This is a genomic window from Microbacterium lacticum, from assembly GCF_006716815.1.
Taxonomy (GTDB): Bacteria; Actinomycetota; Actinomycetes; order Actinomycetales; family Microbacteriaceae; genus Microbacterium; species Microbacterium lacticum.
Window position 1 is genome coordinate 1 of the sequence record NZ_VFPS01000008.1, and the last position, 115,343, is coordinate 115,343.

At 70.3% G+C, this 115,343-nt stretch carries 90 protein-coding genes, 1 tRNA gene, 1 pseudogene and 1 riboswitch (1 of these 93 running past the window's edge); of the genes and pseudogenes, 35 read left to right on the forward strand and 57 right to left on the reverse strand.

What is annotated here, in order from left to right; translation table 11 throughout:
- The 3 genes from FHX68_RS14515 to FHX68_RS16060 form a co-directional block, all read left to right on the forward strand.
- Window positions 1-319: ABC transporter permease subunit (locus FHX68_RS14515; protein ID WP_141920323.1), on the forward strand; the 319-nt coding region annotated here is incomplete at its 5' end.
- 44 nt (window positions 320-363) lie between these two features.
- Window positions 364-1,089, forward strand: a complete 726-nt coding sequence (locus FHX68_RS14520; protein ID WP_141378969.1) for an amino acid ABC transporter ATP-binding protein — start codon at window positions 364-366, stop codon at window positions 1,087-1,089.
- Window positions 1,090-1,448: 359 nt separating this feature from the next.
- The gene (locus tag FHX68_RS16060; protein ID WP_229661392.1) at window positions 1,449-1,751 is read left to right on the forward strand and encodes a cytochrome c oxidase assembly protein; all 303 of its coding nucleotides are present in this window, start codon (window positions 1,449-1,451) and stop codon (window positions 1,749-1,751) included.
- A gap of 3 nt (window positions 1,752-1,754) precedes the next feature.
- Here FHX68_RS16060 and FHX68_RS14530 read toward each other — a convergent pair whose 3' ends face one another.
- Window positions 1,755-2,639 (reverse strand): bifunctional methylenetetrahydrofolate dehydrogenase/methenyltetrahydrofolate cyclohydrolase, encoded by an 885-nt coding sequence (locus tag FHX68_RS14530; protein WP_141378881.1) that lies wholly within the window; start codon window positions 2,637-2,639, stop codon window positions 1,755-1,757.
- Window positions 2,636-3,919 (reverse strand): serine hydroxymethyltransferase, encoded by a 1,284-nt coding sequence (gene glyA, locus FHX68_RS14535; protein ID WP_141378879.1) that lies wholly within the window; start codon window positions 3,917-3,919, stop codon window positions 2,636-2,638. The genes FHX68_RS14530 and glyA overlap by 4 nt, the downstream gene beginning before the upstream one ends.
- Window positions 3,920-3,985: 66 nt before the next feature.
- A riboswitch (ZMP/ZTP riboswitch) is annotated at window positions 3,986-4,068 on the reverse strand.
- A 92-nt stretch (window positions 4,069-4,160) separates the two neighbouring features.
- Here glyA and FHX68_RS14540 point away from each other — a divergent pair.
- From FHX68_RS14540 to FHX68_RS14560, 5 genes are all read left to right on the forward strand, one after another.
- Window positions 4,161-5,180 (forward strand): family 20 glycosylhydrolase, encoded by a 1,020-nt coding sequence (locus FHX68_RS14540; RefSeq protein WP_141378877.1) that lies wholly within the window; start codon window positions 4,161-4,163, stop codon window positions 5,178-5,180.
- A complete protein-coding gene (nagA, locus tag FHX68_RS14545) occupies window positions 5,177-6,313 on the forward strand; it encodes an N-acetylglucosamine-6-phosphate deacetylase (RefSeq protein ID WP_141378875.1) in 1,137 nt (378 codons plus the stop codon). Before FHX68_RS14540 ends, nagA begins: the two co-directional genes overlap by 4 nt.
- Before the next feature lie 404 nt (window positions 6,314-6,717).
- Window positions 6,718-8,556, forward strand: a complete 1,839-nt coding sequence (locus FHX68_RS14550; protein ID WP_170214172.1) for a sigma-70 family RNA polymerase sigma factor — start codon at window positions 6,718-6,720, stop codon at window positions 8,554-8,556.
- Window positions 8,557-8,615: 59 nt separating this feature from the next.
- Window positions 8,616-9,023 (forward strand): YrdB family protein, encoded by a 408-nt coding sequence (locus FHX68_RS14555; RefSeq protein ID WP_141378871.1) that lies wholly within the window; start codon window positions 8,616-8,618, stop codon window positions 9,021-9,023.
- Between the two features lie 4 nt (window positions 9,024-9,027).
- Window positions 9,028-10,398 carry an FAD-binding oxidoreductase gene (locus FHX68_RS14560; protein WP_141378869.1) on the forward strand — a complete coding sequence of 457 codons (1,371 nt, stop codon included), beginning with the start codon at window positions 9,028-9,030 and terminating at the stop codon, window positions 10,396-10,398.
- Window positions 10,399-10,799: 401 nt separating this feature from the next.
- Here FHX68_RS14560 and FHX68_RS14565 read toward each other — a convergent pair whose 3' ends face one another.
- Genes FHX68_RS14565 through FHX68_RS14575 form a run of 3 tightly spaced genes read right to left on the reverse strand, consistent with a single transcriptional unit; the run spans window position 10,800 to window position 13,118 of the window.
- On the reverse strand, window positions 10,800-11,579 hold the full coding sequence (locus FHX68_RS14565; RefSeq protein WP_141378867.1) for a glucosamine-6-phosphate deaminase: 780 nt from the start codon (window positions 11,577-11,579) through the stop codon (window positions 10,800-10,802).
- Window positions 11,572-11,907, reverse strand: coding sequence for a hypothetical protein (locus FHX68_RS16065; RefSeq protein WP_229661391.1), 336 nt, complete (start codon window positions 11,905-11,907; stop codon window positions 11,572-11,574). The genes FHX68_RS14565 and FHX68_RS16065 overlap by 8 nt, the downstream gene beginning before the upstream one ends.
- Before the next feature lie 20 nt (window positions 11,908-11,927).
- On the reverse strand, window positions 11,928-13,118 hold the full coding sequence (locus tag FHX68_RS14575) for an ROK family transcriptional regulator (protein ID WP_141378866.1): 1,191 nt from the start codon (window positions 13,116-13,118) through the stop codon (window positions 11,928-11,930).
- A gap of 243 nt (window positions 13,119-13,361) precedes the next feature.
- On the opposite strand from FHX68_RS14575, the gene FHX68_RS14580 reads away from it, so the two are divergent.
- The gene (locus tag FHX68_RS14580) at window positions 13,362-14,849 is read left to right on the forward strand and encodes a L,D-transpeptidase family protein (protein WP_141378864.1); all 1,488 of its coding nucleotides are present in this window, start codon (window positions 13,362-13,364) and stop codon (window positions 14,847-14,849) included.
- A 94-nt stretch (window positions 14,850-14,943) separates the two neighbouring features.
- On the opposite strand, the gene FHX68_RS14585 is transcribed toward FHX68_RS14580, so the two are convergent.
- A complete protein-coding gene (locus tag FHX68_RS14585) occupies window positions 14,944-17,160 on the reverse strand; it encodes an NADP-dependent isocitrate dehydrogenase (RefSeq protein WP_141378862.1) in 2,217 nt (738 codons plus the stop codon).
- A gap of 43 nt (window positions 17,161-17,203) precedes the next feature.
- The gene (locus FHX68_RS16070) at window positions 17,204-17,404 is read right to left on the reverse strand and encodes a response regulator (protein WP_229661390.1); all 201 of its coding nucleotides are present in this window, start codon (window positions 17,402-17,404) and stop codon (window positions 17,204-17,206) included.
- Window positions 17,405-17,516: 112 nt separating this feature from the next.
- On the opposite strand from FHX68_RS16070, the gene FHX68_RS14595 reads away from it, so the two are divergent.
- Window positions 17,517-17,969 carry a GNAT family N-acetyltransferase gene (locus FHX68_RS14595; RefSeq protein WP_141378860.1) on the forward strand — a complete coding sequence of 151 codons (453 nt, stop codon included), beginning with the start codon at window positions 17,517-17,519 and terminating at the stop codon, window positions 17,967-17,969.
- A gap of 256 nt (window positions 17,970-18,225) precedes the next feature.
- A complete protein-coding gene (locus FHX68_RS14600; protein ID WP_229661389.1) occupies window positions 18,226-19,062 on the forward strand; it encodes an endonuclease domain-containing protein in 837 nt (278 codons plus the stop codon).
- Between the two features lie 152 nt (window positions 19,063-19,214).
- On the opposite strand, the gene FHX68_RS14605 is transcribed toward FHX68_RS14600, so the two are convergent.
- The 7 genes from FHX68_RS14605 to FHX68_RS14635 all read right to left on the reverse strand — a co-directional run bounded on the left by FHX68_RS14605 (window position 19,215) and on the right by FHX68_RS14635 (window position 29,454).
- Window positions 19,215-21,032, reverse strand: coding sequence for an ABC transporter ATP-binding protein (locus FHX68_RS14605; RefSeq protein WP_141378856.1), 1,818 nt, complete (start codon window positions 21,030-21,032; stop codon window positions 19,215-19,217).
- On the reverse strand, window positions 21,029-22,891 hold the full coding sequence (locus FHX68_RS14610) for an ABC transporter ATP-binding protein (RefSeq protein ID WP_141378854.1): 1,863 nt from the start codon (window positions 22,889-22,891) through the stop codon (window positions 21,029-21,031). Before FHX68_RS14610 ends, FHX68_RS14605 begins: the two co-directional genes overlap by 4 nt.
- A 451-nt stretch (window positions 22,892-23,342) precedes the next feature.
- The gene (locus FHX68_RS14615) at window positions 23,343-23,846 is read right to left on the reverse strand and encodes a methylated-DNA--[protein]-cysteine S-methyltransferase (RefSeq protein WP_141378852.1); all 504 of its coding nucleotides are present in this window, start codon (window positions 23,844-23,846) and stop codon (window positions 23,343-23,345) included.
- Window positions 23,843-25,531, reverse strand: coding sequence for an AlkA N-terminal domain-containing protein (locus FHX68_RS14620; RefSeq protein WP_141378850.1), 1,689 nt, complete (start codon window positions 25,529-25,531; stop codon window positions 23,843-23,845). The genes FHX68_RS14615 and FHX68_RS14620 overlap by 4 nt, the downstream gene beginning before the upstream one ends.
- Window positions 25,532-25,631: 100 nt before the next feature.
- Entirely contained in the window at window positions 25,632-27,239 is a 1,608-nt protein-coding gene (purH, locus tag FHX68_RS14625; RefSeq protein WP_141378848.1) for a bifunctional phosphoribosylaminoimidazolecarboxamide formyltransferase/IMP cyclohydrolase, read from the reverse strand.
- A gap of 39 nt (window positions 27,240-27,278) precedes the next feature.
- Window positions 27,279-27,911 carry a phosphoribosylglycinamide formyltransferase gene (purN, locus tag FHX68_RS14630; protein WP_141378846.1) on the reverse strand — a complete coding sequence of 211 codons (633 nt, stop codon included), beginning with the start codon at window positions 27,909-27,911 and terminating at the stop codon, window positions 27,279-27,281.
- Window positions 27,912-27,951: 40 nt separating this feature from the next.
- Window positions 27,952-29,454 (reverse strand): cell division protein PerM, encoded by a 1,503-nt coding sequence (locus FHX68_RS14635; RefSeq protein WP_229661388.1) that lies wholly within the window; start codon window positions 29,452-29,454, stop codon window positions 27,952-27,954.
- A gap of 101 nt (window positions 29,455-29,555) precedes the next feature.
- Here FHX68_RS14635 and FHX68_RS14640 point away from each other — a divergent pair, with 101 nt between their 5' ends.
- Genes FHX68_RS14640 through FHX68_RS14660 form a run of 5 tightly spaced genes read left to right on the forward strand, consistent with a single transcriptional unit; the run spans window position 29,556 to window position 34,033 of the window.
- Complete coding sequence (locus FHX68_RS14640) at window positions 29,556-31,013, forward strand: NCS2 family permease (protein ID WP_141378844.1); 1,458 nt, start codon at window positions 29,556-29,558, stop codon at window positions 31,011-31,013.
- On the forward strand, window positions 31,010-31,975 hold the full coding sequence (locus FHX68_RS14645) for a hypothetical protein (protein WP_141378842.1): 966 nt from the start codon (window positions 31,010-31,012) through the stop codon (window positions 31,973-31,975). Before FHX68_RS14640 ends, FHX68_RS14645 begins: the two co-directional genes overlap by 4 nt.
- Before the next feature lie 20 nt (window positions 31,976-31,995).
- Entirely contained in the window at window positions 31,996-32,808 is an 813-nt protein-coding gene (locus FHX68_RS14650; RefSeq protein WP_141378840.1) for a hypothetical protein, read from the forward strand.
- Window positions 32,805-33,449, forward strand: a complete 645-nt coding sequence (locus tag FHX68_RS14655) for a hypothetical protein (RefSeq protein ID WP_141378838.1) — start codon at window positions 32,805-32,807, stop codon at window positions 33,447-33,449. The genes FHX68_RS14650 and FHX68_RS14655 overlap by 4 nt, the downstream gene beginning before the upstream one ends.
- On the forward strand, window positions 33,446-34,033 hold the full coding sequence (locus FHX68_RS14660; protein WP_141378836.1) for a hypothetical protein: 588 nt from the start codon (window positions 33,446-33,448) through the stop codon (window positions 34,031-34,033). Before FHX68_RS14655 ends, FHX68_RS14660 begins: the two co-directional genes overlap by 4 nt.
- A gap of 401 nt (window positions 34,034-34,434) precedes the next feature.
- On the opposite strand, the gene sucD is transcribed toward FHX68_RS14660, so the two are convergent.
- Both sucD and sucC read right to left on the reverse strand, forming a co-directional pair.
- Window positions 34,435-35,337, reverse strand: a complete 903-nt coding sequence (gene sucD, locus FHX68_RS14665; protein ID WP_141378834.1) for a succinate--CoA ligase subunit alpha — start codon at window positions 35,335-35,337, stop codon at window positions 34,435-34,437.
- 33 nt (window positions 35,338-35,370) lie between these two features.
- Window positions 35,371-36,537 (reverse strand): ADP-forming succinate--CoA ligase subunit beta, encoded by a 1,167-nt coding sequence (gene sucC / locus FHX68_RS14670; RefSeq protein WP_141378832.1) that lies wholly within the window; start codon window positions 36,535-36,537, stop codon window positions 35,371-35,373.
- Between the two features lie 302 nt (window positions 36,538-36,839).
- Between sucC and FHX68_RS14675 the strand changes: the two genes are divergently transcribed.
- The 3 genes from FHX68_RS14675 (at window position 36,840) to FHX68_RS14685 (ending at window position 39,985) form a co-directional block, all read left to right on the forward strand.
- A complete protein-coding gene (locus FHX68_RS14675) occupies window positions 36,840-37,517 on the forward strand; it encodes a TetR/AcrR family transcriptional regulator (RefSeq protein WP_141378830.1) in 678 nt (225 codons plus the stop codon).
- Between the two features lie 111 nt (window positions 37,518-37,628).
- Window positions 37,629-38,783 (forward strand): phosphotransferase family protein, encoded by a 1,155-nt coding sequence (locus FHX68_RS14680; RefSeq protein ID WP_141378828.1) that lies wholly within the window; start codon window positions 37,629-37,631, stop codon window positions 38,781-38,783.
- Window positions 38,783-39,985: an acyl-CoA dehydrogenase family protein gene (locus FHX68_RS14685; protein ID WP_141378826.1), complete on the forward strand. Its 1,203-nt coding sequence runs from the start codon at window positions 38,783-38,785 to the stop codon at window positions 39,983-39,985. Before FHX68_RS14680 ends, FHX68_RS14685 begins: the two co-directional genes overlap by 1 nt.
- Before the next feature lie 47 nt (window positions 39,986-40,032).
- Here FHX68_RS14685 and FHX68_RS14690 read toward each other — a convergent pair whose 3' ends face one another.
- The 3 genes from FHX68_RS14690 to FHX68_RS14700 all read right to left on the reverse strand — a co-directional run bounded on the left by FHX68_RS14690 (window position 40,033) and on the right by FHX68_RS14700 (window position 43,235).
- On the reverse strand, window positions 40,033-40,608 hold the full coding sequence (locus FHX68_RS14690) for a TetR/AcrR family transcriptional regulator (protein ID WP_141378824.1): 576 nt from the start codon (window positions 40,606-40,608) through the stop codon (window positions 40,033-40,035).
- Window positions 40,609-40,631: 23 nt separating this feature from the next.
- Window positions 40,632-41,381: an SDR family oxidoreductase gene (locus FHX68_RS14695; RefSeq protein WP_141378823.1), complete on the reverse strand. Its 750-nt coding sequence runs from the start codon at window positions 41,379-41,381 to the stop codon at window positions 40,632-40,634.
- A gap of 114 nt (window positions 41,382-41,495) precedes the next feature.
- On the reverse strand, window positions 41,496-43,235 hold the full coding sequence (locus FHX68_RS14700) for an acyl-CoA dehydrogenase family protein (RefSeq protein ID WP_141378821.1): 1,740 nt from the start codon (window positions 43,233-43,235) through the stop codon (window positions 41,496-41,498).
- 157 nt (window positions 43,236-43,392) lie between these two features.
- On the opposite strand from FHX68_RS14700, the gene FHX68_RS14705 reads away from it, so the two are divergent.
- The 3 genes from FHX68_RS14705 to FHX68_RS14715 all read left to right on the forward strand — a co-directional run bounded on the left by FHX68_RS14705 (window position 43,393) and on the right by FHX68_RS14715 (window position 47,391).
- Window positions 43,393-44,493: an ATP-dependent DNA ligase gene (locus FHX68_RS14705; protein ID WP_141378819.1), complete on the forward strand. Its 1,101-nt coding sequence runs from the start codon at window positions 43,393-43,395 to the stop codon at window positions 44,491-44,493.
- 200 nt (window positions 44,494-44,693) lie between these two features.
- On the forward strand, window positions 44,694-46,109 hold the full coding sequence (locus FHX68_RS14710) for a threonine/serine exporter family protein (protein ID WP_141378817.1): 1,416 nt from the start codon (window positions 44,694-44,696) through the stop codon (window positions 46,107-46,109).
- A gap of 58 nt (window positions 46,110-46,167) precedes the next feature.
- On the forward strand, window positions 46,168-47,391 hold the full coding sequence (locus FHX68_RS14715; protein ID WP_141378815.1) for an AI-2E family transporter: 1,224 nt from the start codon (window positions 46,168-46,170) through the stop codon (window positions 47,389-47,391).
- Between the two features lie 6 nt (window positions 47,392-47,397).
- On the opposite strand, the gene ligD is transcribed toward FHX68_RS14715, so the two are convergent.
- The 3 genes from ligD to FHX68_RS14730 all read right to left on the reverse strand — a co-directional run bounded on the left by ligD (window position 47,398) and on the right by FHX68_RS14730 (window position 52,251).
- On the reverse strand, window positions 47,398-48,420 hold the full coding sequence (gene ligD / locus FHX68_RS14720) for a non-homologous end-joining DNA ligase (RefSeq protein WP_141378813.1): 1,023 nt from the start codon (window positions 48,418-48,420) through the stop codon (window positions 47,398-47,400).
- Window positions 48,421-48,513: 93 nt separating this feature from the next.
- The gene (locus FHX68_RS14725) at window positions 48,514-49,767 is read right to left on the reverse strand and encodes an SseB family protein (RefSeq protein ID WP_141378811.1); all 1,254 of its coding nucleotides are present in this window, start codon (window positions 49,765-49,767) and stop codon (window positions 48,514-48,516) included.
- Between the two features lie 30 nt (window positions 49,768-49,797).
- Window positions 49,798-52,251, reverse strand: coding sequence for an ATP-dependent helicase (locus FHX68_RS14730; RefSeq protein WP_141378809.1), 2,454 nt, complete (start codon window positions 52,249-52,251; stop codon window positions 49,798-49,800).
- A gap of 220 nt (window positions 52,252-52,471) precedes the next feature.
- Between FHX68_RS14730 and FHX68_RS14735 the strand changes: the two genes are divergently transcribed.
- The 4 genes from FHX68_RS14735 to FHX68_RS14745 all read left to right on the forward strand — a co-directional run bounded on the left by FHX68_RS14735 (window position 52,472) and on the right by FHX68_RS14745 (window position 54,511).
- Window positions 52,472-52,870: a YccF domain-containing protein gene (locus FHX68_RS14735; protein ID WP_141378807.1), complete on the forward strand. Its 399-nt coding sequence runs from the start codon at window positions 52,472-52,474 to the stop codon at window positions 52,868-52,870.
- Between the two features lie 190 nt (window positions 52,871-53,060).
- Window positions 53,061-53,136, forward strand: a tRNA-Met gene (locus tag FHX68_RS15380).
- Window positions 53,137-53,345: 209 nt separating this feature from the next.
- Entirely contained in the window at window positions 53,346-54,041 is a 696-nt protein-coding gene (locus FHX68_RS14740) for a helix-turn-helix domain-containing protein (protein ID WP_244926870.1), read from the forward strand.
- Window positions 54,042-54,298: 257 nt separating this feature from the next.
- Window positions 54,299-54,511 (forward strand): hypothetical protein, encoded by a 213-nt coding sequence (locus tag FHX68_RS14745; protein ID WP_141381632.1) that lies wholly within the window; start codon window positions 54,299-54,301, stop codon window positions 54,509-54,511.
- 391 nt (window positions 54,512-54,902) lie between these two features.
- Here FHX68_RS14745 and FHX68_RS16395 read toward each other — a convergent pair whose 3' ends face one another.
- From FHX68_RS16395 to FHX68_RS14880, 27 genes and pseudogenes are all read right to left on the reverse strand, one after another.
- Window positions 54,903-55,241 (reverse strand): SdpI family protein, encoded by a 339-nt coding sequence (locus tag FHX68_RS16395; RefSeq protein WP_141381631.1) that lies wholly within the window; start codon window positions 55,239-55,241, stop codon window positions 54,903-54,905.
- Window positions 55,242-55,346: 105 nt separating this feature from the next.
- Window positions 55,347-56,666, reverse strand: a pseudogene (locus FHX68_RS14755) (ISL3 family transposase).
- A gap of 58 nt (window positions 56,667-56,724) precedes the next feature.
- Window positions 56,725-56,943, reverse strand: a complete 219-nt coding sequence (locus FHX68_RS14760) for a hypothetical protein (RefSeq protein WP_141920325.1) — start codon at window positions 56,941-56,943, stop codon at window positions 56,725-56,727.
- A complete protein-coding gene (locus FHX68_RS14765) occupies window positions 56,930-58,111 on the reverse strand; it encodes a hypothetical protein (protein ID WP_141380418.1) in 1,182 nt (393 codons plus the stop codon). Before FHX68_RS14765 ends, FHX68_RS14760 begins: the two co-directional genes overlap by 14 nt.
- Window positions 58,092-59,696 carry an amino acid adenylation domain-containing protein gene (locus tag FHX68_RS14770; protein ID WP_141380417.1) on the reverse strand — a complete coding sequence of 535 codons (1,605 nt, stop codon included), beginning with the start codon at window positions 59,694-59,696 and terminating at the stop codon, window positions 58,092-58,094. The genes FHX68_RS14765 and FHX68_RS14770 overlap by 20 nt, the downstream gene beginning before the upstream one ends.
- Window positions 59,635-62,349, reverse strand: a complete 2,715-nt coding sequence (locus tag FHX68_RS14775) for an excinuclease ABC subunit UvrA (RefSeq protein WP_141380416.1) — start codon at window positions 62,347-62,349, stop codon at window positions 59,635-59,637. Before FHX68_RS14775 ends, FHX68_RS14770 begins: the two co-directional genes overlap by 62 nt.
- Window positions 62,346-65,567, reverse strand: coding sequence for an AMP-binding protein (locus tag FHX68_RS14780; protein WP_170214228.1), 3,222 nt, complete (start codon window positions 65,565-65,567; stop codon window positions 62,346-62,348). The genes FHX68_RS14775 and FHX68_RS14780 overlap by 4 nt, the downstream gene beginning before the upstream one ends.
- Window positions 65,568-65,586: 19 nt before the next feature.
- Window positions 65,587-68,097 (reverse strand): lantibiotic dehydratase, encoded by a 2,511-nt coding sequence (locus FHX68_RS14785; protein ID WP_141380414.1) that lies wholly within the window; start codon window positions 68,095-68,097, stop codon window positions 65,587-65,589.
- Window positions 68,090-68,365, reverse strand: coding sequence for a phosphopantetheine-binding protein (locus FHX68_RS14790; protein ID WP_141380413.1), 276 nt, complete (start codon window positions 68,363-68,365; stop codon window positions 68,090-68,092). The genes FHX68_RS14785 and FHX68_RS14790 overlap by 8 nt, the downstream gene beginning before the upstream one ends.
- Window positions 68,362-69,690 (reverse strand): condensation domain-containing protein, encoded by a 1,329-nt coding sequence (locus FHX68_RS14795; protein ID WP_141380412.1) that lies wholly within the window; start codon window positions 69,688-69,690, stop codon window positions 68,362-68,364. Before FHX68_RS14795 ends, FHX68_RS14790 begins: the two co-directional genes overlap by 4 nt.
- Complete coding sequence (locus FHX68_RS14800; RefSeq protein ID WP_141380411.1) at window positions 69,687-71,042, reverse strand: class I adenylate-forming enzyme family protein; 1,356 nt, start codon at window positions 71,040-71,042, stop codon at window positions 69,687-69,689. The genes FHX68_RS14795 and FHX68_RS14800 overlap by 4 nt, the downstream gene beginning before the upstream one ends.
- Window positions 71,039-72,823 (reverse strand): ABC transporter ATP-binding protein, encoded by a 1,785-nt coding sequence (locus FHX68_RS14805; protein WP_141380410.1) that lies wholly within the window; start codon window positions 72,821-72,823, stop codon window positions 71,039-71,041. Before FHX68_RS14805 ends, FHX68_RS14800 begins: the two co-directional genes overlap by 4 nt.
- 2 nt (window positions 72,824-72,825) lie before the next feature.
- Window positions 72,826-74,607, reverse strand: coding sequence for an ABC transporter ATP-binding protein (locus FHX68_RS14810; RefSeq protein ID WP_170214227.1), 1,782 nt, complete (start codon window positions 74,605-74,607; stop codon window positions 72,826-72,828).
- The gene (locus tag FHX68_RS14815) at window positions 74,604-79,046 is read right to left on the reverse strand and encodes a non-ribosomal peptide synthetase (protein WP_141380408.1); all 4,443 of its coding nucleotides are present in this window, start codon (window positions 79,044-79,046) and stop codon (window positions 74,604-74,606) included. Before FHX68_RS14815 ends, FHX68_RS14810 begins: the two co-directional genes overlap by 4 nt.
- Window positions 79,043-81,259, reverse strand: coding sequence for a 7-cyano-7-deazaguanine synthase (locus FHX68_RS14820; protein ID WP_141380407.1), 2,217 nt, complete (start codon window positions 81,257-81,259; stop codon window positions 79,043-79,045). Before FHX68_RS14820 ends, FHX68_RS14815 begins: the two co-directional genes overlap by 4 nt.
- 1 nt (window position 81,260) lies before the next feature.
- Window positions 81,261-83,126: a non-ribosomal peptide synthetase gene (locus tag FHX68_RS14825; protein ID WP_170214226.1), complete on the reverse strand. Its 1,866-nt coding sequence runs from the start codon at window positions 83,124-83,126 to the stop codon at window positions 81,261-81,263.
- A 65-nt stretch (window positions 83,127-83,191) separates the two neighbouring features.
- A complete protein-coding gene (asnB, locus tag FHX68_RS14830) occupies window positions 83,192-85,162 on the reverse strand; it encodes an asparagine synthase (glutamine-hydrolyzing) (protein ID WP_342353575.1) in 1,971 nt (656 codons plus the stop codon).
- Window positions 85,062-86,435 carry a condensation domain-containing protein gene (locus tag FHX68_RS14835; RefSeq protein ID WP_141380404.1) on the reverse strand — a complete coding sequence of 458 codons (1,374 nt, stop codon included), beginning with the start codon at window positions 86,433-86,435 and terminating at the stop codon, window positions 85,062-85,064. The genes asnB and FHX68_RS14835 overlap by 101 nt, the downstream gene beginning before the upstream one ends.
- Window positions 86,432-87,712 carry a condensation domain-containing protein gene (locus FHX68_RS14840; RefSeq protein WP_170214225.1) on the reverse strand — a complete coding sequence of 427 codons (1,281 nt, stop codon included), beginning with the start codon at window positions 87,710-87,712 and terminating at the stop codon, window positions 86,432-86,434. Before FHX68_RS14840 ends, FHX68_RS14835 begins: the two co-directional genes overlap by 4 nt.
- 20 nt (window positions 87,713-87,732) lie before the next feature.
- A complete protein-coding gene (locus FHX68_RS14845; protein ID WP_141380402.1) occupies window positions 87,733-88,041 on the reverse strand; it encodes an acyl carrier protein in 309 nt (102 codons plus the stop codon).
- Window positions 88,042-88,147: 106 nt separating this feature from the next.
- A complete protein-coding gene (locus tag FHX68_RS14850) occupies window positions 88,148-89,008 on the reverse strand; it encodes a polysaccharide deacetylase family protein (RefSeq protein WP_141380401.1) in 861 nt (286 codons plus the stop codon).
- Window positions 89,005-91,422 (reverse strand): M28 family peptidase, encoded by a 2,418-nt coding sequence (locus FHX68_RS16215; protein ID WP_280525050.1) that lies wholly within the window; start codon window positions 91,420-91,422, stop codon window positions 89,005-89,007. Before FHX68_RS16215 ends, FHX68_RS14850 begins: the two co-directional genes overlap by 4 nt.
- Window positions 91,397-94,531: an AMP-binding protein gene (locus tag FHX68_RS14860; protein WP_170214224.1), complete on the reverse strand. Its 3,135-nt coding sequence runs from the start codon at window positions 94,529-94,531 to the stop codon at window positions 91,397-91,399. The genes FHX68_RS16215 and FHX68_RS14860 overlap by 26 nt, the downstream gene beginning before the upstream one ends.
- The gene (locus FHX68_RS14865) at window positions 94,528-95,541 is read right to left on the reverse strand and encodes an alcohol dehydrogenase catalytic domain-containing protein (RefSeq protein WP_170214223.1); all 1,014 of its coding nucleotides are present in this window, start codon (window positions 95,539-95,541) and stop codon (window positions 94,528-94,530) included. Before FHX68_RS14865 ends, FHX68_RS14860 begins: the two co-directional genes overlap by 4 nt.
- Before the next feature lie 13 nt (window positions 95,542-95,554).
- A complete protein-coding gene (locus tag FHX68_RS14870; protein WP_170214222.1) occupies window positions 95,555-96,475 on the reverse strand; it encodes an amidohydrolase family protein in 921 nt (306 codons plus the stop codon).
- Window position 96,476: 1 nt separating this feature from the next.
- Window positions 96,477-98,339 carry a hypothetical protein gene (locus tag FHX68_RS14875; protein WP_141380397.1) on the reverse strand — a complete coding sequence of 621 codons (1,863 nt, stop codon included), beginning with the start codon at window positions 98,337-98,339 and terminating at the stop codon, window positions 96,477-96,479.
- Window positions 98,332-99,474, reverse strand: coding sequence for a DegT/DnrJ/EryC1/StrS family aminotransferase (locus FHX68_RS14880; RefSeq protein WP_141380396.1), 1,143 nt, complete (start codon window positions 99,472-99,474; stop codon window positions 98,332-98,334). Before FHX68_RS14880 ends, FHX68_RS14875 begins: the two co-directional genes overlap by 8 nt.
- Window positions 99,475-99,594: 120 nt before the next feature.
- Between FHX68_RS14880 and FHX68_RS14885 the strand changes: the two genes are divergently transcribed.
- Window positions 99,595-100,344, forward strand: coding sequence for an aspartate/glutamate racemase family protein (locus FHX68_RS14885; protein WP_141380395.1), 750 nt, complete (start codon window positions 99,595-99,597; stop codon window positions 100,342-100,344).
- A gap of 30 nt (window positions 100,345-100,374) precedes the next feature.
- On the opposite strand, the gene FHX68_RS14890 is transcribed toward FHX68_RS14885, so the two are convergent.
- The 5 genes from FHX68_RS14890 to FHX68_RS14910 all read right to left on the reverse strand — a co-directional run bounded on the left by FHX68_RS14890 (window position 100,375) and on the right by FHX68_RS14910 (window position 105,089).
- Window positions 100,375-101,046: a 4'-phosphopantetheinyl transferase family protein gene (locus FHX68_RS14890; RefSeq protein ID WP_211345098.1), complete on the reverse strand. Its 672-nt coding sequence runs from the start codon at window positions 101,044-101,046 to the stop codon at window positions 100,375-100,377.
- A gap of 72 nt (window positions 101,047-101,118) precedes the next feature.
- Window positions 101,119-101,562, reverse strand: a complete 444-nt coding sequence (locus tag FHX68_RS14895; RefSeq protein ID WP_141380394.1) for an AraC family transcriptional regulator — start codon at window positions 101,560-101,562, stop codon at window positions 101,119-101,121.
- Window positions 101,563-101,956: 394 nt separating this feature from the next.
- On the reverse strand, window positions 101,957-103,441 hold the full coding sequence (locus FHX68_RS14900; RefSeq protein WP_141920327.1) for an IS1380 family transposase: 1,485 nt from the start codon (window positions 103,439-103,441) through the stop codon (window positions 101,957-101,959).
- A gap of 336 nt (window positions 103,442-103,777) precedes the next feature.
- A complete protein-coding gene (locus FHX68_RS14905; RefSeq protein WP_141381615.1) occupies window positions 103,778-104,584 on the reverse strand; it encodes a hypothetical protein in 807 nt (268 codons plus the stop codon).
- 157 nt (window positions 104,585-104,741) lie between these two features.
- Entirely contained in the window at window positions 104,742-105,089 is a 348-nt protein-coding gene (locus FHX68_RS14910; protein ID WP_141381614.1) for a GntR family transcriptional regulator, read from the reverse strand.
- A 39-nt stretch (window positions 105,090-105,128) separates the two neighbouring features.
- Here FHX68_RS14910 and FHX68_RS14915 point away from each other — a divergent pair, with 39 nt between their 5' ends.
- Window positions 105,129-105,479 carry an SdpI family protein gene (locus tag FHX68_RS14915; protein WP_141381613.1) on the forward strand — a complete coding sequence of 117 codons (351 nt, stop codon included), beginning with the start codon at window positions 105,129-105,131 and terminating at the stop codon, window positions 105,477-105,479.
- A gap of 379 nt (window positions 105,480-105,858) precedes the next feature.
- Here the strand turns inward: FHX68_RS14915 and FHX68_RS14920 are convergent, their stop codons facing one another.
- Together FHX68_RS14920 and FHX68_RS14925 are read right to left on the reverse strand one after the other, a co-directional pair.
- Window positions 105,859-107,178 carry an ISL3 family transposase gene (locus FHX68_RS14920; protein ID WP_244926871.1) on the reverse strand — a complete coding sequence of 440 codons (1,320 nt, stop codon included), beginning with the start codon at window positions 107,176-107,178 and terminating at the stop codon, window positions 105,859-105,861.
- A gap of 114 nt (window positions 107,179-107,292) precedes the next feature.
- Entirely contained in the window at window positions 107,293-107,532 is a 240-nt protein-coding gene (locus tag FHX68_RS14925) for an ArsR/SmtB family transcription factor (protein WP_141920329.1), read from the reverse strand.
- Between the two features lie 381 nt (window positions 107,533-107,913).
- Between FHX68_RS14925 and FHX68_RS14930 the strand changes: the two genes are divergently transcribed.
- The 7 genes from FHX68_RS14930 (at window position 107,914) to FHX68_RS14960 (ending at window position 114,774) form a co-directional block, all read left to right on the forward strand.
- Window positions 107,914-108,591: a hypothetical protein gene (locus tag FHX68_RS14930; protein ID WP_141381474.1), complete on the forward strand. Its 678-nt coding sequence runs from the start codon at window positions 107,914-107,916 to the stop codon at window positions 108,589-108,591.
- A 73-nt stretch (window positions 108,592-108,664) separates the two neighbouring features.
- On the forward strand, window positions 108,665-109,219 hold the full coding sequence (locus FHX68_RS14935) for a M23 family metallopeptidase (RefSeq protein WP_170214298.1): 555 nt from the start codon (window positions 108,665-108,667) through the stop codon (window positions 109,217-109,219).
- Between the two features lie 21 nt (window positions 109,220-109,240).
- A complete protein-coding gene (locus FHX68_RS14940) occupies window positions 109,241-109,537 on the forward strand; it encodes a hypothetical protein (RefSeq protein ID WP_141381476.1) in 297 nt (98 codons plus the stop codon).
- A complete protein-coding gene (locus tag FHX68_RS14945) occupies window positions 109,537-111,072 on the forward strand; it encodes a hypothetical protein (RefSeq protein WP_141381477.1) in 1,536 nt (511 codons plus the stop codon). The genes FHX68_RS14940 and FHX68_RS14945 overlap by 1 nt, the downstream gene beginning before the upstream one ends.
- A complete protein-coding gene (locus FHX68_RS14950) occupies window positions 111,069-112,559 on the forward strand; it encodes an SCO6880 family protein (protein ID WP_141381478.1) in 1,491 nt (496 codons plus the stop codon). The genes FHX68_RS14945 and FHX68_RS14950 overlap by 4 nt, the downstream gene beginning before the upstream one ends.
- On the forward strand, window positions 112,559-114,157 hold the full coding sequence (locus FHX68_RS14955; RefSeq protein ID WP_141381479.1) for a hypothetical protein: 1,599 nt from the start codon (window positions 112,559-112,561) through the stop codon (window positions 114,155-114,157). Before FHX68_RS14950 ends, FHX68_RS14955 begins: the two co-directional genes overlap by 1 nt.
- The gene (locus FHX68_RS14960; protein ID WP_141920331.1) at window positions 114,154-114,774 is read left to right on the forward strand and encodes a hypothetical protein; all 621 of its coding nucleotides are present in this window, start codon (window positions 114,154-114,156) and stop codon (window positions 114,772-114,774) included. Before FHX68_RS14955 ends, FHX68_RS14960 begins: the two co-directional genes overlap by 4 nt.
- Here the strand turns inward: FHX68_RS14960 and FHX68_RS14965 are convergent.
- A protein-coding gene (locus FHX68_RS14965; RefSeq protein ID WP_141920072.1) for an ISL3 family transposase crosses the window boundary here: on the reverse strand, window positions 114,752-115,343 show its 3' portion. 710 nt of this gene lie beyond the right edge of the window; 592 of the gene's 1,302 nt are visible here — the last part of the coding sequence; the start codon falls outside the window, past its right edge; it ends in the stop codon at window positions 114,752-114,754. The two genes, FHX68_RS14960 and FHX68_RS14965, sit on opposite strands and share 23 nt — an antisense overlap.

A 115,343-nucleotide genomic window follows, 5' to 3' on the forward strand; every position in this document is an offset into this window, starting at 1 on the left:
GCGGCTCGCGGCGCGCTCGCTCGGGCTCGGCTACGGGCAGACCCTCCGGCGGGTGGTGCTCCCCCAGGCCCTGCGCAAGATGACGCCGCCCCTCATGAACGACTTCGTCTCGATGCAGAAGGACGTCGGGCTCATCTCGATCCTCGGCGCGATCGATGCGATCGCCGCCGCGCGCTCGGCGAACGCCCTCAGCTACAACTTCACGCCGTACGTCGTCGCGGGCATCCTCTTCGTGCTGCTCGCGATCCCCACGATCCGGACCGCCGACTGGTACACGGCGCGGCTGCGCGAGCGCGAGCAGAGCGGAGCGATCCTGTGACCGCGGTGGAGCCGGGCGGTGTCCCGGCGCCGGTCGGCGCCCCGGTGCTCGCGGCGGAGGATGTCTGGAAGGCGTTCGGCGAGCGCGAGGTGCTGCGCGGGGTGTCGGTGTCGCTCGCCGCGCACGAGGTCGTCGCGCTCATCGGGGCATCCGGATCGGGCAAATCCACGCTCCTCCGCTGCCTCGGCCTGCTCGAGCCGATCGACGACGGTCGCATCTTCCTCGGCGACGAGGACATCTCCGACCCGCGCGTCGACGGCAACCGGGTGCGCGCGCGGCTCGGCGCGGTGTTCCAGAGCTACAACCTCTTCCCGCATCTGACGGTGCTCGGCAACGTGACCCTCGCCTCGCGCGTCGTGCACAAGGTGCCGCGAAAGGATGCCGAGGCGCGCGCACTGGCGCTCCTCGAGCGCGTCGGGCTCGCCGACTTCGCGAACGCCCACCCCGACCGCCTCTCCGGCGGGCAGCAGCAGCGCGTCGCGATCGTCCGCGCCATCGCGACCGACCCCGAGGTGCTGCTGCTCGACGAGATCACCTCGGCGCTCGACCCGGAGCTCGTCGGCGAGGTGCTCGACCTCGTGCGCTCGCTCGCCGAGGGCGGGGCGACGATCCTCATGGCGACGCACGAGATGGCGTTCGCGCGTGACGTCGCCGATCGGGTGCTGTTCCTCGACGAGGGCGTCATCGTCGAGGAGGGCGCTCCCGCCCAGCTGTTCACGGCGCCCGCACATGCCCGCACGAAGGCTTTCCTCACCCGTTTCACCGCATAGCCGCGCGGCGTATGCTGTGCGCACGCCTCCCTTCGACGCCCTCCTCACGACCTGGCGCGCCGACCCTGTGACCCTCGTCGTCCTGGTCGCCGCGACGATCGCCTACGCCCTCGGCATCCGTCGCGCCGCCCGTCACGGCGTCGTGTGGCCGCGTCGACGCACGGTGCTGTTCTTCGCCCTCGGCCTCGGCTCGTACGCGGTCGTCGAGCTGGGCTTCTTCGGCGCGTGGTCGGCGCAGCTGCGCTGGGCGTTCACGGCGCGCATCGCGCTGCTGCTGAGGGTGCCGATGATGGGCCCTCACCAGCCTGCACGCGTCGACCTTCCTCGCGATCGAGTTCCTGCTGGCGTTCGTCGAGCTCGTGATCGATTCGATCCCGGGCATCCTCATGCGGCTGAACGACACCGTCATCGACGGCATCACGACCGTCGCGGGTACCGGCTGGTGGCCGAATCCGCTGCACGATCAGCACCTCGCGGGCGACCTGCTCTGGTTCATCGCCGAGGCGGCCGACGTTCCGGTGCTGATCCTGCTGCTCCTGCGGTGGGCGCGGCGCGACCGCGCTGAAGCGGCAGACTTCGACGCGCTCACCGACGCCGAGCACGACGCGCTCGTACAGGCGCACCTGCGCGGCGCGCGCGCCGGATCGGACGCCGCCCGCTGACGCTCAGGCGCGGATCGTGCGCTCCGCCGCCTCGACGACGTTCGTCATCAGGAGCGCCACCGTCATCGGGCCGACGCCCCCGGGATTCGGCGACAGCCAGCCGGCCACCTCTTCGACGCCCGGGGCGATGTCGCCGTAGACCTTCGACTTGCCGGTCTCGGGATCGATCTCGCGGGTCACCCCGACATCGAGCACGGCGGCGCCGGGCTTGACGTCCTCGGGTCGCACGAGGTGCTTCATGCCCGCCGCGCCCACGATGACGTCGGCCTGCCGCAGGTAGGCGGGCAGGTCGCGCGTGCCGGTGTGGGTGAGGGTCACGGTCGCGTTGACGTCGCGGCGGGTGAGCAGCAGCCCGATCGAGCGCCCGATCGTCACGCCCCGGCCGACGACGACCACATGCGTGCCCGCGAGTGCGTAGCCATTGCGCTCGAGCAGCTCGATCACGGCGCGGGGCGTGCACGGCAGCGGAGAGATGATCTCGTCGTTGACGTTCAGCACGAGCTTGCCGAGGTTCGTGGGATGCAGGCCGTCGGCATCCTTCGCCGGGTCGATCCGCTCGAGGATCCGGTCGGTGTCGAGGTGTCGCGGCAGCGGCAGCTGCACGATGTAGCCGTGGCAGGTCTCATCGGCGTTGAGCCGGTCGATCTCCGCCTCGACGTCCGCCTGCGTGGCATCCGCCGGCAGCTCGACCTGGATCGAGTTCATGCCGATCTCTTCGGACTGCTTGTGCTTCATGCCGACGTACAGCTGGGATGCCGGGTCGGCGCCCACGAGCACCGTCGCGATGCCCGGGGTCACTCCCTGCGCCTTGAGCTTCGCGACGCGCTCGGCGAGCTCCGCCTTGATCGCCGCGGCGGTCGCCCGCCCGTCGAGGACGGTCGCGGTCACTGCGCGAGCCCGGGGTAGAGCGGGAACGCGGCGGTGAGGGATGCCACGCGCGTGCGCAGCTGCTCGAAGTCGGCGCCGTCCGCACCGCCCACGAGGGCGAGGGCGATGATGTCGGCGACCTCGGTGAACTCGGCGTCGCCGAAGCCGCGGGTCGCGAGCGCGGGCGTGCCGATGCGCAGGCCCGAGGTCACCATCGGCGGCCGCGGGTCGTTCGGCACGGCGTTGCGGTTCACGGTGATGTGGATCTCGTGCAGCAGATCCTCGGCCTGCTTGCCGTCGATCGCGGCGTCGCGGAGGTCGACGAGGACGAGGTGCACGTCGGTGCCGCCCGAGCGCACCGAGATGCCGGCGCCGGCGACGTCGGGCTGCGAGAGCCGCTCGGCGAGGATCGCGGCACCCCGCACGGTGCGCTCCTGGCGCTCACGGAACTCCGGCGTCGCGGCGAGCTTGAACGCGGTCGCCTTGGCGGCGATCACGTGCATGAGCGGGCCGCCCTGCTGCCCCGGGAAGACCGCGGTGTTGATCTTCTTCGCGATGTCGGCGTCGTTCGTGAGGATGAAGCCCGAACGCGGACCGCCGATCGTCTTGTGCACGGTCGAGGACACCACGTCGGCGTAGGGAACGGGCGACGGGTGCAGGCCCGCAGCGACGAGCCCGGCGAAGTGCGCCATGTCGACCCAGAGGAGCGCGCCGACCTTGTCGGCGATCTCGCGGAACCGCGCGAAGTCGAGCTGGCGCGGGTAGGCCGACCAGCCCGCGATGATGACCTTGGGCGAGTGCTCGACGGCGAGGCGCTCGACCTCGTCCATGTCGATGATCGAGGTCTCGGGGTCGACGCCGTACGCGACGATGTTGTAGAGCCGGCCGGAGAAGTTGATCTTCATGCCGTGGGTGAGGTGTCCGCCCTGGTCGAGCGAGAGGCCGAGCAGAGTGTCGCCCGGGCGAGCGATCGCGTGCAGCACGGCGGCGTTGGCGGATGCCCCGGAGTGCGGCTGCACGTTCGCGAACTCGGCGCCGAAGAGCGCCTTCGCGCGCTCGATCGCGAGCTCCTCGGCGACGTCGACCTCTTCGCAGCCGCCGTAGTAGCGACGGCCCGGGTAGCCCTCGGCGTACTTGTTGGTCAGCACCGACCCCTGCGACTGCAGCACCGAGACGGGCACGAAGTTCTCCGACGCGATCATCTCGAGGTAGCCGCGCTGGCGGTCAAGCTCGCGCTCGAGCACCTGGGCGATCTCGGGGTCGACCTCGGCGAGCGGGGCGTTGAAGTACGGGTCGGTCATAGTCGTCTCCTGTCGGCTGGATGATCTCGGTGCACCGTCGCTGCGCGACGGCACTCGATCAGCGAGCAGACCGACCCAGGCGAACGGTCGATTGCCATGTGGTCGCTCCCCGGTGGTGGCCCACCTCAACGCCAGTCGCGACACAGCGAGCATATCCGACCGGGCCCCGCGCCGCCGCGAGCCGGCGGACCCCACCCGACCACTCGCGCGTGGTCGGCACCATCCCCGAGAATGGAGCATCGTGGCCCTTCCCTCCGTCGTTCCCGCCCCCGCCTCGATCGAGGCGGACGGCTCCGCGCCGTTCGCCCTGACGTCCGGGACCCCGATCGTGGCCGCGGCCGAGATCGCGGATGCCACGGAGGCGCTGCAGTCCCTCATCGAAACCCGCACCGGTCTGCGTCTCGACACCCGAGAGCCCGCCGACAGCGCCGCCGACGCCCGCGCGATCGTGCTGGAGATCGCCGGCGACGGCGCGGCCGAGTCGTACCGGCTCGACGTGACCGAGGCATCCGTCATCGTCAGCGGCACCGACGCCGCCGGCCTCTTCTACGGTGTGCAGACGCTCGGCCAGCTCGTCGAGCCCGCGCCCGGCGGCTGGCAGATCCCCGCGGTCCGGATCGTCGACGCCCCGCGCTTCGCATACCGCGGTGTCATGCTCGACGTCGCCCGGCACTTCCACGACGTGGCGACGGTGAAGGCGTACATCGACCGCACCTCGGCCCTGAAGTTCACCCACCTGCACCTGCACCTGCACCTGACCGACGACCAGGGGTGGCGGCTCGGCACCTCGGCCGAGGACTACGACTGCTTCATCGGCCGGGTCAGCCGGCTCGCCGCGAGCCTCGGCAAGACGCCCGTCGCATGGCACGAGGCCGGCACGGCGACCGACCTTGAACCGACCACCGTCGGGCAGTTCTGGGGTTACGTCGAGCCGATCGACGGCATGGATGCCAAGGCGCGCGGCTTCACCGCGGTCGGGTCGGATCAGGGGAAGCTCATCCTCTCCCCCGCCGATGCGATCTACCTCGACATGAAGTTCGACGCCGACTCGCCGCTCGGGCTCACCTGGGCGCGCGGGGTCACGACCGCCCGCCGCGCCTACGAGTGGGATCCGGCGGAGGTCGTCGACGGCGTCGCCGACGAGCAGATCCTCGGCGTCGAGGCGCCGCTGTGGACGAGCCAGGGCATCGGGTTCACCCCGCTCGACGGCATTCCGTGGGCGGTCGAGGTGGCCGCCGGCGCCGATCGAGGCGACGCATGACCACCGTCATCCACTCCGCGCGCCTCGTCGACGACGGCGAGGTGACGGACGACGCCTGGGTCGCCTTCGCCGACGGCGTGGTGCTGCGCGCGGGCACCGGCGACGAGTGGCGGGCGCTGCCCGCCGGCGACGCGATCGACGCGGCCGGCGCGTACCTGACGCCCGGGTTCGTCGACATCCACGGGCACGGGGGCGGCGGCGGCACGTACGATCACGGGCTGGATGCCATCGCGGCGGCCCGCGCCGTGCACCTCGCGCGCGGCACGACGCGCGCGGTGCTCTCGCTCGTGACGGCGTCGATCGACGATCTGGCCGCGCAGGTCGGGATGATCGCCGATCTCTCCGAACGCGACGCGACGATCCTCGGCACGCACCTGGAGGGCCCCTTCCTCGACCCCGGGCACAAGGGCGCGCACACCGAGAGCCTGCTGCGGGCCCCCGACGAGGCCGCCGTCGCGCGCCTGGTCGAGGCCGGCCGCGGCACCGTCCGGCAGGTGACCCTCGCACCCGAGCTCCCCGGCGGGCTCGCTGCCACGGCGGAGTTCGTCGCCGCGGGCGTCGCCGTCGCGGTCGGTCACACGAACGCGACCGAGGCCGAGGCATCCGCCGCGTTCGATGCGGGCGCGACACTGCTCACGCACGCGTTCAACGCGATGCCCGGCATCCATCACCGTGCTCCCGGGCCCGTGGTCGCGGCGATGCGCGACGAGCGGGTGACGCTCGAGCTGATCGCCGACGGCATCCACGTGCACCCCGACGTGATCGCCCTCGCCTTCGCGGGCGCACCGGGGCGCATCGCGCTGATCACCGACGCGATGGGTGCCGCGGGGGAGCCCGACGGGGCGTACGAGCTCGGCGGCCTCGCCGTGACCGTGACCGACGGCGTCGCGCGCCTCGACGAGGGCGGCGCGATCGCCGGATCGACGCTGACGCAGGATGCCGCGCTGCGCCTCGTCGTCGCGGGCGGACTCCCCCTCGCCGACGCGGCCGCCGCGCTCACGAGCGTGCCCGCGCGGGCGATCGGTCTGGCCGGGCGCTACGGGAGCCTCCGCCCCGGCGCCGCCGCGGACGCGGTGCTGCTCGACGACGCCCTGCAGGTGGCCGGGGTCTGGGTCGACGGCGCGCGGGTCTGAGGCGAGGCCCGTGCGCTGACCGGCGACGGGATGTGAGCACCGCGGCGCGCGCCTGGTCGACGGCCCGGACCGACCGGTACGGGTGCGAGCGGGGCGGCGGCCCCCACCGCTCGCCCCGCTCTCGTCCCCCGGCGGCCCCTTCTGCTGCCGTGCCCGTGTTGCCGGGCCGGCGCGGCCCTCCGTGCGCGACCCTCCCCAGGGGCGCGCACGGAGAACCGTCTGCCCATGAGATGCCGCAGCGCGGATTCCATGACGCGGTTTTCGGGATTTCTTTTCGGGCGGCGCCGGGGCGCCGCCCGGCCCGGTCGCTTTCTGAGCGCGACCTGGGAGAATGAGGAAAGCGCGTCGTGATCGCGCCCGTCGGGCGACTCATGATCGATCCCCGCTCTCGAACCAGGACCCGCATGGACGACCCCGATCAGTCGCACGCCGACACCGACGGCCTCGCCGACGCCGAGCTCGTGCAGCGCACCCGCTCGGGCGATCGGGGCGCATTCGGCGAGCTCTGGCGTCGGCACTACCGGTCGGGCATCGCCGTGGCATCCTCGATCACGTCGCGGTTCGACCCCGACGACCTCGTGCAGGAGGCGTACGCGCGCATCTTCCAGGCGATCGAGCGCGGCGGCGGGCCGACCGGATCGTTCCGCGCGTACCTCTTCACGAGCATCCGTCACACCGCGGCCGGCTGGGGGCGCCGCGACCGCGAGGTGCCGATCGACGAGGTCGAGGCGATCGCCGACCCGGATGCCGAGGCGCACGCCACCGACGAGGCGCTCGATCGCAGCCTCACCGCGCAGGCGTATCGCAGCCTGCCCACACGCTGGCAGGAGGTGCTCTGGTACACCGAGATCGAGCAGATGAAGCCGGCCGCGGTGGCGCCGCTGCTCGGCATGAACGCGACCGCGGTCGCCCAGCTCGCGTTCCGCGCACGCGAGGGGCTGCGCGAGGCGTGGATCCAGGCGCACCTGCGCTCGGAACCCGAGGGATCGGCGTGCCGCTGGACGATCGAGCGGCTGGGCGCCTACGCCCGCGGCAACCTGGGGCGGCGCGACACCGGGAAGGTCGACGCGCACCTCGCGGAATGCGCGCGGTGCGCCATCGTCGCGGCCGAGGCGAAGGACGTCTCGCGGCGCCTTGCGCTCGTGCTGCTCCCCGTCACAATCGGTGCGGGCGGCGCGACCGCCTACCTCGCGACGCTGCAGGGCAGCGCGGCGCCCATCGTCGCGCTCGCGGCCAGCGCGTCGGGCGCCGTGCCCGGCGCGGTGTCGATGGCGGGCGTCGGTTCTGGGGGCGCCGGCACGGGTGGCGCGGGTGGTTCCGGTGGTGCGGCCGCCTCGGGTGGTGCGAGTGGTTCCGCGGCGGCCGGCGGCGCGGGCGCGAGCGGTGCGGCGGCGGGAGCGGGCGCGGGTGCGGGTGCGGGTGCGGCGGTCGCGGGTGCGGTCGGCGGAGGCATCCTCGGCGTCGGCGCGCTCGCCGGGATCGCTGCCGCCGCCGTGCTCGTCGCCGGCGGCACGGTCGCCGCGTTCATCGTGCCGTCGATGCTCGCCGCCGATTCCACCGTGTCGACGGATGCCTCCCCGACCGGCGACGGATCGACGACTCCGCAAGACGGCGGCGCGCCGGCGGTCCCCACTCCCGGTCCCTCTCCGACCGCGCTGCCCTCCCCCACCGCGTCGCTGCCCGTGGAGGTGCCGCAGCCGATCGCCGTCGAAGACGCCGCTCCGGATGCGACTCCCGCCCCCGCTCCCACGCCCCCGATGGTGGCGCCTCCGGCGACGCCCGCGCCGGTCCCGACGCCCTCGGTATCCCCCACACCCAGTCCGACGCCGACGGTCACGCCGACCCCCACCCCCACGCCCACGCCCACTCCCACGGCCACACCCACGGCGACTCCGACACCGACTCCCACTCCCACGGCGACTCCGACACCGACTCCCACGCCGACGCCGACGCCGACACCTGAGCCGACGCTGCCCGCGGGGGCGCCGATCGTCACTCAGATCGACAGCGAGTTCGGTTCGGGATGGGGGACGGCGACGGTGTCGGTCACCGGTGAGCCGGGCGCGACGGTCGCGGCGTTCGTCGGCGACGCACCGCTCACGACCACGACGATCGGCGACGACGGCCGCGGCACGCTCGTGGTCACCCGCAGCCTGATCGAATGGTTCGACCGGTCCGTCTCCCTCGCCTACATCCCCGGTGATCTCGTCGGCCCGCAGGTGCCGCGCTTCTCGTTCGACTGACGCGCGCCCACGGTACCCGCCCCCGCAGGCCCCCGCCCGGCCGCGCGTAGACTGGGCTCATGGCCGATCTGCCCCCCGTCCGCCCCGCCGTACCGGCACAGCCCGCGGCGACCGCGACGCCGGCCGGCACCCGACCGGCGCTCGACGCCGTCGACGTCCTCGCGTTCCTGTGCGAACTGTTCGCCTTCGGAACGCTCGCGGTGTGGGGGTTCACCGCCTGGCCGTTCCCGTGGAACATCGTCGCGGGCATCGGCGCCCCCGTCATCGCGATCCTGCTGTGGGCGCTGTTCGTCTCGCCGCGCGCCGTCTTCGCCGTGCATCCGTTCGTCCGCGCTCTGGTGGAGCTGCTCGTCTACGCCGCCACCACGATCGTGTGGTGGACCAGCGGCAGCCCGTGGGTCGGCCTCGCGTTCGCGGTCGTCGCCGTGACCACCGGCCTCGTCGCCGGCCGGCGACGCCTCGCCTGACCGCATGACCGGCGCCGTGGTCGGCCTCCTGCGCGAGGCTCTCTCCGAACGGGTCGACACCGACCCCAGCCACCTCGACGACGCGCGAGCCGACAAGTCGGAGCACGCCGCGCCCGGACGGCCGATCGCGATCGTGCACGCGGCATGCATCGACGATGTGCAGGCCACGATGCGGATCGCCACGGCCACCGGCACCCCGGTCGTCGTGCGTGGCGCCGGCACCGGCCTCGCCGGCGGGGCCAACGCCGGCGCGGGCGAGATCGTGCTGTCGATGCGCGCGATGGATCGCATCCTCGAGGTGCGGCCCGACGATCTGCTCGCCGTCGTCGAGCCCGGCATCCTGAACGCCGAGCTGAACCGTGCGCTCGCCGACCACGGCCTGTGGTGGGCGCCCGACCCCGTGAGTCGCGAGATCTCGACCGTCGGCGGCAACATCGCCACGGGCGCCGGGGGTCTCCTCTGCGCGAAGTACGGCGTCGTGCGCGACGCGGTGCTCGGCGTCGACCTCGTGCTCGCCGACGGCCGCCTGCTGCACCTCGGGCATCGGAGCGTCAAGGGCGTCACGGGCCTCGACCTGACCGCGCTCGTGATCGGGTCGGAGGGCACGCTCGGGGTCGTCGTCGGCGCGACACTCAAGCTCCGCCGGCTGGTGCCCGGCCAGGCGCGCACGCTCACGGCATCCTTCCCGAGCGTCCGCGCCGCCGCGACCGCCGCTGCCGCGGTGACCGCATCGGGCGTGCAGCCCGCGATCATGGAGCTGATGGATGCCGCGTGCCTGCGTGCCGTGCACCGGATGCTCGACCTGCCCGACCCGGGCGAGGCCGCCCAGCTGACGATCCAGACCGACGGGCCCGCTGCGTCGGTCGAGGCCGAGTCGATCGCCGCGACGCTGACCGATGCGGGCGGCGCCGTGCGGCTCGCCCGCGACGACGCCGAGTCGCAGCTGCTGTGGCGGATCCGCCGGTCGATGCATCCCGCGATGGAGACCCTCGGCACGACGCTCATCGAAGACGTGTCGGTGCCGCGCAGCGCGCTCCCGGCGATGTTCGACGAGATCGCGCGCATCGAGCGCGAGTACGACCTGGTCATCCCGACGGTCTGCCACGCCGGCGACGGCAACCTGCACCCGAACTTCGTGTTCGACGCGGGCGCGGATGCGGCGGTGCCCGAAGTGATCTGGCAGGCCGCCGACGAGCTGTTCCGCGCCGCGCTGCGCCTGGGCGGAACGCTCACCGGCGAGCACGGCGTCGGCGTGCTGAAGCGGCGCTGGCTCGCCGACGAGCTCGGCGACGACCAGTGGGAGCTGCAGCGCCAGATCACCCGCGTCTTCGACCCGCAGGGCATCCTGAACCCCGGCAAGGTCTTCACGCCCTGACCTTCCCGCGTCGCGCGGCAGCCGCGCGCGCTGCGCGACGCCCTGCACAACCGCGGAGATCCGCACGCCGACGGATGCCTCGGGCCCAGGCATCCGCAGCCACGCCGATCTCCGCCGGTATGCATCGCGGATGCCGCGGATGCCGACCCGGCTGACGGTTGACGCCTCACTCGCCGCACCCGGCGCGGGATCAGGCGGGAGGCGGGTAGACCTGCGGGTCGGGGACGGCGAGGCCGCGCGCGCCGAGCGCGATCGCGGCGATTCCGAGGGCGACCGGCCGACACCGGCACGGCGGGACAGCGCGCGCTGGAAACGCATCCAGGTGCCGCGATCGGTCGCCACCCGCCCGGTATGACGACAGAACGCGGCACCTGGATGCCACAACGACAGCGCGACGCGGCTTACAGACCCTGCCAGGCGGGCTTGTTGGCGAACGCGTAGCGGTAGTAGTCGGCGTGCGCGAGCTGCGAGGCGGCCGCCTCGTCGACGACGACCGTGACGTGCGGGTGCAGCTGGATCGCCGAACCGGGCAGCGACGACGTGACCGGGCCCTCGACGGCGCCGGCGACCGCCGCCGCCTTGCCCTCGCCGAACGCGAGGAGGAACAGGTGCTTCGCCTCGAGGATCGTGCCGAGCCCCTGCGTGATGCAGTGCATGGGCACGTCGTCGATCGAATCGAAGAACCGCGCGTTGTCCTCACGGGTCTGCTCGATCAGGGTCTTCACGCGGGTGCGCGACGCGAACGACGAGCCGGGCTCGTTGAAGCCGATGTGCCCCGACGTGCCGATCCCGAGGATCTGCAGGTCGATGCCGCCCGCGGCCGCGATGGCGCGCTCGTAGTCCTCGCCGGCGTGCGAGATGGTCGCGAGGTCGCCGTTCGGGGTCTGGATGAGGTCGGGGTTCAGACCGAGCGGCTCCACGACCTCCTTCGTGATGACCGAACGGTAGCTCTCCGGGTGATTCGGGTCGATGCCCACGTACTCGTCGAGCGCGAAGCCGCGCACGTGCGACACGTCGAGCCCGGCCACGCGGGGGCGCAGCGCCTCATAGACGGGCAGCGGCGTCGAGCCCGTCGCGAGCCCCAGCACCGCGTCGGGACGCTCGCTGATGAGCTTCACGATCTCGTCGGCAACGAGGACGCCGGCGGCCGCCGGAGAGGGGACGATGACGATCTCAGCCATGGAAAACTGCCTTTCTGTCGGAGACGGAGGGTTCGCGGACGGCGGGTTCGGAGACGGACGGCTCAGAGACAGCTGCCCCGGACACGGTCGCCGCGGAACCCGCGGGCTCAGAGACGGACGCTGCGGAAGCCCCGGAACCGGGCGTCGGAACGGTGGCGTCCGCCCCGATCAGCGCCGCGCCCAGCGCCGCCGCGGGCGATCCCGGCGGCAGCAGCTCGACGCGCTCGGCGAGGCCCAGCGAGCGCAGGAACGGCGATGCCGCTGCGCCGGTCGCGAGCTCGTCCACCACACGGCTCAGCATACGGTCGCCGAGGGTCGGGTGATCCATCCGGGGGGGTTGGACGGGTGTCAGGACACCCCGAGTTGTCCGGACAGGACCATGACGGCCGCGCCGCGGAGGACGATGTCCTCGCCTTGCTCCGTCATTCGCACCTGCACGCCGTCGTGGAACTCGGCGAGCGTACGGGCGCGCAGGGTCTCGACGGTCGCCTCAGCGAGGGGTCCGTCGAGAAGTGGTGAGGGGCCGGAGAGCACGATCTCCGACAGGTCGAGAGCGCCGACGATGGGCGCCAGGGCGATGCCGAGCCGCTCCCCGGCGTCGCGGAGGACGGCGGTGGCATCGGCGCCCTCCTCGGCCAGGGCGCGTTCGAGCGACGGGACGGACAGCCACGCTTCGAGGCATCCGACCTTGCCGCACACGCACACCGGACCGCCGTCGGTGCCGACGGTGACGTGGCCGATCTCGCCCGCGGCGAAGCGGCCGCCGGGCATGGGCTGGCCGCCCGAGAGCAGACCCGAGCCGACACCGCGGCCGACGCGCACGAGCATGACGTCGTCGCCCGCGCCGCCGAAGGTGTACTCGGCGAGCAGGGCGGCGTTCGCGTCGTTGGCGACGAGGACCGGCAGCGACACCTCCGCGCGCAGGATGCCTTCGAGGTCGATGTCGGTCCAGCGCAGGTTCGGTGCGGTGAGCACGGTGCCGTGGTCGTCGACGATGCCGGGTGAACCGACCCCGACACCGAGCACGGGGGCGTGCGCGTCGGCGACGAGCTCGCGGGTGAGCCGGATGACGGTGGCGAGGATGTCGGCGGGGTCGGCGGGCACGGATGCCTCGTGGCGCGCGACGATCTCGCCGTCGAGGGTGAGCACGGCGCCGAGGAACCGATCGCTGCGCGAGAGGTCGAGGCCGATGATGCGGTGCCCCTCCCGGTCGAGGTCGACGAGGATGGCGGGCTTTCCGGGGCCGGTCACCTCGCGGGTGCCACGCTCGGCGACGTAGCCGTCCTCGATGATTTCGGCGATGAGGTCGGAGATCGTGACGCGGGTGAGACCGGTCTCGCGTGACAGATCGGCGCGGCTCATGGCACCCTGGTGGAAGAGGGTCTGCAGCACGAGCGAGCGGTTGTGGGCGCGGGCGTGCTCGGGGAGCACCTTGGCCGCGTGGCGCAGGGAGCGTCCGGGGCCGAAGGTACGACCGCAGTTCCCTTCCGCGGAGGGTCCGGGATCCGCGGTGCTGCGCTGCACGTCCGAAGTGACCATGTTTGTTAGTACACCTTACGAACATAACTTTCGCAAGTCTTTCCGCCGATTCGGTAAGCGCGTTTACAAAACCGTTACACGGCCGACATCACACGGCGTCTCCCGCGGATCCGCCGAGACCCCGCGCTTTCCCCGGTCTCTGCGCAGCATGATCGCGTACGATGGACCCGCGTGGAGTGGAACCGCACCAGCCGCTCCCTCGCAAGAGACGCGCCGCACGGGCGCTGAACCGGGGGGTTGTTCGTGACTGATGTGGCAACGAAGCCCGACGCCGAAGGCGCGTCGGACCCGTCGTCGAGCACGCTGGCGACCACCACGCAGGAGCCGTCCGCGCCGGCGACCACCGCGCAGGCGCCGACCGTGCAGTGGGCACCGGCCGAGCCCGCCGCCAAGAAGACGCGGAAGCGCCTCTGGCTCTGGATCGGCGTGCCGGTCGCGCTCGTCGCCGCCGGCGCCGTCGCCGCGTCGCTCGTGCTGATCGCACCCGGCACGTCCGTCGCGGGCGTTCCCGTGGGGCTGCAGACGTCCGGCGCCGCGACCGACGCGATCGACCAGCGACTCGCCCAGGCCACGCTGACGCTCGGCGACGGCGGACCCACCGTCACCGGCGCCGACCTCGGCGCGACCGTCGACGCGCAGGCCCTGGCCGACTCCGCCTTCGGCGACCGGCCGATGTGGAATCTCACGCAGTGGTTCGGCGAGCCGATCGACGCCCCTATCACCCTCGACGAGGAGAAGGCCACCGCGGCGCTCCGCGAGGCCCTCCCCTCCGCCTACACCGAACCGACCGCCGCGACCGTCGCCTTCAACGGCACCTCGTTCGTGGTGACGCCGGCCGTCGCGGGCACCGGCATCGACCTCGACTCGATCACCCGTCAGCTGCACGACGCGTTCGCGTCGGGCGCGCAGGCATCCACCGTCACGGTCGACGAGACCTCGGTCGAGCCCGTTGCCGACACCGCCGCGGCGCAGAAGGCCGCCGACGGGGCGAACGCCATGCTCGCGAACGTCGGCTTCTACGTGGGCGACGAGCGCACCGTTCCGGTCGACGCCGCGACCGCGGCGGGCTGGCTGACGGTGACCTCCGACGCATCCGGAGCCTTCACCGTCACCGCCGACCCGGCGAAGATCCAGCCCACCGTCGACGCCCTCGCCGCCGCGGTGAACCGGCCGCCGGTCAACGGCGCCGTGATCACGGATGCCGAGGGCACCGTGCTCGAGACGACGACGCCCGGCGCCGACGGCCGCACGCTCGGCGACGTCAGCACCGCCGCGAGCGACTTCGCGAAGCAGCTCGGCCAGGGCAACGGCGTCTACGAGCTGCCCGTGCAGGTCACCCCGCCCGCGATGGCCACCTCGGCGCGCATGATCGAGGTCGATCTCGGCGACCAGATGCTCTACATGAAGGAGAACGGCGCGGTCGTCGACTCGTGGCCGATCTCGAGCGGCGTCGCCGAATCGCCCACCACGACCGGCCACTTCACGGTGCAGTCGCACTACGACGTGCAGACGATGACGTCGTCGTCGGCCACCGACGACTACTGGAACTACGATGTCCCGAACGTCCAGTGGATCATGTACTACTACGGCGGCGAGGCGCTGCACGGGGTGTACTGGCACAACGACTTCGGCAACCCGCGCAGCCACGGCTGCGTCGGCATGCCGAACTGGCGCGCCAAGCAGATCTACGACTGGATGCCCAACGGCGGCGACGTCTGGATCCACGAGTAAGCCACCCTTCTCGCTGACCTGCCGCGAGTCGAGGTCGGTCCCCGCACGACGAAGCGGCGGATGCCGAGGCATCCGCCGCTTCGCACTTCCCGCCTCAGAGGGCGTCGATCACCGCGTTGAGCGTCGCCGACGGGCGCATAACGGCCGCGACCTTCGCCTCGTCGGGGTGGTAGTAGCCGCCGATGTCGACGGGGCTGCCCTGCACGGCGTTCAGCTCGGCGACGATCTCGGCCTCGGCATCCGTCAGCTTCTGCGCGATCGGCGCGAAGGCTGCGGCGAGGTCGGCGTCGGCGGTCTGACCGGCGAGCTCCTGCGCCCAGTACAGCCCCAGATAGAAGTGGCTGCCGCGGTTGTCGATCGTCCCGAGGGCGCGCCCCGGCGAGCGGTCGTTCTCGAGGAACGTGCCCGTCGCGGCATCCAGCGTGTCGGCGAGGATCTTCGCCTTCGCATTGCCGGTGTACTCCGCGAGGTGCTCGAAGGAGGCCGCGAGGGCGAAGAACTCGCCCAGCGAGTCCCACCGCAGGTAGTCCTCGCTGAGCAGCTGCTGCACGTGCTTGGGCGCCGAACCGCCGGCGCCCGTCTCGAACAGGCCGCCGCCGGCGAGCAGGGGCACGATCGAGAGCATCTTGGCCGACGTGCCGACCTCGAGGATCGGGAAGAGGTCGGTCAGGTAGTCGCGCAGCACGTTGCCGGTGACCGAGATCGTGTCCTCGCCCTTGCGGAGACGCGCGAGCGTGTACCGCGTCGCCTCGTCGGGCGGCAGGATCACGATCGTCACGTCACCCGTGTCGAGCGTCGCGAGGGCCTGGTGCACCTTGCCGATCAGCTGCGCGTCGTGGGCGCGGTTGACGTCGAGCCAGAACACGGCCGGCACGCCGGTCGCACGGGCCCGGGTGACGGCGAGGCGCACCCAGTCCATGATCGCGATGTGCTTGGTCTGCGTGGCGCGCCAGATATCGCCCTTCTCGACGTGGTGCTCGATGAGCACCGTGCCGTCCGAGTCGAGCACCTCGACGACGCCGTCCGACGGGACCTCGAAGGTCTTGTCGTGGCTGCCGTACTCCTCGGCGGCCTGAGCCATGAGGCCGACGTTGGGCACCGTGCCGATCGTCGCGGGGTCGAGCGGTCCGTTCGCGATGACGTCCTCGATGACCGCCTGGTAGACACCGGCGTACGACGAGTCGGGGATCACCGCGATGGTGTCCTCCTCCTCGCCGTCCTTGCCCCACAGCTTGCCGCCGTTGCGGATGAGCGCGGGCATGGAGGCGTCGACGATGACGTCCGAGGGGACGTGCAGGTTCGTGATGCCCTTGTCGCTGTTGACGTACGACAGGCGCGGGCCGTTCTCGAGGTCCTGGGCGATGCGCGCCGAGATGGCGTCGCCGTCGCCCAGCTCGCCGAGGCCGGAGAGGATCGAGCCGAGGCCGTTGTTGCCGTTCAGGCCTGCCTCGGTGAGCTCAGCCCCGTAGGTGTCGAAGACGTCGGCGAAGAAGGCGCGCACGACGTGGCCGAAGATGATGGGGTCGCTGACCTTCATCATCGTGGCCTTGAGGTGCACCGAGTACAGGACGTTCTCGGCCTTCGCCTGCGCGATCGTGTCGGCGAGGAACGCGTCGAGCGCCTTGGCCGACAGGAATGTCGCGTCGATGACCTCGCGCGGCAGCACCTTGAGGCCGTCCTTCAGCACCGTGACGGTGCCGTCGGTGGCGGTGTGGCGGATCGTGAGCACGTCGTCGTGGGCGGCGATCCAGCTCTTCTCGTTGCTCTTGAAGTCGTCGTGGCCCATCGTGGCGACGCGCGTCTTCGAGCCCGCCGCGAACGGCTTGTTGCGGTGCGGGTGCTTCTTCGCGTAGTTCTTCACGGCGAGCGGCGCGCGGCGGTCGCTGTTGCCCTCGCGCAGCACGGGGTTGACCGCGGAGCCCTTGATGCGGTCGTAGCGCGCGCGGATGTCCTTCTCCTCGACGGTCGACGCGTCGTCGGGGTAGTCGGGGATGTCGTAGCCCTGCACCTGGAGCTCGGCGATCGCGGCCTTCAGCTGCGGGATGGATGCCGAGATGTTCGGCAGCTTGATGATGTTCGCCTCGGGGAGCGTCGCGAGCCCGCCGAGCTCGGCGAGGGCGTCGCCCACCTGCTGATCGGGCGTGAGCGCCTGCGGGAATGCAGCGAGGATGCGACCGGCGAGCGAGATGTCGCGGGTGTCGATCTCGACGCCGGCCTGCCCGGCGAAGGCCTTCACGATCGGGAGGAAGGAGGCGGTGGCCAGGGCCGGTGCTTCGTCGGTGTGGGTGTAGATGATGGTGGACTCAGGCACGTGGGATCTTCCTCTATCGAGCGTCGCGGGATCGCTTTCCACCCTACCGCACAGCGGGAAAGTATCTCGATGTCGAGATACTTTCCCGCGGCGGTGGTGGGAGGGATGCCGCGTCGTGCGGCTCCCCGCGGCCTGCGGCCGCGGCCGTCTCCCAGCCGCGCTGCGCGAGCATCTCGCAGACGAGCAGCCGGAGTGCCGCCTGGTCTTCGACGACCAGCACGCGGCGCACCCATCCGCTGCTCACGGCTTCACGATAGCCGAGCCGCGAATCGCCCTGCTCCGCCTCCGCGCCGGGCGGTCATATTCCCGACGAATGGACGATGCCCGCACCCGCAGCGACCCGATAACCTGTGGTCATGAGCGAGCTGCGCCTCGAGGAACTGTCTGCCACGACGATCGTCGCGGTCAACGCGCTGTCGTTGAAACCCGGTCAGGAGCAGTTCATCGCCCCGACCAGTTACGCCGTCGCCGGCGCGGTGGTCAACCCCGCGACGGCGTGGCAGCGCGTCGTCCTCGACGGCGACGAGGTGGTCGGATTCGTCAGCGCGAACTTCGACGATGACGCCGACGAAGACCGGTTCCGCTCGGTGCTGTGGCGCATCAACGTGGATGCCGACGACCAGGGCCGCGGCGTCGGCCGCTTCGCCGTGGAGAAGCTGCTCGACGAGGCCCGCTCGCGCGGCATGGACCGCGTCGACGTCATCTACGAGGCGGGTCAGGGCGGCCCCGAGCAGTTCTTCACCCGCGTCGGCTTCGTGCCCGTCGACGAGACGGAGTACGGCGAGGTCGTCGCCGAGATCCGGCTCTGACCCCGGCATCCACGCGCCTGCGGCGGCTCGCGCCGCGCGCGTCGCCGATCCGTGACCGCGCCGCAACGGATTCGGAGAATCGCGACAGAATCGGATGCCTCGGTGCGAGGATTCCGAATCCGGTGCGATTTTGCGATTCTGCTGGCAGGGGCGCGCCGGCGGCGGCGCCTCCTCCCCAACTGCCACATCGGGCCATCCGTCCACAGATCGGGCGGACGGTGACCCCGACGGCGCGCGGCGGCGCGAGACTCGCGGAGTGGACATCGCAGGGTTCGTGACCGGTGCGGGCGGCATCGCCCACCGACAGCGGGTGTTGGATGCCGGGGCGAGCGCCGCGGCGATCCGCTCGGCGGTCGCCTCCGGCGCCGTGCGCCGCGTCCGCCGCTACTGGGTCGCGACGACCGCGGCCTCCCCCGACCTGTGCGCGGCGGCCGAAGCGACCGGCAGGCTCGCGTGCGTGTCGGCGGCGCGGCATCGCGGGTGGTGGATGCCGCCTGACGCCCCGGGCGGCCTGCACCTGCACGTCGGGCGCGGGTCGCGCTCACCGCGCGGTGAGGTCACGGCGCATTGGCGCGCGCCGCTCGTGCCGGTGAGCGCGTTCGACCTCGTCGAATCGGTCGTCGACACGCTGCGCCACGTCGCCGACTGCCTGCCGCGCGAGACCGCGCTCGTGCTGTGGGAGTCGGCCGTGCGCACGCACCGCATCCCGCTCGGCGAGCTGACCCGGGTGCGTTGGCACAGCGCCACCGCGGCGGAGCTCTGCGCGATCGCGACGGGCAGCTCCGGATCGGGCATCGAGACGATCTTCGTGCACCGGCTGCGCCCCTGGGGGCTCGAGATCCGTCAGCAGGTTCCGCTCGCCGGGCACGACGTCGACACGCTCATCGGCGAGCGCCTCGTGGTGCAGCTCGACGGGTTCGCCTTCCACTCCTCGTCGGCAGAGCGCACCCGCGACCTCGCGCACGACCGCGCGCTCATGGCCCTCGGCTACCGCGTGCTGCGCTTCTCCTACACCGAGGTCGTCTACAACTGGCCCGCCGTCGAGGCCGCGATCGCGCGGGCCCTCGCCCAGCAGCTCCACCTGCAGCACTGACCTCGGCCTGCGCCACCCCCGGCCCCGCGCTCCCCCACTGGATTCGGATAAACGCAACAGAATCGGATGCCTGTGCCCCAGGCATCCGATTCTGTTGACGTTTTCCGAATCTGCGCCAGCCGCGCCCGCCATCAAACAGCGGGCGCGCGCCCTCAGACCAGCGACTCGCGCCAGGCGGCGTGCAGCTGGGCGAACTTGCCCGTGCCCGCGATCAGTGCGTCGGGGGTGTCGTCCTCGATGATCTCGCCGTGCTCCATGACGAGCACGCGGTCGGCGATCGCGACCGTCGACAGGCGGTGCGCGATGATGATCGCCGTCCGCCCCCCGAGGAGCGTCTGCAGCGCGTGCTGGATCTGCCGCTCCGAGGGGATGTCGAGCGAGGCCGTCGCCTCGTCGAGGATCAGCACCGCCGGGTCGGCCAGGAACGCGCGGGCGAACGAGATCAGCTGGCGCTGCCCCGCCGACACGCGCCCGCCGCGCTTGTTGACGTCGGTGCCGTAGCCGTCGGGCAGGCGCTCGATGAAGGCATCCGCCCCCACCGCGCGCGCGGCCGCCTTGATCTCGTCGAGCGTCGCGTCGGGCTTGCCGAGGGCGATGTTGTCGGCGACCGTGCCGCTGAACAGGTACGCCTCCTGCGTGACCATGACGATCGCACGGCGGAGGTCCTTCGGGTGCAGCGACCGCAGGTCGACGCCGTCGAGCGTCACCTGGCCGCGCGACGGGTCGTAGAACCGCGACACGAGCTTCGCGAGCGTCGACTTGCCCGCACCGGTCGTGCCGACGAGGGCGACGGTCTGCCCGGCGGGAATGTCGAGCGAGAAGTGCGGCAGGATCGTGCGATCACCCGAGTACCCGAACACGACGTCGCGGAACTCGACGTGCCCGCGCGACTCCCACAGGTCGACCGGGTCGACCGGATCGGGCACGGTGGGCTCCTCGTCGAGGACGCCGGAGACCTTCTCGAGCGCCGCCGTCGCCGACTGGTACGAGTTGAGGAACATCGCGACCTCCTGGAGCGGGGCGAAGAAGTTCCGCACGTACAGCACGGCGGCCAGCAGGGTTCCGACGAGGAGCGTGCCCTCGGCGACGCGCACGCCGCCCCAGAGCAGCACCCCGGCCACGGCGAACGCCGAGACGGCCATCATGCCCGGCTCGAACGTGCCGAACAGCCGCAGGGAGCGCATGTTCACGTCGCGGTACTGGCCCGACAGGTCGCCGAACTCGTCGTCGTTGCGCTCCTCCTTGCGGAACGCCTTCACGGCGCGGATTCCCGTCATCGTCTCGACGAACTTGACGATCACCTTGGCGCTCACGACCCGCGACTCGCGGTAGGCCTTCTGCGAGTTGACGTAGAACCAGCGCATCAGGAAGTACAGCGGCACCGCGGCGACGGCGAGCACGAGACCCGATCGCCAGTCGATGAGCAGCAGCGCCACGAGGGTGAACCCGCCGTAGAGCACGCCCGAGACGAGCTCGTTGAGCCCCCCGTCGAGCAGCTCGCGGATCGAGTCGAGGTCGCTCGTCTGACGCGAGATGATCCGGCCCGACGTGTACGACTCGTGGAACTCCAGACTCAGCCGCTGCGTGTGCTCGAAGATGCGCTTGCGCAGATCGAGCATGACGGCCTGCGTGAGCCGCGCCGCGACGACGGCGTACCAGCCGATGAGCGCGGCGCCGCCGATTCCGGAGAGCAGGTAGACGGCGACGATCATGATCGTCGGCATCCAATCGCCGTAGTCGATCACCTGCGGCAGGGCGGTGTTGAGCCCGTACGCGATCAGCGCGGGGCCGGCGACGCGCAGCGCCGTCGAGACGACGAGCACGGCGCCGGCGAGCGCGAGCTGCCAGCGCAGCGGCGCGACGAGCGACCCGAGCAGGCGCAGCGAGCGGCGGCGGATGGCGCGGGACTCGTCGCGCGTGTAGTCGGAGCGGTCTTCACCGGTCGTACCGGCAACGGATGCCGTGGTCATCGCGCCACCTCCTCGTTCGCGTGTTCGCGGTCGGTCTCGCCGGCGGATGCCCGGCGGTCGGATGCCTCGTTCTCGGCCTCTTCGAGGCTCGAGATGACGTGGCGGTAGTGCTCGCTCTCGCGCAGCAGGTCGCTGTGCCGTCCGACCGCGGTGACGCGCCCCTCTTCGAGGAGGGCGACCCGGTCGGCGAGCGTGACGGTGGAGGGGCGGTGGGCGATCACGAGCGTCGTCGTGTCGGCCATCACCTCGCGGAGGGCGTCTTCGACGAGCGCTTCCGTGTCGACGTCGAGCGCCGACAGCGGGTCGTCGAGCACGAGCACCGCGGGGCGCGCAGCGACGGCGCGCGCGAGCGCGAGCCGCTGACGCTGGCCGCCCGAGAGGGAGAGCCCCTCCTCGCCGATGACGGTGTCGACCCCGTGCGGCAGGTCGTCGACGAAGCCGGCCTGCGCGACGGCGAGCGCCTCGCGCAGCACCCGCTCGGCCTCGGCGGTCCCGAGCTCGAGGTCTTCCCGCCCGAGCAGCACGTTCTCGCGCACCGTCTGCGAGAACAGCGTCGAGTCCTCGAACGCCATTCCGACCTGCGTGCGCAGCTCGTGCAGCGTCAGGTCGCGCACGTCGACCCCGTCGATCGTCACGCGCCCCCCGGTCACGTCGTACAGGCGCGCCGGGAGGGTCGTGAGAGTCGTCTTGCCCGAACCGGTGAGCCCGACGAGCGCCATCGTCTCGCCCGGCTCGAGCGCCAGGTCGATGCCGTCGAGGAGGTCGCGCTCGGATGCCGAGGCATCCTGATACCGGAAGTGCACGCCCTCGAACGCGAGCGCTCCGCGCGGCTCGGCGATCGTCTTCGGCGCGGCGGGATCGGTGATCGTGTTCTCCTCGTCGAACACCTCGAAGATGCGGTCGGTCGCGGTGCGCGCGTCGAGGAGGAACGAGAAGAGGAAGCCGATCGACTCCATCGGCCAGCGCAGCACCGTCGCCATCGCGAAGAACGCGACGAGCTCGGCGACCTGCAGCTGCCCGGTCTGGACCAGCACGATGCCGACGCCGAGGCACAGCGCGAACGCCAGGTCGGGCAGCAGCACCAGCCAGAACCAGATCCAGCCGACGGCGCGCGCCTTGCTCAGCTCGGTCTCGCGCAGGGTCTCGGCCTGCCGGGCGAACTTGACGAGCGCGTGCTTGCCGCGGCCGAACGCCTTGAGCACGCGGATGCCGTGGACCGACTCCTCGACGCTCGTGGCGAGGTCGCCCGCCTGGTCCTGACTCTGCCGAGCGAGCGTGCTGTAGGTCTTCTCGAACCGGTAGCCGGCGTACCAGAGCGGCGCGCAGACGAGCAGGAACGTGAGCCCGAGCGCCCAGTGCCAGCGGAACAGCAGCGCCATGCCGACGACGATGGTCAGCACGTTGACCACGAGCAGCACGACGCCGAAGGCGAGCCACCGGCGCAGCATGCTGATGTCCTGCATCATGCGGCTGAGCAGCTGCCCCGACTGCCAGCGGTCGTGGAAGGCGACCGGCAGGCGCTGCAGTCGCTCGTAGAACCCGGTGCGCATGTCGTACTCGACGCTCGTCGACGGGCCGAGCACGAACCAGCGACGCAGCCACACCATGAGGGCTTCGAGGAGGCCCAGCACGAGAATGAGCCCCGCGCCCCAGGCGAGTTGGGTCAGGTCACCCGAGGCGATCGGGCCCTGCACGAGCACCTCGAGCACGAGCGGGATCGACAGGGCGAGCAGGCTCGCCACGAGCGCGCTCGCGGCGCCGAGCGCCAGGCGCGGCAGCACGGGCCTGGCGAACGGGTAGAGCCGGGCGAGGGCCCGGGGAGTGGAAAGGGTGGGATGTCTCTCGGTGGCGGAGGTCATGATCCTTGGGGGTGGTGGCGCGGATGCCGACGAGGCGGGTCGGCGGTCAGGGAAGGGACAGGCCTCCTGCGCAGCAGCGCGGAAGAGACTCGTGACCCCGGCGGGGAGGACGCAGTGAAGAGAACGCAGCGTGCGGCGGGACTATGCCGCCGATGAGGAACGCGAGGGCGTCACCCGAGGCGTCGCGCCGCTCCCGCGCTGCCGATCGGGCGGAGGACGGCGGGCTTCGTCTCGACGATGGTCGTGGACATGGCTTCCTCCAGGAATCGGTGGGCGGGGACTGTCGCGCGCGCTCACCCGGACGGGTGCGACACGACGCGACAGCCCTCCAGCCTAGACCTGAGAGTTCGCTGAGTGCAAGAGCGAACGTCCGGCGCCGGCTCGGGTGTCGCCGGGGTGGGCGCTGCGGGCAGCCGGTCGGGCGCCCCGAGTGACCGTCAGTCGCCGCGGGTCAGGCGGCCGCCGCCGCCGCGGCGGCCTCGCGGTCGAGCAGCGCCTGCTTGACGTTCGTGCCCCAGGCGAACCCGCCGAGGCCTCCCCCGGTGCGCAGCACCCGGTGGCACGGCACGAACAGCGCGGACGCGTTGCGCGCGCAGATGGATGCCGCGGCCCGCACGGCCCGCGGGTTGCCGAGCACGGTCGCGAACTCGGCGTAGGTGAGCGGTGCCCCCGGGTCGATGCGGCGGAGGGCCGCCCAGCCGGCGAGCTGCAGCGCCGTGCCCTGCGGGGCGACCACGACGTCGTCGATCGCAGCGACGTCGCCGGCGTAGTAGCGGTCGACCGCCGCCGCGGCATCCGTCTCGCCGTCGGCGATCCGCGCGGGGGCGGTGCGCACGCGGGCGACGATCGCGGCGTGGTCGTCGGTCCAGCCGCTCGCCAGCACGCGCTGACGCTCGTCGACGAACAGGGTGAACGCGCCGTCGAGGGTCTGGATGGTCTGGATGGTGGCGGTCATGAGGAGGTTCCCTCTCCGGTCGTCGGATCAGTGGTGCGGGAGTCGTGTGGAGGGGCGGGAGGGGCGCCGCGGCGGGATCGGCCCGACGCCTGGCGAGGCGGCACGGCGCGCCACAGGTGCGCGGTGGCGTAGCTGCGCCACGGCGCCGTGCGCGCCGCCCACGCTTCGAACCCGCGCGGATCCCCCGGGATGCCCGACGCCGCGGCGCCGGCGCGCACGGCGACGTCGCCCGGGAGCGTGATGTCGGGGTCGCCGAGCACCCGCATGCGCACGTAGTCGGCCGTCCACGGGCCGATGCCGGGCATGGCGAGCAGGGCCGCCCGCTGCGCGACGCGGTCGTCGCCGGTCGTGAGCACGAGCGAGCCGTCGGCGAGCGCGGCGGCGGCTCCCGTGATCGCGCGGATGCGCGCCGCCGGGCCGCGCAGCACCTCGGCGCCGTGCTCGGCGATCGCGGCCATGGTCGGGAACAGCCGGTCGTGCGCGCCGAAACCGTCGACCCGCTCCCCCAGTGCGTCGGTGAGGGCGGACAGCGCCGTCGTGGCCGCCGTCACCGTGATCTGCTGACCGACCATCGCGCGGATGAGCATCTCGTGCGGGTCGGCGGCACCCGGCACACGGATGCCCGGGACGCGCGCGACGAGCGGAGCGAGCTCGGGGTGCGCCGACAGCGCCGCGTCGACGGCGAGCGGGTCGGCGTCGAGGTCGAAGAGGCGCCGGGCGCGCGCGATGAGCACGGGCAGGTCGCTCAAGTGGGTGAGCCGGGCGCTCAGCCGCACGCGCCCGGCGTCGTCGAGGCGGAGCGAGAACCAGGCCGGCCCGCCGGGCAGGCGGATCGTGCGGGCGAAGGAGTGCGCCGTCACGCTCTCGACGCCGGTGACGGCGCGCGCGGCCATCCACGCGAAGAGCCCGTCGGCGTCGAGCGGCCCGCGGTGCGGCAGCGCGAGCTCGATCGCTCCCGGCGTCGCCGCGCCGGTGGATGCCCCGCCCGCGCCCTCCCCGGCGGCATCCGCGCTCCCTGCGCCCGTGCCCGTGCCCGTGCCCGTGCCCGTCGAGCCGAACCCTGCACCCGCGCCGAGCCCCCCGCCCGCGCCCCGCGCCGCCGCGCCGCCCGCACGAGCGCGCCGGGCGCGCAGCTCGATCGGCGACATGCCGAATACCTCGCGCACGGTGTCGTTGAACTGCCGCACGCTGGCGAAGCCCGCCGAGAAGGCGACGTCGGATGCCGGCAGATCGGTCGCGACGAGCAGCATGCGCGCCGTGTGGGCGCGCTGTGCGCGGGCGAGCGCGAGCGGGCCGGCCCCGAGCTCCGAGGTGAGCAGCCGGGTGAGGTGCCGCGGCGAGTAGCCGAGCCGGGCGGCGAGCCCCGGAACGCCCTCGCGCTCGACGACGCCGTCGGCGATGAGGCGCATGGCCCGGCCCGCGACGTCGCCGCGGAGGTTCCACTCCGGCGAGCCAGGCGCCGCCTCGGGCAGGCACCGCTTGCACGCGCGGTACCCGGCCTCGTGCGCGGCGGCGGAGGTCGGATAGAAGGTGACGTTGCCCGGTTTCGGCGTGCGCGCCGGGCAGCTCGGACGGCAGTAGATGCCGGTCGAGCGCACGGCGGTGACGAACTGGCCGTCGAAGCGCGCGTCTCGCGCGTCGATCGCACGGTAGCGCTCGTCGAAGGTCATGGATGCCGCGGACATGACTCCAGCCTGTCATGCGCCCCGGCATCCGGCTCGCGGTTTTCGGACACGACGGCCCGCCCACCCGGCGCCCAGTCCGGAGCCCGATCCCTACCGGGCCTCAGTGGAAGAAGTGCCGCTCGCCGGTGAAGAACATCGTCACGCCGGCGGCGCGCGCCGCGTCGATGACCTCCTGGTCGCGTACCGACCCGCCCGGCTGCACGATCGTACGGATGCCCGCGTCGATCAGCACCTGCGGCCCGTCGGCGAACGGGAAGAACGCATCGGATGCCGCGACCGACCCCGCGGCGCGCTCGCCCGCCCGCTCGACGGCGAGGCGGCACGAGTCGACGCGGTTGACCTGACCCATGCCGATCCCGACGGTCGCGGATGCCTGGGCCAGCACGATCGCGTTCGACTTGACGGCGCGGCACGCCTTCCACGCGAAGGCGAGGTTGCCCTTCTCGTCGTCGCCGGGCATCTCACCGGTGACGAGCTGCCAGCCGTCGACGAGCGATTCGACCTCGGCGGGGAACCGGTCGGCGTCCTGCAGCAGCAGTCCGCCCGAGACGAGGCGCACGTCCATCGGCTCCTGCTGCCAGCTGTCGGGCAGGCGCAGAACGCGCAGGTTCTTCTTCAGCTTGAAGACCTCGAGCGCCTCGGGCTCGAAGTCGGGCGCGACGATCACCTCGGTGAAGATGTCGCGCAGGTTCTCGGCCATCTTGAGGGTCACGGTGCGGTTCGCGGCGATCACGCCGCCGAACGCCGACACCGGGTCGCACTCGTGCGCGCGCAGGTGCGCCGAGGCGATCGGGTCGAGCGCGTTGGGGGCGGCGACCGCGATGCCGCAGGGGTTCGCGTGCTTGATGATCGCGACGGCGGGCTTGACCATGTCGAACGCCGCGCGGAGCGCCGCGTCGGCGTCGACATAGTTGTTGTAACTCATCTCCTTGCCCTGCAGCTGCGTCGCCTGGGCGATGCCGTGACCGCCCACACGCGTGTAGATCGCGGCGCGCTGGTGCGAGTTCTCGCCGTAGCGGAGCGTCTCGAGCCGCTCGGCCTTGATCGTCAGGTGCTGCGGCAGGTCGCCCTCGTCGGCGAGGCTCTCCTCGGCGAACCACGTCGCGACGTGCCGGTCGTAGGTGGCGGTGTGCACGAACGCGCGGGCGGCGAGGTCGCGGCGCTGCGCGAGGGTCGTGCCGCCGGTCGCGAGCGCGTCGATGATCGCGGGGTACGACTCGGGCGAGACGACGATGGCGACGTTCGCGAAGTTCTTCGCCGACGCGCGCACCATGGCGGGTCCGCCGATGTCGATCTGCTCGACGACGGCGTCGCCGGTCGCCCCGGAGGCGACGGTCTCGACGAACGGGTAGAGGTTCACGACGACGAGCTCGAAGGGCAGGATGCCGAGCTCGTCGAGCTGCGTCTCGTGGTCTTCGAGGCGCAGGTCGGCGAGCAGGCCCGCGTGCACGCTCGGGTGCAGCGTTTTGACGCGCCCGCCGAGCGACTCGGGGAACCCGGTGACCTGGGCGACGTCCTTCACCTCGAGCCCGGCGTCGCGCAGGAGCGCCGCCGATCCGCCGGTCGAGACGAGCTCGACGCCCGCGGCGGCGAGCGCCTGCGCGAGCGGCAGCACGTCGGTCTTGTCGCTGACCGAGATCAGCGCGCGCCGGATCGGCACGAGGTCGCGGTCGCGGTAGAGGGCGGGATCGATGGTGGGGCCGGCCATGCGGAACTCCAGTGCTCGGGTGCGCGATGCGTGAGGTGGTCAGGGGATGAGGGGGTCGGATGCCGCGGCGGCGGCTCCGGCGTCGGTGCGGTACGCGGCGAGGTCGATCTCTCCGGTCGCGATGGCGCGGACCGTCTCGATGAGCAGGCGCCGCTCGACCGGTTTGATGCGCTCGTGCAGGGTGTGCTCGGTGTCGCCGGGGAGCACCGGCACGCGCTCCTGGGCGAGGATCGGGCCCGAGTCGACGCCGCTGTCGACGACGATGACGCTCGCGCCGGTCTCTGCGATGCCCGCCCCGAGCGCGTCGCGCACGCCGTGCGCGCCGGGGAACTCGGGCAGGTACGCGGGGTGCGTGTTGATGAGCGCGGGGGCCCAGGCATCCACGAGCTCTGCCGGCAGCAGGCGCATGAGTCCGCTGAGTACGACGAGGTCGGGCGTCCACACGTCGATCTGCCGGCGCAGCTCGTCGCCCCACTCTTCGCGGGTCTCGAACTCGCGGAAGGGCACGAGCACGGTCGGCACGCCGAACGCCTCTGCGTGGGCGAAGCCGTCGGCCTGCCGGTCGGCGCCGACGACGACGATCCGTGCGGGGAATCCGGGCTCCGCTGCGGCTTCGAGCAGGGCACGCAGGTTCGATCCCGTGCCCGAGATGAGGACGGCGACCGTGAGCACGCGGCCAGTCTACCGGCGTGCGGTCGCGGCGCCCGCCGGGTCAGTCGCGAGGTTGCTCGCCCTCGTCGGCGTCGGGTGCGCCGGCGTCTCCGCGAGCGTCGTCCGTGCCGCCGGCGCGCTCGTCGCCGGGCCTCTCGGGACCGCCGAGCGAGGCGAGCGGGTCGAGGTCGGACGGGGCGAACTGCTCGGTGTCGCCCTCGCCGGAGACGTCGGACACCCAGTGCGGCAGCACCGCCGCCGGGCGCGCCGACCGGCCGTTCCCCGCGTCGGCCGCCGTCGCGCGACCCATGGTCGCGCCCGTGTGTCCCGAATACGAGGCGTGGTCTCGCCCGTCGCCCGCCGTGCGCGTCGGGCCGAACAGGGCGATCGCGGCGCCGACGAGCAGCTCCAGTCCCACGGCGAGCGCGACGGGTCCCGGCGCCGGACCGACCTCGGCCAGCCGTCCGGGCCCGATCGAGCCGGAGGCGACGGCCGCGAGCAGCGCCGCTCCGGCCGCCCCGCCCACGACGATCGCGGCGCCCGCCGCCAATCGCGGTCCAGCGGACTCGTCGACGACCTGCCCGGCGCGGTGCAGGCGGCCGCGCGCGGCGGCGCCGGCGACGAAGCCGACCGCGACGATGAGCAGCACGCTCACGAGCATCCACGGTGTCGCGGTCTCGGGCACGATGCCGAGTGCGGGCACGCCGGGGAGGACCCCGACGTTCGTGCCCGCCGGCGAGACGGCAGTGCCGGTGCCGAGCGCGAAGCCGGGACCGGCCACGAAGGCCCCGCCCCAGACGATCAGTGTCGGGAGGTATGCGAGCTGTGCGAGGGCGAGCAGCGCGCCGCCGGCGACGTCGACGTGGGATGCCTCGAACAGCGCGATCACCTGGCCGCCGCGCAGCACCGTCGCCACGGCGACGATGAGCGCGCCCGCGCCCACGAAGCCCCCGACGGCGATGCCGATGCCGCGCGCGGCGGCCTCGGGCACACCGGCCCATCGCGGGTCGCGCTCGGCGCGCAGACGCACCGCGTCGACGAGACCGTCGTCGCCGTTCCGCCACGCCCCGACGAGCGCCCCGGCGAGGGCGGGCACCGCGAACACGGCGGTCGGGAGGAGGAGTGCCTGCCAGCCGTAGACCGCCGCGACGGGGTTGCCCGAGCTGCGCCACAGCAGCCACGCGATCACCGCCATGACGACCGCGCCCGTCACCACCCCGACGACCCACGCGCCGGCGCGCGCCGCGCGCGCCCCCGAACGGGCGGCGAACACGGCGGTGAAGACGGTGAAGGCGAGCGGCGCCAGCGACAGCCAGAAGGTCGCCGCGTCGGCGGGGATGCCGACTGCGTTCAGGTACTCCGGCGGGAGGGTGATGCGCAGCGGCACTAGCTGGCCGAGCTGCCACAGCCGCACCGACGTCGGCCAGAGCGACGCCCAGTCGGCCCCGCCGCCGAGCCCGAACACCCACAGCACGGTGAGCGGGGCGAGGGCGGCCGCGACACCGACAGCCGCCGCGACCAGGGCGTCGACGGCGGCCAGGAGAGAGACGAGAAGGCGATTCATGCGCGTTCGACCCTACCCAGCCGAGCAGAGCGCGCCGTGCGGGCGCGCGGCGGGGGACGGAGAGCGCCCCGGCATCCACTAGCGTTTTCGCTGGAGGAATCATGTCTGAATCGCGCCCGCAGGCGACCCGCACCACCGAACCGGCGCCGGTGGGCGCCCTCGACCGCTTCTTCGAGATCACGAGGCGCGGCTCGACCGTGGGCACCGAGGTGCGCGGCGGCCTCGTCACCTTCGTGGCGATGGCCTACATCGTGGTGCTGAACCCGATCATCCTATCGGGCAAGGAGGACGTCGCCGGCAACACCCTCGCGTTCGGCGCCGTCGGCGCGGTGACCGCCCTGACCGCCGGTGTCATGACGATCCTGTTCGGGCTCGTCACGCGCCTGCCGTTCGCGTTCGCGGCGGGTCTCGGCATCAACGCGTTCCTGGCATTCAGCGTCATCCACGAGGTCACCTGGCCCGAGGCCATGGCCCTCGTCGTCATCAACGGTGTGATCATCGTGCTGCTGGCGGCCACCGGACTGCGGAAGATGATCTTCGACGCCGTGCCCGTGCAGCTGAAGCTCGCGATCACCGTCGGCATCGGCCTGTTCATCGCGTTCATCGGGTTCATCAACTCCGGATTCGTCACCGCGACGGGCTCGAACTCGCCGCCCGTCGGCCTCGGCATCGGCGGCTCCGTGGCATCCGTGCCCACCCTGCTGTTCGTCATCACGCTGATCCTCACCTCGGTGCTCGTCGCGCTGAAGGTCAAGGGCGGGATGCTCATCGGCCTGATCGTCGGCACCGTGCTCGCCGTGATCGCCGAGGCGATCTGGCACCTCGGCTCGGCCGTCGACCACCCGGGCGGGTGGGGACTCACGATCCCGGCGCTCACCGGATCGCCGGTGAGCGTGCCCGACCTCAGCCTCGTCGGCGCGGTCGACTTCTCCTTCGACGTCGCGAAGGTCGGCTTCGTCACACTGATCATGCTCGTCTTCACGCTCGTGTTCTCGAACTTCTTCGACGCGATGGGCACGATGACCGGTCTCGCCAAGGAGGCGGGGCTCGCCGACGAGAAGGGCGACTTCCCGCGCATCAAGTCCGCGCTGATCGTCGAGGGTGTCGGCGCGATCGCCGGTGGCGCGACCTCGTCGTCGTCGAACACGGTGTTCATCGAGTCGGGCGCCGGCATCGGCGAGGGTGCGCGCACGGGCCTCGCGAACGTCGTCACGGGTCTCGTGTTCCTCCTCGCGATGTTCTTCACCCCGCTCACCTCGATCGTGCCGACCGAGGTCGCCGCGGCGGCGCTAGTGATCGTCGGAGCGATGATGATGGCGCAGATCAAGAACATCGACCTCACCGACTTCCGCGTGCTCATGCCGGTGTTCCTCACGATCACCGTCATGCCCATGACCTACTCGATCGCGAACGGCATCGGCGCGGGCTTCGTCAGCTGGGTGCTGCTGCACGCGTTCTCCGGCCGCGCGAAGACCATCAGCCCGCTGCTGTGGATCGTCGCCGCCGGGTTCGTGATCTTCTTCGCCCGCGGACCGATCGAGATGGCGCTCGGCGGGTGACCGGCGGCGCGTTCGGCTGGATCGTGATCCTTCTCGTGGCGATCCTCGTGATCCCCGTCGGGATCGTCGCGGGCATCGGCTTCGCGCAGGGCACGATCCCGCCCGGCGACGACGAGGGCATCTTCGGCACGGGCCCCGGGTACCCGGTGTTCGCGCCGCCGTTCTGGCTGCTGTGGGTCCCCACGCTGGGCGCGCTCGCGCTCAGCATCGCGACCTGGCGCTACCGCGGTCAGTTCATGGACTCGATCTTCTCCGCCCGCTGGGATCTCGGCATCGTCTCGATGTTCGGCGCCGTCACAACTCTCGGCGCGGCCGTCACGTTCGGGGCACCGTACCTCGCCGTCGTCCTCGCCGCCGTCGTGCCCTGGCTCCTCGCGCTCTTCGTGGTCCTCTCGCGCGGAGTCTGGGATGCGGGGTCAGAGGCCGTCCGCGCGTTCCGCCCGGCGCGCCGTGACGAGGGGCCAGGCAGGAAGTCACCCCACGCGGGTGAGGCGTCCGAGCGCGCCGCCGTCCCCGCGCTGCGGATCACCGCGGGCGAGGGCTGGAAGCGCAATCGCCAGCGGCTCACGCGCGAGGACGGCGACCCGCGCCGCGTCGTCGTCGATGTCTTCGACACCGCCACGAACGAGATGGGCCTCACCCGCGCGCTCATGCGCTCGGTCGACGGTGAGGATGCCGCACCGCCGCGCTCCACGTCGTTCCCGCAACCGCCGTCCGCACGGTCCGCGCCGTGGAGAGCGCGCACGGCCCTCGCATCACGGCGACGTGGCATTGGGACGATGGCCGGCGCTCCGTGCTCATGTGCGCCTTCGATCTCGAACCGGAACGGTTCGCCGCGGTCGAAGCCGACCTCGACGCGGTGGCCGCCGGCATCCGCATCGGCACGATCTGAGCCTTCCCCGCGGCGCGGGGTGGCGGATGGGGAGTTCTCCCCATCGTGCGCGCGCGGCGACCGCGTCTAGCATCGTCGATCCTCGACGCCGTGTCGGGCCTGCGCACCGCGATCGCCGAGACGCGCAATCATGAGAGCGAAGCGCTCGACGTCCTCGCCGAGAACGCCGACACCGTCGCCGGCAAGCTCGAGACACTCGAGAACCGCTACCGCGTCGCCTCGGACGCTCTCACCGGCTTCGCCGGCGACCTCGAGACCGCGCAGCAGCAGGTGGCGCCGATCGTCACCGAGAACAGTGAGGCGTCGGCGCAGCTCGCGTACGCGTCGAGCCGCATCCGTCAGTACGAGCAGCAGCGCCTCATGACGACCGACCCGACCGAGATGATCGAGCTCAACGAGCAGCTCATCCGCCTGCACTCGCGCGCGAACACCTACCGCACGACCGTCTCGGGCGCCGAGACCCGCTTCGCCGCGATCATCGAAACGCTGCGCCAGTCAGGCCGCGATGCGGCGTCGCGACTGCGGACCGCGATGGACGGAGACGGGCTCAACGACTCGATCCTCGACAACATCACGGGGTGGGTGCAGGAGAACGCGGAGATTCTGAAAGCCATCCGGCAGGTGCTGCAGGTGATCACGACGGCCCTGTCGGTGCTGAGCTTCGTCTTCCCCGTGCTCGCGCCGTTCGCACTCGCCGCGGGGCTGCTGACCGCCGGTCTCGGGCTGCTGCTGGCGGCCTCCGGAGAGATCTCCTGGGTGGACTTCGGCCTCGACGTGCTCGCGGTGGCGACTCTCGGCGTGGGAGCGATCGCCTCCAAGGGCGTCGGGCAGGTCGTGAACCTCATGTCCGACTGGTACAACGAGAGCGTGCAGGACGCCAGCACGTGGCGGGTCGGCTCGTGAGCGCGGCGGCGACCGGCCCCCTGCCCCGCGTCATCGTGCCGCCCGGCTGGGCGGCGATCCCGGTGGGCGTGCCGCCCGGCTGGGCGGCGATCCCGGTGGGCGCGGACAACGACGACACCGCACGTGAGGTGTTCCGCGAGGCGTGGCGCACCGGTCCTCGCGACAGCATCGGGCCGTTCATCCATCGTCTCGAGGAGTGGCTCGTCTCGGTGCTCGATGACGCGCGCGACGCGGGCTGCTTCCGCGTCATCCTCCCGCTCGGGGTGCCGTGGCAGGTGCCCGTGTCCACGGCGATCTCGCTGAGCTTCGCGCCGGCGGCACGGCCCGCCGGCGGCGAGCAGCGCCTCACCGACGCCGGCCCCGCGTGGCGGGCCGTCACGGACCTGCCCGTCGCGGACGCGGACCCCGAGTCGCTCGCGCTCCTGCGCACGATCGAGTACGCCTGGCCTCTGCCGGATGGCGCCGGGATGCTGATCGCCTTCGCGTCGATCTCCGGGCAGCCGGTCGCGGAGTTCGCCCCCGTCGCGGATGCCCTGACGGTGCTCGTCGAGACGATGCTCGACGCCCTCGACTGGCCGCCCTCCGGCGGTGCACCGAGCGCGACCGCCCCGGCGCCGACACGCGAGGAGGCGACACGATGACCCTCCGCGTCGCTGCCGATCCGGCACGGTGGATGTACATCCCCGCTCGCTTCCCCTGGCAGGGGTACACGCGCGTCGAGGAGTGGAGTGCCGCCTTGCTGGCCGCTCTCGACGACCTGCACGACTACGACACCGACCAGCGCGAGCTCATCCGCGCATACGCGGAGGGGCTCTCCCGCTCCATCGACACGGGCGAGCACCGCTACGCCTACCTCACCCAACCGCACGTCGAGACGGCGATCGCGAGCTTCTACGAGTGGCCGCACCTCGACGTCGACGACGCCGAGCTGCAGGGCGCTCGCGACGTGCGGGCGGTGCGGCCTGCGGTGACCGAGCCGTTCCACAGTGCGGCGCTCGGTGACGGCACGCTGACGCTGCGACACGTGGCGGATGCGACGTCGGGGACGGTGAGCGCCGTCGCGCACTGGGTGTGGCGGATGCCCGACCGCGACATCATCATGATCGTGGGCGACAGCGATCTGCCGCGATTCCTGCGGCTGCGTCCGCTCTACGACGATCTGGCCCGGGCGATCGACCTCGTCCCGGGCGACGAGGGAAGGAGCTCGATATGGCCGACGGACTGAAGCTCGACACCGAACAGGTGCAGCAGGTCGCGAACGACATGCAGCGGATCACGCGCACGCTCGAAGACGCCGCCGCGGACTCCTCGTCGCTCGCCGCCGTCATCCCGGTGCACGAGCTCTCGCGTGCCGTCGAGGATTTCGCCGGGGGCTGGGACGACAACCGGCGGAGCCTCGTGGAAGAGGTCTCGGCGCTGCGCGAGCAGGCCGCCGCCGTCGCGCAGGCGTTCACCGCGACATCGACTCGCAGCTCGTCGACGCGCTCACCCGCCCGCCGCAGCCGGAGGGCGGCCCGGTCGGCCGGGGCGGTCCGATACCCGTCTGAGCGTCTTCGCACACACGACGAAGGGGTGGATGCCGTGGCATCCACCCCTTCGTCTTCCGTTCGCGTCGCCGCGCGTGCGTTACAGCGCTTCGATGACCTCGCGCATGAGGGCGGCGGTCTCGGACGGGGTCTTTCCGACCTTGACACCGGCGGCCTCGAGGGCCTCCTTCTTGGCCTGCGCGGTGCCCGCAGAGCCCGAGACGATCGCACCGGCGTGGCCCATCGTCTTGCCCTCGGGGGCGGTGAAGCCGGCGACGTAGCCGACGACGGGCTTCGTCACGTGCGCCTTGATGTACTCGGCCGCGCGCTCCTCGGCGTCGCCGCCGATCTCGCCGATCATGACGATCGCCTTCGTGTCGGGGTCGGCCTCGAACGCCTCGAGCGCGTCGATGTGCGTCGTGCCGATGATCGGGTCGCCGCCGATGCCGATCGCGGTCGAGAAGCCCAGGTCGCGCAGCTCGAACATCATCTGGTAGGTCAGCGTGCCCGACTTCGAGACGAGACCGATCGGGCCCTTGCCGGTGATGTTCGCGGGCGTGATGCCCACGAGCGCCTCGCCGGGGGTGATGATGCCGGGGCAGTTCGGGCCGATGATGCGGGTCTTGTTGCCCTTCGACTTCGCGTACGCCCACGCCTCCGCCGTGTCACCGACGGGCACGCCCTCGGTGATGACGACGAGGAGCGGAATGTCCGTGTCGATGGCCTCGATCATCGCGTCCTTCGTGAACGCGGGCGGCACGAAGGCGATCGACACGTCGGCGCCCGTCGCCTCGATCGCCTCGGCGACCGACGCGAAGACGGGGAGATCGACGGCGTTGCCGTCCTTGTCGGTGTGCGAGACGGTGGTGCCCGCCTTGCGCGCGTTGACGCCGCCGACGACGTTCGTGCCCGCCTTCAGCATCAGCGCCGTGTGCTTGGTGCCCTCGCCGCCGGTGATGCCCTGGACGATGACCTTGGAGTCCTTGTTGAGATAGATCGACATAGTCCTAGTTCCTTGAAATCCGGATGCCGCAGGTCAGGCGTTCGCCAGCTCGGCGGCCTTGTCGGCGCCGGCGTCCATCGTGTCGGCGAGGGTGACGAGGGGGTTGTTCGCCGCGGCGAGGATCGCGCGGCCCTCCTCGACCTGGTTGCCGTCGAGGCGCACGACGAGGGGCTTCGTGGCGGTGTCTCCGAGGATCTCGAGAGCCTTGACGATGCCCTCCGCGACCGCGACGCACGAGGTGATGCCGCCGAAGACGTTGACGAACACGCTCTTGACCTGCTCGTCGCCGAGGATGACGTCGAGGCCCGCGGCCATGACCGTGGCCGAGGCGCCGCCGCCGATGTCGAGGAAGTTCGCGGGCTTCACGCCGCCGTGGTTCTCGCCGGCGTAGGCGACGACGTCGAGGGTCGACATGACCAGGCCCGCGCCGTTGCCGATGATGCCGACCTGGCCGTCGAGCTTGACGTAGTTGAGGCCGGAGGCCTTCGCCTTCGCCTCGAGCGGGTCGGCGGCGTCCTTGTCCTCGAGCTCCTCGTGCTCGGGGTGGCGCACCTCGGTGGCGTTGTCATCGAGGGTGACCTTGCCGTCGAGGGCGATGATCGCGCCCGAGGCATCCTGGATCAGCGGATTCACCTCGACGAGGGTCGCACCCTCGCCGGTGTAGACGTTGTAGAGCTTGACGAAGACATCGGCGACCTTGGGCGCGAGCTCGTCGTCGAAGCCGCCGGCCTTGGCGATCTCGAGGGCCTTCGCCTCGTCGATGCCGGTGAGCGGGTTCACCTCGACCTTGGCGAGGGCGTCGGGGCGCTCGACCGCGAGCTCCTCGATCTCCATGCCGCCCTCGACGCTCGCGAGCGACAGGTAGGAGCGGTTCGACCGGTCGAGCAGCACCGAGAAGTAGAACTCCTTCTCGATCTGGGCGCCCGCGGCGACCATCACGCGCTTGACGACGTGGCCCTTGATGTCGAGCCCGAGGATCGCCTTCGCGGCCTCGTAGGCCTCGTCGGGGGTCTTCGCGACCTTCACGCCGCCGGCCTTGCCGCGACCGCCGGTCTTGACCTGGGCCTTGACGACGACGACACCGCCGAGCTTCTCGGCCGCCGCCTTCGCCTCCTCAGGGGTGTCGGCGATGATGCCGGCGAGTACCGGCACCTCGTACTTCTCGAACAGGTCACGTGCCTGGTATTCGTAGAGATCCACGCGCAATCCTCCGCTGGGCGTCTGTGGTTTTTCGGGGTGTCCGATGCCGAAGATGTCTCGATGTCGAGAGATCGACCAATCCCCCAGCCTAATACGTGCGCCTGAGTGCCCGGGACCGGCCCGGCGCGGCGCCGGTCTGGCCCCGGCGTGGGTCTGGTCCCGGCGTGGGTCTTGGCGTGGGTCCCGGTGCGGGTCCTCAACCGTCGGACCGGTGGTGCTGGTGTCGTCTCGGGGGCATCCGGAGTGCACACCCGCCCCACCGGCCCGACGACCGGCGGCCGGACGGCGACTAGGCTCGGCGCATGACTGACGTCGCCCCCACCACCGCCCGCAACGCCGTCGTCTCGGCCGCGCTCGACCTGTTCGTCGCCCAGGGGTTCGAGGCGACATCGGTCGAGCAGATCGCGCAGGCGGCGGGCGTCTCGCGCTCGACCTTCTTCCGCCAGTTCGGCGGCAAGGACGACGTCGTCTTCAGCGACCACGACGTGCTCCTCGCGCAGCTGCGCACCTTCCTCGAGGCCGCGCGGCGCGACCCGCGCGAGAATCCGTGGGCGGCCGCGGCGGCGGCATCCGTCGAGGTGTTCCGCCACTTCGCGGCCGACCCCGAGCTCGCCCGCCGCCGCTACGCCGTCGTGCGGCAGGTGCCGGCGCTGCGCGAGCGCGAGATCGTGACCGTATTCCAGTACGAGCGCCTGTTCGACGACTACCTGCGCCAAGCGCTGCCCGGGCTCGACCCGATCGACGCGGTCGCCTTCTCGGCCGCGGTCACCGCCGTGCACAACCACGTGTTGCGGCGGCTGCTGCGCGGCACCGACGACATCCCCGAGTCGGTGTTGACGGATGCCTATGACCGCCTGATGCACCGCTTCGGCGTGCACCCCGACGGCGAGGACACCCGAGGCGACGACGTCGTCGTCGCGACGTTCCCCCGGCGCATGCCGACCGCCGAGGTCGCCCGCCGCCTCCGCGACGCGCTGTAGCCACCACGCCGCGGCGGGGCGATGCCGGGCGGGATCGGCGGCTTGGCGACATACCGACCATTCGGTATGCTCGTACCAGCGGCGCATGACGTGTCGCGGGAGGGGTCGACGATGACCGACGTTCCAGGGCTCGACGTCGCGGGGCTCGCCGCGTGGATCGACCGCGTACACCCCGAACTCTCGCCCGCGCCGGCGCCGGAGCCCGAGCCCGAGCCCGACGCCAACGCCGACCCCGAACCCGACGCCGCCGCCACCCGACGGGCAGACGGCAGCGGGATTACGGCGGCCGTGATCGAGGGTGGACGCAGCAACCTCACCTACCGGATCGAGGGGACGCGGCGACCCCTCATCCTGCGCCGGCCGCCGCTCGGGCACGTGCTCTCCAGCGCCCACGACATGCGCCGCGAGCATCGCGTCATCTCGGCGCTCGGCGGCTCCGCGGTGCCCGTGCCGGTCGCCGTCGACATCGTCGATGACACCGACACCCGCGAGGTCACCGGCACCCCGTTCTTCGTCATGGAGCGCGCGCCCGGGCGTGTGCTGGCCCGACCCGCCGACAACGCCGGCTTCACCCCCGCGGCGCTGCACCGGCTGGGGATCTCGCTCGCCGCGCACCTCGCCGATCTGCACGCGGTCGATCCCGACTCCGTCGGCCTCGGCGACTTCGGGCGACCCGACGGGTACCTCGAACGGCAACTGCGCACGTGGCGGCGGCAGCTCGACGCGTCACGCTCGCGCGAGACGCCCACCCTCGACGCGCTGCAGGCATCGCTCGAGGGCGACGTGCCGGCATCCGGCCGCCCGGCGATCGTGCACGGCGACTACCGTCTCGACAACGCGCTCGTGGTCGGCGGGCGCGACGACGCGCACGTCTCGGCGATCCTCGACTGGGAGATGGCGACGCTCGGCGACCCGCTCGTCGACCTCGGCATGTTCGCGCTCTACTGGACCGTCGGCGACCTCGCGGGCGACGACGGAGACGCTGACGGCGCCGCCAACCCGGTCCTCGCGGCCGCCGTCCCGAGCGCCGTCGACCCCGCCGCCGGCTACCCCGACCTCGACGAACTGGTCGACGCGTACGCCGCGCGCGCGGGCATCGCCGTACCGACCCTCGACTGGTATCGCGCGTTCGCCGCGTACAAGCTCGCCGTCATCCTCGAGGGCATCCACTACCGCTTCCGCGCCGGCGACACCGTCGGCGCGGGCTTCGATCGCATGGGCGGGCTCGTCGAGCCGCTCGCCCGCCGAGGACTGGAGGCACGCTGATGGACTTCTCGTTCGATGAGCAGACGACCGCACTGATCGCGAAGGCGCGCCGCTTCGTCGAGGAGCGCGTGCTCCCCGCCGAGCCCGTGCTCGACGCGCAGCTCGCGCAGTCTCCGGAGGAATGGACGGTGCGCCCCATCGTGCGCGACCTGCAGCGCGAGGCGCGAGCGGAGGGCCTGTGGAACCTGTTCCTCCCCGGTGCGCACGGCGCGGGCCTCACGAACCTGCAGTACGCCCCCGTCGCCGAGGTCACCGGCTGGTCGACCCGCCTCGCTCCCCCGGCGTTCAACTGCGCGGCCCCCGACACCGGCAACATGGAGGTGCTGAACGACTTCGGCACGCCGGAGCAGAAGGATGCCTGGCTGCGCCCGCTGCTGGATGCCGAGATCCGTTCTGCCTTCTGCATGACCGAGCCCGACGTCGCCTCGTCCGACGCGACGAACATCGCGACGCGGATCGGTCGCGACGGTCGCGACTACGTCGTCTCCGGCCGCAAGTGGTGGTCGACCGGCGCGATGAACCCCGACGCGAAGATCTTCATCGTGATGGGCAAGACCGACCCGGATGCCGACCGGCACCGCCAGCAGTCGATGATCCTCGTGCCGCGGGACACCCCGGGCGTGCGGATCGTGCGCCCGCTCACCGTGTTCGGCTACGACGATCGCGACCACGGCGGCCACGCCGAGATCGTGTTCGACGACGTGCGCGTGCCCGCCGCGAACCTCATCTGCGGCGAGGGCGACGGGTTCGCGATCGCGCAGGCGCGGCTCGGCCCGGGGCGCATCCACCACTGCATGCGGGCGCTCGGCACTGGCGAGCGCGCGCTCGCCCTGATGATCGAGCGGGCGGGCGACCGGCACGCGTTCGGGCGCCCGCTCGCCGACCAGGGCGTCATCCGCGAGTGGATCGCCGAGGCCCGCATCACGCTCGAGTCGCTGCGCCTGCTCGTGCTCAAGACCGCATGGCTCATGGACACCGTCGGCAACCGGAAGGCGATGACCGAGATCCAGGCGATCAAGATCGCCGTGCCGCGCGCCGTACAGCAGATCCTCGACCGCGCGATCCAGGTGCACGGCGGTGCGGGCGTGTCGAGCGACACCCCGCTGGCCGAGATGTACGCCGGCCTCCGCTCGCTGCGCCTCGCCGACGGACCCGACGAAGTGCACCTGAGCAGCCTGGGCCGCGCACAGCTGAAGGGGTGACCGCGCCCGGCACGCCCGGCCGCGCCCGCCCCCGGCCCGCCCGCCGTTCAGGCGCGCAGGCTCGCGAGGTACAGCTCGGTGAGCTGCGCGGCGACGAGACCCTTGCTCTCGGGGCCGTCGGACGAGTACCAGTGCGAGAGGTAGTGCACGTCGCTGAAGAAGTGCGCGACGAGCACGGCGAGCGGGACGTCGGTGCGGTACCGCCCCTCCCGCTGCCCCCGCTCGAGGAGCGCCGCGAACGCGTCGTGGTACTCGCGGCGACGGCGCACGACCTCCCGCCCCCGTTCGGGGGTGAGCAGGTGCTGACTCTGGAAGAAGACCGCCCCCTCGCGGAGCTGGTCGATCGAGGTCTTGACGACGTCGATGCAGGCGGCGCGCAGGATCTCGTCCACATCGCCGCCGCGGGCGACGATGTCGTCGAGGTGCGCCTTCTGCAGGGTCAGGAGCGAGTCGTAGATGCCGAAGAGCAGGTCGTCCTTCGAGGCGAAGTAGTGGTACATGGCGCCCTTCGTGACGCCCGCGGCATCCACGATCTGCTGCACGCTCGTCGTCGCGTAGCCCTGCTCGGCGAACAGCTCGACGGCGGCGCGCCGGAGGTCGTCGGCGACCCGCGAATCTCTCATACGTCCATCTTCGCGCGGACGCGTCACATCAGCGGACGGATGCCGGCGCCACCGTCGATCGCCAGGGTCTGACCGGTCACCCACGCGGCGTCGGCGGACAGGAGGAAGGCGACCGGACCCGCGACGTCGTCGGGCTCGCCGAGACGCGCGAGCGGATACGCGGCCGACACCTCGGCCTCGTGGCCCTCGTAGAGCGCGCGGGCGAAGGCGGTCTTGATGACGGCGGGAGCGACGGCGTTGACCCGGATGCCCGGCGCGAGCTCGAACGCGAGCTGCGCCGTGAGGTTGATGAGCGCCGCCTTCGAGACGCCGTACATGCCGATGCCGGGGCTCGCGCCGACCCCGGCGACCGAGGCGATGTTGACGATCGAGCGGGTGAGTCCCGCCGCGACGGCGTCGCGCGACCACTCCAGCGCCGCGACGACGTTGACCTCGAGGATCTTCCGCGCCGCCGCGACGTCGACGCTCGCGAGCGGTCCGTACACCGGGTTGATGCCCGTGTTGTTGACGAGGTGGTCAAGCCGGCCGTGCGTCCGGGCGACGTGCGCGAACACCTCGGCGCGATGCACCGGGTCATCCGCCGCGCCCGCGACCGCCGTGGCGGCGGGTCCAAGCTGCGCGGCGGCGGCCTCGAGCGGCTCGCGGCGGCGACCCGTGAGGACGACGCGGCCGCCCTCGGCGACCAGACGCGCGGCGATCGCGAGTCCGATTCCGCGGCTCGAGCCCGTGACGATCGTCACCGTGTCCGCGAACCGTGCCCCGGCATCCGCCATTATGTTCCTCCTCGAGCGTCATACCGTCCAGTCGGTATGCCCGACTGTAGCACGCGACGCTCGCGCGGCGGCCGGCGGGCGGCGCGCACGCCGCGCACGGCGGATGTCGGCGGGTCAGGCGGTCTCGCCGGAGGCGACCGTCTCGGCGAGGGCGTGCACGCGGGGCAGGTGGTGCGCACCGTAGAAGTCGGCGAGGGTGAGGCGCGCGGCGTCCTCGGCGGCGGGGACCTCGTGCGCGGCGACGGCGACGACGGCGAGCGCGTGCATCCAGCCGCCGGCGAGCACCCCGAGCAGCATCAGGTACGGCACGCTGACGGCGTGCGCGTCGCGCGGCGACGACCCGAAGCCGACGACGTCGGCGGTCGCCCGGCGGGCGGATGCCACGGCACGCTCGAGCCGGTCGGCGGTGCGCGCCGCGACCTCGCCCGCCCCACCCGCCCCGACTCCGCGGAGCGCGGCGACGGTCTCGTCGATCTGGGCGAACAGCGTCTCGGCGGTGGCGCCCTCGTTGCGGATCACCTTGCGGCCGATGAGGTCGTTCGACTGGATCGCCGTCGTGCCTTCGTAGATCGTCATGATGCGCGCGTCGCGGTAGTGCTGCGCGGCGCCGGTCTCCTCGATGAAGCCCATGCCGCCGTGCACCTGGATCGCGTCGCTCGTCAGCGCGACGGCGTCTTCGGTGGCCCAGCCCTTGAGGATCGGCACGAAGAACTCGGCGAACGCGAGGTCGGCGGCGTCCTCGGATGCCTCGGCGCGGTCGAACAGGTCGCCGACATACACCCCGAGTGCGCGCATCGCGAACACGTCGCTGCGGATCGAGAGCAGCAGACGGCGCACATCGGGGTGCTCCGCGATCGGCGCGTCGCCGCCGCGCTCGAGCACGCGGCCCTGCATGCGGTCAGCGGCATATGCCTCGGCCTGCTGGAGGGCGCGGTCGGCGATGCCGGTCGCCTGGAAGCCCATCCCGATGCGCGCGGAGTTCATCATCACGAACATGCCGGCAAGCCCGCCGCCGACCTCGCCGACGAGGTAGCCCGTGGCGTCCTCGTAGGAGAGCACGCACGTCGGCGACCCGTGGATGCCCAGCTTGTGCTCGATCGCGACGGTCTCGACGCCGTTGCGGTCGCCGAGCGAGCCGTCGGCATTGACGAGGTACTTCGGCGCGACGAACAGCGACAGTCCCTTGGCGCCCTCGGGGGCGCCGGGCGTGCGCGCGAGCACGAGGTGCACGATGTTCTCGGCCACGTCGTGGTCGCCCCACGTGATGAAGATCTTCTGGCCCTTGATCGACCACGACCCGTCGTCGCGGGGCGTCGCGGTCGTGCGGATCGCGCCGAGGTCGGTGCCGGCGGCCGGCTCGGTGAGGTTCATCGTGCCGGTCCACTCGCCCGAGACGAGCTTGGCGAGGTAGATCTCGCGCAGTTCGTCCGACGCCGCGGCATCCAGGGCGTGGATCTGTCCCGCGCTCAGCAGCCAGCACAGCGCGAACGCCGCGTTCGAGGCGTTCCAGATCTCGCCGAGGCCCGCGCGGATCGAACCGGGCAGCCCGTCGCCGCCGGCGGAGGCGGGCGCCTCGGCAGTGACCCAGCCGGCCTCGACGAAGGCGGCGTACGCCTCGGCGAATCCGTCGGGCAGATGCACCTGGCCGTCGACGAGGCGCGCACCCTCGCGGTCGCCGACCTGCTCGAGGGGCGCGAGGACGGATGCCGCGAACTCGCCCGCTCCCGCGATGATGTCGGCTCCGTCGTCAGCGGTGAGCTCGCCGCCGGTCGCGCGCGCGACGATGTCGGTGCCGAACGCCTCGCGATAGAGGAAGGCGTAGTCGGCGACGGGCGGCTGGTAGTCGGTGGCCATGGCGGGATCCTCGCTGAGACGGCCGGGCGATTGCCCGAGATGAGACTAAAGCCCAGTGTAGATGAAACCCAGTGTCACGTCGCGGCCGATGCTGCGATCGCCCGTCGCGGCGCTCACCCCCTCGCCCAGACAAGGAGCGCGGGCCAGGATGGAGCGCATGGCATACGCGATCCCCGCACCGATGCTGGCCAAGGCCGTGCCCGCGATCCCCGACCCCGCGAAGACGCCCGGCGGGCTCTCGTTCGAGCCGAAGTGGGACGGGTTCCGTGCGCTCGTGTCGTGGGACGGCAGCGACGTGATCATCGGCTCGCGGGGCGCGAAGCCGCTGACGCGCTACTTCCCCGAGCTCGTCGAGGCGCTCGCGGCGCTCCTGCCGGAGCCCTGCCTGCTCGACGGCGAGATCGTCCTCGCCCGGTCGGCGACGAACGGCACAGCGGACAACGGTACCGACGACGGCGCCGCCCCGGCTCGCCTCTCGTGGGAGGCGCTGTCGCAGCGCATCCACCCCGCCGAATCGCGAGTGCAGCAGCTCAGCCGCACCGACCCGGCGCAGTTCGTCGCCTTCGACCTGCTCGCCCGCGGCGAGCGCGACCTCGTGCCGGAACCGTTCGCGGTGCGCCGCCGCGAACTCGAGGAGCTGATGCGAGGCATCCGCCCCTCCCCCGGCGCCGCCGCCTCGCTGCACCTCACGCGCACGACGACCGACCCGGCCCTCGCCGCCCGCTGGCTCGCGCTGTTCGAGGGCGCGGGGCTCGACGGCGTCGTCGCCAAGCCGCTGGCGGAGCCGTACGCCCCGGGCAGGCGCACCATGCTGAAGATCAAGCACCATCGCACGGCCGACGTCGTCGCCCTCGGCTACCGCGTGCACAAGAGCGGCGCCGGCGTCGGCTCGCTGCTCGTCGGGCTGTACGGCGACGACGGACGGCTGCACCAGGTCGGCGGGGTCTCCGCGTTCAGCGACGCACGCCGCCTCGCGCTCGTCGACGAGCTCGCTCCGCTCGTCGAGACGGATGCGTCGGGCGCGGCCGTGCACGGCGACGGCGAGCGCTCCCGGTTCACGGCGGCGGGGAAGGACACGAGCTTCGTGCGGCTGCGACCCGAGCGGGTGCTCGAGGTGCGCTACGACCAGCTCGAGGGCAGCCGCTTTCGGCACACCGTGCAGTTCGAGCGGTGGCGGCCCGACCGCGACCCGCGATCATGCACCTTCGCGCAGCTCGAGACCGTACCCGCATACGACCTCGCCGACGTGCTCGACTGACGCCGCACGCACAACGAGCCCGCATCGGCGCCGGACTCCGGCGGCCGGCCATGCGGGCCCGAGGTGCGAAAGCGGGTGATGCCCGTTCTTTCTGGGTCTGACGCTAGCCCTGCGCGGCGGCGGCGGAGCGCGCGCCCGGCCGTGACAAAGCACGGCCGCGCGGGGTGCGCGTCGTACCGACCCGGTGCCAGGATCGAGACATGTCCGAGCCCGTCGACCCGCCCGCCGACAGCGACCGGCCCGGCGCGCGCCCGGACCGGCCCGACGCGCGCCTGCACGGGCGCGACGCCGTCCCGGCGCCCCGCGACGACACCGACGCCAGCATCGACGCCGATCGGCCGTCGGACGTCGAGTGGACGCTGACCCAGGAGCTGCGACTCGAGCCGGTGCAGTTCATCGCCCGCACCGATGCGGTCATGCGCCTCGGCGCGCTCATGCTCGGCGCGGGCGGCTCGTCGGCGCGCGTGCGCGACAGCATGGAGCGCGCCGCCCACGCGGTCGGCATCGAGAAGCTGCACACGCGGGTCGGCATGACCGACATCGTCGCCACCACGAGCCGCGGGCAGATGTTCCGCACGCGGGTCGCCGAGATCCGCCGCCCGGCCGTCGACGCCGACCGGCTCACCGCTCTCAAGCGCCTGACGGGCGAGCTGCACCCCGGCACACCCGCCGCCGAACTGCAGCGTCGGCTCGACGCGATCGAGGCGACCCCACGCCGCTATCCCGAGATCGTGCGAGTGCTCGGCGCGGCGCTCGCGTGCGCGGCGTTCGCGCTGCTCAACAACGGCGGCTGGCAGGAGTTCGTCGCCGTCGGCATCGCGGCCGGCGCGGGCCAGTTCGTGCGGCTGCGCATCGGGCGGCTGCGCACGAACGAGTTCCTCGTCGTCTTCCTCTCCGCGATGACGGCGCTGCTCGTCTACCTCGGCGTCGCGGCGCTCCTCGCCGCCGTCGGTCTCCCGGGCGGGCAGCACGACGCCGCGCTGACGAGCGCCGTGCTCTACCTCGTGCCGGGCTTCCCGCTCGTCACCGGGGCGCTCGATCTCGCCCGCCTCGACCTGGACGCCGGAATCTCCCGTGTCGTCTACGCGACGCTCGTGCTGCTCGCGACCGGCACCGCGGTGTGGGGCATCGGGTCGCTCTTCCACGCGACCGTCACCCAGACCGCCACTCCGCTGTTCGACGAGCCGGTGCTCTCGATCGTGCGGCTCGTGGCGGGGTTCGTCGGCGTGCTGGGCTTCGCGGTGCTGTTCGACACTCCGCCCGCGATCGCGCTCACGGCGGCGACGCTCGGGACGATCGCGAACGTGGGCAGGCTGGCGATGGTGGATGCCGGGACCACCGCTCCGCTCGCCGCGGCGATCGCGGCCCTCGCGGTCGGCTTCGGCGCGTTCCTCGTCGGCGATCGGCTCCGCGCGGCGCGCGTGACCATCACGGTGCCGGCGGTGCTCATCATGGTGCCGGGGGCCGCCGCCTACCGGGCGATCACCGGCGTCATCGCGGGCGACACCCTCTCGGCGATCCAGAACGGCTTCACGGCGGTGTTCGTCGTGGTAGCCCTCGCGATCGGGCTGACGGTCGCGCGCGTGCTCACCGAGCGTGAGTGGTCGCGGCCCTGATCGCGGCGCGCCTGTCAAGGCTTCGCGGCCACGGGCCCGCGTCCCCTACGGTCGAGGCATGGGACTGTTCCGCGCCTCCGCCCCCGCTTCCGTCCGCGTGTCCGACAACGGCTCGCCGCTGCGCGTGAGCGCCGCCGCGACCGGCAAGCCCTGGAGCCTCTGGGCCGACGGGCTCGGCACGTTCGCGATCCGCGCCCTGCAGATCCTCCTCGCGGTCCTCCTCATCGGCGCGGTGATGGCCGGGATCGGCCAGCTGACCGTCATCGTCATCCCGCTGCTGCTCGCGCTGATCCTGGCATCCGCGTTCGCACCGGTCATGCGGTGGCTGCGGCGCAAGGGCGTGCCGTCGCTCGCCGCGACGCTCCTCACCCTGCTGACGATCGTGCTGCCGCTGGCGGCGGTGGGCTGGCTCATCGTCAACGCGGTGCGCAACCAGTGGGACGACCTGTATGCGCAGGCGCAGGCCGGGTTCCAGGACCTCATGTCGTGGGTGTCGACGCTGCCGATCAGCATCGATCAGGCGCAGATCGACGAGTGGCTCTCGGCGCTCGGCGACTTCGTCACGAGCGCGCAGTTCGGCTCGGGCGCGATCGCCGGGGTGAGCGCGGTGGCGAGCTTCATCACCGGGTTCATCCTGATGGTGGTCATCCTCTTCTTCTTCCTGAAGGACGGCCCGCAGATGTGGGAGTTCCTCCTGCGGCCGTTCGAGGGCAAGAGCTACGAGCGCGCGATGCGGGTGGGCGACAAGGCGGTGACGACGCTCGGCTCGTACGTGCGCGGCATCGCCGCCGTCGCCGCGGTCGACGCCATCGGCATCCTCATCGGTCTGCTGATCCTGCAGGTGCCGCTCGCCTTCCCGCTCGCGGTGCTGACCTTCCTCCTCGCGTTCATCCCGTTCGTCGGGGCGACCCTCGCGGGCACGCTCGCCGCGCTCGTGGCGCTCGTCACGAACGGCTGGGTCGTCGCGCTCCTCGTCGTCGGCGTCGTGGTGCTCGTCAACCAGCTGGAGGGCAACTTCCTGCAGCCGGTGCTGATGGGGCGCTCGATGAAGCTGCATCCCTTCGTCGTGCTCATCGTGCTGACGGCGGGCACGTACCTCGGCGGCATCGTCGGCGCCGTGCTCGCCGTGCCGCTCACCGCGGTCGCGTGGGGCATCGTGCAGGTGTGGGACGGGCCGAACACGCCCGCCCGCTGGGCGCGCCCGAAGCATCGCGCCGACGAGCAGGCGATGATCGAGGACCGGGAGCCGGCGTCGCTGAAGGCCGGTGGAAGCGGCAGCTGACCGCGGTCAGTCCTTCTTGGCGCGGCTCGGCTGCACGCGCGGCGGCTCGCCGGGCATCTTGGGGAACTCCGGCGGGAACGGCATCTCGCCGAGGCCCGCGTCGAGGTCGCGCTGCCACCACTCCAGCAGCGTATCGATGCGGCCCGGCGTCTTCTGCAGGTCACGCCACGGGTCGCCGAGGTCCGCGAGCCGCTGCGGTACGGTGCGCACGGTGAACGCTCCCGGATCGACGCCCGCGGCGAGCTCCTCCCACGTGATCGGGGTCGCGACGGTCGCCGTCGGCAGCGCGCGCGGGCTGTAGGCGCCCGCCATCGTGCGGTCGCGGTTGGCCTGGTTGAAGTCGACGAAGATGCGTTCGCCGCGCTCCTCCTTCCACCAGTTCATCGTGACCTTGTCCGGCATCCGGCGTTCCAGCTCACGGCCCGCCGCGATCACCGCGTGCCGCACGTCGAGGAACTCGTGGGTCGGTTCGATCGGGCAGAACACGTGGATGCCTCGATTGCCGCTCGTCTTCAGCCAGGCATCCAGTCCCGCTTCGCGCAGCACCTCGCGCAGCGCCGGGGCGACCGCCGCGGCGTCCGCGAAATCGGTGCCCGGCTGCGGGTCGAGGTCGATGCGCAGCTCAACCGGGTCGTCGGTGTCGGCGGCGAGCGAGGCCCAGGGGTGGAAGACGACCGTGTTCATCTGCACCGCCCAGACGATCGCGGCGGCCTCGTCGAGCACGACCTGGGGGTGCTTCCGGCCGCTGTTGTACGTGCACATCACCTCGTGCACGTAGTCGGGTGCGCCGCGCGGCGGGTTCTTGGAGAAGAAGCTCTCGCCGGCGACGCCGTCGGGGAACCGCTCGAGGGAGACGGGCCGATGCCCGTTCGCGCGCAGGAACGGCTCGGCGACGGCGATCACGTACTCGGCGAGCTCGCGCTTGGTGATGCCGACCGCCGGCCAGATCACCCGGTCGGGGCTCGACAGCGACACCTCGCGGTCGCCGTCCGGGCCCGGAACGGTGAGGGTGACGCGCTCGGATGCCATGGGTCGACCCTAGGCGCGGGGCGCGCGGGGCGACAGCCCCCTCGCGCCGAGACGGCGCGGCGGCGCGGTGGCGAGACGGCGCGGCGGCGCGGCTCAGTCGGCGAAGGCGAGCACGGCGGCGAGGTCGTCGCGGTCGAGCTCGATCCACGGGCCGGCGGGGTCGAGCACGATGCCGGTGAGCGCCGGCTCGGATGCCAGGGTCGTGGCCAGCTGCGCCGTCGTGAGCGGCAGCGGGCTGTCGCCGCGGCCCATCGCGATCACCTCGAGCGGGTGGCTGTAGACCTCGAGGCGACGCTCCCCCGCCTCGGTGCGCGCCTCGGCGAGGCCGATCGCGCCCGATGGGTCAGTGCCGCCCGCGACCCACACGGGCACGCGGGTGAGGACCTCGGCGATCGCCGCGGGGGTCTCCTCGGTGCGCTCGCCCGACAGCAGCGCCTTCAGCTCGAACGGCACCGGGGCGCCGTCTTCGAGCGACTTCTTCACGAGCTCGATCGGCAGCACCAGCCGCGCTCCGGTGTTGGCGTGGTCGAGGTAGACGCCGTCGTAGCCCGAGTCGATCGCCGTGCGGAACACGTTGTGCGCGGCCTGACCGACGACCGAGGTCGCGCTGTCGGCCGTGGCGGCGGCCGCTTCGGCGGCGACGCTCTGCCGCATGGCCTCGCCGCTGCTGAACACCAGCAGGTAGCGCTTGTCCTCGTGGGTCGTGACGGCGAGGTTCAGCCCCTGGCCGGCGGCGATCAGCGCCTGCGCGTCGCCCTGCGCGCGGAGGTAGAGCTGACCCTGCAGCGCCTGGCGCATGACGTTCATGATGTGCGCGGCCTGCGGCGACTCGGGGAGGGCTGCCAGCGCCGCCTGCAGCAGCGCGTTGTCGACGAGGCCCGGGATCGTCTCGCTCGGCGCGGGCGCCGTTGCGGCGGGGCGCGGGCGGGCGGGCGCGGGAGCGGGTGTCGGGGCCCCGGTTGTCGCGGCGGACGCGGACGCGTTCGTGGCGGAGGCCTCGCGGACGACCTCGTCCAGCGGGCGGGCGGTATCGGCGCCGCGCCCGAACGTGTTCACCGAGATGCCGACGTGCGGCACCGGCTCCGCGGGCGTCTCGGGGGCGTCGGCGGTCTCCGCGTCGACCTCGGCGAGGGCCGCGTCGGCGAACGCCGCATCGGCGTCGACCGGCGAACCGGGAACGGAAGCGGCCGACACGGGCGCCGCGGCGGATGCCTCGGCATCCACGCGTCCGTCGTCGTCGCGGCCGGGCGCCGCCTCGGAATCAGCGGAGGCCGGAGCGCCGGAAGCGGGAGCGCCGGATGCGGGGGTGGACCGGTCGCCCTTGTCGCGACGCGAGAACAATGCCATGCCTTCGAGCGTAGCCGGGCGGCAGAGCCGTCAGAGCTTCGCGATCGGCGCGATCTTGATGAGGAGCTTCTTCGGACCGGCCGAATCGAACCGCACGTGCGCGACACGCTTGGCGCCCTCGCCGGTGATCATGTCGACGCGGCCCTCACCGAAGTCGTCGTGCCGGATGCGGTCGCCCGGCGCGAGCTCGAGGTCGCCATTGTCGCGCACCTTCGCGGGGATGCGGTTGGCGAACTTCGTGATGTCGCCGGCGGGCTTCTCGCGCCGCGGCAGCGGCACGAGGTCGTCGCCGTAACGCGATCCCCCGCCGAAACCGCCGCGCCCCGCACCGCTCCCGGGCCGGCCGTTCAGCGCCCGCGACTGCGTTCCGCCGCGCGAGTTCACGTCTCCCGGCGACTGCCGCCAGTCGATCAGCTCGTGCGGGATCTCCTGCAGGAAGCGGCTCGGGAGGGCCGCAGACACCTCGCCGAACTGCGCACGGGTCATCGCGAGCGAGACGTGCAGCTTCTTGCGCGCGCGGGTCAGGGCGACGTAGAACAGCCGCCGCTCCTCCTGCGGGCCGCCCGGCTCGTTCGCGGAGATCCGGTGCGGGATCAGGTCTTCTTCGACGCCGGTGACGAACACGGCGTCGAACTCGAGGCCCTTCGCGGTGTGCATCGTCATGAGCGAGACCGATCCCGACGAGTCGTCGAGATCGTCGGCATCCGACACCAGCGCCACCTCGGTCAAGAAGTCGAGCAGCGTCCCTTCGGGGTTGTTGCGCGCGAACTCGCGCGTGACGGCGACGAGCTCGTCGAGGTTCTCGACGCGCGCCTCGTCCTGCGGGTCTTTCGAGCGGCGGAGCGCGTCGAGGTATCCCGACTTGTTGAGCAGCACGTTGAGGCCCTCGGTCACGGACGTCGGCGGGGCGACCTCGCCCGAGGCGGGCAGCATGACCTCGGTCGCCTCGGCCAGCACCGCGTCGAGGTGGGCGATGGCCTGCTGGATCTTCGGCCCGACCCCGAGCGCCGACGCGTTCGCCAGCGCGTCGCGGAAGGTGATGCCCTCCTCGGCCGCGTAGCGGGCGATGGAGGTCTCGGTCACGTCGCCGATCCCGCGGCGCGGGCGGTTGAGGATGCGGCGGACGCTCAGTTCGTCGGCGGGGTTCGCGACGGCGATGAGGTACGCCATGGCATCCTTGATCTCCGCCCGCTCGTAGAACTTGGTGCCGCCCATGATCTTGTAGGGCACCGCCGAGCGGATGAAGATCTCTTCCAGCGCACGCGACTGCGAATTGGTGCGGTAGAAGACCGCCATCTCGCTGTAGGCGGTGCCGGCGCGGTGCAGGGCCTCGACCTCGTCGGCGACGAACTGCGCCTCGTCGTGCTGCGAGTAGCCGGTGAAGCCGATGATCGCGCTGCCCGGGCCGACGTCGGTCCAGAGCTTCTTGTCCTTGCGATCGAAGTTGTTGCCGATAACCGCGTTCGCGGCATCCAGGATCGTCTGCGTCGACCGGTAGTTCTGCTCGAGCAGCACGACCTTCGCACCCGGATAGTCGCGCTCGAACTCGGTGATGTTGCGGATGTCGGCGCCGCGGAAGGCGTAGATCGACTGGTCGGAGTCGCCGACCACGGTGAGCGAGGCGGCTTCCTCGCCGCCGGCGCCACCGCTCGGCGCGTCGAAGATCATCATGCCGGAGTCGTGCGCCTGCCCGTCCGATCCCGGGGGGCGGGTCAGCTCGTGGATCAGGGCGTACTGGGCGTGGTTGGTGTCCTGGTACTCGTCGACGAGGATGTGCCGGAAGCGCCGGCGATACACGTCGGCGACGTGCGGGAACGCGCGGAACAGGTAGACGGTCTGACCGATGAGATCGTCGAAGTCGAACGCGTTCGCGCGCTGCAGCGCACGCTGATAGTCGGCGAACACCTCCGCGAAGACGCGCTCGGCGGGGTCGCTCAGGTTCGCCGTGCGAGCGAACGACTCGGCGTCGGCCAGCTCGTTCTTGAGCTTCGAGATGCGTCCCTGAACGGATGCCGGGGTGAAGCCGAACGCGTCGGCCTCGTGCTCCTTGACGAGTCGCTTGATGAGGGCCCGCGAGTCGCCGGAGTCGTAGATGGTGAAGTTCTTGGTGAAGCCGAACTGGTCGGCCTCGCGGCGGAGGATGCGTACGCACGCGGAGTGGAAGGTGGAGATCCACATGCCCTGCGCGGTGTCGCCGATGAGGCCGCGCACGCGCTCGCGCATCTCTCCCGCGGCCTTGTTGGTGAAGGTGATCGCGAGGATCTGGCTCGGCCACGCCTCGCGCGAGCGCAGCAGCGACGCGATGCGGCGGGTGAGGACGCTGGTCTTGCCCGAGCCGGCGCCCGCGACGATGAGCAGCGCCGGGCCGCGATAGGTGACGGCCTCGCGCTGGGGTTCGTTGAGACCGGCGAGGAGGTCGTCGTCGGGGCGCGATCCGGAGGGGCCGGGCACGCCGACGATGACGGGTTTGATGGGGTCAGGCATGGCCTCTCAAGTCTAGGTCGCCCCCTCGACATCCCCGCCTCGCCTGTGCCGCCGGGCATGCGCCCCGACGCCGAGCATGCCCCCCGACGCCGGGCATGCCCCCCGACGCCGAGCCGCCACGCTCTGTGCGAGCCGCCACGCTCTGTGCGGTCCGGATCGTGGCGGCTCGCACGAAGCGTGGCGGTTCGCGGGGCAGGAGGGGTGGCGGGAGAATGGGGGGATGAGGACGCTGCTCAACATCATCTGGATCGTGTTCGCGGGGTTCTGGCTGTTCCTCGGGTACGTCGCGGCGGGCGTGCTGCTGTGCATCCCGATCATCACGATCCCGTGGGCGATCGCCTCGTTCCGCACCGCGGGCTACGTCATCTGGCCGTTCGGCCGCACGATCGTCTCGAAACCGACGGCGGGGGTCGGCTCGTTCCTCGGCAACGTCATCTGGGTGATCTTCGCCGGGTGGTGGCTCGCGCTCGGGCACCTCGCGAGCGGCATCGCGCTGTGCATCACGATCATCGGCATCCCGATGGCGATCGCCGACTTCAAGATGATCCCGATCTCGCTCATGCCGCTCGGCAAGGACATCGTCTCGACCCGTCAGAGCGAGTTCGACCGCGCGCTCTGAACGCGCCGCCCTCCCCCGAGAAACCACTTCCGCCGCGAGAAACCACGGCACGCGTGGTTTCTCACGCAGCGAGTGGTTTCTCGCGCAGATGTCGCAGATGGATGCCCCGTCGTCACGCGGCGACACACGAGGCAAGGAACCGTCACAGCACTTGCGCGGGAGCGCAGCCTCGCTTAGCGTCGAAGGACATCGCGGCGATCCGGGCGGTCCCGGGCACCGGCTCATACCCGGTCGCGTTGCGGGTTCGACTCCCGCCGTCGCGTCCATGCGCGAACGGCCGCGATCCTTGTGCTTTCAAGGGATCGCGGCCGCTCTGCTCCTCTTCGCTGATTGCCACCTGGACACGAGGTGGACATGTCTCGAGCACGTCGCTCCATATCCCGCCAGTCGAGTGGCCTTCCGGTTTTCCTGTAATCGTGGTTACATGTAATCCGGTAACTGTGATTGCTGGATCACCTGAGAGTCGAGAAGAGCGATGAAGGGCAACGAGTTGGTGTGGCGCGCTCTTGCCGATCGTGCACTCGACGGACAGCGGACCTGGCGCAACGTGGCCGATCTCGCGTACGAGGCCGGCGTCCCGAGCACGACCGCCTATCTCGCTCTCGAGCGCCTCGAGAGCAACGGGACCGTCGATCGGTACAGCCGCGGCGGACTCGCCGTCGTCAGCATCGACAAACTGCTGACCATGCTGTGCGCGTGGCGCAACCTCGAGCGCGACACCCTCACGTGGACCACCCGCGAGGGCATCGGTCCGGTTCTCGACTCCAAGCTGGGCCCTTACGCGCTCGGCGGTCCCGACGCGGCGAACGCGATCCTGAACGGCCGAGCCGTCGCGGACTTCAGCGAACACATCGTGTATCTTCCAGCATCCGTGAACCTCACCGACCTGCCCGCCGGGAAGGAGGTCCGCGTACTGTCGATGGACAAGCGTGCCGCAAAAACCTGGAACGGATACTCGAGTCTGGCTCAGACATATGCCGATCTCTTCGCGACTCCCGGCTGGCAGGCATCCGAGTTCCGGAAGGCGCTGCGCGACAGCTTTGTGCGGGACCGCGAATGGGACCAGGCGACCGCGGTGATATTCGGCGGCGCAGGAAGGACCTCCCCGGTTCGCAGATCGACGGTCTCGGATTGCTCAGTTGTTGTCTTCAATTCAGTGCTCACGACGTGATTCATCTTCCCGCCCGACCGAAGCCGAACCGATCACGCCGAACCCCTCACACACAAACTTTCCGACAGACCCCTTGACCGCGGCGGTCTGGATACCTCGCAGGTGAAGCTTATGGAGTGGCTGAACGAGCGGCGGGCGGCACGGTGGGCTGAACGTACCTCGGGAGACTTCGCGCGGGCACCGTAGCCGGTACGCCCGTTGCTAGAGACACATTGACGAATCGACTGGCCGCTTCGATTGACGTAGCATCGCTCACTATGGAGCGCTACGGAAAGTGGAATCTGGTCGGGGCGGCCGCTTTTTTGAGCGTCGGCATCTTCTCACTCGCTAAGGGAGTGGGGCCGGAGTGGTACTCGTACATCGCTGTGGTCCTTGCGTTCCTCGCATCTGCGGCGTGGATCTTTCGCTATGCCTATGAAGTACGCAAGGCCAAGAACGAAGAGTCCTCAGATCACGGCTCCAGCGCGTAAACCCGCTGGAGGGTTGCGACGAGGCAGATAGCAGCGTGGTGTTTGCGTGCGGCCTTGTCCGTAGCGTTCCCATTGCTGATCGCCGAAGTCGACGGGCCGTCACTGACGACGGTGGGACTATTTGGCGTGCCCGATAGTCGTGGGCAAAGGGCGTTCACGCCCTGCGGCAGCCCCTGAATGGCCGCCGTCAGTGTGAGAGGTGCTTCACAGTCAGGAATCAGTTCCGGCGAGGGCTGGGCGGACGCGGCGAGAACGGCCGAAGGCCGCACGCGCAGCCGCGTCCGTCCAGCCCCGCGACCGCGAAGCGGTCGCCTTGATCTGGTGAAGAACATCTCATCGTGGTCACGCGGATGATGAGGGTGCGCCACCTAGCTGCCAGGCCCGGGGTTGCTCAGGCGTTGTTGATTTTCTTCGCAGCTCGGTGGGCCGCTACTGTTCCGGCTGCTAGCGACGCAATCCCAATGGCCATCCCGCCGAGGAGGGCAATGTTCGCCGGTGTCGTCGGGGCGAAGATTGCGCACAGAGCCGCCAGGCCAAGCGCACCTGCGGTCGCATGAAGATATGGACGGGCGGCGCGGTGGCCGCCTTGCCACGACTCTTCGGAGACCATCACAGACGGGATCCTGATCCCCGCGCCACCATTCACCGACACTCGACCTCGCGCCGTGGTTTCAGCGATGACAGATACCACTACTGCCCCAATGAGCAGTGCTATACCGGAGAAGACCATGAGTCCAGTTAGCCAATGTGGTCACCTTGGTTGCAAGGGCCTTGACCCTTGATCGTGGACACGGTTTCGGTTCGGTTATGCGGCTCTTCGGACTTCCGGTGGGGGTCATGGGGTGAGGCCGCCGGCGGCGAGGAGCATGCGGAGGCGGTAGTTGTGCCGGTTTCGGTAGCCGCGGGCGAGGCGGCGGTGGAGCTCGATGATCCCGTTCACCGCCTCGGTGCCGCCGTTCGATGACCGGTTGGTGGTGAAGTAGGCCAGGAACGCGTCGGTCCACCGCCGGAGGGTGCGGCCGAGGCGTGCAATCTCGGGGATCGGGCAGGTGTGGAACGACTCCACGACCTTCTCTGCGATCTTCCGCCCTTCGGCGAGGTCCTTCTGGTGATAGGCGGAGCGCAGCTGCTGCGCGCACTGCCACGCGACGAACACCTCATCATGGGCAGGGGCGGCTTCGATCGCCGCGACCAGCCGTGCCCGCTGCTTCTCGGTGAGGTTCTCGGCGCCGGCGCGGAGGATGGTCTGGATCCCGTAGAGCGGATCGCCCTTCCGGCCGCGGTGACCGAGGGTGTCCTGCTGGACACGTCGGCGGACCTCGTCGACGGCGGCGGTGCCGAGCTTGACGACGTGGAACGCGTCGAGCACCGCGACGGCGTCCTCGAGCTTGTCGTCGATCGCGGTCTTGTATCCGGCGAACGGGTCCAACGCCGCGACCTTCACGTTGTTCCGGAACGCGTCGCCGCGCTCGTCGAGCCAGGCCGCGTAGGCCTTCCCCGATCTGCCCGGCACGAGGTCGAGCAGCCGGGCACGGGTGCGACCGTGCTCATCCCGGGTCAGGTCGACCATCCCGGTCAGCTCCTTCGGGCCGCGCTTGCGGGAGTCGACGTGATGCCAGATGTGCTCGTCGACGCCGAGGGTGGTGACGTTCTCGAACCGGGACTCGTCGGCAGCCAGCTTGACGAGTTCGGGCTCAACGGCCCGCCACACCGTCTTCCACGACGTGCCCAGCTGTCGGGCCAGGCCCGCGATCGTGGCGTGCTCGCGGCGCAGCTGCCCGATCGCCCACGTCACCGCGCGCATGGTGATCGACCCGCGCGCGGCGACCAGGGTCGGGACCTGCTCCACGAACGTCCTCCTCATGCAGTCGGGATCATCACAACGCCACACCCGCTGCCGCCAGATCAGTCGCACCCGCGTCGCGCCGGGCACGTCGTGAAGAACGCGGCGGCGGCGACCCCGACCGACAGCGAGCACCCCTCACGACGGGCAACCGGCCGGCGCCGCGGGGCTCGAGACCGTCACCACCAGCAGCCCGTCCAGACGCTCGACCGCCTCGACATGGACGCCGTCGAGACCGAGCAGCAGATCGCAGCGGGAGCACGGGCAAGCGGCAGAGCGCGCATCAGCGCACCCCGAACTATGGTGAGACACGTCGAGGTCCTCGGTTGGAGCAGCAGTTGGCGCTACTGATCCTCGGGGACCTCGACCCCTACCCGCCCGAACTCACCCGGCGAGCCTCACCCCCACCGGAAGTCCGAAGAGCCAGCAGACGGGCCGACTCCGACTTGCTCTCGTAGCCGAGGACGCGGTAGCCGGATTCGAGCATCGCCGCTGTCAGCGTCACCCCGACATAGCCCATGCCGACTAGCAGCACGTCGAACTCCGCCGAGTCGATCGTCTCCGCGGTGCGCGGCTCAGCGTTCGCCATCGTTCGTCCCCTTTCCGGCGCCGGCGAGGATCCGCTCCTGCATCTCCGGCAACACCACCCAATGGGTCTTGCGCGCCTGCCCACCGAGCTGGCGTTTCTGATCGTCGAGGCCGAGGGTCTCCGAGCCACCCGCATCCACTTCCCGGATGCCGGCGCGATGAAGCCGCTTGAAGACCTCGAGCCAGACGAACTGCGGGATCGCGGTGAAGCCGCGGTGGTCTTCGACGGCCAGGGCGAGGCGCTGGGGGAACCGCAGCGTGAGCGTGCAGTACAGCCCCGCGCTCTGCGCGCCGGTGCGTTCCCCGACGAACAGCGCCACCGGTTCCCGCACCCCCTCTCCCACCAGGTAGCCCCGGTAGGCGAAGTAGTCATGCTCGGCCGTGCCGTGGGGCTGCTGGTGGACCACCGGCCAGTAGTCCTCTGGGGTGCTCCCGATGAGCGCGCCCTGCTGACGACGCGCCTCGAAGTACTCGTTCACAATGCCGTAGCCGGTGCGGCAGTCCGCCTCGGAGTAGGTGTGCGGAACGAGTTCGAAGCGGAGCCCCTCGCGGTCGAGGAAGTTCTGGAACCGTCGATGAGCCTGCTTGCCTTTCGTGCGGAAGCTGCGGTGAGCCTCGCTCGAGAGCGTCCGCACCTCGAGGTCGCCCTGCTCGTTCGCGGCAAGGAGGTCATCGAGACGGAACACGCGGTTCGGGTACGACTCGTCCTCTTCCGGCGCGAGATGGTGCCAGGGATCGGTGTCGATCTCCCGGTAGCCGTCGGCGAGGAAGGCCTCGCGCTGTGCATCGTCCAGGTGCCGGAGGTAGACCGACGCATCGGAGAGCGCGTTGTCCCGCACCAGACCGACCACCTTCGCCACCGCCTCCGGTGCGCCCTCGCCGCGTGGGGCGATGATGTGGAGGTGCTTTCGCAGGCTGCCCTCCTTGGAGAAGTAGCCGACGCCGAAGACCGCTTCGCCGTCGTCGTACAGCAGCCCCGCGGGGTACCGGCTGCTGCTGCCGCGCAGGTTGCAGCCGTTGCCGTAGAGCATGTACCCGACGTCGCTCACCGCGAAGGAGCCATCCTTGTGCTCGTCGATGCGCTCGAATCTCGTCCGAACGTCGTGGAGCTCATCCGGCAGCAGCTTCGTGAGCTCCCGTTCGAAGTCGTCACGGTCCGTTGCGATCATCCTCATTGTTGTCCCTCTCGTCCGATCGGCGCGTTGTCTGGCTGTCAATGGTCAGGGTCTGCAGGGGAGGATCGCTCCGTCCCGGCGCGACCAGCGACGCGAACGCGCGCCGGTCGATCTTGCCGCTGCCGTTCCTCGGAAGCGAGGAGACGACCTGCACGGTATCCGGCACCATGTAGCGGGGCAGGTGGCGGCGGGCGTGCGCCACCACGTCGGCGACGGCCACCTCGCCGGTCAGCGTGATGGCGGCGGCGAGCCTCGCATCGTCTCGACGTCGGTCGACGTGCGCGATGCAGGCGGAGACCGCCGGGTGGCTCCCGAGCACCGACTCGACCTCTTCCAGCTCGATGCGGTATCCCCGCACCTTCACCTGGTTGTCGGCCCGGCCGCGGTAGCGAAGACGCCCGTCCTCGCCGCGCACGACGAGATCGCCGGTGGCGTACATCCTGTCGCCCGGCTCCCCCGCCGGGAAGGGCAGGAAGCGCTCCGCCGTCTGGGCGGGCCGGTGCAGATACTCGCGTGCGAGCTGCGGACCGGTGAGATGGAGCTGACCCACGGCACCCGCGGGAACCTCGCGGAGGTCCTCGTCGAGCACGAGGGCACCGACGTGCTCGAGAGGGACGCCGATGGTGATGTCGTCGAGGTCCTCGACGAGGTCGCACATCGCGAAGACCGTACACTCGGTCGGCCCGTAAGCGTTCCAGACCTGCAGACCGCTCGCCGTGAGCGATTCCGCGGCTGCCCGGAAGAGCGGCTCGCCCGCCGACACGACGATGCGGACGGACGAGGGGAGGTCGCCGAGCGCGGCGATCTCCCCGAGCGCCGATGGTACCCCCGAGATAATTTCCGGCCGCAGGTCGGCCGGCAGCCCCGAGAGGTCGAGCAGGGACTCAAGGAGCACGAGCTCGCCCCCATTCGCCAGCGCACCGAACAGCTCGAAGTTGAAGACGTCGAAGGACTGCGCCGTCGTGCACGCGATGCGGCCGTGCAGAGCGGTGCCGAAGAGGATGTCCACCGAGTCCACCAGGCGATCGAGCGCGCCCCGGGTGACCACAACGCCCTTCGGCGTGCCGGAGGAGCCCGACGTGAACAGGCAGTATGCGAGGGAGTCGCGCGATACCGTTGCGGCGCCCGCCGCGGGCGGCACCGCATCCGGCACCTGCGCGGGAGACACCGCGCGCACGGCACCCGGCAGCGACACCTGCTCCGGGTGGTCGACGAAGACGATCGAGCACCCCGTCTCAGCCAGGATGCGGTCCCGCCGTGCCGCCGGCAGGTTGGTCATTAGGGTCGTCCAGGCGGCGCCGGCGCGGAGGATGCCGACAAGCGTCGCGATGAGCAGCGGGGTGCGCGCGAGCTGCACGGCCACGATCGAATCCGCGCTAATTCCCTGACCACGCAGGAATGCGGCGATGCCTGAGCTGCGGCGGTCGAGCTCGCCGTAGCTCATCGTCGCGGATTCGGTGGTCACCGCCGGTTCCTCCGGATGCGCGGAGCAGTGACCGAGAATGCGGTGGAGGACGTCATCGAGCATGACGGCTCCGATCCCGCAGCTCGCGCAGATAGGGCGCGATCTTCGCCGCATCCCGCGACGCGATCTCGTCCGGCGTTCCGGCGTCGCAGATCAGCCCGCCGCCCGCTCCGCCGTCCGGCCCGAGGTCGACGACCCAGTCGGCCGCCGCGACGAACTCCGCATCATGCTCGATCACCACAACGGTGTCGCCGCGGTCCACGAGACGGTCGAGAACTTCGAGCAGAAGCTGGATGTCCTGGAAGTGCAGGCCGGTCGTGGGCTCGTCGATGAGGTAGAGGACCCTGCCCGCGCGCGCCTTGAGCAGCTCCCGCGCGAGTTTCAGGCGCTGCGATTCGCCTCCCGAGAGCGTCGCGGTGTCCTGTCCGAGGGTGAGATAGCCGAGGCCGACCTCGATGAGCATGCGCAGCGGCCTAGCGATCCGCTCATTTTGCCCGAAGGTCTGCAACAGCACCGCAGGTTCCGCCGCGAGCACGTCGGCGATGCTGTGCCCGCCGATCCGGACGTCGAGCACCTCCGAGCTGTAGCGGCGCCCGCCGCATTCCGGGCACGGCACGACCGCGTCGGCCATGAACAGCATCTCGATCTTCAGCATGCCCTTCCCGCCGCAGCGGTCGCAGCGGCCCACGCCCTGCGTGTTGAAGGAGAAGTCGCCGACTCCCAGGCGCCGACCCTCCGTCCGCGCCGCCGCAGCAAAGCGACGGCGGAACTCGTCGAAAACCCCGATGAAGGTAGCGGGGGTGGACCGGTTGGATCCGACCAGCGTGTCCTGCGTCACCGTCAGCACCCGCTGCACATTCCGCCAGCCAGAGAGTCCTGAGAGGTTCGACGGGAGGGGCTCCGAACGCAGCATCGCCTCCATGGCCGGTCGCAGCGAGCCGAGGATGAGCGAGCTCTTCCCGCTCCCGCTCACGCCCGTCACGCAGGTGAGGCGCTGTAGCGGGAACCGCGCGCTCACCTCGCGCAGATTGTGCATGGTCGCGCCGGACAACTCGAGCCACTCCTCGGCCGCGGGCCGAGGACGCCCCGGCAGACCCACCCGGCGGCGCCCGTCGAGATACGCGCCGGTGAGCGAATCGGGATTCGCCCCCAGCTCCGCCGCGCTGCCGCGAGCGACGATCCGGCCGCCGCGCGTGCCCGCCCCCGGTCCCAGCTCGATGAGCTCGTCCGCGGCGTCGAGGGTCGCCCGGTCGTGCTCCACCACCAGCACGGTGTTGCCGCGTCTGACGAGCGCGCGGAACGACTCGATGAGGCGCCCGATGTCGATGGCGTGCAACCCGATCGACGGCTCGTCGAGAACGTAGGTGACACCGGTCAGCCCGGTGCTGAGCTGGCGCGCCAGCCGTACCCGCTGCCCTTCGCCGGCCGAGAGGCTCGGGGCGGGTCGAGCGAGCGTCAGGTAGTGCAGGCCGACATCGAGGAGGAAGCGGAATCGGTCGCGAAGCTGGGGCACGAGCTCTCGGCCGATCTCCCTCAGCAACGGCGCATCCAGATCGTGTTCGACGGCGTCGAGCCAGGCGGGCAGCTCCGAGATCGGCAGCGCGGTGATCTCGGCGATAGTGAGACCGGCAAGGCGCACCGAGAACGCCCTCTCGTTGAGCCGGCTGCCCTGACAGGTCGGGCAGGTCTTCGTGACCAGGAAGGCGGCGTAGAACTCGCTCATCCCCGAGGCGTCGCCCTCGGCGTGCAGCCGCTCCAGATTCGCGGCGAGCCCTCCTTCCGCGACGAGGCTCGAATCGGCCCCCGCTGGCAGCCGCTCCTCGGTGCGGCCGAACAGCAGCGTCTCCCGGACGGCGGGAGGCAGGTGCAGCCACGGCGTCTCCACGGAGTATCCGGCGGAGGCGAGGAAGGCGGGAATCCCGCGCAGCGGCCACCAGGTCTTCTTGCTGCGACGGCGGTCGCCGAAGAACGCGAGGGCGCCGTCGAGCACCGACAGCCCGGGATCAGCGACCATCGACTCGGTCGTGGCCACGACGACCGTGCCGAGCCCCTGGCAGGTCGAGCACATCCCGTCGGGCGAGTTGCTGGTGAAGAAGCTGGCGGACGTCTCCTCCAGCTCCCGTCCGCAGCCGGTGCAGGTCCAACCGTCGCCGACATGGCGGACCACGGCCTCGCCGCGACGGACCGTCACGACCCGCCCCGCCCGCAGCTGCTCGCGGAGCACCTCCCGCACCATCGGCTCCGGCATCCGGGCGTCGTCGGGGAGAGCGCTCCCCCCCAGCTGCGCACCCTCGGGGTCGTGGGCGCGCAGCGGCACCGGCCCGAGATCGGCCGCAGCCCACCAGTCGAGGTGCTCCTGCAGACCGAGGGGATGCACCTCCGTGCCGCACGACGGGCACGAGTGCTCTCCAGCGCGGGAGAGCAGCAGCCGGATCCGATCGGAGATCTCGGTCAGGCTGCCGACGGACGAGCGGGGATTCCTAGTGACGGTCTTCTGCTCGATCGCCACCGTGGGGCTGAGTCCGGACACCCAGTCCACCTGCGGCGCGGCGAGTTTCGGCAGCGATCTCCGCGCGAAGGCCGACAGGCTCTCGAGATACTGCAGATAGCCGTACGCGTAGATCGTGTCGAACGCGAGCGTGCTCTTCCCGCTGCCCGAGACGCCCGTGAAGACGGTCAGGCTCCGCGGGGCGATCTGCACGGATTCGATGTCGAGGTTGTGATGACGCACGCCGCGCAGCGTGATCGGGGTGACGTCACTCGTCATGCGGATCCCTCCGTGTCGTCCTCCAGGTCGGCGAGCAGATCGTCCAGATCGACCATGGCGCGCTCGCGCGTGGAGATCCCCTCCCACGACCCCGGCTCGGCATCGTCGATCTCCGTCGCGAGATCGCGCAGCACCGGGACTCGGAAGAGCGTGCGCATCGGGAAGTCGACCTCGAACTCCTCCCGCACCCGGTTGACGACCACGATCGCCGCGATCGAGTGCCCGCCCACGGCGAAGAAGTCGGCGTCGCGGCTCACCGGAGCACCTCCGAGAGCCTCCTGCCAGATCGCCGCGAGACGCACCTCGGTCGCGGTCTTCGGCGGCAGGAAGTCCCGGCTCGTCGCGATCTCGCCGACCGCGCGTTCGACGGCGACGAGATCGATCTTGCCGTTGCCCAGCCGCGGAAGCGCCTCGGTCCACTGCACGTGCGCCGGCACCATCCAGGCGGCCAGCCTCGCCCGTGCGAAGGCCACGAGCTCCGGCGTCGCGACGTCGCTCCCCGGCGACCGGACGATGAGCGCGGCGAGCGCGGCGCCGGCCGGCTGCGAGGGGAGGCACACCGCGGCCTCCGCGACGCCGGGGCACGCGGCCAGCACCGCCTCGACCTCGTTCGGCTCGACCCGATTGCCGTTGACCTTCACCTGCCGGTCGCGGCGACCGACGAAGGCGAGGAGTCCGTCGGCGCGCACGCGCACGATGTCGCCGGTCGCGTAGCGCGGAACCCCGTCCTTATCGGTGTCGAATCGTGCAGATGCCTCGTCTCCGCCGTCGAGGTATCCCGCGGCGAGCAACGGGGTCGAGATCAGCAGCTCGCCCGGCTCGCCGACGGCGGCGGGCTCCCCGTTCGCCGCGCGCACGAAGAGCGACACGTCGGGTCGGGTCCGTCCCAGCGGCGGGCTCGCCGCATCCCCCGGCGTCAGCGGATGCCACAGGACGAGCTGCGGCGTCTCGGTCGCACCGTAGCCGTTGACGAGCTCGGCGTTCGGCGCGAACTCGCGCGCACCGCGTACATGCCCAGCGGTGAGCGCCTGACCGCCGAAGAACACCCGGCGCAGGGACGCGAGCGTGCGGCCGGCCAGTTCGACCCTGAACACCTCGACCAGGCTCGGAATCAGGTTCGCCACCGTGATGGCCGAGCCGATCGCCCATTCAGCCAGCTCGCCGTGCAGCCGGGTGTGCTGGTCCGGCGGGACGGCGAGACTCGCGCCGAGCACGAGCGGGGCGAAGACGTCGCGCAGGGAGGGATCGTGGCCGGGAGTCGAGAACCAGGCGAAGCGGTCGTCCTCTCCGAGATCGAACTGCCTGATGTACCACGGCAGGAATCCCCGGAGGGCGGCGGGTCCGACGGCCACGGCCTCGGGGCGTCCGCTCGAACCGGAGGTGAGCTGCACGTAGGCGATCTCGGGCTCGGCGACGACGGGGAGATCGTCTGCGTCGGCGTCGACCGGGGCACCCGAAGGGCGGAGCACCGGGATGCCCTGCTCCGAGAGCGCGGCCGCGACCTCGCTCGGCAGCACCCGGGTGAGATCGGTGACCAGGAACGCAGCGGGCCTTGTCGCCGCCACGAGCCGGAGGATGCGATCCGCCGGATCCTCGGCATGGATGACCACGAATCCCGCCCCGACGGCCCAGGCGGCGAGCATCCCCGCCACGAGACCCGCGCCGCGGTCGCCGTGGAGGGCCACGCGGTCGCCCGCGCCGACGCCGTGAGCCGTGAGCCTCGCGGCCCCGGCGCGCACCATCGACCACAGCTGACCGTAGGTCACCTCGCTGCCGGGCTGCTGGATCGCCAGCCGGTCCGGGACGCGGCGGCAGGTGTCCCTGACCGCCTCGAGGAGGCTTTGCCCGGGCATGGGCAGCGGCCCGGCGGCCTGCGGCACCGGGGCTGCGGGCAGCGCGATGCCGTCGACCGTCGCATCCGGGTGGGTGATGAGGGCCGCGAGCACGTGTCGGTACTGCTCGAGGAAGATCTCGGCGGCCTCCGGCGTCCACCGATCGGCGTCGTGCACCAGGTCGAGCTGCCGGAACGCCCCGCGCTCCCCTGCGACGTCGCGCACGTAAATCGTCGCATCGAACTTTGGCGAGAGCGTGTCGAGCTCCACGACCTCGACCATCGTCTCTCCGAGCGCTAGGCCCTCGGTGCTGAACGGCACCATGTTCAGCAGCACACGGATCTGGGGAACCGTCTGCCCGCGCTGCCGGAGCGTCCTGGCGATCGCGTCGTAGGCGGCGTGCTCATGCTCCAGCGCCTCCCACAGGTGCGCGCCCGTGGACTCGACGAATCGCTCGGAGAGTTCGCCGTCTGCGCGCGGAGGGGCGACGGGCATCGTCCTGACGAAGCAGCCGATGCGGTCCTGCGTCTCCTCCGAGCGGCCGCTGAACGGCACACCGATCACCGGACGCTCGGCCCCGCTGGTGCGGGCGGCGAGCAGCGCGAGCGCCGCGAGATGAACGGCGAACACGCTGCCGCCCACCCGGCGGGCGAGCGCCTGGATCTGCCGTCCTTGGTCTGGGGTGAGCCGCAGGCGGGACGCCCTGCCACGACGCGGCCCGCTCTCACGGGCGGATTCGAGGGGAAGGTGCAGATCGGGGGTCGCACCCTCGCACTGCGCCGCCCACCACTCGACGTCGTCTGCGCGCTCGGGAGCAGGAACGGGCAGCGGCACCGCCGGCCGTTCCGCCTCCGGATCGCGGTAGGCGTCGGCGAGCTCGCGCATCAGCACCTGCATCGAGACACCGTCGGCGATGAGGTGGTGCAGGGTGATGCCGATCGCGTACCCGTCGGAGTGCGCGGTCAGGTGACAGCGCATCAGGGGCCCAGCGGTGAGGTCGAAGCGGGCCTTCGCCCGCTCCACGAAGGCGACGGGCACTCCGGACTCGTCGCGCTCGAGGCTGGATCCGGAATAGCCGTCCTCGGTGACCTCGACGCGCAGGTCGTCGACGGCCACGAGGTGCGGGGTCCCCTCGTCGAACTGGAGGTGGGCGCGGAGTACGGCATGCTGCGCGACGACGGCGTCGAAGGCCCGGCGGAAGCGGCCGGGATCGAGGCTGCGGTCGGTCAGCAGCACCGCTGCCATGTGCAGGGAGGGGTCACCGCCGTTGAGCTGGTCCAGAGTCCAGAGCGACTGCTGGAATCCGGAGAGTCCTACCCGCTCCGATTCGATGACGGATGCTCCGCCTCGGCTGCTGCTGTCGTGGTGCGAACCCGGGATGCTCATTGCTGGTTCCTTCCGCTGCTCAGGCATGATTCGGTCGATACGGACGCTGGTCGACGGCGACGATCCGGAACTCGGACGTGAAGTGGCCGTGCTGCTCGGAGTCGGTCAGCCAGAGGTCATCGTGGGCGGGGAGCAGTTCGGTGACCGTGATCCGTCCTGCATTGCGCTCGGAGCTGGCCGTCGCCGACTTCAGGAAGAGAGCGACGAGCTCGGGACTCGCGAAGTCGAGATAGAAGGGCTTGTCCTCGGTCGGCGCCTTCACGAAGACGCGCTGCGGCAGTCCGAGTCCGCGCCTCCAGACGGCGAGTCGGAGCAGACGGTCGGACTCGCCGCCGCCCGGTGTGCGGGAGAGCGCACTGACCTCCGCCGCGTCGAGCGACCACCGTCGCCGCGAGACGACGAGATCGTCGATCACGACCCGCGGCCAGTATGCCCGCGGCGGCAGCATCGTGAAGCTGGGGGCGACCACGAAGGCGATGGACTCCGCGAACACGTCGAGCAGCGGCACTCGCCGGCCGTCGGGGAGCACAGCGAGATGGCGTTCATCGCCTTCTCCGACGACCGCGTCGGCCGCGGCGAAGGCGGTGGGCGAGCCGAGGTCCCACGTCGACTCCTCGCCGAAGACCGCGAGAAGGCTCTTCTCGCTCGCAACGCCGATGTCGAGGCGCGGGGTCGACATGAGCTGGTGCGGGAACGTGGGGCGCACGGTCGGCTCGGGGACGTCCTCGACGAAGCGCGCGGCACTCCACGACGGGGCGTCAAGGGTCTGGGTGAAGAGGTTGTTCCTCGTCGTGTTGCATCCGACATGCGCCTCGCCGAGCACGGCGTAGCTGGTGCCGTCGGGGCGCATCCCCACGGTGATGTCGGGCGACTGATACCGGCCGCTGGCCCAGCCGGGACCCTCGGCGTCGAACACCGCAGCGACGGCATCCGCGAGCTCGTCGGATCGGAAGCGCACCTCCTCGGCGTCGGCAGACAGGTCGCCGAAGACCTTCAGCCACCGGCGGTGCATCTCCGACCTGACCTCTTCGATCATGGAGCGATCCCTGCCGAAGAAGATCGGGACGACGCTCTCCCAGAGAACGGCGAGGTCGACGACGTCATGACTGCTCCGCAGCTTCAGCACGAGTGCGTCGATGCGGTGCGAGAGCCGCCGCGCGTACTCCGCCGCGAGCCAGCGCGAGGAGTCGAGCACGAGGCCGAGCGCCGCTCCGTGCCGCTCGAGGAAGCCGCCGCCGATCTGCAGGTCGCCGCCGCGCCGGCAGTCCTCGTAGGCGAGGGTCCTCCCCGCGTAGGTCGCACCGTGCGACCTGCTCGCGCTCAGGCCGGTCGCGCGCTCGAAGGTTGCGGCCAGTCGGCCCATGTTCTCCGACACGGAATCGGGTTCCTCCGGTGCCGAGGCGAGCGCGCGGCGCAGCGTCTCCAGGTCGCGGCAGAGACCGCCGAACCGTTCGCGCACCTCGGCGGGGGCGAAGCGCTCGATCACCGAGAGGAGCCGCTGCCCCGGATGCATGTCGAGCGGCTGCCGGAGCGTCCAGGTGATCAGGCCCGCGCGCTCCATCGCCTCGAGCAGAGGGCGGAGCGTCTGAGGATCGGAGAGTCTGCTGCCCTCCGGCATGGCCGCGGCGAGGGCGGGGATCGCACGCTCCCCGTCGCAGGCGGCGAGCACGGTGCCGATGCTGGCGAGCCGGGAAGCCGGGAGCGAGAGGAGCTTCCCGCTCACGCGCACGCGCTCCCCATCGAAGGCGACCTCGGGACGGCGCCGCGCCGGCAGCCAGGCGCGCACGTCGGAGGACTCGGCGACCAGGTCGGCGATGTCGTCGAAGCACCACTGCTCAAGGTAGGTGGTGCGCTCCTCGACGAGGGGGCCGGGCACGAGGCGCAGCTCCTCGGCGTCTCCGGAGTCGATCAGGCCCCAGCGGTGGGATCCGAAGTACCCGATGGAGTCGTTCTTGAGAGTGTAGCGCTGCAGGTAGCGGGCGATCACGTTGAGCCGCTGGCGTCCCTTGACGTTGCGCTGCGTCGCATCCTGGCGCTCCGCGAGGAATGCGCCGAGCTCCGGGTTCTGCCACCGCACGGCGGCCTGGAACCGCGGATCCGAGGCATGGTGCTCCAGCGCCGCAGCGATCTTCGCCGCTTCCTCGTCGAAGACGGCGGCGAGGCGCGCCTCCGCGTCGGCCGCCGTCGCCGCGGCGTCGGCGAATGCCGCGAGGTCGTCGCTCCACGGCTCATCCGTCACCGGCAGCGGAACGCGACCGGCGCGCACCGCCTTCAGCACGCGCTGCCCCTTCTTCGACAGCAGTGGTCCGTCGAGCATGGTCCGAACCAGATGCTGCCTCTGCTCGTCGAGCGCGTCGATGCCGCGGGCGGTGGTGTCCAGCGCCTCTGCCAGCCGATCGGTCGTGAGGTCACGGGACCATTCAGCGGGGAAGCCGGTGCCGCGCAGCACGAAACGGGGCCAGAGCCGCCAGTGCTCCGCGCCCGGCAGCGGGATGGTCGTCGTCTCGGCGACGGTCGCGCTCTCAGGCATCCCGCACCGGATGTTCGGTCTCCGCAGCCTGCGTCGCCGCAGCCGCGTCAAGGAGCGCCGCCGCTTCTCGCACCGTGGTCGCCTTGGCGAGCTGCGCGAGGCGGATCGGCACGTCGCTGCGTCGCCGGAGAGCGGCGAGCAGCTGGGTCGTCAGGAGCGAGGTGCCGCCGAGCGCATAGAAGTCGTCGTCGAGGCCGACTTCGTCGACGTCGAGGACTTCCTGCCAGATCTCCCGCATCATCGCCTCGGTCGCTGTCGGAGTGTTCATGATTCCTCGCCTCTGGTGGTCGGCATGGGGGCATCGGGGTCGCTCAGCAGCAAGCGCATCCGGGTGACGACGTCGTCGAGGACCCGCTCGGGATCCGCGATGCTGTCTGGTCGGTACTCCAGCCAGATGCCGAGCCCCGCGGCGTCTCGGCAGACCGTGAGGATGCTGCGGCACTGGAGGGCTCCCCGCGATGCGGCGACTCTGCGCAGCCGGAAGCGTCCAGCGGCGGCATCCGGACCATCGGGGTCGAGCAGCCAGCGCTGCCGGGTGTCCTCGCTGCGGTCGAGCGTGAAGACGAGCAGGTCGTCGAAGAGCGGGCTCCGCGCATCCGCTCCCCGCGCTGCGGCGATCTCCGCAGCGGGGAGGCGCTGATGGCGGTGGACCGCTCGGGATCGGGGGACGAAGTCGTCAAGGTACCCCGCGACGCTCGCGGCGCCCAGCTGCGAGCGCACCGGAACAGTATTCACGGCGTATCCGCACGCGAACGCCACGGCAGGATCGTGACGCAGGTTGCAGGTCACCCCGACGCTTACGGCGTCTCGGGAGTCGAGCCGGTGCAGGGCCAGGCAGAACGCGGCCTGGACGACGCTGCCGAACGGGCGACGAGCATTGCGGGCTGCGGCGACGAGGGCATCGGCCTCCGCTGGTTCCAGATGTCTCGTTCGCACCGCTATCCCCGCGCCTGCGGCGTCGGGCGGCGGGATGGTCGGCAGGGCGGCGGCCTCCTGGCGCCAGAAGGCCAGGTCATCGGCGCGCTCGGCGGAGGTGAGATACTCGGCCTCGACCACGCTCAGCGCGGTGCTCGGCACGGGTGCCGGCAGCGTGTCTCCGGCGAGCAGGGCGCGGAACTCTTGGAGCAGGATGCCCGCGCCGTGCAGGTCGGTCGCGATGTGGTGCACGACGAACCACAGCAGGCACCGGTCCTCGGTCACCGCGACGATGCCGTACCGGCACGGGGGCTCCGAGGACAGGTCCTCGAACGGCCGGGACGCGAGGTCCTGCACCGCAGCGATCCACGCCGGCTCGTCGTCGCCCAGGTCGGTGGCGTCGACCAGGGCTCCGGGCCGCAGGGTTCCTGGCGCCCAGCGGGGCGGAGCATCCCACGTCGGCGAGCTGCGCAGAACCGGATAGCGGTCGAGAACCTGCGGCATCACCCGCCGCACGGTGGCGGTGGCGTCCTGCCCCCGCACGTCGACGACGATCGGGAGCAGGTACGAGGTGTCGTCCGGATCGCGCAGGTACTGGTTCCACAGCGCCTGCTCCGAGGCCGTCATCGGCCAGGGCTCGACCTCGCTGCGGAGATCCGCGACGGTCATGGCGCTCATCGTGTCTCCTCCGTCGGCCTGCGGAGCTTGCCGTTGTCGGTTCTCGGCAACGCGTCCACGCGGTCGATCGCCGCCGGGACCTCGTACGGCAGCAGAGCCTCTCTGCACCAGGCGATGAGGTCGGCATCGGACACCGGTGACGCCGCGACCACCAGCGCCACGACCTGCTGCTCTCCCTCGACCGCCCGCGGTACGGCCATCGCCTCGAGGACAGAGGGATGGCGCTCCAGCACGCTCTCGACCACCGTGGGATTGACCTTCTTGCCGCCCACGTTGATGAAGGTCGACTTCCTGCCCAGAACGGTGACCGTCCCGTCCTCGTCCAGGCGCACGCGGTCGCCCGTCCGATGCCAGGCGTCCGCCGTCGCCGGACCGTTGGCCCAGCCGAGGAAGCGGCCGGGGGTGCGCACCAGGAGCTCTCCCTCGACGAGGCGCATCTCGACGCCGGGTGCCGCCGCCCCGACGGTGCCGGGGCTGAGGTGCTGACCGGCCTGGGCCGCGATCACGCCGGTCTCGGTCGAGCCGTAGATCGCGCGCACCAGGAGTCCGATCTCGGCGAGCTGCTCGATCACGTCCGGCGCCAGCGGTCCGCCCGAGGAGAGCGCGAGGCACGCCGACGGCAGACCGCCCGCGAGCACCCGGCTGCGCAGCAGGAGCTGGTGGACCAGCGGCGTGCCGAGGCAGAGCGCCGGCGCATCCTCTTCGACCGCTGCGGCGAACCCCGCGGGAGTGAAGCGCTCCAGCAGCCGCACGGAGTGGCCGGCCGCGAGCGCGTGGAACAGACCGCCGATGAGGCCGAAGGAGTGCACGAGCGGCAGCGGCAGGAGCACCGTCGCGTCATCGCGCAGCGGATAGAGCGCGACGTACGACTCCGCACCGGCGAGCAGCGCCGCCTGATGATGCACGGCCAGCTTCGGCGCACCCATGCTGCCCGAGGTGGGAAGGAAGAGGAAGGGAGCGAAGGCATCGGGAGAGGGGAGCGCCGCCGCCGGGGCGGCCCCCTGGTCGATGAGGGATTCCACCGAGAGGGCGTCGCCGGCCTCGCCGAGCACGGATGCCGTGGCGCAGCGCACGAGCTGCTGACCGGCCGCGCGCTCCAGCTGCGCGATGAGCGTCGTGTTCGCCTGCGGGTCGGCGAGCACCACCGGACGACCGGCCGCCGCCGCGCCGAAGAGCACCGCGATATCGGCCGGGTGATTCCGGAGCTGCAGGAGAAGAGGCCTATCGTCGCCCGCGAGCCGCGCGGCGGCCCGATCAGCGTCGGCTGCGATCGCGGCGGGTGTGGTCCGCGCGTCGCCGATCCGGAGCTCGGGCGTCGCCGATTCCCGGAGAAGGGTGATCAGGGTCTTCACGAGGTCGCTCCTACCGTTTGGTGACCGAAGTACTTGTCGTACAGCGCCGTGTACGCACCGCCCTGCGCGATGAGCTGGGGATGGGAGCCGAACTCCACGACCCTGCCGTCGCCGATGACGGCGAGCGCATCGGCGTGCAGCACGGTCGGCAGCCGATGCGCGATGATCACGGTCGTCCGCGAATCGGTGGCGTCGCGCAGCCCCTTCTGCACCTGGGCATCGGTCACGGGATCGATGCTCGAGGTCGCTTCGTCCATGAGGAGGACGTCGGGGTCCTGCAGCATGACCCGCGCGAGACCGACGAGCTGCCGCTGCCCGACCGACAGGTTCTTGCCGCCCTCCTGCACCTCGGTGTCGAGCCCCGCCTCCAGATCGCCGAGCCATTCGCCGTCGGCGATCCGCTCCGCGACGGCCCGGATCTCGGCATCCGCGGCGCCCAGCCGACCGAGCGCGATGTTCTCCCGCACTGTCCCGGTGAGGAGGAACGGCTGCTGGGGCAGGACACCCAACCGAGCCCGGTACTGCTCGAGGTCGAGGCTGCGGATGTCGCGTCCGTCCACGGTCACGCGGCCGTCTCCGAACTCGTAGGAACGGGCGAGCACTCGCAGCACACTGGACTTGCCCGCACCGGTCTCGCCCACGAGGGCGACCGTCGATCCGGCCGGTACATGTAGGTCGAGGCCGCGCAGCACCGGAACTCCCGGACGGTACTCGAGCATCACGCCCTCGAACTGGAAGTCTCCGGCGACCGATGCCACCGGCTCCTCTGCGCGCTGCACGACGCTCGGCTCCGCGTCCTGCAGCGCCATGATGCGCTCGCCGGCCGCCAGCCCCTGTTGGAACTGATTCCAGAACGACGCGACGCCGGTGAGCGGGAACCAGAAGAGCGCAAGCGTCTCGAGGAAGAGGAAGAGCTCGCTCACCGGGATGCTGCCCGCAGCGACGGCCTGCCCGCCGAACCAGACCACCGCGACCGTCGCGAGCCCCGTGAGCGTCATGAGGAACGGGATGATGCCGCTGAACAGCCGGTTCAGGCGCAGGGCGGCCCGGTACCAGGTGTCGTTGACCTGTGCGAGTCCGGCCGCGGTCGCGCTCTCCTGACGGAAGTTCCTCGCCACGGCGATGCCGGCGATGGCCTCCTGCACGAAGGAGTTCACCTGCGCCACCGCCCGCGCCTCCCGCTGCGACGCCGTGCGCGAGATCCGCCGGAAGCCGATCGTGACGAGCACGATGACGAGCGCGAGGACGACCGTGATCCCGGCGAGCAGCGGATTGACGAACAGCAGCACCGCCGCCATGACGATCACCAGGAGGAACTGGCCGACGACATCGATGCCGATCTGGAGAGCGTTCGCGAAGGACTGCGTGTCGGTGAGGATCCTGCTCACGAGCGAGCCAGAGGCGGTGCTGTCGAAGAAGGCGAGGTTCTTGCGTGTCACCGCCTCGAAGGTGTCGTCCCGGAGTTCGGCGAGCAGATCCTGCACGACGGCCCCGGAGAAGATCTGCCCGACGACGAACACGAGCCAGCTCGCGAGACCCGCGGCCGCCAGCCAGAGCACCGGCGGCCAGACGCTCGTGTCGCTCTCGATCGTGCCGACAATCTGCGCGAGGAAGTAGGGCACGCCGGCACCGGCGGCCGCCCCGAGCACGAGGCACGCCACGACCACTGCGACCCGGCCACGCTGCGGTCGGATCCGTTCGAGCAGCCGGCCGAGGATCTGCCGATCACGGTACCGGCGGTCGTAGGCATCCGGCTCCAGGGCGGTGAAGATGTGCGACACGGTCAGCTCCCCGCTATCTGCGGCTGCTCGGCGACGGGCTGCGGCACCCGTGCTGCGTCGACCCGGTGGGATTCGAAGATGCGCCGGTACGGCTCGCTGTCGCGCAGCAGTGACGCGTGCGTGCCGAAACCGAGCAGACCACCCCGCCCGAGCAGAACCACCCGGTCGGCCTCGGCGATCCAGGAGAGCCGATTGGTGATGAGCATCGTCGTGCGCCCCGACGCCGCCGTGCGCATCGCCGCGTGGAGTCGCCGCTCCGTCGCACCGTCGAGAGCGCTGGTGGAATCGTCGAGCACCAGGATTCTGGGGTCGACCATGAGTGCCCGCGCGATGCCGATGCGTTGACGCTGCCCACCGGAGAGGGTCGCGCCGCGCTCTCCGATCAGCGTGTCGATGCCATCGGGCATCGCCTGCACGAAGTCGAGCGCCTGCGCGCGTTCCAGCGCCGTGAGGATCTCGGCCTCGGCCGCCTCACCGTCGACGCCGACGGTGAGATTGTCCCGGATCGAACGCGAGAAGAGGGTGACGTCCTGCTCCGTGACGGCGATCTGGCGGCGCAGGGAGTCAAGGTCCCAGTCGGAGACCGAGCGTCCGTCGACCCTGACCTCTCCCGCATCCGGGAGGTAGGTGCCGTTCAGCAGGTGCACGAGGGTGCTCTTCCCGCTGCCAGTCGGACCGACGACCGCGACCAGCTGGCCCGGTTCGATCGTGAAGCGCACATCGCTGAGGATGCGACGACGGTCGTGCGCGAGCTCGACCCCGTCGAACTCGATCCGACCCTCGACCTCTCCGGAGTGGCCTCCGCGATGCTCGTCGTCGCCGGTGGGGTCGGCAACGACCTCCAGGCAGCGTGCCGCACCCGACCGGCCGAGCATGATGAGCCCGATGCTCATCCCGCCGATGTCGATGGGGCCTCGGAGTCCGTTCATGAGGCCGAGGAACGCTACGACGGCTCCGGGGCTCAGGTCGCCGTCCTTGGCCAGCGAGACCGCGTGCACCGCGGCACCGACCATCACGGCGATGAGGGCGAGCGGCGGGAAGTAGGCCGCGTTATGCCGGATCTGCTTCTTCGCCGTGGTCCGATAGCGGTCGACGTGATCGCGGAAACGTCCGCGCATCAGGGCCGACGCGCCGGCCGCCTCCAGGTACTCCATGCCGGCGACCGCCTCGGTCGTCACGCCCGCGAGCTCTCCGGCCCGCGCCCTGACCTGATCCGAGACGGTGCCGAGACGACGACCGTGCTCGAGCAGCGTCAGCGCGAACAGCACGAGGAACACCGCGGGCCACACCAGTAGCCGCGCGTCGATCGTGGCGATGGCGATAAACGGGATCGTGATGCTCAGCAGGATGTCGAGGGCCATGTTGAGCCCCGGCGACACCATCAGGTTGATGCGCTCTGCGTCTCCGGTCGCGCGCGCCGTGAGATCACCGGTGGCGCGTCGGTTGAAGAAGGTCTGACTCTTGCGCAGGAGCGCGTCGAACAGCTCGGAACGCACGTCTCGGACGAGACCGTTGGCCACCGTCTCCAACGTGATGCTGGATGCGATGCCCGCGATCCCGCGGACGACGACGACAAGCAGCAGGGCGAGCACCAGCCGTCCGAAGCCCGCGCCGGAGCCGTCACCGAGCGCGGCATCGATCGCCGCGCCGGTGAGGAGCGGGATGGCCGAGGTGAGCACGTGCCAGATCACGGTGAACAGCACGCACCAGAGCGCCGAGACCCTCAGCGGTCGCGCGATGCGGAGCAGCCAGGCGTCGACACCCGGCCCGGGGGTGCGGGTCATGCCATCCTCCGACCGTGAGGCGGCGCGGGGAGGAAGCCCGTCGCGGTGAGATCGTCGAGGTAGCGCGAGAGCAGCGCCGCATCGATCGGCGGGCATTCGACGCCAAGCGCTGCGTAGCCGTCCTGCGGCGCCCGATACGAGCGCAGCTCCGAAGACGCGGGCGGGTCGGATGCCTCGGCCCCGGCCTCCGGGCTGATCATCGCCGCGAGGAAGGGGATGTGCGGCAGCACGGCGGCCGCCCGTCCGTCCGCCACGATCTGCTCCACGCGGGAGAGCCATTCCTCGGGCGAAACGGTCCGAAGCGGGTATCCGTGCTGAGAGACCAGGGAGAACAACGAGGCGAGGTCGATCGGGTCGGGGTGCGAGTAGTCGAACAATCCGCCCGTCGAGCCTCCGACGACCTGGTCGACGATTCGGTCGGCGACGACGTCCACCGGGGCCATGGGCAGGGGGATGGAGAGGTCGAGGGCAACCCCCGCCTCGATACCGGCGTCGACGAGCGCCCAGACGAGATCAGAGCGGTTGCATCGCGCGGAGCGCACGGCGCCGCTGAGGAAGTCGGGCCGGTGGACCGCACCGGCGACACCCTGGTCGAAGGCGCGCAAGACGAGATGCTCGGCGAGCCACTTGGACTGGAGGTAGCCGTTCCGGCTCTCGGCGAGGCCGAGCCGTTCGACGTCGGCGACTCCCGCGGTGGACACATGATGCAGACGCGCCCCGTGCGCTGCGGCCAGGCGGATCATCTCCTGGGTTCCGAGCACGTTGGCGCCACGGAGGGCGCCGTACGGGAAGATCAGGTTCACCCAGGCCGCCGCATGCACGATGGCATCGGTCCCGTCCATGAGTGCTGCCTCGTCGTTCTCCGAGAGACCGAGACCCGGACGGGAGACGTCTCCCGCGATCGCCGAGACGCGGGGGCCGGGGTCGGGCAGAGCGGATGCCGTCATCGCGGCCGCCAGACGCCGACGCGCACCCTCGTCGTCATCCGCGCGCACGAGGCAGACGATCTCCGAATCCGTGCGGGCCACCAGGCTCGACACGAGGTGGGCGCCGAGATAGCCCGTGCCACCGGTGACGAAGACCCTCGACGTTCCCGACCGGACGGCGACGGGGACCGGTGCGTCGATGCTCGCGAGATCGGCCAGGATCGGCGCCGCGGACGGCGCCTCCTCCGTCTGGTCGTCGGATGGTGCGGCGACAGCCAGGCGCATCGCCATCGCCCGCACCGTGAGGTGCTCGAAGACGAGTGCGAGAGGGAGCCGGGTGCCGAACTCCTGCGCGATCCGATGCAGCACCCGGGGGATGAGCAGCGAGTGCGCGCCGAGATCGAAGAGGTTCGCCTCCGGGTGCGGCACCGGTCCGTCGAGCACGTCCTGCCAGAACTCCCGGATGCGCTGCTCCTCGGCGCTCCAGACGGCTTCACCGTAGTCCTCGAGCCGTCGAGCGGTGTCCGTCTCCGCCGGCGCGGGGAGCGCGCCGCGGTCGATCTTGTTGCTGGTGGTCTTCGGCAGCGCCTCGAGCACCGTGAGCGTGGTGGGGACCATGTAGGCCGGGAGCCGCTCGCGCAGGTGCGAGAGGATGCTTCGCGGAGCCCGGTCGTCCTGTCCCGCGAGCACGACGTACGCCGCGAGGTACGCGGTCTCGCTTCCCGCCTCACGCACGACCACCGCGGCGTCGACGATGTCGGCATGACCGTGGAGCACGAGTTCGACCTCATCGGGTTCGATCCGGAAGCCGCGGATCTTCAGCTGCCGGTCGCGTCGGCCGAGGAACTCGATCTCGCCGTCGACGAGCCGTGCCAGATCTCCCGTGGCATAGAGCCTCTCCCCCGCAGCGAAGGGATTTGGCAGGAAGCGCTCGGCGGTCGCCCGCGGGCGGCGCCAATACCCGAAGGCCAGGCCGTTGCCGCCGATCGCGAGTTCGCCGACCACTCCCTCCGGCACGGGACGGAAGGTGTCGTCGAGGACGACGACCGTGCTGTTGCCGACCCGGTGGCCGATCGGCACCGTCTGATCGGGATGCAGCGGAGCATCGCCGCCGTCGTAGTAGGTGGAGTCGACCGTCGCCTCGGTGACGCCGTAGGCCGCGACGATCGGGACACCCGGCCGGAGCAGCCGGCGATACTCGGTGATCTCCCGGGCGTACCAGGCGTCGGACCCGACGATGAGCGTCTCGAGACCGTGGAGGTCGCCGCCATCGGCACGCAGCCAGCGGGCCAGTTCGCGCATGATGGCGGGAACGGTCTCCATGCATGTGATGCGCTCGCGCTCGATGAGTCGGTGCAGCGCCGCCGGATCCACGCACTCCTCCCGCGTCGCGATCACGAGCGCGCCACCGCAGAGCAGGGCCCGGCCGTAGTCGCCGAACGACGCGTCGAAGGCGTGGTTGGCGGTGGTGAGGTGCCGGTCGTTGTGCGCCGTGTCGTAGTAGTCGACGTACCAGGACGAGAGCGAGACGAGTCCACGATGCGGAACGAGCACGCCCTTCGGCGTTCCGGTGCTGCCTGACGTGTAGATGAGGTAGGCAGCGGCATCCGCACCGAGGATCGGGAGCGACACGGCGCTCTCCTGCGTCGGATGGTCCGCGCGGATCGGAAGCACGGCGGCGGCCGCCGGCAGCGCGTCACGCAGCTCCTGCATCCGCTCCTCGGTGTCGGCCAGCGCGCGCAAGGCCGCGGAATCGGCGAGGATCGTGCGTCGGCGCTCCGCGGGCGCTGCCGGATCCAGCGGCAGGTAGACGGCGCCTGCGCGCATGACGCCGAGCATCGCGACAATCACGTCGACGCTGCGGTCGACGAGTACGGCGACGACGTCGCCGGACTCTACGCCGTCGCGGCGCAGCCGGCGCGCCAGCGCGGTCACGGCGCGGTCGAGATCGGCGTAGGTCATCCGGTCTCCCCCGCAGACCAGGGCGGTCGCATCGGGCCGGTCCTCGGCCCACCTCAGCACCGCGTCGGGGATGCTCGTCGTTCCGTCATGCAGCGGCGCCTGCACCGGCGGAGCGCCTACGCCGAGGTCGAGGCGGCCGACGCTCGTCGCCGGGTTCTCCGCGAACTGACGCAGCACGAGACGCAGCTGCTCGCCGATCCGGGCGACGTGGTCGGCCGAGAACAGATCGGTGTCGTACTCGACGACCAGCTCCAGCCCGTCGAGCGTCGGAGCGACGTCCAGACTGATGTCGTACATCGAGGTGTCGTGCGGCAGTTCCTCGGACGACGGCGAGAGGGTGAGGCCCGGCACACCGAGCGACGACGGCGGCACGTCGTGGAGGGTCAGCATCGTCTGGAAGACCGGTGCGCGCTCCCGGGTCCGCGGCGGCTGCACGGCGAGGATGATCTCCTCCAGCGAGAGCACGTTGTCCACCGCGCCGTGGAAGGAGTCGCGGGCCTGATCGACCAGCGCGCCCAGCTCGATGTCCTGCTCCACATCGACCGCCACGGGCAGCGTGTCGACGAACAGGCCGATCACCCGCTCGTGCTCGGCGCGCTCACGACGGGCGATCGGCACGCCGACCACGATGCGCTGCTCGGTGCCCTGCCGGGAGAGCAGCGCCGACCATGCCGCCAGCAGCACGGTGAAGAGCGTCGCCTTCCGCGAGGCCGCGAGGCGCCGGAGTCCCGCGACGGCATCGGCGTCGAGCTCTGCACGCCACAGGGCGCCGTGACCGCGCTGCACGGGCGGACGCGGCGCGTCGGTCGCCAGGTCCAGCGCCGGGGAGCCGGCGCCGAGCAGGCGTTGCCAGTACTCGCGCTTCGACGCAGCGCGCGCCGAGCCGGTCTCGTCCTGCTGCTGCGTGGCCCATGCGAGGTAGGGCACGGGCGCGGCGGATGCCGCGATGCCCGTGTACGCCGCCACCCAGTCCTCGAACAGCACGCGCATCGACCAGTCGTCGGTGATGATGTGGTGCATCGTCAGCAGGATCTCGACGTCGCCGGGCGACCGGATGCCGATCGTCACCCGCCACAGCGGCGCGCGATCGAGCACGAAGGGCTGCGACGATCGGCGCTGGAGCAGCTTCGACCAGTCGGGATCGACACCCTGCGCCGAAGCGACGATCCGGTGCGTGACGACATCCGGCTCGATGACGGGCAGCATCTCCTGATGCAGCATGCCGTCATGCTCGACGATCCTCGTGCGCAGCGCACCCTGACGGGCGGCAACGGCGGGGAGGGCGGCGATGAGCCGGTCGAGATCGAGCTCTCCGCGCACCCGGACGAGTGCGGACATGTGGTAGATCGCCGACTCCGGTGCCAGTGACTGCAGGAAGTGCATCCGTGCCTGAGAGGGCGTCAGAGGACCCCTCGCTGACGCCTCGGGGCCGACCTCGGCCGCCTCGACCGCTGCAGCCGCCGCCTGGCGCTCCCGCCGCGAAGCGAGCAGCGCACGCTGACGCTCCGGGCTGAGCTGCCGCCACTGGGTTCGCAGATCGGTATCGCTCATCGGCCACCCACCGCCGCGGTCACCGGCATCTCCACCGCCTCGCCCGATTCGGGCACGAGACGCCAGCCGTCAGCCGCGGGCTCCACCACGATGGAATCCGCGGGAGCGCCGTCCGGTCGCACCGGGTCGGCGAAGCGGCGGAATCGGGCATCCAGCTCCCGGTAGGGCGCTGCCGCGCCCGGGACCCCGGCGCCGTCGTAGACCACGAGCTCGGTCGTCCAGTCTTCGGCGGCGACGTCGACTACCCCGTGCTCGCTGGCATCTCCCTCCGGCGCTCCGCCGCCGGACACGCGGATCCGCGCTCCACCGTCTCGGGCGCGGAGCCAGCGGACCGCCTCCTCCCGCGCCTGCGCCGCACCGGTCGACTGAGGTGTCTCCCAGATGCCGAGGATCCGACCGATCGCCCCGACCACGGGTGCAAGTCCGTCGGGCCCGAGTCCGGATTCATCGGCGGTCAGCACGAGCACGCGCGTGCCCTTCGGGCCGTCGAGCATGAAGGCCTGCAGGCAACCCGCATGCGGGTCGTGCCGTGCGAGCAGTCGTGCGGTGAGCGTGCGCACCTGCTGCGGCCACTCCTCGCTCGACGACCGGGCGAGGTCGAGCCGCTTCACCCACGCCCTTCCCGCCGGCACGCGCTCGAACTCCGGCGGCTCGCTCGCCGTCCACTGCAGGCGCGCCGCGGGCACCTCGCTCGCGGCTGCGGCGACCGCCACGGCGATCCGCCCGGCCGCGATGCCCCACGGGATGTCGAGAGCAACGGCTCTGGCTCGAGGACGATCGGCCCCGGCCAGCGCCAGGGCGCGGGTCGGCTCCAGGAAGCCGACGGGCGTCGGGGTCGCCTCCGGCTCCATCGGCACCGCGTCGAAGCGCGAGTCCGACATCCTCGGCAGGCTGCGGAACTCCAGCGCACCGCCGATCCGGGGCACCGCGGAGAGCGGCACCCAGCGCGACGGCAGGATCCGCGGGACGGAGCCGAGCGCGTTCTGCTCCGCCCACGCGCGCACCTCGTCGATCGAGGTGCCGTTCGTGACCACGTAGGCGATCATGCGCGCCGCGAGGATCTCCCTCGTCACCGGCTGCTCGTAGCCGATCCTGTCGAGGAGCGTGGTGACCCTCCGGTTCACCGTCGGGTCGACCAGCTCCTCGTCGGCCACGCTCTTGGTGAGATGCCCGAGCCGCACCTCCCACCGGGTGGGCGCCTCGTAGTTGTGGTAGCCGCGCTCCAGCTTGTGCACGAAGACGCCGACGTCGTTGATGAGGCAGTTCGAGCTGCAGAACCCGGTGTCGGCAGGCTGCGACCAGGACGGATGCTCCGCGAGGAAGCGGCGGATGTCCTCCTTGGTGACCTCGCTGTAGCGGAAGAAGTCCACGACCTTCACACGGTCGCCGATGTAGTTCTCGCCGCCGCGGTGCAGCAGATGGTAGACCTGCCGCCCGGAGTCGAGGTCGGCGTCGATGCGCTCGGGATCGTAGATGCCGTTGCGGTAGAACCAGGAGAGCCGCTCGTCGATGATCTGACCGCGGGAGAGGCCGGTCACGATGCTCGGGATGCCGTGCTCCGCGGCCACCTGATGCCCGATCTCCAGCAGCGACCGGAAGCAGCCGTTGCAGACACTCTTGTGCTCGTGGAGGCTCTCGAGGAAGATCTTCGGCTGGTCGGCCCGGGTGAGGGTGACGTGCGGCACGCCGAGCTCCTGCGTGATCTCCTCGACGTTGCGCAGAGCCGTCTTCGAGATGAACCCGTTGTCGAACGTGTAGGTCATGACCTTGAGCCCGAGCTCGAGCAGCTGGAACAGCACGTACGTGCTGTCCTTACCTCCGCTGTAGAGCAGCAGGCAGTCGAACTCACCGTCGGCCTCGGCCGCACGCTTCCTGATCAGCTCGCCGAACGCGTCGGGCCGGCCGAAGTACCGCAGGATCTGGTCGCGGTTCTCCTCGTAGTCGCGGCACAGGCTGCAGACGAGCTGATCGTCGAAGTCGAGGCCGGGGAACACGCTGGCTATCCCGCACCGGGCGCACTTGGTGACCCGCTCGTCCCGGGTGAAGCCGGTGACGACCACCGCGGCATCCTCGACGGCCGGATGCTCGAGAAGCCATGTCTCGGCGTCGCGCTCGATGAGGTGCGCCTGCTGCGCCGTCAGCGCGGCGACGTCGGGGAGGGAGCTGAGGTCGAGCGGCTGCGCCGCGGATCCGGGGATCGCCAGGTTCGACATGTCATGCCTCGATTCCGGATGAGGTGCGGTCGTCCAGCAGCTCGCTGAGCAGCGAATCGTCGCTGCTAAGGTCGGCCATCATCTCGTCCTCGACGAGCTCCGCGAGCGCCTCGATCGTCGGTCGCTTCAGGAAGTCGCCGAGCTGCACCTGCGCTCCGAGCTCGTCGTTCAGCAGCGACAGCAGTCGCATGACCAGCAGGGAGTGTCCGCCTACCTCGAAGAAGTCGTCGGTCACGCCGACGTCGATCGCGGTCGGGAGCACACGCTGCCACAGCCCCAGCACGATCTCCTCCGTCGGCGTGCGCGGCGAGACCGCCGGTCCGGTCCGGGTGGCCACCGGCTCCGGCAGAGCGGTCCGGTCGACCTTGCCCGAGATCGTCCTCGGCAGCGCGTCGACTGGCGTGAGGACGGCAGGCAGAGCCTGTTCCGGCAGCCGGCGGGCGAGGAAGCTCCGCACGACGGCGGGGTCGAGCTTCCTATCGGGAACGACGTAGGCGGCGAGATAGGTGTCCTCCCGATCGCCTCCCTGCGTCGGCCACGCCATCACGGCCGCTTCGCGGACGCCGGGTGCCTGGGCGAACAGCCCCTCGACCTCGTCGAGCTCGATCCGCACGCCGGCGCGTTTCACCTGCCGGTCGGTGCGTCCGAGGAACTCCAGCTCGCCCTCCGGGGACCGCCGGGCTCTGTCGCCCGTGCGGTACACGACGTCCTCCGGGTCGTCTCGCAGCGGGTTGGGGACGAACCTCTCCTTCGTCTCGTTCGGCGCGTTGTAGTAGCCGAGCGACATGTACGGGGTTCTGATGACGAGCTCGCCCGCCAGCCCGTCCGCGACGGGACGCCCGGCCTCGTTGAGCAGGACGACGCCGACACCGGGCATCGGCGCGCCGATCGGCACGCTCGCCCGCGTCGCATCCCGCTCGTCGACCAGGTGGAAGAGCTTCGTCATCGTCGTCTCCGACGGTCCGTAGAGGTTGATGAGCCGGGCGTGGACGCCCGGCAGAGCCTGCCAGCGTGCGACCAGCTCCGGGCGGAGGACCTCCCCCGAGAGCAGCACCCACTCGAGCGCCGGCAGGTCCGTGGCCGAGCGCTCCGCCGCATCGACGAGCGTCGCGAACAGCGATGGCACCATGTGGGTCACGCGGATCTCCTGCGCCGCGATCCAGGTGAGCAGGGCACTCGCATCCTGCCGCTCGGACGCCGTGGGGATCACCGCCGACCCACCGCTCGTGAGCGGCAGGAACGCGTCGCGGAGGAAGGCGTCGAACGCCGGGCTGGTGAGCACCGAGACCCTCGTGCCCTCGCCCGCTCCGGTGCGCTCGCGCTCCCAGTCGAGGAAGTGGGTGATGCCGGTGTGCCGTCCCACGATGCCCTTCGGAGTTCCCGTCGAACCCGATGTGAAGGTCAGGTAGGCGGGGTCGTCCGCGTCGATGCGGACCGCCGGAGTCTGCCCGGCATCGTCGACGATCTCGGCGAAGGAGATACGCCCCGGCACCGAGTAGCGCTCGTCGAGCTGCACCTCGACGTCGTCGGGCAGAGTGCCTTCGAGGATCCACTCGGGCGAGATGACGAACAGCCGCTGCAGCACCTGTTCGAACGGGGCCGTCGCATCGAGCGGTGCCGGCACCGCTCCGATGCTCCAGGCTCCGAGCATCGCGGCGACGACCTCGGCGGGACGGGACGACAGGATCGGGACGATCGTGCCCCGCCCGATGCCCCGCTGCCGCAGACCCGCCGCGACCGCTCCGGCGCGTTCGGCGAGCGCCGAGTAGCTGGTGATCCCGTCCGCCTCGATCAGGGCAGGCGTCGCCGGGGCGCGCTCCGCGGTGAGGAAGAACGCGGCGTGTGTCGGTACGAAGGCGGTGGTCATCATTGGCTTCCTCTGCGCTTGCTCCTGGATGTTCATGGCTTTGTTCATTCGCTGATCTCCTCGGTTCAGGACGTGCTCGGCGGTGTGGCGCCGAACTCGTCCATCAGAAGTCCTGTCGTGAGCACGATCATCAGCAGGTCGTCGCTCGTGTGCGGATGCAGCTGGGCATCGGGTTCCGTGGCCGCTGCCTGCAGCGCCGACACGACGTCCGGGTCGAACACCGCCTGCCTGCGGATGCGCTCCGGCGAGAGGAGATCGCCGATGAGCTCGCCGCCGGTGCGGAGCAGAGCGGGCGACGAGGGTGCACGGAAGCCGTACTTCTCGCGGCGGAGGATGCGCTCGGGCACGAGCCCCTGCGCGATGCGCTTGACCATGTGCTTCTCACCGAGCGGACCGACCATGAGACCGGGGTGCAGGCGGGTGGCGAAATCGACAACCTCGCGGTCGAGGAACGGATAGCGCGCTTCCACCGATCGCGACATCGCCATGCGATCGCCGTGGTCGCCGAGCAGATGATCGGCCATTCTGAGCTTCAGATCGAGGTAGGAGCGCTGGTGCAGCCGGTGCCGGCCCCGCAGTCTCGTCCCGTCCACGAGCGGCTCCGGCACGTGATCGACATGCTCGCGGAGGTGTTCCGCGTAGAGATCTCTGCGGAAGTTCCGCCACATCACGTAGTTGCGCTCGTACCCGACGTCGGCGTCGCCGAAGAGCTGCTCGCGGAGTTCCAGCTCGGCCTGCTCCGCCGCGGCGCCCAGACGCTGTCGCACGCCGCCGAGCGCGTCCATCCGGTATCCCGGATAGCCGCCGAACAGCTCGTCGGAGCCCTCACCGGTCAGCACGACGACGTGTCCCGACTGCCGCGCGGTCTCGGCGAGCAGCACGGAGCAGACGTTGTAGCTCTCTTTGACCGGCACCTCGGCGGAGCGCACCATGGCGGTGAGACCGTCGAGGATGTCCGATTCGGTCACGAGACGCTCGTGGTGACGCCCGCGGGTGCGGGTCACCATCTCCCGCTGGAACTCCGACTCGTCGAGGTCGGCACCGCTGAATGCGACGGACATCGTCTCGGTGCGCGTGGGCATGGCGCCGGCGGCGACGGCCGTGATGAGAGAGGAGTCGAGCCCGCCGCTCAGATAGCAGCCCACGCGCACGTCGGCGAGAGTGCGGCGTCGCACTGCGGCGTCGAAGCGGGCGGAGAGATCGTCGACGAGGGGCTGATCGTCGTCCGGAACAGGACCGAGGTCTTCTTCGAGCGGGTACTCGAGGTCCCAGTAGGTGCGCTCGTCGACCACGCCCCGCCGACACCGGACGAGGCCTCCTGGTCGCACCGCCCGCACCCGCAGGAATGCCGTCCGAGGACTCACGATCCCGGGGAAGGTCATCGCCTGATCGACGCCGAGGAGATCGATCTCCCGAGGCACCCCCTCGTGCGCGAGCACAGTCTTGGCCTCGGAGCCGAAGACGATGTCGGAATCCAGCACCGCGTAGTGCAGCGGCAGGATCCCGAGCTGGTCCCGCGCGAGCACCAGCTGCTCGGAACGGCCGTCGTGGACAGCCACGGCGAACTGTCCGTTGAGCAGGGCGAAGGCGTCCTCGCCGTGCTCCTCGTAGAGGTGGGGGATGATCTCGGTGTCGACCTCGGTGCGGAATCGATGGCCGCGACGGATGAGATCCTCTCGCAGCTCGCGCCAGTTGAAGATCTCGCCGTTGCAGATCGATGTGATCGATCCGTCCTCACTGGTGAACGGGTCGGCGGATGCCGCGAGATCGTTGATGCTCAGCCGCCGGAAGGCGAACCCGACACCGGGTCCGACCCAGATCGAGCCGTCATCGGGTCCGCGATGACGCATCGCCTCTGCCATGCGCTCGAGCAGCGCCGGCGCGTCGCCGCGCAGCCGCCCCGTTCGCGTCATGATCCCCCCGATCCCGCACATGTCAGGTCTCCCACACCTCGTCGAGGTCTGCAGAGAACCCGCCGTCATCGGCGCCCCCGTTGCCGAGAGCCGCGATCGGGCCCTCCGGATCGGCGACGGCATCGTGCACGACGGCCTGCCAGTGCGCGTGCATCGCCTCCGCGCGCTGTCTCGTGAAGATGGCGGTGCTGTACTCCAGGAAGCCGAGGAACCGGCCGTCGCGCTGGGTGAGATCGAGCCGCAGATCGAAGATGGCCGTCGGCCGGGCGTCGGGCAGCACCTCGTAGCTGAGCCCGCCGTCGCCCTCCGGCCGTGGCCGCCGCGGCACGTTCTGGAGTGCGAACATCACCTGGAACAGCGGGTTGGCCGCCGAGCGCGGCGGCGCGATCGATCGGACGAGCATGCCGAAGGGCAGTTCCCGGTGCCGGAACCCGCCGAGCACTCCGGCCTTCACGGCGTCGTGCACTTCGCGGAACGTCGCGCTCGCGTCCACGGAGCAACGCAGGGCGAGGGTGTCGGCGTAGTAGCCGACCACCCCGTCGTCCTCCCGCCGGTTGCGATTGGCCACCGGGCAGCCGACGACGACGTCGGCGTCACCGCTCTGCTGGGAGAGCGATATCGCGAAGCACGTGAGAAGGACGATGAAAGGCGTGCTGCGCCATTTCTTTGCAATTCCGATGATTCTCTCGGACACGGACTCGTCAAGGGCGCAATCCACTCGATCACCGTCGTGACGCCCCGTTTCGGGTCGTCGGAAGTCGTGGGGGAGTGCAATCTCCGCCGGTGCATTTTGCAGGTGATTGCGCCAATATCCGACCAATGTGTCCAGGTGATCGCCCTGCAATCGCTCACGCTGCCGAAGGGAATGCTCCAGATATGTCGGCGGGGCGAGTTCCGTGCTCGCCTCTGCTCCGGAATCCGGAGCGGCGATGGCACCGAGCAGTTGCGAGAAGAGGACCTCCATCGACCATCCGTCGCAAGCGATGTGGTGGAGCACGACCACGAGGTACGCGCGCTCGGGATGCCAGCGCAGCACCGACACCCTGATCGGTCCGGTCGCGAGATCGAAGGGCAGGGAGGAGAGCTCCGTCGCGAGCGCCGCGGCGGCCTTCTCATCCACCACCTCCCGCACGTCGATGTCGATGTCGGTGCGATCCGTCACTCGCTGCACCGCTCCGCCGTCCGCCGCCACGATCTCGGTGCGCAGGACCGCCTGCGACGTGACGACGCCGCGCACCGCGTTCCGCAGGACGTCGATGTCGAGCAGTCCGCGCACCCGGGACACGACCGGGACGTTGTAGAACGCGCTCTCCGGATCCATCCCGGCCAGGAACCACAGCTGCTCCTGGGTGAGCGAGAGCGGTCCGCTCGCGAGGATCCGCGAAGACGCGCTCATGCGAGCACCTCCTCGACCATGGTCGACAGCACCGTGTCGGGACGGTCGAGCGCCACCGCGCAGAACTCCTCGGCGCGGGCGGCCGCGGCATCGAGGGCCGCGCGCTCGACGGCCGGAGTGGCGTATACGCTCGCCTGCAGCATCCCGCCCACGACGTAGAAGCTCAGCTCCAGCGGGAAGGACATGTCGGGCGCGCGCTCGACCGGCGCCGCGTGCAGACCGAGGAAGCGCGGGGCGAGCTCGTCGTGCGGCGTGTAGGTCATCATCGCGTCGACCGCAAGGGTGCGCCGTCCGGTCAGCGCGGCGTGCCGCCGCTCGACGTCGCCGAAAGCCGCATGCCGGGCGCGCAGCAGGGTCGTCGAGGCGTTTCCGGACGCGGAGACGAGGTCGCCGACGGTCGCCTCCCCGACAGGCAGCCGGTACGGCACGGCGTTCACGAACATCCCGCAGACGTCGTCGTAGTCCGGTCCCGGCCGGTCCGTGACCCGGCAGGAGACCAGTGGTGCCGGCGATCTGAGCGCCGCGGCGGCCGCCACCGAGCTCGCCGCCATCAACACGGCCAGGGGGCTCACGCCCGCCTCGGTGCGGCAGCGGCGCGCCCACGCGGCGGGGTCCGCGGCGACCGCGAAGGACCTGCCCTCGGTCGATCCCGCGACGGTGACGGCGTTCCGGTGCACGGGGTCGACGGGGTCGGGGCCCTCGGCGACGGCAGCGGAGACGGCGTCGCAGCGGCGGGCGTAGTCATCGCTCGACTCGAGCCCCGACCGCCACGCCAGGTAGTCGGCGACGGTGCGCTCCGGCGACGGCGGGAGCGCACCGACGCCGAGCTCGACGGCATAGGCCTGCGCGATCTGCGGCAGCAGGACCCGCCGCCAGGAGTGCGCATCGGTGACCAGGTGATGCGTCACCACGATCAGCCGATGCCAGTGCGGACCGAACCGCACGATCCTGGCGCGTTGGCAGTCGCCCGTCGCGAGGTCCACCGGCGCAATGCCATAGCCGCACTCGGTGCGCCCGTCGGCATCCACCACGTCGACGTCGAGCTCGCCTCCGGCACCCGGCTCCTGGAACGGCAGCCCGGCCTGGACGCCGACCAGGGTCCGCAGGGCGGGATGACGCTTATGCACCGCGCGCAGCGCGGCCATGAGCGCCGGCACCACGAGCAATCCGTGAAGGTCGACCATCTCGGTCACGGTGTACTGTCCGCCGGCGCGGCGCTCTTGCCACCACAGCCCGAACTGCGCGGGGCTGAGCGGCAGCCTGGCACCGGTATCCATCGTCATAGCGGGGCCCGGCGTCAGGACGCGTTCGCCTGCGATTCCGAGATCACTACTCGCTCTTCCTGCAGGATCCGCGCCTGAGCGACGCAGAAAGGCTGCTGGAAGAGATCCTCCACCAGACGCCCTTCGATCTCGAAGCTTCTCTCCTTCGAGGCAGCATCGCTATGTTCGATCAGGCCGCCGATCACCTGCAGCGCAAGGAGCGAGTAGCCGCCGATATCGAAGAAATCGGACGTTTCCGGATCAATGCTCGAAGCGTCGATCCCCAATGCCCTCGACCAGGCTTCCCTGACTGCTGCAACAAGTTCTGGATCAATTTCAGACATGACCTTTGTTCCCCCGGATTCGTCAACGTATCAGATCGTGCCAGGCATCGCACCCACTCGAGCGAATGTTCACGAGCTTTTTTGGACCTGGCGCAACATCTCGGTATTAAGGTGCGATTGGCTCTCCCTGATCGGCCAGAACACGACGCGCGATCTCGTCGCACGTCGCGAACTCCACGTCATCGTACCCCTGGGCGAGCTCGATGAACTGCTCCAGCGCACGCGCCCGCGAGGCGCGCCCGGAGAGGAAGGGGTGCAGGGTCAGCACGAGCAGCCCTCCCCACCGCCGCATCGCCTCGAGCTCCTCCGACCAGAGCTGCAGGACCTGCGAGGGCGGCACGATGCGCTGACCGATGTCCGGTTCCGGCACGAAGAAGTACTGCTCCCAGTCGTCCAGGCTCCAGTGCGGCGGCAGCTCGGCGAGCCGGCCCTCGGCGAGCGACAGGACGTAGGGCTCGTCGTCGTCCATGAGCGAGGAGTCATACCGCAATCCGCGGGCGGCGAGATGCTCCAGCGTGACGGAGTGCATCTCCCAGTTCGGCGCGCGGTAGCCGACCGGATCGACCCCGAAGCGCGTCAGAGTCTCGATCGCCGCATCCACCTCTCTCCGCTGCTCGTCCGCGCTCAGATGCACCGGATGCCGGTGGCTGAACCCGTGAAATGCGACCTCGTAGCCGCCCTCCGCGGCGGCCTCGACCGTCGACGGCCACCGGACCGCCGTCTCGCCCGGGATGAAGATGGTCGCCGGCACGTCGGAGCTCCGCAGGACACCGAGCAGCCTGTCGAGCCCTTTCCGCGGTCCGAAGGCCTGGTGCGACAGCGTCGAGAGGTGCTCGGCGTAGTGGTCGCCGCGCGCGAGGATGGGCGATTCGGCATCGACGTCGATCGTCACGCAGACCACCACCTTGCCACCGTCTCGGCGCCACGGAGCCGGTTCGCTCCGCTCCGGCCAGTCGATCTCGATCATGGTGCCTCCTCCAGTTCGTACAGGTCGCTCACGACGATCGCATCGGCGAACGGCGTGCTGGTCAAAAGGTTCGTGCTCGCCGGCACGGAGTCGGCGGACCGGACGATGCCGGTGGCATCCGGGTCCTCCAGCACCGAGGCGACGCGCAGCGTGACGGGAACGTCCTCAGCGAGGTCAAGCTCGAACACGACGGTCTCGGGCGGAGCGTGATACGTCACGGCCCAGCGGTCCCATCCCCAGTCGCTCGGCCCCTCCGGCACCGGCTGTCCGTCGATCGAGCTGCGGGTCACCTCGGGTGCCGGTCCCTCCCCGTCGACTTCCAGCCAGAGGTTCAGGGCGCGGGCACCCGGCACGCCACTGACGGCGAAGCGCCGCGTCGTGCCGCTCGATTCAAGAGCCTGCACGGTCGGCGGATCCACCCCGGCGAGCGCATCCGGGGCATCTCTGGCGTCGCCGGCGAGACCCTCGACCTCGCCGTGCGGAAGCTGCAGCGGTCCGGGTGGGAGGCAAGCGCCGAGGCTCTGCCGCTCCGCATCGGCACCGACGGCCTCCGACGCCATGTCGTCCGGCTCCCGGTCGAGTGTCGCCCAGACACCCTCCCCACTCGCCCGGTCGTCGCAGTACAGCAGCGTCGACGGTGCCGGCGACGGAGCGGCCGGCAGGAGCAGCGTCACCACCAGCACCACCACGAGTCCCGCGACCGGCGCGCCCGCCAGCAGCACCGCTCGCGGGCGGCGCGCCGGTCGGTCGGTCCGCACGTCGGCGACGAGCCCGACGATCGCGGTGATCGCCGACGCGACCAGGGCGGTGAGCACCGCGCCCACCGGAAGCAGCAGCGTGGTGAACGCCTGCAGGATCAGGGCCGTCGTCGCGCTGAACAGGGCGATGGCGAGTGCGGCGACGGCTGCGGTGACGATCCGGCCGAACACTCTCCATCCGGGGAGGCACTCGCGCCACGCCACCCCGATGAGCAGGGGCACTGAGATCAGGAGTGGAAGGTAGGCGGCAGCAGGAAGGAGGATGAGCAGGACGATCGTCGCCAACAGGCAGAGACACGCGAGAGCCAGGGCGACGACAGGGCGGTCCGCACGACTGCGGCGCTGCAGCAGCACCGCCGTGGCGACCCCGGTCGCGAGCACGAGGAGGACGATCCACGGCATGCCGACGAAGTCCCCCTCGCTGACCGGGATCGGTCGACCTCCGGTGATCAGGCCGACGATCGGCAGGACCGCGGCACCCACCACGCCGGCGGCGGCGAGGGCGACGAGCAGGCGGGTCCCTGCGCCGAGGAGTCCTCTCCCGGCACGCAGACGCACGACCAGCAGGACGATGCCGACGAGGCAGAGCAGAGCGAGGACCGCGATCACGGGCAGAGGCAGCTGCGCCTCCGCGAGGCCGAGCACGTCGAAGTAGTTCAGCCCGGGGGAGGCGCCCGCCGCGACCGTCGCGCCGCCGAGCCACGCCGTGACGAGGCTCAGAGTCTGATCGCCGCTGTGCTGGACCGAGCGCGGGTCGACGTGGTCGATCGTGTCGTACGCGTTGTCGTAGTGCAGCGGGCGGGCGAAGAACGCGAGGTCGACGGTCGGCCAGCCGTGCGACTGGTGGACGCCGAAGTCGGTCCCCGCCGGGAGCAGCGACATCAGGGCCTCACTGGCCGAGGTCGCCGCCACCGGCGTGCCCCCTGCGCCCAGTGCGCCCAGCGCCCCCAGCGCCTCGTGCTGGCGGATGACCGCGGCCGGACCGCCGCTTCCCCGGCTCTCGAGGTTGAGCACGGCTCCGATCTCGCCCCACTCCGGCGGCGCATCGGTCAGCACCTGCGCGCCCAGATGTCCGGTCTCCTCGCCGTCCACGAGCGCGAAGAGCACGTTGCGATCGTCGGGTGCGGATGCTGTGGACACCACCCGCGCCGCCTCGAGGATCGCCGCGACCTGGCTGCCGTCGTCGTTGGCACCCGGAGACGAGGGCACGGTGTCGTAGTGCGCGGCCACGACGAGAGTCTCCCGATCCGCGGCCGGCGGTTCCAGGAAGGCGAGCACGTTGTGCACGCTGCCGACGCGGTACGGCGTGCCGCCGCTGCTGTCCATCGCGACACCGTCCTGGACCTGGACGGTGAGTCCGAGCGCCTCCAGCTCTTCGACGAGATGTGCGCGGACCTCTTCGTGCTTCGCAGAACCGGGCGGGCGCGGCCCGACGATGTCCCTCAGCCCGCCGATCGCCCGCTCCGCCGAGAACTCGGATGCTGCGGCGTTGTCATCCTTCGCCGGAGGAGGCAGGAGCTTCTGCCCCGCTCCGAATCCGACCGCGAGGAGCAGCAGCACGAGCACGATGCCCGCCGCCGCGATGCTCCGCGACGACCCGCCCGTGGCGGTCGATATCCCTCCGGTGCCGTCATCCGGCAGTGATCGTGTCCGCACCGCATTCCCCCCTCTTCTGCTCGCCGTCCGCGACAGGCGAGGTCAGCCGTCCGAGCAGCGCTTCCGCGTCGATGTGCTCCGCTGCGTGGGCGGCGACCGTCAGCCTGATCTCCAGCTCGTCGCCGACCGGGTCCATCTCCACGTGGACGGCGCACAGCGCGACGTCGAGAGGCACCGTGTGCAGCGGCGCCGGCTCGGTGACCTCCACCGTCGAGGGCAGGTTGCCCCATCCGAATGTCACCGCATCGGCTGCAGCATGCGAGCGTCCCGTCTGAAGGCCCAGCGCGGTCGCGGTCCATCCGGCTGCCCGACGCTCGTGCACCTGTCGCATGCTCGTCGCGCTCAGCGCGCACTCCCCCGGGGACAGCCAGATCAGCCGCTGGTCGACGAGGTAGCCGATCGTGCGCCAGGTTCCGCCAGCGGGGTCCCGCCCGTCGACCAGCTCGCTCACCAGGAAGCCGGCCGGCGCGCGTCCGCCGGGCCGCGTCTCGGCGGCGAGCGCGTCCCCGAGGAGGGCGAGGGCGAGCGAGCTCTCCGAGACGTCGTGCTCCTCGGCGATCCGGCGGCGGCGCGCCCGCTCCGCCGCTCCGACGCGCCCCGTGACGCGCGCGACCGGACGGGAGTCGGGGCGCACCGTCAGCCAGGAGGGCAGCGTGTCGACGACATCCTCGATGTCGGCCAGGAGCTCGTCCCCCGCCGGTGCGGCAGGCGATGCCGAAGCGGAAGGGGGAGGCGGATGCGACGCCTCCCGGGCTGCCAGCCCCGCCGGGCTTGCCGCCGGCTCCGCCTGCCAGATGCGTCCGTCGACGCGGGCGGCGTAGGCGTCGGCCAGATCCTCCGCCAGTATCCGGATGGATCCGCCGTCCACCACGAGGTGGTGTGCCACCAGCACGACGTGCAGGAGTCCGGTGTCGACGGTGCGCCAGAGGCCGCACCGCGCGAGGTTCTCGTCGTCCGGGGCGAAGCCCGCCTTCACCGCTTCGCGCAGCGCGGCGTGGAGCGCGGGGGCGTCGGCGAGATCGCGCACATCGCCGAGCCGAGGGATCGCGTCGACGTGACGCTGCCGCACGCCGCCGGCTTCGCGTTCGAGCCGGGTGCGCAGTGCCGGATGTGCGCGCAGGACGTCGTCGACCGCATCGCGCACCCTGGCCTCGTCGGCCGCGGGGAGCGGGATCGCGTAGGCCTCACCCGCCGCGGGGAATCGCCCCTGTCGACGGAGGGCGAGATACAGCGCGGACTGCGCGCGGCTCAGCGGCCCCTGCATGGCCGAGGCGTCTGCCGGCGCCGTCGCCTCGCGCGTGGCGAGATGCTGCGCGACGTCTGCGATCGTGCTGGTCGACGCGAGCGCCGCACGTTCGACCCGCAGCGCCGCGCGGTCGAGCGCCGCGATCAGCCGCATCCGTCCGAGGGAATCGACGCCGATCTCCTGAAGCGGCCGATCGACGCCGATCTCGCCCGCACCGATGCTCTCGCACCACACGTCGTGCACGCGCCTCTCGAGCGCGCTCCGGGGCGGGCGACCGGCGAACCGCAGCGGCGCGCCGAGCAGCGTTGCGACCGCTCCGCGATCGACCTTGCCGTGCGGGTTGCGCGGCACGGCATCCACGTCGATCAGAAGTGTCGGCACATGGGTGGCCGGGAGCGCGGCGGCGAGGGTCTCACGAAGGCGCCGCGTCGCTGCCGCCTTTCCCTCTTCGGGCTGCCCGCTCACCTCGTCGGTCCAGCGGATGAGGGCGGCGAGCTGTCGCGTCGGGCCGGTCGCTGCGGCGACGGCTGCACGCACGCCGACGGCCGCCGCATCCACCTCCGCCGATCCCAGGATCGCCGCCTCCACCTCGCCGGGTTCGATGCGGATGCCGTGCACGTTGAGCTGGTGGTCCGCCCGACCGAGGAAGACCAGCATCCCGTCGCTCGTGCGCCGCGCGAGATCCCCCGTGCGGTACCGCCGCGAGCCGGGGACGGCGGCATCCGGATCAGGCAGGAAGGCGGCCGCTGTCGCCGCGGGAGCACCGAGGTATCCCAGGGCCATGCCCGGCCCGCCGACATGCATCTCCCCGACTTCGCCGTCCGCCACCGGCCGACCCGCCGGATCGAGGAGGGCGACCGTCGCGTGCCGGAGCGGGGTGCCGATCGGGATCGCTCCGGCCGTCTCGTCCTCCACCGCGGCGAAGCGAGCCGCATCGAGCACCGCGAACACCTGCGAGACGGCGCCCTCGCTCACCCCGTACTCATGGCCGACCAGGCCCCCTGCCGCGAGCCACTTCCGGACCGGCGACGGGGCGACGGTGTCAGAGCCGAGGATGAGCAGGCGCAGCGCGTCGGGAAGCCGCAGACCTCTCTTCCCTGTGCAGGCCGACACGACTTCGTACCAGTAGGCGGGCACCATCTGCACCACGCTGATGCGCCGCTCCGACAGCATCGCGGCGACCGCCACGGGATCCTGGCGCACCCGCTCGTCGGCGAAGACGATCGTGGCGCCCGCGCACCATGCGCTCAGGATCTCCTCGGCGGCGACGGAGAAGCCGATGCTCGCCATCGGCAGCACGCGGTCGGTCGCGGTGAGCGCGGCCCGTTCGATGATGCCCTCGATGAGGCCGACGAGCCCGACATCGGTCAACGCGACGGCCTTGGGCAGCCCCGTCGAGCCGGAGGTTCCGCAGATCCACGCCAGCCGCTGTGCGGTACCGCGTTCGTGACGCTGCCACGGAGAGCCCCCGTCGAGCGCGGCGCGATCGACGACCGCGATACGGGGGTCCAGCTCAGTCAGGGGGGCATCCGGTTCGAGCTCCAGGACGATATCGGCGCCGCTCGCCTGCAGCAGCAGCGTCTTGCGAGCCGCCGGGTACGAGGAGTCGACCGGCACGACAGCGGCGCCGACCTCGACCACCGCCCGAACCGCGAGGAGGAAGGCCGCCGACGGTCGTGCGTGGACGAGCACCCTGCTGTCGCGATCGCACCCCCGATCGGCGAGCGCACCGGCCCAGCCGGCGGCGACCGCGGCAGCGTCCCGATAGCTCAGCACCGTGTCGGCGTCCTCGACGAGGATGCGATCGGGATGCTGCTCCGCTACGGCACGGAGAAGGTCGGCGAGGTCGGCGGAGGACGTCACGGCTCGATCAACACCTTCACGCTCTCGCCGCGATCGAACCGTGCGAACGCCGCGGGCACGTCGGCCAGCGGAACCCTCTCCGAGATGAGCGGCAGCGGATCGATCACGCCGTTCTCGAGGAGCTGGAACACACGATCGCGCACCCGGATGGGATCGCCGACGGCGAAGCGGAGCGTGAGCTCGCGAGCGAACATCGCCACCAGCGGCACCGGCGTGCCCGCGGAGGAATGCGACCCGATGCAGGCGATCACGGCATGCGGGCTCGCAAGCTCCAGTGCCGTGTGGAGCGCGGCGTCGTTGCCGACCGCCTCGATGCATGCGTCAGCGAGCCCACCGCCCGTCGCCGCTCGCAGCCGGTCCGCGATGTCGGCACCCGCGTCGAGTGCGATGTCGGCGACCAGCGCTCCGGCCGCAGCCCGGCGGCTCTCCTGCGGGTCCACTGCCACGATCAGCCCCGCGCCAAAGGCGCGTGCCGCCATCATCGACAGCAGGCCGACAGGACCTGCCCCGACGACCACCACCACGTCGCCCGGCTCGATGTCGGCCGCCTCCGCGGCGCAGTAGCCCGTTGAGAGCCCGTCGCCGACGAAGATCGCCTGCTCGTCACTCAGGGCCTCCGGCACAGGGAGCGCGACGGCGTCCGCGAACGGCACGCGGACGAAGTCGGCGTGGCAGCCGTCGTAGGCCGTATCGCCGACGACGGTGCCGTAACCGAACAGGCCCACACGGTCGCACTGATAATGATGCCCAGCCCGGCACGCCCGGCACGTGCCGCACGCGATCACGTCGGACAGCACGACGCGGTCCCCGACTCCGATCGCCCGCACCTGCGAACCGACCTCCCGGACGATGCCGACGGCTTCGTGTCCGGTGATCGCCCCCCGCGGGAGCCCCTTGAGTTCACCCCGGTAGGGATGCAGGTCGGTGCCGCAGATCGCCGCGAGGCGGACTTCGACGATCGCATCGCCCACATCGATCAGGCCGGGGGTGGGGCGTTCGACGAAGGACATCTGCCGAGGTCCGTCAAAGGTCACTGCGCGCATCACGCCCTCCAGAAACTCGTGCGGCCCCGAGGTCGAGGAGCCGGTGGGCGGCGCCGCCTTCGAGGGAGGCCAGTTCCTCGGTGTCCAACAGGGAGTCCTCGCCGCCCATCCCGGCAGCCACGACGTCGCGCAGCCGCTGGAGGGAGGCGCCCATCGGTCCGAACGGCGCATCGCTCCCCCACATCACGCGCGGGAGGACGCCGCGCGCCTTCGCGAGACGCAGCGCGTCTGCGACGATCGCGGGTGGCTGGTACCAGGAGAAGATCGACAGATCGGCCCACAGATTCGGGTGCTGGGCCATGAGCGCGATCGAATGCGCCGTCCACGGGGCTCCGAGATGCGCCATAACGAATCGACCCTCCGGGAACCGTTCCGCGACAGCGGCCATCGGATGCGGCGCGAAGTGGCGGGGATCGGCGCTCTGCGACGGCGTGTAGCCGACATGGGCCAGGACGGGGAGCCCGCGCTCTGCGGCGAGCGCATAGAGCGGATCGATGGCGGGATCGTCCGGCGCGATCCCGAGGTAGCTCGGTGCGAGCTTCAACCCCCGCAACCCGTATTCGTCCACAGCGCGCTGGAACGCGGCCAGGCCTCCCGGGTCGAGCGGGTCGACCGAGGCGAAGCCCGTGAAGCGGTCTGGATGCTCGGCCACTATCCCGCCGACGAGTTCGTTCGGCACCCGTGCTCCGCTGGTTCGATGCGCATCGAAGGCGAGCAGTACCGCGTGCTGCACCCCCGCCGCATCCATCTCGGCCAGCAGCCGATCGATGGGCTGATCGATCGCCTCAGGGGCGGGCGTGTCGGTCTTCCCCATCATCTGCTCGGCGAACGCCCGCGGAAAGTGGTCGCCGTACCGCCCGGCATGTACGTGCGCATCGATGACTGGGCTCGATCCGTCCATCTCAGCTCCCCTCCGTCCTGGCCCGAGGAGCGGCCGCCTGTGATTCCCCGACGAGGGCAGTGCTCCACCATGCTCGACTCGCGCGCGGCGGCAGCACCACCTGTCGACCATCGATGGTCGCCTCGACGTGTTCCGATCCGTGATTCAGCAGCAAAGCTCCCGGCGTGTCGCGCGCATCGAGGAGTTCGAGTGTCTCCACGGCCGGCGGGAGCGCTGCGAACGGAAGATCGATCCCGGCGGCCAGGGCGGCATCCCGATAGAAGTGCCACCACGGATGCTGCTCAACCAGGCCGGGACCGCAGAGTGCGGACTCGAGCGCGACCGGACTGTAGAAGACCGTGCCACGGCCGAGCGTGTTCGCCAGGAGCACCGGGTCACCTTCCGCGAACCGCGCGACGGCTGTGGCACGGGTGGGTCGGAGAACCTGACGCTGCCCGGCCGGCAGCCTCAGGCGGAAACCAACGTCGCCCACGACCACGTCGCGCTGCCGTTCCGGCTCGAGAGCGAAGTCGCGCAACTCGGCGCCGCAGAGTTCTTCGCCCGGAAAGCCATCGAGCAGGGATCCCGCGCTATACCAGAGCGTGCCGCCGTCGCGGACGTAGTCGATCAGACGCTGTTGCAGCGACAGTGTCATCGCCGGCCAGCATGGGGCGATCAACAGCGAGGGCGGCGACTCTGCGACAGCCGCCGCGAAGCGGTGGCTGATGTGAGCCTGCGAGGCGAGCATGTGCGCTGTGAACGCGGCCCGCGCCGGATCCGCCGCCCCGTGCCCGGTTGTGAGATACGAGGCGGTTTCTCGTTGCGGGGTCGGGAGGAGGATGTCGGCGTTGGCGGGTGCGGGGACCGCATCTCCGAGCCCGTGCCAGAGCGCCGCCGCCTCCTGCACGGCGGCCAGCTGGGGCTTCGCGACGCCGTTCCTGTCGACGAGTCCGACGAGCCGCTCGTTGGCGCGCCGTTCGTAAGGCTCGTTCGCGGTGGTGAAGTCCTGCCAGCACCACACGATGACCGCCTCGGCCCCGCGATACCACGCAGCTGGTATTGCCAACGCCAGGTAGTCCGCCTCGATCTCATTCGCCGCGGAGTAGCATCCGATCTCATCCACAAGGGCAGGGCCCCAGGCCGACGCCCATCCGGCAAGGAAGCCGACGAGTCTGCTCGATCGCTGCGAGGCGTTCGACTCGAGGCGATAGGGCGACCACAACGGGAAGCCGTGCACTCCGACCGCGTCGAGGGCGTCGGCGAACGCCGGATGAAATGCGTCCTCGCCGGCGAGCGCCGACCCGTCGGAGCACTGGATGACCGACGCCGATGGGTCACCTCGACGCACGGCGGCGGCGAGGGAGCGCCACCATTCCTTCACCTGAGCACCGGAAAGGGCACTGGTCTCCGCCCGCCTGCTGTGCGGGAGTTCATCGCCGAGGTCGTATGCCCACACGGATGCCCCCCGCAGACGTGCTGCTACCGTCTCCAGCAGAGCCTCCGCACGCCGCCGGAGCGGCTCGTCGCGCCATAGCGAACGCCCCTCAAACCAGTCGGGCTCGAAGAGCTGCCCGTTCATCCAGACCGTCAGAACCGAGCACAGCACCTTCAGACCATGCGTACGTGCCTCCTCTACGAACCACACGAGCCTGTCCAGTACCGCCTCGTCGTATCGACCGAGCTCGGGTTCGACGTCAAGCCAGAATAGGAAGACGCGCACCAAGTCGAACCCGGCATCCGACATGGCGCCGAGATCGGCGGCGATCATCTCCCGGTCGAAATCGCGCCAGTAGTCGATCCCCTGGGCCGAAGGGTGGTAGTTGACTCCGAGCAGGCGCGTTCGATCCTCGCCCCCCGGCGTCCGGCTCGGCGTGCCGTCAGCCATGCGCCTCCTCGGCAAGAGCGGAACCCAACGCCTCGACCACATGCGCGACGTCCTCGGTCCGCAGGCGAGCATGCATTGGCAGCGAGAGGAGCCTTGGCACGACGGCCTCGGTGATCGGCAGCGGAGGCGCGTCCGCATCGCGATAGGCCGAGAACAGGTGCGTGGGCGGATAGTGCATCCCGACCTGGACGCCTCGGGTCCGCATCGATCTCACCACCGCGTTCCGGTTCGTGCCCTCCGGAAGCAGGATCGCGGCGAGATGATGGGCGCTCTCGTCATCAGGAACGGATGCGAACGGCAGGACGACGCCTTCGAGCGCGGCGAGCCGGTGACGATAGTCCGTTCTGGCGGCCTCTCTGGCGCGCTGTGCGTCGGGCAGCCGATCGAGCTGCGCCAGGGCGATCGCGCTTGAGATGTCGCTCGGGCGATAGTTCAGTCCGACGCTGTCAACGTCGTAGTCGAGTGCTCCGGAAGCAGCCCGTTCGACCGGAGTCGTCGTCAGTGCGTGGGACCTATGACGACGAATGAACGCGTTTCTCTCTGGATCGCGAGCGACGACGAGACCCCCTTCTCCAATGGAGACGTTCTTGGTCGCGAAGAAACTGAAAGTGCCATAGTCGCCCACCATCCCGCATGTGCCCGCCGGGGTGGAGACAGCAAACGCGTGCGCTGCGTCCTCGATCAGGATCACGCCGCGCGAGGCACAGACCTCGGCCAGCCGAACGAGGTCGGCTGAGAATCCTCCGTAGTGCATGACGACGACCGCGCGGGTCTTCTCGCCGATAAGCGACAGGACGTGCTCCGGGTCGATCGTCAGATCATCGTGACCGGTCACGTCGGCGAAGACTGGTCTGGCACCGAGCAGGCGGACCATGGCAGCACCCGAGACGAAGGTGAGTGAAGGCATGATGACTTCATCTCCCGCCGAGACGCCGGCAGCCATCAGGGCAAGGTGCAAAGCAGCTGTACCGCTGGAGACAGCGACTGCGGCGGGAGCTCCGAGAAGGTCAGCGCAACGACCTTCGAAGCGCGCCGTTAGCTGTCCGACTGAAAGGCGGCTTGATCGAACAACCTCTGCTACTAGGGCACATTCTTCTTCCCCATGACTGGGGTCATACAACGCAACCGAGCTCATCCCGAGAAACCGTACCCGATCTTCGGCGAATGGGGAATGATGGACGAGAACATCTCGGGGGGAGACCTTGGTGACCGTAACAAGACTTGACGCTCAGGTCGTGAGATCGCGGGCAGACGCGTGAGCCTCGCAGAGAACGCCGCGACTCTCGATGAGATGCCCCTGGTCGGCATCGTCGGCGGCATCGGCCCGCTCGCGTCCGCCGAGTTCGTATCGGGCATCTACAGAGACGCGGATGCGGCAACGGAGCAGATGATGCCACGCCTCATCCTCTGGTCTGATCCGTCGTTTCCCGACCGAACCCTGAATCTGCTGGCGGGCAATGGCGACGAGCTGGCAGCGCGGCTGGAGCACGCCGCCCGCGCACTGGTGGATCTCGGCGTGAGCGAGATCCTCATCTGTTGCTTCACGCTTCACGGCGTGATCGGTCAGCTACCGAAGGCGCTGACTGACCGAATCGTTTCTCTCCTCGATCTCACCTTCGAGTCCCTTGTTTCTGTCGATGAACCGCAGCTTCTCCTGTGCACAAGTGGCAGTCGAGAACTCGAAGTGTTCGAACGCCACGAGGCCTGGGGCCAGTCACAGTCTCGTGTCATCCGCCCGACACGTGCGGAGCAGGAGCGCATACACGATCTCATCTACCGGCTCAAGCTCGGGCACTCCAGAACCGTGATCGCAGGGGAGGTCGAGGATATCCTGGCCGCCCATGGAGTCCGGCGATTCGTCTCCGGCTGCACCGAGCTCCACCTTTTGGCTGACGCCTTCTCCGGTGATCTTGGCATCGGGGTGGACGCATTGGAGATCGCCAGGTCGAGGATCTTGGCCGGGCGATCTCTCCGCTCGGAGCCCGTTCCGCTGGTTCAGCAGTGATGAGCGGCGGGACGCTGACGTCCGCGGACCTCAGCGGCGGATCACGACCGCGGTGAGCAACAGACCACGCCCGCTCATCCAACGGCCGGCAAATTCGGACAGGACCTGTTCCCCGAGTGTCCATGGCTTTCGCAGCAATCGCGCCTGAAATGCCCCAGCCTCACGATCGATGTGCACCTCCACATCCTCGAAACCGAGCCATTCGCCGGTGATCGGCGACCACGCCTTGAAGACAGACTCCTTGGCGCTGAACAGAAGCCGGTCCCAGTGCGCCTCTGCATCCGTGGTGCGAAGATGCGCCATCGCCTGCTGTTCGGACGGCGAAGCGACGAGCTCGAGGACCTCCTTCGGCAGCGGAGCGTCGGGCTCGGCGTCAATCCCGATCGTGAAGATGTCCTCTGCCCTGGCTACGGCGGCCGCGCGATAGCCGTCACAGTGAGTTATGCTGCCGACAAAACCAGCGGGCCACCGAGGCCCTCGTCCATTGACCTGTCCTATAGGTACCTCAGGAACCCCAAATGCGGCGAGCGCCCGACGAGCGCATGCACGGCCCGCGAAGAACTCCACCTGCCGTTTGCGTACCGCCTTCGCGACGATCTGCTCTTCCTCAGCGAATCGCCCCGCAACATCCTCGCCGCCCATGTCTGCACCTGCAACCTCCGAAGGCAGAGAAGCGGCAAGCATCCAGTCAGCCTGCGCCACTGACGCGAGTCCTTGAGTTGCCTCTATACGTGCCCACTGAACAGTCTAATGAACGCCAAGAACGTCGTTCGCCTAGGACTGGGCATGCACAGGGACGAGGCAATCTATCTCCCCTTCCCTGCGATAGCTCTCAATATGTGGCCGCTCTGCGTCGTGATCTGCGATCTCAAAAAGCGCGTCGAACGCCTCTGGGATCTTCGCGTTGATCACGGACGGCTCGCCCCGAAGACGAAGGCGAAGGTAGTCCCCTCCTGGAATCACAGTCTCGTCAAGTAGAAGCGGTTTCCTGTCATCTCGGTCTAGCCGAACAGACGACAGCCGGTATCGATCTCCGTCGTTGAAGACGAGCCCCATCATCTTGCGGCCCCGCAACGAATCGAAGGCATTCTCGAATTCAGGCCACGCAGCTTGGATGATCGACAGCTCGAAAGGGATGTCGCGGCTGAGCGCTGGCGTATCCTCGAGCGTCACTCTTTCGATCGGGCCGAGTGCGTGGGTCGAATCTATCTGGCTCATGGTTAACGTCTATACCAGACCGAGCCGGGAACTCGCGAACATGATGAGCGACGTGGGTCATCGATTCGGGATGCGGGTGTTCGTAGCGCAGGGTCGATTCTCCGCTGACCCGGTCGATGCGGCTGAGCCTGTCGAGACGACAACTCACCAGCAAGGCATGACTGTCAAGGTCGTCGGGAGACCCAACTCGCTTCCGATCCGAGCGCGTTCGAGCCGCCATCGCACGATCCGTTTGAGCGCCTCCCGCTGAGTCTTCGTCAGCGGACGGACGGCTGAACCGATCACTCATATCGTCGGCGCCTTAGCCTCGATCCACCGATGAGCCTTCGGCGGGTGGCGTCGGCGTGATGGGCGCGGCGTGATCGGCTGCGGGCAGGGGTGAGTTCCGGGCGTCTCATCCCGGTTGTCCACTTCGTTCTCGGTCGTGCCGCTGGTGGCGGCGGTGGTCAGCTGGCCGCGGTGGTGGTGGTGGTGCGTGCGTCGCGGTGAAGAGTCGGTCGAACGCGGTCTGCCAGGGCCAGGCGTCCGGCAGGTGCAGGATGATGCGGCGCGTCGTCCGTGCCAGTCGTGCCGGCACTGAGATGAGGGTGCGGCGAATCGTCGCGGTCGTTGCCCGGGCGAGCCGCCCGCCTCGGTCGGCGATGAGTCCAGCGGCGCGAGTGAGGTTGAATGCGATCACGGCGAGGACGAGCCATGCGCTGTTCGCGGTGAACACTCCCGAGGGCAGGTGAGCGAGCGGGCCCGCCTTCAGGTCGGCGTGAACTTGCTCGATGATCGCGTGCCCGCGGTGGGTCTTGTCCGCCGCGACGGTTCCCATTGTCTGCTTGTCGGTGGTGGTGAAGAACGCGTGGTGCCGGTAGCTGTCGAACAAGGTCGGCTGCTCGACCTGCTTGGGGTTCAGGTCTGGGATCCGTCGGACCACCAGGCGTCCTTCAACCCGTTCGGCGATCTTCCGGGAACGGAACGCTGTGAAGGGCACCTCGGCGACCTCGGCCTTCGAGATCCACCGGCCCGTGACCTCGTCACGGATCGCGTTCGGGTACTCGATCGTCTCCCATCCGTCCTCGGGGATCGTCGCGATCGCCGTCTTCACCGCGGGGTCCATCCGAACGGTGACGGACACGTCCGCCCGAACGGTGACGGACACGTCCGCGCCGGCCTTGATCGCGGTGCCGATGGTGGCGTGGCCGTAGAACGCGGAGTCCGCCCGCAGCAACGGCCGAACACTGCTGCCCAGGTCCATGCGGCGAAGCGTGGCGAGGGTGTCGGCGACGATCCTGGCCGCGCCTTTCGGGGAACCGGTCTTCCCCTGCCGCAACCGCTGGGCGAGGATCACCGGCGCTGAGGTCGTCGTCGACGCTGTCGCGACGAGGGCGTTGAGGCCGCGGACGCCGGAGTACCCGAACGACGCTCCCTGCTTCTGGTACCCGTGGACCTCGATGATCGTGTCGTCCACGTCGACCATCACCCGCTCACCGTCCCGGATCTGCAGCAGCGGCGCGGCCGATGCGAGGTTCACCAGCGTCCGTGAGGCGACGGCATCGAGCTGGCGGCCGTGCCCGAACCGGAACTCCCGCAGGAACGAGCCCAGCGTCGACGGTGCATACGTCCGATCGAATAACCGGCCCATCCCGCCATGACGCAGCAGATTCATGTCGTCGATCGAGTCCGCGCCAGCGAGCATCCCCGCGACCAGCGCCATCACCTTGCCGCCGGAGTTCGCACCCTTGTCCGTCGGGACGCTCAATCGCGACTGCGCGAGCTCATCAAGCCCCGCAGAACGGGCAAGACGGAGCATCGGGACCAGCCCCGCGACCGACACGAGATTCGGATCATCGAACACAGCCGACACGGCAACGGGAGCATGCTTGAATTGCACCTACGAGATGCCTCTCAGACTCGGGAAATAGGATCTTAGACAACCTCTATTCTTCCTGGTCAGAGGGGCATTTCTGCGTTACGACGCCAACTCAGCAAGCCTCCCCATCGGTGGATCGAGGCTAAGCGCGCTCGTCCCGGCGCGGGAAGCCGGGCTGACGCGGATCGTCACGATCCCTTGCCGTGGCGAGCACACGCGGATCATCAGCAACTCCGCACTCTTGGTGACTCAAACGACCCGCGCCGACCCCACCTTGTACTCCGCCGCGCTGACATCGTTCGCGCGGCGTCCCGACCCCGAGAGCTGAGACACACTCCAGCTGGCGCATGCTCGGCGTCAGGTCGGGCCCTCGGTGGTCGTGTTCTGTGCCCGGAGCGTGTTGAGCAGGCCCGCTGGAACCTCGGGATCGGTGAGCGTGACCGCGAACTGCCTGTCGCTAGTCCTGGTGACGATCAGGCCGGGTCCGGCTCGGAGGATCAGGGCGGAGCGTCCGGGCATGATGCGGTAGCCCCAGCCGCCCCATTCGCCGGGACGCAGTTCTGCGGCCTCGGCGCGGCGGATCTGCGCGAGCGGTATGCGCTTGAGCGGGATGCCGAGCAGCAGTGAGACGATCCGCAGACCCCGCCAGTCCACAGTCACCCGAAGCCGGATGAACGAAGCGATGAAGAGACCGGCTACGAGCACGATGACCAGGCCGAACCACGCGGCGCCGAACTCGCCGGACAGCAGAAGCGAGACGTAGACGACGCCACCGATCGCGATAACGACGATCGTGGCGTAGACGAAGATGCTCGCCGTGACGGTGCGGGTCCACGCGCCGACCTCGCTCGGACCCAGTGGCACCGTAGGCAGAGCCGTGGGGTCGAGGACTGCGCTCCGCGGGGCGATCGCGTAGGGGGCGGCACCGTAAAGCACACACAGCAGCAACGGGACGATCCAGGCGCCGAGGACCGCCTGTTCGGATGATCCGGCCTGCAGGGTCAGCGAGGCCGGGATCAGCCAGCATGCGGAAGCGAGGCCGGCAGGCATGCCGAGCCAGAACAGGGTCGCCCGCTTGGCCCTCGTGGTCAGGCGCGGCAGGGCCACGATCACCGTGCCGGCGATCGCCGCCGCCCCGGCGACGACGAAGGTGACGACGAACACAACCCCGTTGGCGCGCTGCCATCGGCGGCACCGAGGTCCGACCAGTGCGTAGCGACATGCTCCGGGATCGTGCCGCGCCACAGGAGCCCCGTGACGAGGATCACGACGGCCGGGAGATACAGGGCGATCAGCGCGATCACCCAGCGCAACGGCGGCCTCACGACAACTCGACCAGCCGGGAGACCTCCTGCGGCGTGAGGCCGATCTTCCGGGCTTCAGCAGCGAGTTGGCTCGCGAGCTCGCCGATCCTCACCATCGTCGCGTTCGCCTCTGGCCGCACCCACGCGCCGCGGCCTTGGCGCATCTCGATCAGGCCCTCCTCGCGAAGCCGCGCGTACGCGCGCAGCACCGTGTGCATGTTCACCCGTAGCGCCGTCGCGAGATCGCGAGCGGCGGGCAGCCGCTCCCCCGGCGAGAGCTCGCCAGAGACGATCCCGGCCCTGACCTGCAGAGCGATTTGATCGGCCAGGGAAGCCGACGATGCCTGATCGACGCGAAACAACATGTTCGTAATGCTAGTAGAATAATCCGGTAGACTGGAGCCATGACCGCCGTCGTCGTCTTCCCCGCCCTGCTCCTCCTCGCGGCCGTGCTCACGCAGCTCGCCGCCAGCGGAATACTGAGCAAGAACTGGATCGCCGGCATCCGTATCCGCTCCACCCTGCGCTCGCCCGCCGCCTGGGTCGCCGGGCACCGGGCCGCCGCGCGCTGGATCTGGCTCGGGTTCGCGGTCAGCACCGTAGCGAGCGTTGGCGCACTCCTGCTCACCGACGTCGCAGCCGTCGCACTCGCGGTGGTCGCCGTCGTGGTCTTCGCCGCAACCGTCGTCGTCTCGCTCGTCGCAGCGAGCCGTGCAGCACGATCCGAAAACCAGCTGACGCCGACGGCTTCCTGACAGTCCGCGCCCGGACCGACACCAACGAACGCTCGGCAGACGTTAGCTATTCAACGCCTGTGATTAGCAGGGTCAGAGATTCCATGTGGTATTCGCTGCAATACTCCCTATATTTTCCGCGAACTTTAACCTCTTGATCTGGTCTTTTTGAGTAGTCTCGCAAGATGCGCTGATGTGGTCTGGAGACCGCGTGTCCTGTCTGACGTCGGGTCCGCTGCAGGAAGAAAGCAATCGCGCCCGTCGCAGGGTACGACGTAGCCTGTAGCTCACGGTCAACGTCGGCCGAGACGGCAAAGCATCACGCGACCGGCGATAGACACGGAGAGGATGCTGATGGGCACGCAGCAGGCAAAGCGGCTCTTCGGACATTCGGTGGGGGTCATGGGGTGAGTCCGCCGGCGGCGAGGAGCATGCGGAGCCGGTAGTTGTCGCGGTTGCGGAAGCCGCGGGCGAGGCGGCGGTGCAGTTCGATGATCCCGTTCACCGCCTCGGTGCCGCCGTTCGATGATCGTCCGGTCGTGAAGTAGGCCAGGAACGCGGCTCGCCAGCGGCGGAGGGTGCGGCCGAGGCGGGCGATCTCGGGGATCGGGCAGGTGTGGAATGTGTCGACGACCTTCTCGGCGATCCGCCGCCCCTCGGCGAGGTCCTTCTGGTGGTAGGCGGAACGCAGCTGCTGCGCGCACTGCCACGCGACGAACACCTCATCATGGGCAGGGGCGGCTTCGATCGCCGCGACCAGCCGTGCCCGCTGCTTCTCGGTGAGGTTCTCGGCGCCGGCGCGGAGGATGGTCTGGATCCCGTAGAGCGGGTCGCCGGTCCGACCGCGATGCCCGAGGGTGTCTTGCTGGACGCGGCGGCGGACCTCGTCGACGGCGGCGGTGCCGAGCTTGACGACGTGGAACGCGTCCAGCACGGCCGTGGCGTCTTCGAGCTTGTCGTCGATCGCGGTCTTGTAGCCGGCGAACGGGTCAAGAGCTGCGACCTTCACGCTGCGCCGGAACGCGTCGCCGCGTTCGGCGAGCCAGGACGCGTAGGCCTTCCCGGAGCGGCCGGGCACGAGGTCGAGCAGCCTGGCCCGCGTCTTTCCGGTGCTGTCGCGGCTGAGATCGACCATCCCGGTCAGCTCCTTCGGGCCGCGCTTTCGGGGGTCTGTGTGATGCCAGATGTGCTCATCGACGCCGAGGGTGGTGACGTTCTCGAACCGGGACTCGTCCTCAGCCAGTTTGACCAGCTCGGGCTCGACGGCCCGCCACACCGTCTTCCACGACGTTCCGAGCTGACGGGCGATACCGTGCACGGTGGCGTGCTCGCGGCGCAGCTGCCCGATCGCCCAGCCGACGGCGCGCGTGGTGATCGACCCGCGCCGGGCCACCAGACCCGGGAGCTGCTCCACGAACCTCCGTCGCACGCATCCCACCTCGTCGCACCGCCAGACCCGCTGCCGCCACACGATCCGCACCCGCGTCACGCCGGGCACATCATGAAGCACCCGTCGGCGACGTCCGCGGCCGGTCGCGACGACCCCGCACGACGGGCAGCCGGTCGGTGCCGCCGGGCTCGAGACGGTCACGATCAGCAGCCCGTCACGGCGGTCAACGTCCTCGACATGGACCCCATCGAGGCCGAGCAGCAAGTCGCAGCGGGAACACGGGCAGGCGGCAGAGCACGCGTCAGCGCACCCCGAACTATCGTGAGACACGTCGAGGTCCTCGGTTGGAGCAGCAGTTGGCGCTACTGATCCTCGGGGACCTCGACCCCTACCCGCCGAACCCCACCCGGCGAGCCTCACCCCCACCGAATGTCCGAAGAGCCGCTAAACCTCCCCGAGCACCTGCCCCAACTGAAGATACAGCTCGCTCACCGATGTGGCATCGACGCGGTAGCGGACCCACTGCCCTCGCGTCGCAGTCTCACGCGGCGGATCTGGCACGACCAGCCCGTACTCGACCAGCGTCGCGAGCGCTTTCGCGGTGGTCGCCTTCGGGATGTCGAGGGCAGCCGTGATCTCTGCGCGGAGCGAGTCGGGGTGCTCGCGCAGATAGCCGATGATCATGGCTCGGACTCGATTGCCGAGAGTGTTGATGGGATCCTCCGCGTGCTCACTGTTCGCGGGGCGGGTGTATCGGGGCACGGAACCATTGTCGCGGCTGCAGATGCACGCGTCCAACAAACTGATCAAATTAATTCTTCACTTACAGAGTGTATCGCTGTATTATCCACATATGTCAACGGTGCGAATGACGTCAAGGGCGTGGATGCCGAAGTTATCCACAGCCCCTGGTACGCGCGCTCGAGACGCGCGTAGCATTCGGCCACGGCCGTTCGCCACGGTTCGTCCTGGGGCAACGGACGCCATCCTTTCCGTGCACGGAGGAGGCCGATGATGTCCGCACGAGCGAACAGAGCACGCGCCTGGGCAATCGTCGGCGGCAGTGTGCTCCTCATCGGAATAGTCGCGGTCGTCGTCTCTGCGATCACGGGGCGCACCGGGACACCTGATCCCACGCCTTCATCGACAGCTGGCCGTGGTCCGACCACCACCGCGCCCGCCACCGGCGGCGTCGGTGAGTTCGTCGACGCCAACGTGGTGAAGAAGGGTTGGGTGCCAGAACCCATCACGACGGATGCCGACACGTACATTCGAGCGGCTCTCGCCGCGGCATCCACTTTCGACTCGACGTTGTCGACTCGCGATGAATGGCTCTCCAACCTCGACACGTGGCTCACTCCTGACACGCGCTACGACGAGTCCGAGCGCGCCGCAGACCTGCAGTCTGTGAAAGTCGAGCTTCGGCAAGCAGTGGTCATTCCGCAAGACCAATGGGACTCGCTCGCGCAGGAGAACGGTCGAGTCGCCGCCAAAGCGAGCGGCGATATCGCTCGCCAGTCAGTTCCGGCAGACCAGACCGGAGACATGACCATCGGGACTGCCGATGTGGTGCTCACGACCACGTCGAGCGACGGGAGTTCTGGGGAACTCTCCTACGACGAGACGATTCGGGTGAGCGTGCAGGTGCTGTGCGGCGCGGGGTCGATCCCGACGCCGAACAGTGCGCAGCAGACTGGGGACTGCAAGATTGTGCGCTACTTCACGGAGCCGCTGGAGCCCTGACATGCCCGCGCCGGTTGCACGAACTGCAGTCGTCCTCGGCCGGTCGGGGACCGGCCGGAAGATCATCGCGGTTGTGCTGATCATCTCCTTCATCCTCGGGGGGCTCCTCTTCGCGCCGGCGTGGATCGTCCCCCTCGCCATCGCCGGTTCCGTGGCTGGTCCGGCCGCGCCCGGCCCCGTGCACGGGGCGGTCACCAGCGGCAACTGGGGTTACCCGCTGGAAGGTGAGTGGACGGTTGGCCGGGGGTCCGGTTGGCAGCCCGTCGACGGGTGCGCCTACTGCCCCTCCGACCACAAGGGTTTCGACATGACGTCGGTCGCAATGCCCTGCGGCGCCATCATCCACGCGGCGAGCGCAGGGCACGTCATCAACGCCGGGCCGACGCCGGGGTGGGGCAACACGGTGCGCATCGATCACGGCGGCGGGATCGTCACGCTCTACGGGCATATGCAGTGGGACTCGTTGCTGGTCGCAGTAGGCCAAGACGTCGACATCGGCACGCCGTTGGGAGCCGAGGGCAGTACGGGCAAGAGCACGGGCTGCCACCTCCACTACGAGATTCAGCGCGACGGAGTCGCGATCGACCCGGAACCGTTCATGGCGGCACTGGGACTCCCCTTGCAGTAGATCACCACGAGAGGAACGTTCATGTATCCCACCATCAAGCCGCTCGACGTGGATGTCCCAGACATCCAGCCGGATTTCTCGGCACCCTTCTTTCAAGGCTTTCAGACCGTCGCGTCGTACATCCTCGCCGGAGCACTACTGGTCGTCCTCATCATGCTGATCCTTGCCGGAGCAGCACTCGCTTTCCGAGGACTCGCGTCAGACAGAGTGCGCACGTGGGCGGGCGAGAACATCCTCTGGATCTTCATCGCTGCCGCGGTGCTCGGCTCGGCGAGCGGGCTCTTCCAATGGTTCGTCGGGTTCGACTTCGGGTTCTGATGAACGCGCGCTGGATGGTCGCGCTCGGGATTCTCATCGGCGTCCTGATGAGCTCCGTCGCGCCCGCAGCGCGGGCCGCGCCCTCCGTTGACGTCGCTGACGTAGCTGACGTCGCTGCAGCGAGTACGCCGTCGGGGCGCGAACTGTTCGCTGAACCGTGGACTGCGCCGTATTTTCCGGTGCACTGTCTGGAGTCGGCCGCACAGGTCTCGTGCACGCCGGAGTCGCCCGCAGACTCGGTCGCACAAAAGTGCTTCCTTCGTGTCATCCTCACCAACGGTGAGCGCGCCACCGTCTGCACGACCTACGAAGCCCACACCCACGCCATTCAGGCCGCCGGCGGCAAGGAAGGAATCATCCAGTTCGGCTGCAGTCTGGGCGATGGCGTCTGCGGCATTTTCGAGAACGCCGGGCGCGGCATGGCTGCCGGGACGACGGCGGCGATGTTCGCCGTCGCAGAAACGATGCGTTTCGACACGTCCACGGCGTTGTGGAGTGCCGCGGTCGGTGAGTGGTCCTTCTGGCGATGGGCAATGCTCGCGGTCATGTTCGCCGCGATGGCCTGGGCGATCGCGGCAGCCATCGTTTCGGGCGAGCGAGACCAGCTCGTGAGCGCCATCATCCGCTCGTTTCTCGCTTTCCCGGCGACGGCCGCGACGCTGTGGTTGACCGGCCACGTATTGAACGCGATCGATGACCTCACCTGGTACGTCATGAACCGCGACGGGCCCGCGGTTCTGTTCCGCACTCTGCAACAGGTGATGTGGGCGGGCGGAAAAGCCAACTACTTCTTCGGGTTCGTCATCATCGGACTCCTGCTCACCGCGATGGTGCTTCTGATGCTCGTTTTCGCCTTTCGCAATATCGCCCTCGCAGCGCTCATCATGGTTGGCCCCCTCGCCTGGATGCTCTTCCCCGTGCGCTCGATCGGGCCGCAGTGGATCGTGCGGTACCTGTCAGCGGTCGTCGTCCTTCTGCTCACCGGACCGCTGACCATCGGTTTCGTCACGTTGATCATCAACGGACTGGCTTCTCTCGACACGATCTGGAACCCCCAGGCATGGCCGTTGCTCGCCGGCCTGATATTCGTCGCGTTCGCGCCCTTTGCCGTGTTCGGCCTCTTCAGCTTTATCGGGGCAGTGGCGGCGGATGCCGGCGGTTCAAGTGTCGGCTCGCGTGCCGGCCACGCCGCCTCCACAGTGGCACGCAAGGCGATGAGCGTGCCGGCCCGCATCAACGCTCACCCCGCAGGGCGCGCGCCGTCGAACCCGAGAGGACCTCGATCGTCCACACGTTCGTCGGTGTCCGGAGTGAAGAGACCCTCTGGCACAACCGAAACGTCATCCGCCACCTCGAGCCGTTCGAGCACGTCCTCGGGTTCGACCACGGCCACGTCCCCGGGTTCGACAACGACAGGACCCAAGACGGCGAACGCCAGCGCACCGACCAACGCCAGACCCGGACAGAATCCCCGCCCGTCGGGAGGGCCTCAATCCGCACCGGCGCCGAGCCGCCCTGATCGGAGAACCTCATGACCCTCGACGACTACGCCCGCCCCGTGCGACTCCCGCGCCGATCACGGCAGGGGATCGTCATGGGGATGGATGGCTGGCAGCTTGCCTTCGTCACCGTTGCAGCCGCCTGCGTGTTGCTGTTCGTGAACCGATTCGGGCCATTGGGCCTCCTCTACGGCGCACCGATCTATCTGGCGTTCGGTGCGGTCGCCGTCACCACCATCCACGGCGTTTCCGCGCCTCGAATGATCGGACTGTGGACCATGAAGCAACTACGCCACGCAACGAGGGCGACGGAGCAGACCTACCGCCCCGAGAAGCCTCACCTCGCGGGAACCCTCAACCTGCCCGGCGTCCGTGCGTCGGTGCAGCTCTGGGAGATCGACGGCCTCGCCGCCGCCTACAACCCGCGCGACCGCTCTGTCTCGGTCACGGCCGAGCTCGAGGTGCAGGGCTTTCTCATGAATGACCTGCCCGAACGGTTCGAGCTCGCGCAGCAATGGGAACGCGTGCTGGCATCTTTCACCCAGCGCCCCGGGATCAAGCGGGTCAGTTTGCAGGAACGCACGCTGCCCACGACGATCCGCGCGGCACGAGACCACTACGAGAGCGTGCAGCAGCATCGCAATCTCGACAGCCAATCCCCCGTTGCAAAGAACTACGCAGAAGTGATGGATGCCTCCGAGCGCTTCGCCGTCGCGCACCGCAACTACCTCACCTTCACGATCGACCTGATCGGTCAGAGCGCCCAGCTGCGCGCGCTCGGCGGCGGAAAGGATGCGATCCTCTCCCTTGCCGCGATCGAGGCGGCGAACCTCGCCGACGCGCTGCGGGCAGCCAAGATCCGTGTGCGCCGTTGGCTCTCTCCCCGAGACATCGCCGCACTCGCCCGCATCGCGTTCGATCCCGACTTCGCGGCGACCGTGCAGAATCGGGCCGGCGACCTCGAAGGTGTGGATCCATCAGCCATCGGCCCCATGCACCTCGAAGAGCCGTCACGCCGCAACGCGGTCGTGCTGACCGACTCCGGCATCCACACGACGATGTGGATCCACGAGTGGCCACGGTCCGACGCACCGATCGGGTTCCTCTCTCCCCTCGTGTACGCCAGGCACCCGGTCAGCGGAGAAGCGGTGAGCCACATCTTCACGCTCGTCCTCACGCCGGTCCCCGTTTCCAAGGCGCTCAAGCGCATTCGCGACGAGAAGAAGATCTGGCGCGGAAACGAGCAGCTGCGCGCGAAGCGCGGTACCGACGGCTCGGCTGCGGATGCCGCGGACTGGGAAGCACTCGAACGCCAAGAAGAAGAGATCGTCGCGGGTCACGGCGAGTACCGCTACGGCGCATACCTGACCATCAGCGCGTCGGACGACGAGGAACTCGATCAAGCGATCGCCGGCATGCGGAACGCCCTTTCGCGTGCAGGCATGGAGGCGCAGACCTTGTACTGCCAGCAGGCGGAGGCACTCATGGTCAACGCCTTGCCGTTGGGACTGGGGATGAAGTGATGGCACGCAAGACCGTCATCTTCGAGCCCGGCGATGCCGACCGCCGCGAGCGCCGTCGGCTGCGCAAGTCTGCGCGCGCGGTCGAACGGGCGCCGGCGACGGAGTCCTCGAGCCGCCGGGATCGCCGACTACCGGATGCTGCGGTGCCCGGCCCGTTCGGACCGGGCCTGTTGGAGGGCGGGTACTGGAACCTCGCGGTGTCAGCGATCCCACCGCACCAGGCGACGTCGCAGCACATCGCCGGCATCTACCCGTTCGTCGCCGATGGCGGGCTCGGACACCGCGGGCCGATCGTCGGCGTCGATCTGAACGCCGACGCGCTGTGGCACTTCTCGCCGTGGGATGCCTACGTCGACACGAGCGACCGTGGGGCGTTCTCGACCAACATCCTGGTTCTCGGCGCGTACCGCTCAGGCAAATCGGCGACGGTCAAGACCCTCGCCACGCGTTCGATCGCGTTCGGTCACCAGGTGGTCGTTCCCTCAGACCCGAAAGGCGAGTGGGTCACCGTCGCCGAGGCGATTCCCGGCGGGAGCGTCATCCGCCTCGGCGGCGGCACCGGTGCCCGGCTGAATCCGCTTGCACGCGGCCCCCGGCGCACCGGAACCAGCGACGAGCAGCACGAGCAGATGGTGAAGCAACGCCGCATCGCGACTCTCATCGCCCTGGTCGAGATGGCGCTCGGGACTGTTCGGCTGACCGCTGTCGAGCACGCGGCGATCCACGACGCTTTGGAACGGTGCATCGACCGGACCGGTGATCACCCGACGCTGCGCGGCGTCTACGACGAGCTGGGCGAAATGGCATCCGAGGCCAACACAGACCCTCACTCCCAGCAGGGCGCACTGCAGCCTCGATTCGTGCTTCGGCGGTTCGTGACCGGAGACCTTTCGGGTCTCTTCGAAGACGAGTCCACCGTCGAGTTCGACCAGGATGCCCCGATCGTCGTCACCGACACCAGCGAGCTCTTCGCTCGCGGTGAGCTCGCCGCGCAACTGACACAGGTATGCACGACGGCGTGGATCCAGGCCGTGATCAGCGATAGGGGCGCGCACCGCACTCGTTACGTCGTGCGCGAAGAAGGCTGGCGCGACATGACCTCGCTCGCCGCCCTGCAGATGTTCCAGCAGTGGCTGAAGCTGTCGCGGCACTACGGCATCAGCAACATCGTCATCCTTCACAAGATCGGCGACCTCGACGCCGTCGGCGAGGCCGACTCCGTCGAGCGAGCGCTCGCGTACTCGATCATCGGCGACATCGAGAACAAGTTCATCTTCCGCGTAAATCAGCAAGAGTATCGGGGCCTCCGCGACCGGTTACAGCTGCCTCCGGCGCATGCCGACCTCGCCCGGCAGCTGCGCAAGGGTGAGTTTCTCGCCTATGTGGGGCAGTACTCGTACCTTGTCGACTGCTTCGCGACCAGCACCGACTGGGAGCGAAACCTCTTTCAGACCGACGACGCCATCGATTCAGGCGACCACGACGACGACGCAGAGAACCTCGCGGTCGACCTCGACGCACTCTGGCCTATCGACGAAGAGATCGACACCGACATCGGCGGGTGGCTTGCCACCCCCTCCCCGGAGGAGCAGAAATGAGCACCACACTCAACCGAGCCTTCGCGACCGTCGAAGGCTCGACGGCACGGTTCACGACACTCGACGGGCGCAGCGAAGATCTCGCCGCGCAAGACGGATCCGATATCCGGCAGGCGATCATCCAGCGCGCGATTCTCGAGGCTCGCCGCACCGGTTCCACAGTCGAGCTGGTGACGTCGGGCGACCGCGGCAGCCACCGCATTCGCGTCGCTCCTGACGGCACGTCCTCGCCTGTCGATGACGGCGCGTCGACGCTGCGGCGCACGCGCCCCGACCCCGACCCCGACCCCGACCCCGACGTGCACTCAAGCCTGGATGCTCACATTCCATCGGCGTCCGTCGACGAAGTCCCGACGGCCGAACCGCTCCACCCTGTCGAGCCGGCACCGAGCGGGAAGCGCGCCTCCTTCATCCCCGCAAGCACTGGGCCGAGCGAGCGAGCGAACGGGTGGCGGGCGCTGCTTGCTCGATGGGGGCTGGTGGTGAAGCCGTCACCCACGCAGGTTGAGCACGACGAACGCATTCGTCTCGCGTCCCGGCACTGGGCGGGCTGCCGCACGATCGCCGTCGTCAATGGAAAGGGGCTCTTCGGAATCAAGGGTGTAGCGAGGGTCTGAAACCTCCGGCCTCGAGCAGGCTCCTGGCTGTGTAGTTCGCGAGGTTGCGGAAGCCGAGCGCGGAGCCGCGGAGATGCTCGAGTCGGCCGTTGATCGCCTCTGTCGGACCGTTGCTCGTGCCGGGCAGGTCGAAGAACGCGAGGACGTCCGCGGCGCGCTGCTTCAACGTCCGACCGAGCCGGCGAATCTCGGCCAGCATCGCGGGGACGCCACTGCTGACGGAATCGATCACCGACCGCATCATCTCCTTCGCCTTCTTCTTGTCGGGTTCGCGGTAGGCGGCGACGATGCGCTGGTAGATGCCCCAGGTCGCTTCGACCTCGACGTGCTCCTCGACCGCGAACACCGCGTCCAGCCGTGCAGTCTGCTTCTCGGTGAGGAAGCTCACGCCGGTGTGGAGGGTGCGGCGGACCCCGTAGAGCGGGTCCCCGGCGTGACCGCGGTGCCCGAGAGTGTCCTGCTGAACCCTCTGCCGGGTCCGGTCCAGGGCGTCACCGGCGAGCCGGACGACATGGAACGGATCCATCACCGGGACCGCGTCGGGGAGTTCCTCGGACGCGGCGGTCTTG

Coding starts and splice junctions, on each gene's coding strand:
- glyA (WP_141378879.1), bottom strand. CDS start 3,919: ATGACCGACCCGTACTTCAACGCCCCGCTCGCCGAGGTCGACCCCGAG.
- nagA (WP_141378875.1), top strand. CDS start 5,177: ATGACCACCGTCATCCACTCCGCGCGCCTCGTCGACGACGGCGAGGTG.
- FHX68_RS14550 (WP_170214172.1), top strand. CDS start 6,718: ATGGACGACCCCGATCAGTCGCACGCCGACACCGACGGCCTCGCCGAC.
- FHX68_RS14555 (WP_141378871.1), top strand. CDS start 8,616: ATGGCCGATCTGCCCCCCGTCCGCCCCGCCGTACCGGCACAGCCCGCG.
- FHX68_RS14560 (WP_141378869.1), top strand. CDS start 9,028: ATGACCGGCGCCGTGGTCGGCCTCCTGCGCGAGGCTCTCTCCGAACGG.
- FHX68_RS14565 (WP_141378867.1), bottom strand. CDS start 11,579: ATGGCTGAGATCGTCATCGTCCCCTCTCCGGCGGCCGCCGGCGTCCTC.
- FHX68_RS16065 (WP_229661391.1), bottom strand. CDS start 11,907: ATGGATCACCCGACCCTCGGCGACCGTATGCTGAGCCGTGTGGTGGAC.
- FHX68_RS14575 (WP_141378866.1), bottom strand. CDS start 13,118: ATGGTCACTTCGGACGTGCAGCGCAGCACCGCGGATCCCGGACCCTCC.
- FHX68_RS14595 (WP_141378860.1), top strand. CDS start 17,517: ATGAGCGAGCTGCGCCTCGAGGAACTGTCTGCCACGACGATCGTCGCG.
- FHX68_RS14605 (WP_141378856.1), bottom strand. CDS start 21,032: ATGACCACGGCATCCGTTGCCGGTACGACCGGTGAAGACCGCTCCGAC.
- FHX68_RS14610 (WP_141378854.1), bottom strand. CDS start 22,891: ATGACCTCCGCCACCGAGAGACATCCCACCCTTTCCACTCCCCGGGCC.
- FHX68_RS14615 (WP_141378852.1), bottom strand. CDS start 23,846: ATGACCGCCACCATCCAGACCATCCAGACCCTCGACGGCGCGTTCACC.
- FHX68_RS14620 (WP_141378850.1), bottom strand. CDS start 25,531: ATGTCCGCGGCATCCATGACCTTCGACGAGCGCTACCGTGCGATCGAC.
- purH (WP_141378848.1), bottom strand. CDS start 27,239: ATGGCCGGCCCCACCATCGATCCCGCCCTCTACCGCGACCGCGACCTC.
- FHX68_RS14635 (WP_229661388.1), bottom strand. CDS start 29,454: ATGAATCGCCTTCTCGTCTCTCTCCTGGCCGCCGTCGACGCCCTGGTC.
- FHX68_RS14640 (WP_141378844.1), top strand. CDS start 29,556: ATGTCTGAATCGCGCCCGCAGGCGACCCGCACCACCGAACCGGCGCCG.
- FHX68_RS14660 (WP_141378836.1), top strand. CDS start 33,446: ATGACCCTCCGCGTCGCTGCCGATCCGGCACGGTGGATGTACATCCCC.
- sucD (WP_141378834.1), bottom strand. CDS start 35,337: ATGTCGATCTATCTCAACAAGGACTCCAAGGTCATCGTCCAGGGCATC.
- FHX68_RS14675 (WP_141378830.1), top strand. CDS start 36,840: ATGACTGACGTCGCCCCCACCACCGCCCGCAACGCCGTCGTCTCGGCC.
- FHX68_RS14680 (WP_141378828.1), top strand. CDS start 37,629: ATGACCGACGTTCCAGGGCTCGACGTCGCGGGGCTCGCCGCGTGGATC.
- FHX68_RS14685 (WP_141378826.1), top strand. CDS start 38,783: ATGGACTTCTCGTTCGATGAGCAGACGACCGCACTGATCGCGAAGGCG.
- FHX68_RS14690 (WP_141378824.1), bottom strand. CDS start 40,608: ATGAGAGATTCGCGGGTCGCCGACGACCTCCGGCGCGCCGCCGTCGAG.
- FHX68_RS14695 (WP_141378823.1), bottom strand. CDS start 41,381: ATGGCGGATGCCGGGGCACGGTTCGCGGACACGGTGACGATCGTCACG.
- FHX68_RS14700 (WP_141378821.1), bottom strand. CDS start 43,235: ATGGCCACCGACTACCAGCCGCCCGTCGCCGACTACGCCTTCCTCTAT.
- FHX68_RS14705 (WP_141378819.1), top strand. CDS start 43,393: ATGGCATACGCGATCCCCGCACCGATGCTGGCCAAGGCCGTGCCCGCG.
- FHX68_RS14710 (WP_141378817.1), top strand. CDS start 44,694: ATGTCCGAGCCCGTCGACCCGCCCGCCGACAGCGACCGGCCCGGCGCG.
- FHX68_RS14715 (WP_141378815.1), top strand. CDS start 46,168: ATGGGACTGTTCCGCGCCTCCGCCCCCGCTTCCGTCCGCGTGTCCGAC.
- ligD (WP_141378813.1), bottom strand. CDS start 48,420: ATGGCATCCGAGCGCGTCACCCTCACCGTTCCGGGCCCGGACGGCGAC.
- FHX68_RS14725 (WP_141378811.1), bottom strand. CDS start 49,767: ATGGCATTGTTCTCGCGTCGCGACAAGGGCGACCGGTCCACCCCCGCA.
- FHX68_RS14730 (WP_141378809.1), bottom strand. CDS start 52,251: ATGCCTGACCCCATCAAACCCGTCATCGTCGGCGTGCCCGGCCCCTCC.
- FHX68_RS14735 (WP_141378807.1), top strand. CDS start 52,472: ATGAGGACGCTGCTCAACATCATCTGGATCGTGTTCGCGGGGTTCTGG.
- FHX68_RS14740 (WP_244926870.1), top strand. CDS start 53,346: ATGAAGGGCAACGAGTTGGTGTGGCGCGCTCTTGCCGATCGTGCACTC.
- FHX68_RS14745 (WP_141381632.1), top strand. CDS start 54,299: ATGGAGCGCTACGGAAAGTGGAATCTGGTCGGGGCGGCCGCTTTTTTG.
- FHX68_RS16395 (WP_141381631.1), bottom strand. CDS start 55,241: ATGGTCTTCTCCGGTATAGCACTGCTCATTGGGGCAGTAGTGGTATCT.
- FHX68_RS14760 (WP_141920325.1), bottom strand. CDS start 56,943: ATGGCGAACGCTGAGCCGCGCACCGCGGAGACGATCGACTCGGCGGAG.
- FHX68_RS14765 (WP_141380418.1), bottom strand. CDS start 58,111: ATGATCGCAACGGACCGTGACGACTTCGAACGGGAGCTCACGAAGCTG.
- FHX68_RS14770 (WP_141380417.1), bottom strand. CDS start 59,696: ATGCGGCGAAGATCGCGCCCTATCTGCGCGAGCTGCGGGATCGGAGCC.
- FHX68_RS14775 (WP_141380416.1), bottom strand. CDS start 62,349: ATGACGAGTGACGTCACCCCGATCACGCTGCGCGGCGTGCGTCATCAC.
- FHX68_RS14780 (WP_170214228.1), bottom strand. CDS start 65,567: ATGAGCATCCCGGGTTCGCACCACGACAGCAGCAGCCGAGGCGGAGCA.
- FHX68_RS14785 (WP_141380414.1), bottom strand. CDS start 68,097: ATGCCTGAGAGCGCGACCGTCGCCGAGACGACGACCATCCCGCTGCCG.
- FHX68_RS14790 (WP_141380413.1), bottom strand. CDS start 68,365: ATGAACACTCCGACAGCGACCGAGGCGATGATGCGGGAGATCTGGCAG.
- FHX68_RS14795 (WP_141380412.1), bottom strand. CDS start 69,690: ATGAGCGCCATGACCGTCGCGGATCTCCGCAGCGAGGTCGAGCCCTGG.
- FHX68_RS14810 (WP_170214227.1), bottom strand. CDS start 74,607: ATGACCCGCACCCCCGGGCCGGGTGTCGACGCCTGGCTGCTCCGCATC.
- FHX68_RS14815 (WP_141380408.1), bottom strand. CDS start 79,046: ATGAGCGATACCGATCTGCGAACCCAGTGGCGGCAGCTCAGCCCGGAG.
- FHX68_RS14820 (WP_141380407.1), bottom strand. CDS start 81,259: ATGTCGAACCTGGCGATCCCCGGATCCGCGGCGCAGCCGCTCGACCTC.
- FHX68_RS14825 (WP_170214226.1), bottom strand. CDS start 83,126: ATGACCACCGCCTTCGTACCGACACACGCCGCGTTCTTCCTCACCGCG.
- asnB (WP_342353575.1), bottom strand. CDS start 85,162: ATGCCGTCGCCGATCCGGAGGGCCCGATCGCGGCTCTCGGCAACGGGG.
- FHX68_RS14835 (WP_141380404.1), bottom strand. CDS start 86,435: ATGAGCGCGTCTTCGCGGATCCTCGCGAGCGGACCGCTCTCGCTCACC.
- FHX68_RS14840 (WP_170214225.1), bottom strand. CDS start 87,712: ATGGATACCGGTGCCAGGCTGCCGCTCAGCCCCGCGCAGTTCGGGCTG.
- FHX68_RS14845 (WP_141380402.1), bottom strand. CDS start 88,041: ATGTCTGAAATTGATCCAGAACTTGTTGCAGCAGTCAGGGAAGCCTGG.
- FHX68_RS14850 (WP_141380401.1), bottom strand. CDS start 89,008: ATGATCGAGATCGACTGGCCGGAGCGGAGCGAACCGGCTCCGTGGCGC.
- FHX68_RS14865 (WP_170214223.1), bottom strand. CDS start 95,541: ATGTCCTTCGTCGAACGCCCCACCCCCGGCCTGATCGATGTGGGCGAT.
- FHX68_RS14870 (WP_170214222.1), bottom strand. CDS start 96,475: ATGGACGGATCGAGCCCAGTCATCGATGCGCACGTACATGCCGGGCGG.
- FHX68_RS14875 (WP_141380397.1), bottom strand. CDS start 98,339: ATGGCTGACGGCACGCCGAGCCGGACGCCGGGGGGCGAGGATCGAACG.
- FHX68_RS14880 (WP_141380396.1), bottom strand. CDS start 99,474: ATGAGCTCGGTTGCGTTGTATGACCCCAGTCATGGGGAAGAAGAATGT.
- FHX68_RS14895 (WP_141380394.1), bottom strand. CDS start 101,562: ATGAGCCAGATAGATTCGACCCACGCACTCGGCCCGATCGAAAGAGTG.
- FHX68_RS14910 (WP_141381614.1), bottom strand. CDS start 105,089: ATGTTGTTTCGCGTCGATCAGGCATCGTCGGCTTCCCTGGCCGATCAA.
- FHX68_RS14915 (WP_141381613.1), top strand. CDS start 105,129: ATGACCGCCGTCGTCGTCTTCCCCGCCCTGCTCCTCCTCGCGGCCGTG.
- FHX68_RS14925 (WP_141920329.1), bottom strand. CDS start 107,532: ATGATCATCGGCTATCTGCGCGAGCACCCCGACTCGCTCCGCGCAGAG.
- FHX68_RS14940 (WP_141381476.1), top strand. CDS start 109,241: ATGTATCCCACCATCAAGCCGCTCGACGTGGATGTCCCAGACATCCAG.
- FHX68_RS14945 (WP_141381477.1), top strand. CDS start 109,537: ATGAACGCGCGCTGGATGGTCGCGCTCGGGATTCTCATCGGCGTCCTG.
- FHX68_RS14950 (WP_141381478.1), top strand. CDS start 111,069: ATGACCCTCGACGACTACGCCCGCCCCGTGCGACTCCCGCGCCGATCA.
- FHX68_RS14955 (WP_141381479.1), top strand. CDS start 112,559: ATGGCACGCAAGACCGTCATCTTCGAGCCCGGCGATGCCGACCGCCGC.
- FHX68_RS14960 (WP_141920331.1), top strand. CDS start 114,154: ATGAGCACCACACTCAACCGAGCCTTCGCGACCGTCGAAGGCTCGACG.